Origin of the sequence: Vibrio parahaemolyticus, from assembly GCF_900460535.1 — a bacterium.
Classification (GTDB): domain Bacteria; phylum Pseudomonadota; class Gammaproteobacteria; order Enterobacterales; family Vibrionaceae; genus Vibrio; species Vibrio parahaemolyticus.
Map to the genome: position 1 here is coordinate 2,767,689 of NZ_UHIL01000001.1, position 115,343 is coordinate 2,883,031.

Below are 115,343 nucleotides of genomic sequence, written 5' to 3' on the forward strand. Positions count from 1 at the left end.
CTGGAGCACGAGGTACTGATTCAGCATTAGTATCGCGGTCAGATAGTACTGCTTCTTCCAGTTCGTTCTCTTTACGAAGAACAACTTTGTGACCCATTTCTTCAGCAACAAGCTGTGCTGTTTCTTGGTCGATCACTTGGTTGATAGTCGCCATAGCGCCCATCTTCATCATCACTTTGATAACTTCTGTCGCTTTAACCGACATCTTGTTAGCAAGTTCTGAAAGAACAATTGTTTCGCCAATCACAACATCTTGCTTAGCAACAGTTGCCGACTTATCAAAGCCGTGCTGCATTGATGTTGGTTTAGCTAGCTTACCTTTACGGCCGCCTTTACCGCCACGTTGGCTACGACCGCTATTGCGTGCCTGCTCGTCTTTAGTCGAAGGTTTTTTCTTCTTCTTATTACGACGACCGGCTTCTTCTTTGCGATCTGCTTCATCTTCGGCTTCACGTGCGTATTGTGAAGTCGTTACATGGTAATCTGTATCTTCCATATCACCCTTTTTCTCTTCTGCAGCAGACCAACGCTCTTTATTCTTTTCAGCCAATTCGCGAGCTTCCTCAAGCTTGCGCTGACTTTCCTCTTCAGCCTTACGCTTAGCTTCTTCTTCCTGACGACGTTTAAGCTCGTCGGCCTCTTTTCGCGCTGCTTCTTGCTTAATTTTCTCTTCAGCATCACGTTTTGCTTTTTCTTCAGCATTACGTTGTGCATTCGTATCTGCGTCGCGCTTCGCTTTTTCTTCAGCTTCGCGTTTCGCTTTTTCTTCCGCTTCACGTTTTACAGCATCTTCAGCTTCACGTTTTGCAGCTTCTTCAGCTTCACGCTTAGCAGTTTCCTCTGCTACGCGTTTTGCTTCTTCTGCTTCACGTTTTGCTACTTCTTCTGCTTCGCGCTTAGCTTCATCTTCAATTGTGCTACGCTTCACGTATGTACGTTTTTTGCGCACCTCAACCTGAACATTCTTACTCTTACCACCACCCGCATTCACACTAAGTGTACTACGAGTTTTACGCTGAAGCGTTAGGCGAGTCGGCTCTGCATCACCAGATTTATCACCGTGTTCTTTCTTTAGATGAGAGAGAAGCTTTTGCTTCTCTTCATCAGTTACATTGTCAGAGCTCGCCTTTTTCATGCCAGCGTCAGCAAGTTGTTCAATCAAGCGGTCGACTGGCGTACCAATCTCATCACTCAGTGCTTTAACTGTTAATTGTGTCATGCCGCTTTCCTCCTTGCCGAAATTATGCTTCTTCGCCGAACCAACAGATGTTACGTGCGGCCATAATTAGCTCGCCTGCACGTTCTTCGGTCAGGCCTTCGATACCTTCTAAATCGTCAATGCCTTGGTCAGCTAGATCTTCCAGTGTCGCTACACCTTTAGCTGCCAGTTTGAATGCCATTTCGCGCTCTAGACCTTCAAGACCTAGTAGATCGTCTGCAGGCTCTAGACCTTCAAAAGATTCTTCTTGTGCTAATGCAATTGTTGTTAGCGCGTCTTTCGCACGACCACGTAGCTCTTCTACAAGCTCTTCGTTTAGGCCGTCGATTTCTAGAAGCTCGTTAACTGGAACGTATGCGATTTCTTCTAGAGTAGAGAAGCCTTCTTCAACAAGCAGCTGAGCAAAGTCTTCTTCGATGTCTAGGTACTTCATGAAGTTTTCGATAGACGCTTGTGATTCTTCAGCGTGTTTCTTCTGAAGATCTGCAACTGTCATTACGTTCAGTTCCCAACCCGTTAGCTGAGATGCTAAACGTACGTTCTGACCGTTACGACCGATAGCCTGTGCTAGGTTGTCGGCTTCAACTGCGATGTCCATTGAGTGTGCATCTTCATCCACGATGATAGAAGCTACGTCTGCTGGAGCCATTGCGTTGATAACGAATTGCGCTGGGTTATCATCCCAAAGCACGATATCGATACGCTCACCACCAAGCTCACCAGAAACAGCTTGTACACGTGCGCCACGCATACCAACACACGCACCAACAGGGTCAATACGTTTGTCATTTGTTTTCACTGCGATCTTAGCGCGAGAACCAGGATCACGAGCAGCACCTTTCAGTTCGATGATTTCTTCAGCGATCTCAGGAACTTCTACACGGAATAGTTCTTCCAGCATTTCAGGCTTAGAACGAGTGATAAACAATTGGAAACCACGCGCTTCTGGAGCAACTTTGTACAGAAGACCACGTACACGGTCACCTGGACGGAAGTTTTCACGAGGAAGTTGGTCATCACGTAGGATTACCGCTTCTGCGTTGTTACCTAGATCAAGTACGATAGTGTCGCGGTTTACTTTCTTAACAACACCAGTGATTAGATCACCTTCGTTGTCGATAAACTGCTCAACGATTTGTGCACGTTCAGCTTCACGAACTTTTTGTACAATAACTTGCTTAGCCGTTTGAGTCGTAATACGGTCAAACGTTACTGATTCGATTTCATCTTCTACGTAATCGCCTAGCTCAACTGAATCATCTTCATATTGAGCAGCTTCTAGAGAGATCTCTTTCGTTGGGCTTTCTACTTGGTCAACAACCAACCAACGACGGTAAGTTACAAACTCACCAGTTTTACGGTCAATAGCAACACGAACGTCGATTTCGATTTCGTACTTTTTCTTTGTAGAAGTTGCTAGAGCAATCTCAAGAGCTTCAAAGATACGCTCACGAGGTACCGCTTTTTCGTTCGATACCGCTTCTGCTACCGCTAAAATTTCTTTACTCATTGTATTTAGCCTCTAAGCTTAAACTTTTTTAGGGACCTAAAATTTAGGGATCAGGTTAGCTTTTGAAATGTTACTTAAAGCAAACTCTTCTTGCTGACCTTCAACAGTAACTGTCACTGTTTCGCCATCCACGCCGTGGATAATGCCTTTCCACTTACGACGGTTTGCTACAGCCATTTTCAAAACGATGCTGACCTCGTGACCAATAAATTGCTCGTAATGTGCTGCTTTGAATAGTGGTCTTTCTAAACCTGGAGAAGACACTTCTAGGCTGTAAGCAACAGAAATTGGATCTTCAACGTCTAACACTGCACTTACTTGGTGGCTAACTTCTGCACAGTCGTCCACGTTAATACCATTTTCATGGTCGATGTAGATGCGTAACGTTGAGTGCGCGCCAGCACGAATGAATTCTAATCCAACTAACTCATAGCCTGATGCCTCTACTGGCGCTTCAAGCATTTCAGTAAGTTGTCTTTCTAAACCAGTCATTTAAACCACTCCAGAAACAAAAAAAGGGCTCAGAGCCCAATCAAAAAACCAAGCAGTGACCTGAGTCATTTAAAAAACTCAGATAACAAAAAACCCCGATAGTCGGGGTTTTATGCTGCTGGACCCTGATACGTTAAGAATAGTCAAAATTACTTTTCTTAACTCGTAGTGTGGTTAGCACTACGCAAACTTGCCAATCTGCCACTTCTTTATTGAAAGAAGGAGATTGGTTGCGGGGGCCGGATTTGAACCGACGACCTTCGGGTTATGAGCCCGACGAGCTACCAAGCTGCTCCACCCCGCGTCCGACTTGCTGAGCATTATACTCGCAAACAAGTGATTTACAAGTTTGTAAATACATGGTGCCGAGAGAGGGACTCGAACCCTCACACCTAAGGCACTAGCACCTCATGCTAGCGTGTCTACCAATTTCACCATCTCGGCACAAAACCTTACAGCTTATTGAGGAATTTCATCACCAGTAGGTGCTGGAACTTCACTCGCTGCGTCTTTAACTTGTTCAACTACTGGTTGACCTAATGTTGGGTCTACCCATTGAGACTCGGTCTTGTGTGTAGACATACGACCAAGTAGCAAGCTAACGACAAAAAATACGGTTGCTAAAATAGCAGTTGTTCGGGTTAAGAAATTACCTGAGCCACTAGCACCAAACACTGTGTTTGAAGCACCAGCACCGAACGAGGCTCCCATATCTGCGCCTTTACCTTGTTGAATCAACACAAGGCCAATCACACCAAGCGCTGCCAACAGGTAAATCACAAGTAGAACTGAAAACATTTTTTCCACCTATGTTCCAAATTGTTGAGCCAGCGCCGTTCAATATCGAAACATCGTTAATGAACAAGGCTAGCGACCTCCTAACGGGAGGCGGAGCAATACTAGCGAAAGCAAGTAACGCTGACAAGGGAAAATTAGTAAAAAATCAATGCTGGCGGGTTAAGCGCTCAAAAAAAGGGCAAAACTTGCCCTTTTCTTTCTTTAAATACGTTAAAGCAATGATTAACAACTTGCTTTTACTGCATCCGCAATCTTAAGCGCTGAGCTTTGAACAAGCTCGGCATCTTCACCCTCTACCATTACGCGAATCAAAGGCTCTGTACCTGATTTACGTAGTAAAACGCGACCTTTATCGCCTAGCTCAGCTTCAACTTCTTCTACAGCAGCCAATACTGCTTGCGCTTCTAGAGGGTTGTTTTCACCAGCGAAACGTACATTTTCTAAAACTTGTGGGTAAAGCGTCATGCCTTGCGACAAGTCGTGCAGAGACATATCACTACCAACAACAGAAGCAAGCACTTGTAGAGCTGCAACAATCGCGTCTCCCGTTGTTACTTTATCTAGCAAGATAACGTGACCAGAGTTTTCGGCACCGATCTTCCAGCCTTTAGCCAGCAATTGCTCCATTACATAGCGGTCACCGACAGCTGCACGAACAAATGGAATGCCTAATTGCTTCAGGCCATTTTCCATACCTAGGTTAGTCATCAACGTACCAACCACGCCACCTTTTAGTTCACCACGACGCAGAGCATCACGTGCGATGATGTAAGCAATTTGGTCACCATCGACTTTATTACCTAAATGGTCAACCATGATGATACGGTCGCCGTCACCATCGAATGCAAGACCAAGATGAGCTTGCTCTTCGACAACGCGTTTTTGTAGCGCGCGAACGTCTGTAGCACCGACTTCTTCATTGATGTTGATACCATTTGGCTCAACACCCATCGCGATTACATCTGCACCAAGTTCTTTGAAGACATTTGGAGCAATATGGTAGGTTGCACCATGAGCGCAATCAACGACGATCCTTAAGTTAGAGAGACTTAGTGTCGATGGGAATGTGCTTTTACAGAACTCGATGTAACGACCTGCAGCATCATTTAAACGAGTCGCTTTGCCCAATTCAGAAGACTCAACACATTCAATGTCTTTGTCCAATTCAGCTTCGATAGCAAGCTCGATATCATCAGGCAATTTTGTGCCCTCAGATGAGAAGAATTTAATACCGTTGTCGTAATATGGGTTATGCGATGCAGAAATCACAATGCCCGCTTCTGCGCGGAAAGTTTGCGTTAAGTAAGCGACAGCAGGTGTCGGCATTGGACCTGTGAAGGTTGCCTTCAGACCTGCGGCAGCAAGACCAGCTTCTAGTGCAGATTCAAGCATGTAACCAGAGATACGAGTATCTTTACCAATAATAACTTTCTTTGTGCCTTGTTTTGCTAGTACACGACCAGCAGCCCAGCCAAGCTTAAGTACGAAGTCTGGAGTGATTGGGTACTGTCCAACTTTACCGCGTACACCGTCCGTACCAAAGTAACGTCTTTTATTCGACATAAACTTACCTTTATTATTTTTAAATATTGTTTTGCGTCATTTCGACAATTTTCATTGCTTCAATAGTTTCTTCAAAATCATGAACACGAATGATCTGCGCGCCTTTCATGGCAGCAATCGTGGCACAAACCACACTGGCGTTAGTGCAATCTGCTGCGGGCTTATTAAGCAGCTTGAAAATCATTGATTTACGAGACATGCCCGCCAAGATAGGCAGACCGAACTCATGAAACTTCTCGAGATGAGCGAGCATATGATAATTGTGTTCAATGGTTTTGCCAAAGCCAAAACCAGGATCGAGGATAAGTTGAGACTTATTGATACCTACAGCTTCACAAGCAGATATGCGCTCTTCCAGAAACTGAGCAACGTCATCCATCAAGTTCTCGTACTGAGGGCTTTCCTGCATAGTTCTAGGTTGCCCCTTCATATGCATTAAGCAAACAGGTAGTTTTGATGCAGCCGCAACTTGAAGTGCACCAGGTTCTTGTAACGCACGGATATCGTTAATTAGATCCGCACCAACAGCGATAGCCTGACGCATTACTTCTGCTTTACTGGTATCGACAGAGATCCATACATCGTATTTTTCGCGGATGGCCTTTACAACAGGAACAACGCGTTGCAGCTCTTCTTCTAGAGAGACATCTGGCGCACCAGGACGTGTGGACTCACCACCGACATCAATGATGCTAACCCCTGCTGTAATCATTTTTTCGACCTGAGCAAGAGCAAGTTCGAGAGAATTGAATTTACCACCATCAGAAAATGAATCAGGGGTAACATTAAGAATCGCCATTACATGTGGACGAGAAAGGTCGAGAGATTTGTTATTTGCTGTAATAATCATAATAAATACAAAAACCCCGAGCTAACTCGGGGTTTATTATTATCAACACTCTTTATTCAGAGTCTTTCTTTTCTGGAACTTCACTTGAAGCAGAATCTTGAGAAGTAACTTGCTCTGCGGCATTCGCAGAATCCGTTGCTTTCTCTTCCTCTTTCACTTCAGGCGTTGCTTGAGACTTATCGTCATCCTTTGGCTTATTCATTGGGCTATCACCCCAGCCTGCTGGCTCACGAATTTCCGCTTTACGTTCCATGAGATCATCAATTTGGCGAGCATCAATGGTTTCATACTTCATTAGCGCATCTTTCATCGCATGCATGATGTCCATGTTGTCTTCCAAAATCTTTTTCGCACGGTCGTAGTTGCGGTCGATGATTTGACGAACCTCATCATCGATCAGCTTAGCGGTATCATCAGACATGTGTTTAGTCTGCGTTACGCTACGACCAAGGAATACTTCACCTTCATCTTCTGCATAAAGTAGAGGACCAAGTTTTTCAGAGAAGCCCCATTGTGTCACCATCTTACGAGCAATATCAGTCGCACGTTCAATGTCGTTGGAAGCACCTGTCGATACTTTTTCAGGACCGTAAATTAGCTCTTCAGCAAGACGACCGCCATACAGGCTTGAAATCATAGATTCTAAGTGCTGACGAGACATACTTACGCGGTCTTGTTCTGGCAAGTACATCGTTACACCAAGTGCACGACCACGTGGAATGATAGACACTTTGTACACAGGATCATGCTCAGGTACTAAACGGCCAACAATCGCGTGACCTGCTTCATGGTACGCTGTTGACTCTTTGGTCTCTTCTGACATCACCATAGAACGGCGCTCTGCACCCATCATGATTTTGTCTTTCGCTAGCTCAAACTCAACCATAGAGACATTGCGTTTGTTGCCACGTGCAGCAAATAGCGCAGCTTCGTTAACTAAGTTTGCTAGGTCAGCACCAGAGAAACCTGGCGTACCACGAGCGATTAGAGAAGGCTCTACGTCACCAGCTAATGGCACTTTGCGCATGTGTACTTTTAGAATCTGTTCACGACCGCGTACATCAGGAAGACCTACAACTACTTGACGGTCAAAACGACCCGGACGTAGCAATGCAGGGTCTAATACGTCTGGGCGGTTGGTCGCAGCAATAACGATAATACCTTCGTTGCCCTCAAAACCATCCATTTCTACTAGCATTTGGTTCAGTGTTTGCTCACGTTCATCGTGACCCCCACCTACACCAGCTCCACGCTGACGACCTACAGCATCGATTTCATCGATAAAGATAATACAAGGCGCGGCTTTCTTCGCTTGCTCGAACATGTCACGTACACGAGATGCACCAACACCAACGAACATTTCTACGAAATCGGAACCTGAAATAGTAAAGAACGGTACTTTTGCCTCACCTGCGATAGCTTTTGCAAGTAACGTTTTACCCGTACCTGGAGGACCAACCATTAAAACACCAGTTGGAATCTTACCACCCAGTTTTTGGAAACGGCTCGGATCACGTAGGTAATCAACAAGTTCTTTTACGTCTTCTTTTGCTTCGTCACAGCCTGCAACATCAGCGAAAGTGGTTTTGATTTGTTCTTCGCTCATCATACGAGCTTTACTCTTACCGAAAGACATAGCGCCTTTACCGCCGCCGCCTTGCATTTGACGCATGAAGAAAATCCACACACCAATCAGTAAGATCATTGGGAACCAAGAAATGAAAATTGTGCCAAGCAAGCTTTGCTCTTCAGGAGGCGTACCTTGCACTTTCACGTTTTGGTTAATTAGGTCATCTAGAAGCTTCTGATCATACACAGGCATGTAAGTGACCATTTTGGCACCGCCGCCACGACGAACAAAGCTAATTTCACCGTCTTTAAAAGTTGCTTCTTGAATCTGGCCTTGGCCAACTTCCTGTACAAACGTGGTGTAATCCACGGTTCTGCCATTGCTTTCTCCAGGGCCAAAGCTCTGGAATACCGACATCAATACGACAGCGATAACAAGCCACAGAATTAAATTTTTTGCCATGTCACTCAAGGTGTAAGCCTCTCGATAACTAATTGTAATTAAAGGTAGGGTACTACAGTTCACTCACTGTAGCTATAGTGTTAACACGCTCCCGAAAGAGCAAAATAGTTAACCTTTGTAACCAGTGGCTACAACAAAGACTTCTCGGGAGCGAGCTCGCGATGAGTCTGGTTTTCTGATTTTTACGACTTTAAACATGTCTCGGACTTCTTTCACGTATTGATCGAAGCCTTCACCCTGGAAAACCTTTACGACAAAGCTACCATTAGGCGCTAGAACTTGTCGACACATATCTAAAGCCAATTCAACTAAATACATTGCGCGTGGTTGATCGACAGAGTTGTTACCTGCAATGTTCGGCGCCATATCAGACATTACAACATCAACCATTGATGGTTGAATTCTATCAAGCAACGCCTCTAACACGGCATCGTCTCGGAAGTCACCTTGCAAGAAACTTACACCAGCTATTGGATCCATAGGAAGTAAATCACAAGCAATAATCTGACCACTATCTCCTACTATTTTAGCAGCATATTGAGACCATCCACCCGGAGCAGCACCTAAATCGACCACTGTCATGCCAGGTTTTAACAACTTATCTTTTGTTTGGATTTCATCAATCTTGAAGTACGCACGTGAACGATATCCTTTTTTACGGGCTTCATTCGCGTATTTATCATCAAAGTGTTCTTTCAACCAACGACCAGAACTAGCCGAATGTTTTTGTTTACTCATTTTAATCCCAACAAGGCGCAAATAGGAGCTATTGTTTTAATAGGCACAACCTATTACTCAATAAATTATAGTCTTCAGCAATAGATGGCGTTAAAATAGCTTTTTTCAACCCTTATTTTAAAGAAAATTGGCCGCGTAATGAACCTAAGCACCAAACAAAAGCAGCACCTAAAAGGCCTGGCTCACAGTTTAAAACCTGTTGTGCTAATGGGCGCAAATGGACTTACAGAAGCCGTGCTAGCAGAAATTGAAATCGCTCTAAACCATCACGAACTGATCAAAGTAAAAGTTGCTTCAGAAGATCGTGAAACAAAACAGCTAATCATTGACGCTATCGTACGTGAGACAGGCGCTGAAAAAGTTCAGACAATTGGTAAAGTGCTTGTGCTATACCGCCAGTCTGAAGAGCGTAAAATCGAAATTCCTCGTAAGTAATTCACTTACGTTGTTGAAGAAAAAGGTCGCCATTGGCGACCTTTTTTGCATTTAACAAATAGTGGGCATTCAAGATGCCACTTAGATGTATTCAACTCGGTCAATTTCGAAATCTTTCGCTCCACCTGGAGTCTGGATAGCAACCTCGTCGCCTTCCATCTTGCCGATCAAGCCACGAGCAATTGGAGAGCTCACTGAAATACGGCCAGCTTTAATATCAGCTTCATCGTCACCAACAATCTGATATGTCTTTTCTTCATCGGTATCGACATCAATCAAAGTCACCGTTGAACCAAAGATAACCTTGCCAGTGTTTTCCATTTTAGTTACATCAATTACTTGCGCAACAGATAGCTTATATTCAATGTCACGGATTTGCGCTTCACAAATACCCTGCTCTTCTCGAGCGGCATGATATTCAGCATTTTCCTTCAAATCACCTAGTTCTCGTGCTTCAGCAATCGCTTCTGAAATTTGAGGACGTAGCTTAAGTAGACGTTCTAGTTCTGTACGTAGCATTTGTTCGCCACGTAGTGTCATTGGAACTTTTTCCATTATGTAACCTCAAGCCCAAATGGGTCTTTGGACAATAAAAAGCCCACCCAGTCGTAGGACTAGGTAGTGCGGTTAAAGATGTATTTTCAACTAGTGTAAACAAACTCCTGAGCGAAATCATCTTAATTCGAAATTCAACATTGCTATGCCTTTGCAGCATAACGAACCGAATCAATTTTAGATCCAATCATTATCGCAATTTATTGAAAAACAACACTGTTCATTACACTAAAAACATCAAAAAACATAAAAACTAATCAATGCCAGGCCAATGCCATTGAAGAATTAGTTCATTAAAACCAATAACTTAACAAACATTTAGCCACAATCGAACAGTGTTCATCGGCAGGATTTATATCATTTTACTAACTCATCATGAAACTTTAGCAGTAAAACATGTCCAGCAAGTTGTTACATCAAAGGCTTACAGTTGCGGAAAACTCTCGCAGATGAAGCCAAATATAGACCAATAACTTGTGAGAGGTCATCTCTCCCCCATACAACAATGATTATGGACAGCTAACTAGGACAAATAAGATGAAAAAGACTCTAATTGCTCTTTCTGTATCTGCAGCAGCTATGGCAACTGGCGTTAACGCAGCTGAACTTTACAACCAAGACGGCACTTCTCTAGAAATGGGCGGCCGCGCTGAAGCACGTCTATCTATGAAAGATGGCGACGCTCAAGACAACTCTCGTATCCGTCTAAACTTCCTTGGTACTCAAGCAATCAACGACAATCTATACGGTGTTGGTTTCTGGGAAGGTGAGTTTACTACAGCTGAAAACGGCGGTGTGGATGGAAACAGCAACCTAGACACTCGTTACGCATACGCTGGTCTTGGCGGTGCATGGGGTGAGTTCACTTACGGTAAAAACGAAGGTGCACTAGGCGTTATCACTGATTTCACAGATATCATGGCTTACCACGGTAACTCAGCAGCTGACAAACTAGCAGTAGCTGACCGTTCAGACAACATGATGTCTTACAAAGGTCAATTCGAAAACCTAAACGTTAAAGCTAGCTACCGCTTTGCTGACCGTGAAGAAGTAAACGGTGAATACACAGACAACAAACAAGACGGCTACTCTCTATCTGCAATCTACGCAGTAGCAGACACAGGTCTTGAGCTAGGTGCTGGTTACGCAGACCAAGACGAAGCTAACGAATACATGCTAGCTGCATCTTACACTATGGGTGACCTATACTTCGCTGGTATCTTCACTGACGGTGAAAAAGCGAAAACTGAAGGTGACTACACTGGTTACGAACTAGCTGGTGCTTACACTCTAGGTCAAACAGTATTCACAACAACGTACAACAACGCAGAAACTAACAACGAAATTTCTGCTAACAACTTCGCTGTTGATGCATCTTACTACTTCAAGCCTAACTTCCGTGGTTACGTTTCATACAACTTCAACCTAATCGACTCTGGCGATAAACTAGGTAAAGCTGGTGGCAACACTACAGCATCTAAAGCTGATGCAGAAGACGAGCTAGCTCTAGGTCTACGTTACGACTTCTAATTCCAGTCTTTAGACTTGAATACTCAGTGCCCGCTTATCGCGGGCATTTTTTTATCTTTCATTTCTCATCTTAATAGCGCGTTCTTCTAACCACTTTGTCTCAATATTAACGATGAACCAAGCAATCTTGGATGCGCCTAGCATATTGAGTGGACTTGCGTATACTCAATCACATAACTAACCCTAGAAAATCACACTATGCGTTTACGTTGGCCTCTACTCATTTCTTCTCTTATTTTTCCGCTATTGTCTTATGCGTATCCTCATCAAGAGGTATTGCCAGAGGGCGCCCGTATCAGCTTAGTTGCAGAAAAACTAACCGAAAGTTCCACGCTCGATGGTATCCGTCCAACAGACCAACTATTTCCACCAGCGAGCACATTAAAAATTGTCACAGCCTTAGCTGCTAAATTAGAGTTAGGGGACAGCTTTGCATTTCGAACAAAGCTTGAAACCTCGAGCTCCGATGCCGTTATCTACTTTGTCGGAGATCCCACCCTACAAACACAAGATTTGAAATCGTTGCTGTCATTGGCGAAAAAAAATGGTTTAACGCGCATTAACGGTAACTTGTGGTTAGACAACAGTGCCTTTACAGGGTATGACCGAGCGGTGGGTTGGCCGTGGGACATTCTGGGGGTTTGCTACAGCGCTCCGGCTTCTAGCATTACACTCAACAACAACTGTGTCCAAGCTTCTATCTATACGCAAAAAGATGGCGGGACTCGAATCTATGTACCTGAGCATCAACCTATTCGTGTTAAAAGTTCGGTCGAGACCGTTTCTAAGACGATTCAAAAGAGCCGCCATTGCGATTTAGACCTGCTTGCTAACCCAGACAATCACTACGAATTAAAAGGATGCTTAGTTGAACGAGAAAAGCCGCTACCTCTCAAATTTGCGGTTCAAGATCCTGAACGTTATACCAGTCAAAATATCAGTACGTTACTCAAGCAATTAGGAATTGAGCTCAAAGGCAAAATTAAGATTGGTTCAGCGCCACAGAAACAACGTAAATTGATGGCATTACATCAGTCAAAGCCGCTACCCGATTTACTTGATGACATGCTCAAGCATTCTGACAATTTGATCGCAGACACATTAACGAAAACATTGGGTGCGAAGTTTTTTGTTCAACCCGGAAGTTTTACCAATGGTACAGAAGCGATCAAACAGATCATTTTCGCCAATACTGGCATCGATATCCGTAACGCACGCTTGGAAGATGGATCGGGCCTTTCAAGAAACAACCGCATTTCTGCGACCAAAATGGCTGAAATCCTACGTTATATTTGGAAAAACGAAAAAACACTGAAGCTGATTGCCATCATGCCTAAATCAGGCGAATCGGGTACGCTGCAATACCGCCAAAGCATGCGGAATGCCCCAATTAAAGGTCAACTGATTGCGAAGAGTGGTTCATTGTACGGAACCTACAACATGGCGGGTTATGGTTTAGATAAAAATGGCCAGCCGAATACTATTTTCGTCCAGTTTGTCTCAGACTACTTCCCAGAAAAAAGGGACGATAACAAACCTGTCATCACCCCTATTACGCATTTTGAGCAGTTATTTTACCGTGACATCGTGAATTTTAGTCAGGCAATACCTAAGAAGTAATTCACCACAGTAAAGTAAATCCACATACCTGATATATCAACGATTGATGCAAGCACAGGGCTCACCAATACGGCTGGGTCTAGCTTGCAAGCACGGGCAATTATTGGCAACAAACCGCCAAGCGTTGTGGAAATTGAGACTTGAATAAACAAAGCAACGGCGATTGCAAGTGCGATGTCTGTCAGTTCAAAGCCCCCCGTAGATTGGCCGGCACTAAAAAGCATAATGCGTCCAACCATAACTATTGCGATCGCTAGTGCAAGACACAGCGCTACGCGACTTTCTTTCCAAAGTACTGCTAACCACTGACGCTTTTTAAGCTCACCTGTGGCCAATGCACGAATGACCAATGTGGCCGCTTGAGTACCCGTATTACCACCAGCCGCCGCAATCACCGGCATGTACACTGCAAGTAAAACCAGTTGGCTCAATGTATCTTCATACTGAGCAATAATCAGCCCAGAAACGATCCCCAATAAAGCGAGAGCAATAATCCAGCCGATTCGCTGCTTTACATGCTCTAGTACGCCTGTTGATAAGTAACCGTCAGGAGTATCAACTTCCGACACATGCAAACCCAATTGGTGCGCATAGTGACGCGCACGCTTATCATGACCCGCATGCTCAAGTTGAGACATCAAACTGTTCACATACCCTACAGAACAGTGCTTCAAAATCCCCACCGCTTCATCTATTGGCATGATGGTGAGCAAATGAAGTTGCTGCTCTTGATCGTATTTCAAAAACGCATTGCGAGCTGCACCAATTTCTACTTCAGAAAAGTTTGGTGTTGTTTCAATAAAAGTGTTGTTCATTACCGTCATGGCGAATCTCCCGATTGGCATTGGTAACGACCATCGACAACACAAGCACAAGCTCATCACGCCTTTATGCCGATAGATGACACAAACACGCGAATTCACCAATGCAAAAGCACTGTCTATTCAGAATGTATGAAGGAAATAACGAGAAGAAAATTAGAAAAGATGCCTCACCACTCGGGTAAGACGGAGATCGCCAATACCGAAGCGGGTTATTTCGCTCCCTTAATCTTACTCACCCAACGACTGGGAGGATGGTCGGTATTGTTCATGTAAATCTCCGATATCGCTGCCCTGATTAGCAGCGCAAGTATAGTAGCAAAGTTAATCCATATTTACAGGTGGGCTTTGTTCTTTTTTTGCCAATTTTAGGAACAAAAAAAGCGCCCATTGGGCGCTTCCATACGTAAAAATTATGGATTACTTGATCGTAATACGTGCAAATTTACGTTTACCAACTTGGAATACGTAAGTACCAGCTTCTGGCGCAAACTTAGCGTCGGCAACTTTCTCGCCTTCAACCTTCGCTGCACCTTGTTTTACCATGCGCATCGCTTCAGACGTTGACGCACACAGACCAGCATCTTTTAGAAGATTCGCTACTGGAGTACCAGCCTCAAAGTCAAATTCTGGCATTTCGTCAGGGATTTGGTTCTTAGCGAAACGGTTCACAAACTCTTGCTCTGCCGCATCAGCATCGGCTTCACTGTGGAAACGCGCAATGATCTCTTTAGCAAGTAGCACTTTGATATCACGTGGGTTTTTGCCCGCTTGAACATCCGCTTTAAACTGTTCGATTTCCTCTAGAGGACGGAACGATAGCAGCTCGTAGTAGCTCCACATTAGGTCATCAGAGATCGACATAATCTTACCAAACATTTCGCTTGGCGCTTCGCTGATACCAATGTAGTTACCCGCAGACTTAGACATTTTCTTCTCGCCGTCTAGACCAACAAGAAGCGGCATCATAAGTACAACTTGAGGTTTTTGACCGTGAGATTTTTGCAGTTCACGCCCCATTAGAAGGTTGAACTTCTGGTCCGTACCGCCTAATTCAACGTCCGTTTCCATCGCAACTGAGTCCCAACCTTGCAGAAGTGGGTACATGAACTCATGGATAGCAATTGGTTGGCCGCCTGCGTAACGCTTTTTAAAGTCGTCACGCTCTAGCATACGAGCAACGGTTTGGTTTGCAGCAAGACGGATCATACCTTCTGCGCCCAGCTCAGACAGCCACTCAGAGTTAAACTGAATTTTAGTCTTCGCAGGATCTAGAATTTTGAACACTTGTTCTTTGTACGTTTCAGCGTTACGCAATACGTCTTCGCGGCTTAGCGGTGGACGAGTGGTGTTTTTACCTGTTGGGTCACCAACCATTGCAGTGAAGTCACCGATTAGGAACGTCACTTCATGACCTAGTTCTTGGAACAAGCGAAGCTTATTGAAAATAACCGTATGGCCTAGGTGAATGTCAGGTGCTGTTGGGTCGGCGCCCAATTTAATACGTAGAGGACGACCTTCTTTTAGTTTTGCGATTAGCTCTTCTTCTGGAATCAGCTCTTCAACACCGCGCTTAATCTCGGCTAGTGCAGCTTCAATGCTCGCCATTCTTGTTCACTCCCACAGATTTGGCAAAAATATAATAGCTGAACATATTACTTGAATAGCGATGCATTTTGAAACACGTTAGACTAGGTAGTTGTCACTTTTTCCGTTTAATTTAGCAATCAAGTACCTCATGCATTCGATTTTTGTCCGACTTCCACTCTTGCACAAAGTATTGATCGGTTTTTTTAGTGCTCTGATCATCATTGCACTGTTCTTTCTGCCCGATCCGCAAGACCTCAACCCGCAACAAAGCCGATTAAAAGTTGGTCAACACTATCCTGTGCCGATCTCACTTGAATTGACGACATTAAATGGATCTTCTCAGATGTCTTCGGTTTTGCGCTGGGAAACTTACAAAGTAAAAAATGGCGAGAGCGCCGCCATTCTATTTAATCGAGTGGGACTCTCTGCTCGTCTACTGCACGAGTTAGTGTCCTCCGATAAAGAAATTGAACAGCAGTTAACTCGTCTTCGTCCGGGCGATAAATTGCAATTTGGTTTTGATGAGAAAAACGACTTGGTTCAACTGCGCCGTACGCTAAGCGCATTCGAAACCTTTCGCATCAAACTGCAAGACGGCAAATACGTTTCTGAGGTCGATAAAAAAGAGGTCGATTACCAATTCAACTACGCCGAGGCAACCATCAAATCCAACTTCTGGAACGCAGGAATTTCGTCTGGCTTGAATGGCAACCAAATCATGGAGCTAGCAGGAATTTTTGGCTGGGATATCGACTTCGCACTCGATATTCGCAAAAACGACTCTTTCCGAGTGCTGTATCAAGAAGAAGTTGTAGAAGGTGAAGTCATTGGTCGCGGAAAAATCATCGCTGCGATATTCAAAAACCAGGGCGATACGTTTACGGCTATTTTAGATGAAAAAACGGGCAAATATTACGACGAAAATGGCCGAGCGATGAAAAAAGCCTTCTTGCGCGCTCCACTGGATTTCCGTCGCGTGACTTCAAACTTTAACCCACGTCGTCTTCACCCAGTGACGGGGCGAGTACGTCCTCACCGAGGCACTGACTACGCAGCACCTGTTGGTACGCCAATTTGGGCCGCTGGTGATGGTGTGGTGCAAAAATCGGCTTACAACAAGTTCAACGGGAACTACGTGTTCATCAAGCACAGCAATACTTACATTACCAAGTATCTGCACTTAACGAAGCGCACAGTCAAAACGGGTCAACGTGTTAAACAAGGTCAAACTATCGGTACGCTTGGTGGAACAGGTCGAGTGACAGGACCTCACTTACATTATGAGTTCCTAGTAAATGGCGTGCACAAAAACCCAAGAACAGTGAATTTGCCGCAATCCAAATCGTTAACAGGTAAAGCAAGACAAACCTTCATGGCGAATGCAAAAGTCAGTATGGACAAACTGGATCGTTACAGTAAGTTACTGGCAATGAGATAAACGGAAAAGTAAAAAGAGGCAGCATTACGCTGCCTCTTCGCTTTCACCAGGTTCGGGCTTAGCAAGATGATCTCTTCCCAACATAAGCAAACAAGGCGTAAGCACCAACGTCAACAACGTAGCGAATGCTAATCCCCCTGCTACTGCCGTCGCTAACTGAGACCACCATTGCGTACTCGGCGCACCAAATTCGACTTTTTGATTAACTAAATCGATGTTCATTTCTAGAACCATCGGTAACAACCCTAAAATGGTCGTAATTGTGGTTAATAGCACCGGTCTCAAACGTTGCACACCGGTCCGCAGGATAGCCTCTGCTTTGTCCAGTCCTCTTTTTCGCATTTGGTTATAAGTATCAATCAGTACAATGTTGTTATTAACTACGATACCAGCCAAGGCAATCACACCAATGCCAGACATGATGATGCCGAATGGTTTTTGGAAAATAAGCAACCCAGCAAAAACCCCGACCGTTGAAAACAGCACCGCACTCAAAATCAAAAATGCCTGATAAAAGCTGTTGAACTGCGTGATGAGAATGAGCGCCATGACGCCAAGAGCCACAACAAAAGCGTTTTGCAAAAATGCTGATGAGTTTTCCTGCTCCTCATTTTGACCCCGAATCTTATATTCAACGCCTTCCGGTAAACCGAGCTGTTCCATTTCAGCCGCAATTTTTGGTAACTCAAGCGCCAAATTGTAGCCTTCCACCATATCCGCTTTAATGTTGATAACTCGATGACCATCAACACGACGGATAGTATCTTGCTTGTGGTCTGGCTTAATTTGAGCAAAGTTGGTTATAGGCACTAAACCTGCAGCGGTTTTCACTCTTAGCTGATCGAATCGACCAATATCTCGCTTCTCTTGTGGGTAGCGCACCAAAATATCGACTTCTTCATCCGCATCGTCAGGTAAATAGTCCCCTATTTTCAGACCATTCGTGACAAATTGAACTGTATTTCCCACCAAAGTTGCATCGGCAGCAAAACGAGAAGCGTCGTCGCGTCGAATGTCAATTTGCCAGTCAATCCCCTCTTTATTGGTGGTATCACTCAAATTAGTCAGTGCTGGGTTGCTATCTGCCCAAAGCCTAACTAGCTTCGCGGCGTCATCTAGCTCGCCTATACTCATACTTCGAGAAGAAACTTCAATCACCAAATCATGTTCAACCGGAGGGCCGGCATCCGGGAATTTGTACTCTAACTCAACGCCATAAAATTGGTCGGTGGTAGCTTTTAGTTCTTCAATGATCGTTTTGACTTTACGACGATATTGCCAATCCACAGGAGTTATTTGAATCTGACCGATTTCGTCACCATTATCGCTCGATCCAGTGCGAGTGTAGACACTTTCAAACTCATCATGACCCAGCATGACCTTTTCAATTTCTCGCATTACGATATCTTTCTCATTAATGGAAAGATCCCCGTAAGAGCGTACTTTTACGGTGAAAAATGGCGGGTCGACTTCAGGGAAAAATTCAGCTCCTAACCCCGCTTTACTGTAAGTAAATCCAACACCACCCGCCAGCAATACCGCGCTCAGCAGCACTTTCCAAGGATGTTGAATCGCCACAAACAAGGTTTTGTAATAAAGCTTGGTAATTCCTGTCGCTTTCTCAAAGTTTCCGTTGTGTAGCTCCACCATTTCTTGTTGGGCTTTAGGATTGATAACCTGAGGTTTACCAATAATGCCGCCAATAACAGGCACAAATAGCAAAGCCATCACCAATGACGCCGCTAACGTCGCGATTAGCGTTAACGGTAAGTACTTCATAAACTCACCGGTAATATCCGGCCAAAAAAGAAGCGGAGCAAATGCCGCCAACGTAGTCGCGGTAGAGGCGGTGATCGGCCATGCCATGCGTTTGGCTGCGTCTCGGTATGCCTCTTTACGCGGCGTGCCTTCTTGCATTCTCCGATCGGCAAACTCAGTGACGACGATTGCACCATCCACCAGCATGCCGACCGCCATGATTAAGGCAAACAGCACCACGATGTTTACGGTAAGACCAAAAACCGAGAGGACTAACAACCCCGTTAAGAAAGAGCCTGGAATAGAGATCCCAACCAACAATGCCGTTCTTACCCCCAAGATCGCGATAATAACGATGACCACCAAAATGATTGCCGAGAGAATGTTGTTTTGCAGATCACTAAGCATCAGCTTGACATCATCCGACTGATCCCAAGTGTATTTAACCTGCAAATTACTTGGCCACTCTGCACGCAGTTGCCCTTGAGCAATCACCTCTTTAACTAACGCGACGGTTTCAATAATGTTCTCGCCAGCACGCTTTTTCACGTCAAGCACAATGGCAGGCTCACCATCCAAGCGGGCAAAGCTTTCCGGGTCACGAAACGCTCGGCGAACTGTGGCCACATCACCAAAGGTGATCACTTCTTTGCCATTCACTTTGATAGGCAATTCGAGAACATCTTTCAGAGAATCAAACACCGACGGAACTTTGACCGAAAAGCGCCCATATCCAGTATCGACAAAACCAGCCGCAACCACTCGGTTGTTTAGTGCGATCAAGTTATAGATATCGGCCTGATCCAATCCATAGCTTTCCATTAGAAGGGGATCAACCACGATCTCGACAATATCTTCACGATCACCAGCAATATCGACTTCCAAGATCTGACGGAAGCTTTCTAATCTGTCACGCAACGTTCGTGCGATTTGAACAATGGTTCTCTCTGGCACCGTGCCATAAAGCACAACGGTTAAAACTGGCTCCTCTGAAGCAAAAGTAACTTCATTGACCGTCGGTTCATCACTGTCTGCAGGTAACTTAGGTTTCGCCAGATCGACCGCGTCGCGAACATCCGCCATCGCTTTATCGAGATCCACGCCAACGCTAAACTCCAAAGTGACTGAGGCGTGGCCTTCGGAGGCAACCGATGTCATCTCTTTCACCCCTTCAATTGAGCGCAGTTCTTGTTCGATAGGACGAACCAGTAAACGCTCAGCATCAGTTGGAGAAATACCTTGATGCCCCACAGAGACGTAAATGATAGGAATAGTGATATCGGGACTAGATTCTTTTGGGATGGTGACGTAAGTAATGACCCCTGCGATGAGGATCATCACCAACAAGGTCAACATCGTTCTTGATCGGGATAACGCAGCGTCAATTATACTAAACATGCTGCCTCCCTATTTTTCGGCCGCATCGGTAGCGACATCACCGACTTTATTCGCAATCACGGTATCGCCATCACGAACAAACCCCTGTCCTAATACAATGATGTCCGCTTGCTCGCCAAGCCCTGATAACCAAACGCCATCTTCTTCTGCTTTGACTAACTGGATAGGAACAAACTTAACGTGTTCATCTTGCAGTGTTTTGACACCTAAATTCCCTTCTTCATCTAACGCCAACATTGCAGCGGTAATTTTAATCGCTAGCACTTCATTCAAAGGGAGCTGCACTTCCGCACTGATCCCCGCAGGGATGAGCGAATTACGATTATCTATTTCGATTTCAATCGGAAACGTATTGGTCGATACGGAGGAAACGCGACCAATATAACGTAAAGTCCCCAAGTGATGCTGACCATTGATCGTTCTGACATCCGCTTGAAGACCTTCTTTAAGATACTGGATATGGCGCTCGCTAACGTCGGCCTCAATGACCAGAGTCTCTAAATCAATCACTGTCGCTATTGGATCGCCCACACCGACAAAGTCACCCACTTCGACAAAATGATGATCAACAATGCCATCAAAGGGCGCTTTAACTTCGGTATTCTTGACAGCGGTTTGGACATTATTGAGGTTCGCTCTTGCATCGACTAACGCGGCTTCCGCAGTCGCAAAGGCCACCTCGCCTTGTAACCCCCTGCTTTTGAGCGATTTTGCGGCATTAAACTCCTTTTCTTTCACTCGCAGCATGGCCTGAGCGCGTTTGAGCTGACTGTCCAAATCCCGCTTATCAATGTTAGCAATCACTTGTCCTTGCTTAACAAGTTGCCCTTTATTGATGTTGAGACTGACAATTTTGCCGGCCACTTCTGCACCAAGACGAGCTTGGCGATTAGGTGCGGTTCGGCCATAAAGTTCTATCGTTTTACTGGTAGGTTTTGCGGTGAAAGTATCAAACATCACCTTAGCTAAGGGCGTGTTTTCAGATTGGAGAGATGGGGATGAGGTGTGGTCACCTTGTGCTTTGAGCTGCCCAGCAGCCAACCAAGCAACAAGTAGCAAAATAAGGATGAGAGATACTAGCCACGGACGTTCGACAAAACGTCGCCCAAACGAAGTTCCAGACATACAAAGTCCTTTTTATTATTCTCTCCTGCGGAGCGCTGAGAGCATGTTTACGTGACATCCTGCTACGTAAAACTCAGGCAGCCAATAGGCTGCCTGTCATCGCGTCAATTACACGCTAAATGATGCACCACAACCACATGTGGTTGTTGCATTCGGGTTGTTAACGAAGAAGCGAGCGCCTTCCAACCCTTCGGTGTAATCCACAATGCCGCCAATCAGGTATTGCAGGCTCATTGGGTCAACAACCAGTGTCACGCCACTGTTTTCGATGGTTGTATCGCCGTCATTTACGTTCTCATCGAAAGTAAAGCCGTATTGGAAGCCGCTACAACCGCCACCAGTAATGTATACGCGCAATTTCAATGCTGGGTTTTCTTCTTCTGCAATCAGTGCCTTAACGCGAGATGCTGCAGCATCAGAAAAAGATAATGGTACGTTTACTTCGCTCACGAAGACCTCTCTCACTCGTGTAATGCGTCAAGCCTGGAGCAAGACGTCAAATTTGTGCTAATTGAGGACGATTATCCAATACCTGACAAACTCGTTCAAGTATTCGCCGCCGATTCTTTAGATTGGTCGCTGATATGTAAGATTACACTGCGAAACAACACATAAATTAAGCAAAACGTTTCTAACTTGATTATAGCTAGGTACAATGCGCCCCACTTGGTCCGAGCAATCAAAAGAGGATAACCCCATGACCAAATCATCAGAGCTGTATCAAAAAGCTCAGCAAACCATTCCTGGCGGTGTAAATTCACCAGTTCGTGCATTCAACGGCGTTGGCGGTTCTCCGCTATTTATCGAACGAGCAGACGGTGCACTGATTTTTGATGCCGATGGTAGAGCGTACATTGATTACGTTGGCTCTTGGGGTCCAATGATTCTTGGCCACAACCACGCCGTTATCCGTGAAGCGGTCATCGACGCTGCACAACGTGGCCTTAGCTTTGGCGCACCAACAGAGATGGAAATCGCGATGGCAGAGCTAGTGTCTGAACTCGTACCATCAATGGAACAAATCCGCATGGTAAGTTCTGGTACAGAAGCAACCATGAGTGCGATTCGTCTCGCTCGTGGCTTTACTGGTCGTGACAAGATCATGAAGTTTGAAGGTTGTTACCACGGTCACGCAGACAGCTTACTAGTAAAAGCAGGCTCTGGTGCACTAACCCTTGGTCAACCAAGCTCTCCAGGTGTTCCTGCAGACTTTGCTAAGCACACGCTAACAGCAACATTTAACGATCTAGATTCTGTACGCGAACTGTTTGCAGCGAACAAAGGTGAAATCGCATGTATCATCGTTGAGCCAGTGGCGGGCAACATGAACTGTATCCCACCAGTAGAAGGCTTCCACGAAGGCCTGCGTGAAATCTGTGATCAAGAAGGCGCACTGCTGATTTTTGATGAAGTAATGACAGGCTTCCGTGTTGCACTTGGCGGCGCACAAGCACACTACAACATCAAACCAGATCTAACCACGCTAGGTAAAGTAATCGGCGGCGGTATGCCAGTGGGAGCTTTCGGTGGCCGTAAAGAAGTGATGCAATACGTTGCGCCTACAGGCCCTGTTTACCAAGCTGGTACGCTTTCTGGTAACCCAGTGGCAATGGCTGCAGGTTTTGCCTGTTTGAACCTTCTAAAAGAAGGCAATGAAAAACGCCTAGCTTCTAAAACTAAGCAACTGGCAGATGGCTTTAAGTCTCTAGCAGAAAAACACGGTATCCCACTAGTTGTTAACCAAGTGGGCGGCATGTTCGGCTTCTTCTTCACTGACCAAGAAACAGTAACTTGCTACGAAGACGTAACTAAGTGCGACATCGAACGATTCAAGCGTTTCTTCCACTTAATGCTAGATCACGGCGTATACCTCGCGCCATCAGCATTCGAAGCAAGCTTTACGTCTCTAGCGCACGGTTCAAAAGAGATCGACGCGACACTAGAAGCGGCGGATCGCTGTTTTGCAATCATTGCGGCAGAAGCAAAATAAGCGCTATACGCAAGTTATAAGAAAAGGACCGGAAGGTCCTTTTTTATTGCCAGTTCAAAATTACCAAGACAGCTAACACGCCTAGAACAATGCCAAACCACGGAATACGTTTGGTTTTCTTCTCAGATTTACATTTCTTATCGCCGTTACAACAACCCATTTTTCATCTCTTGATTGATAACCATCTGATTTGTGGTCATTATAACAAGGTCATTTACCCCTTCCCAATTCAGCTGTGTCATAAGGCTGAAAGGAAAGCCGGTGCAAAGTAATAAAGGTTTCGCGCTGATATCAACGCGAGCCATTGTAAACGTCATCCGTAAGTTGGATTTATCTCATGCCAAACAACGTAAAAATCACGTCGAGTCATCGTGTATTAATGATCGCTCTACTCGCCGCTGCTTTTGCTTGCTATTTATTGGTCGAGCCTTACATCAATTCGATCGTAATGGCTTTCATTATCTCACTGCTTATGTTTCCTGTGCATGAGTGGTTTGAGCGTAAAATGCCAAAACACAAAAATTCGGCATCGCTGCTCACGTGCGTAGTTTTGACCTTCATTATTGTCATTCCACTACTGTTTGTGTTTGCTGCAATTGTTCAACAAGGCTCCGTTTTTTCTCAGAACACGTACAAATGGGTCACCAATGGTGGCATTCAAGACATCTTCCAACATCCTTGGGTTATCAAAGGTCTATCCATTGTTAATGAGTACTTACCTTTCGATAAAATCGAGCCAAAAGCCATCGCCGAAAAAATCGGGCAATTTGCTACCACTTTTGGTTCAAACCTTGTCGCTATCAGTGCGAAAATTCTGGGTGATGCAACAAACTTCTTGATGGATTTTTTCCTGATGCTGTTTGTGCTTTTCTTCCTATTACGTGACCACGACAAAATCATTTCGGCAATTCGACATATTCTGCCACTCTCTCGTAGCCAAGAAGATAGAATCTTGACCGAGATAGAACAAGTTTCGAAGTCCGCAGTCATGGGCTCCTTTTTAACGGCTATCGCGCAAGGCTTAGCGGGCGGTATCGGTATGTGGCTAGCTGGCTTCCCTGGCCTATTCTGGGGCACCATGATGGGCTTTGCTTCCTTCATTCCAGTTGTCGGTACGGCGTTGATCTGGATACCAGCCGCCGCGTACTTGTTCCTCACCGGTGATATGACGTGGGCAATCTTCCTAACCGCATGGAGTGTAGTCATCGTCGGTTCGATTGATAACTTGCTGCGTCCATTGTTGATGCAAGGCAGCGCAGGCATGAATACCTTAATGATTTTCTTTTCATTATTAGGTGGTCTGCACTTATTTGGTTTGATTGGTTTGATTTATGGCCCACTGATTTTTGCGGTCACCATGGTGCTGTTTAATATCTATGAAGAGGAATTCAAAGACTTCCTCAACCAACAAGACAACAGCTAGCCGCCACTGAATAGTAAGCAACAGCTTCAAGCTTGGGCCAGATTGTGCGAAAATCTGGCCCTAATTATTTCTGATGAACCAAATTTATGTCTGCCTATATCGCTCCAAGCCAAATCGCTCAGCGTCAGCTAGAGTACTTCAACGGAAAACATGTTTTAGTTGCAGGTGAAGTCGAAGATATGTTCCCTCTGGAACTGACCGCACACTGTGAATCGGTCGAAGTCTTTACTTCAAACTACAGCTATTTCCGTCAAATCCGTCACTCAGATAAAATAAAAAGCCATTTTGGTTCTGAATTTGATGTGGATACTCAAGCCGACATGCTCCTGCTGTATTGGCCAAAAGCGAAAGCAGAAGCCGAATATTTGCTTGCCATGCTCATGGCTAAACTCGGCGTGAACACGGAGATTGTGGTTGTCGGTGAAAACCGTTCCGGCGTAAAGAGCATTGAAAAGATGTTCAAAGAATATGGCCCGGTGAACAAATACGACTCGGCTCGCCGCTGCTCTTTCTACTGGGGTAATTGCTTAAATGAGCCAAAACCATTCAATCAAGAAGAGTGGTTTAAGTCTTACACGGTAACCCTTGGTGAGCAGTCACTTACAGTAAAAAGTTTACCGGGCGTATTCAGTCATGGTGAGTTTGACTTAGGCAGCCGTCTACTACTGGAAACCTTACCTAACTTGTCAGGCAAAGTGCTCGATTTTGGTTGTGGGGCCGGTGTTTTAGGCGCGTTCATGGCGAAAGCAAACCCAGAAGTTGCGATTGAGATGTGTGACATCAACGCGTATGCCATCACCTCAAGCCAAGCAACGCTTGAAGCCAACGGTTTGTCTGGTCGCGTGTTTGCGTCTGACATTTACTCAGATACGGCCGAAGACTACCAATTTATCATCAGCAACCCACCATTCCACCGTGGTTTAGACACCAATTACAACGCGGCTGAAACTCTGTTAGGTCACGCGCCACAACATCTTTCAAACCATGGTGAGATGATCATTGTTGCGAACAGCTTCTTGAAATACCCACCAATTATTGAGAACGCATTCAATAATTGCGAGACGCTAAATAAGACCAATAAGTTCTCTATCTACTACGCGAAAAAATCGTAATTGTGAGCCGCGCAGGCAAGAACCTGCGCGCTTCTTACCTCAAATTGCCCCATTTGTAAGAAAAACTGCGTGACTCTGCACGCTTTGCAACTAACTTTCTTGTCAAAGAAAAAAAACTCGTTAATTTTGTTAATTCTATCGAATTTAACTTCTTATCCGTTTTTAACGAGAACCTAGGCGAGCACCTTCAACCCGTGCGAGCCCTTTACGAGTTGTAATCTTATCCATGTTTAAATTCTACAAAAAACAGAAATTTAAGCGCCTTCAGAGTACGCTGATGACTGCGTTTCTTGTCCTCAGCATTACGCCTCTTACCATCACTGCGATTTTTTTCCTGCAATCCCATAGTAAAGATCTGCAAGAACAGAGCACTTCACATCTGCTTTCTGTTCGTGATACCAAACAACAACAGATCCTCGACTACTTCGAAGCGCAAGAAACCGAAGTCATGGGATTTGTACGCTCTGAGCTCGCGTATGCCAGTGGTGGTCGTTTTTACGGCCTCGTCAATGCATTTAGCCGTTTAGGCAATGATATTGAAGAAGCACGTGAAAATGCTCAGCAACGTTATATCGAAGGCAGCGGTGACCAAATCAAAACATCGATTTTGCCGGAGTCCTCAAATTATGTCGGCAGTGAACGTTATCGCTTACTCCACAAACGTTATCACTGGGCGTATCTGGAGCTACTCAAACGCTCAGATTTTAATGATATTTTGCTGGTCGATATTAACGGCAACGTGACCTATTCCATCAACAAAGACGACAACTACGGTACTAACCTACTAACGGGGCGCTATAAAGACTCGGCATTAGGTAAAACCTTTAAACGTCTAGCTGATGACGTCAACGAACGCCGCAAAGTGAATGAAGATTATACGCCCGTCATTATTTCTGATTTTGAACTGGAACATGGTCGACAAGTCGCTTGGCTTGGTGCACCTATCGTTCAGCAAGGCTATTTGCACAGCTATGCTATGTTCCGTTTACCAAACAACGGCATTACCAAGCTTATCGCAGATAAAAACCGTGAATCGTCCATCAACACTCTACTGGTTGGCAGCGATCAACAACCGCGTACGATTAATACCAAGCAAGACAGTATTCAAAACAGTCTTGAAGTCATCGATAAGGCTTTAGCGGGACAAACCGACGTTGGCACCTACACCAATGGACTTGGCGAAGAAATTATCGCTGCATTTGCCCCAATTCAAACACGCGGCATTACATGGGCGCTCGTGGTTCAACTTCCAGAAAAAGAGGCGTTTTCACGCATTCATCAACTGGAAAAACTCTTCGTTATCGCCATGCTAATCGCGATCATTCTTGTGGTGATTGCATCGCATTATTTGTCCAACTTCATTACATCACCACTGCTGAAACTGACTTGGGCAGCGGAGAAAGTATCCGCTGGCGACCTCGACGAAACGACATTCAATACCGAACGTAAAGATGAAATCGGTCGCTTGGCTATCAGCTTCGAACGTATGCAGCGCTCGATTCGAGAAAAAATCCAAACCATCAAACAGCAAAACGAAGAACTTGAAAGCAACATCAAGCTGATTCAGAAGCAAAATGATGAGTTGCAACTGGCTGATAAACTGAAAGATGAGTTCCTCGCAACAACCTCGCACGAATTGCGTACACCGCTACATGGCATGGTTGGGATAGCAGAAACCCTTGTGTCAGGAGCAAATGGAGTCATTCCCGCCAGTCAAAAATACCAACTTGATATCATTATCAAAAGTGGTCAACGCTTAGCTAACCTCGTAGACGATTTATTGGATTACCACAAAATGCGCTATGGCAGCATGGATATCCAAAAATCGGCAGTAAGCTTAGCCAGTGCAACACGCTTGGTGCTTGAGCTTTCTAATCACCTGCTAGGCAATAAGACCATTCGCATCATCAACCAAGTACCAGCCGACCTGAAAGCCGTTTCGGCCGATCCTCAACGCCTCGAGCAAGTGCTGTATAACTTGATTGGCAATGCCATTAAATACACCTCAGAAGGTAAGATCGTCATTTCCGCTACCATTGTTGACGATCACGTCCGAGTGCAAGTGGTCGATACTGGTCAGGGGATTCCAGCAGAACATCTTGAGCATATTTTTGAGCCTTTAATTCAAGCTGGCCAAGATGCAAGTCGCTATCGTCAAGGTGCGGGACTGGGACTATCGATTAGCCGCCAACTGATTGAGTTGATGGGCGGTTCACTTTACGTGAGCAGCCAGCCGATGGTCGGCACCACGTTTAGTTTCACACTGCCATTGGCCAGCGAAGAGGAAATCCAAGCAACTCAAACCTTAGTGGCGCGCGGGCACTTTCAAATTCCTGAGATTAATTTGGAAAATGGCGACGACTTATCGCTACCAGAGAATCCTGATGGCCCACTGCTTTACGTCGCAGATGATGAACCCGTTAACTTGCGAGTACTGGAAAGCTTCTTGCGCCTAGAAGGATACCGCGTTCGTACCGTTTCAGATGGCCCAGAAACGCTGGCTCTGGTTGAACAAGAAAAGCCAGAACTGCTGTTACTCGACATTATGATGCCCGGCATGAGCGGCTACCAAGTATGTAGTGAACTACGTGAAACCTATGATCATGCTGAGCTACCGATCATTATGCTCACCGCTCTCAGCCAAACAGAAGACCGTGTGAGAGGCTTTGAAGCAGGCGCGAATGACTACTTATCGAAGCCATTCAACAAACAAGAGTTGGCGGCACGTATCCAAGCGCATTTAACAGCAAGTAAAGCGGAAATGCGCCATATGGAAAACAAAGTGCTGGAGTCAGAGCTTAGACAGCGAGCTGTCGTCGAAGCAAGCCTTCTTGAAACTCAAGGTCGTTTGTTGGAACAGCTAGAATCTGCACCGGAAGCTATTATTTGTCTGCGAGAAGATCAGCGTATTCGTTTTGCCAACGAAGCGGCTTGTAAGCTATTCAAACGCAGTTTAGAGCAACTTAAACGCTCATCAGCTGACGAACTGATCGCACCAAAATATTTGACGGTGAAGCAGCCTCATTATTGCGGCAAGATTGATATCTACATCGAGGATATTCGTCAAAACATTGAAGCCGACATTCTAAAACTGCCAGAAGGCTCTGGCTTAGATGTGATGTACATCTTTAATGTCGGTGGTGGAGCTAACGCCGCGCGTATTCATAACCTAGAAACTGCGGTAGAAGTACTCTCAAGTTATGCATTCGATGGTGATAGAGACCAGTTGCAGAAACTCAAAGAGCTTGGTGGCGAGTTTACTCGTTTGGCTGATAAGGCTTTGGGCAACAAAAAAGATAAGCAAGATTTGATGCGTGAAGTGTTGGTCGATGCCATGACGCATGCATTGGACTATTGGGAGTCTGTTACGGGTGAAAGTAAATTTGCGTTTGCCGAACAAAGTGGACTGTGGCGCGTCTACCTCGACCGAAGCACACTGCAAACCCGCACGCTCGATAAATACATGCGTATTGAAACTCTGCCTAAAACACCGCGCTGGAGAACGGTTCTGAGTTCGATTGAGTTTATTCTTGAACACTGTAAAGAACAGAGCCCTGAACGTGCTTACATCGAAGCGCAGCGCGATAAATTGCAAAGACTGCTCACTAGCTAAACCTCTCATAAAATACAAGCCTCGCTCAATGCGGGGCTTTTTATACCTATTATTTTCTGCCTATGGGTGGTACGCACTCTCACCTTTCAAAAAACAAAATGCATGACATGTAAACGGTGAATGTATGCTCCTATGCACTCAACGAACTAGTACGAGCTGACATTTTCACAAACACCATTAATCTTAGCGACGGCCTCAAGCACTCTTCTTAATTGAGCTAATTTCCTAGCAGCTTCGACGGAACTCTCCTCTTCTTTAAACGAAAAAACACCGTAGTTAAAAAGTGTTGTATTGCACTATTTATCAATCCGCCATTCTTCTTTGATAAATGGGAAATTAGACTTCATTTTTCTTGTAAAAAAAGCATAATCCCCCCCCCTTAATTTCGCTGGTAAAAAAGACGATTTTTCATATTCCAAACGGAAATTGACCAACAATTGACAGAGATTGCGAAGTCAATCACAACAGAACGGCAGATTAAATTTCACCTGATTAATTAACGCTTTCAGCGCATGTGAGCTAGATCTCCGAACCTTAGATAGACAGAAAGAACCCTTTAAACACTTACACCTAAACGTTAGCATCCACTAACACACAAACAAAACACGGATATAAACTGCGACACATATCAATGTTCACTTTTCAACCAAGAACGAGCTAAAAGCAAACAAAATGACGTTTATGACGTGGGCGGGTGTGTTTTTAACGTTTTTAACGGGAATCGAGTTTGATTATTTTATGGATAAGGTGTTTTCTTACTCCTGCCTAAGGCCTACAGGCCACTCTTAACGAGACTTAATGTGAAAAGCGTAAGTAACGAAAAACGAAGAGGTAGGTCTTGGAGAGTGTTTATCAATTGATGACATTCAATTCCATTTAGTGAAATGAAAGCAAATAGTAAGGAACAGCTATGCTTGCCAATATTAAAAAAACAGCACTAGCAACAGCAATTATTGCAACAGCTACTACAGGTTTTGCATCGGTAGCTACTGCGGCTGAACGCAGTGAACTGACTATCCACCCTAAAGAGTTTACAACTTTCGTTCGTAACTTTAACCCTTTCTTGGGTGCAACTAACTTGCACACAACAACCGACTTCATCTACGAGCCACTAGTTGTTTTCAACGAAATGCACGGTAACACTCCGGTATTCCGTCTAGCTGAAAACTTCAAAATGGCTGACGACCTAATGAGCGTAACTTTCGATATCCGTAAAGGCGTGAAATGGTCTGATGGTCAAGCATTCACTGCTGACGACGTTGTTTACTCTTTCAACCTAGTAAAAGAGAAACCTGAGCTAGACCAGTCAGGCATCAACTCTTGGGTTACTGGTGTTGAGAAAGTTAACGACTACCAAGTTAAATTCCGTCTAAGCGAAGCAAACTCTAACGTTCCTTACGAAATTGCTAAAGTACCAGTTGTACCTAAGCACGTATGGAGCAAAGTGAAAGATCCAGCAACGTTTACTAACGAAAATCCTGTAGGTTCAGGCCCATTCACAGTGATCGATACGTTCACTCCACAATTGTACATCCAATGTCAAAACCCGAACTACTGGGATGCTGACAACCTAGATGTTGACTGTCTACGTGTACCTCAAATCGCAAACAACGACCAATTCCTAGGTAAGATTGTTAACGGCGAGATGGACTGGACTTCTTCATTCGTTCCTGACATTGACCGTACTTACGCTGCAGCAAGCCCGAACCATCACTACTGGTACCCGCCAGCAGGTACTCAAGCGTTCGTAGTGAACTTCAAAAACCCAGACGCTGCTAAGAACGAAGCACTAACAAACGTTGACTTCCGTCGCGCGTTCTCTATGGCGCTTGACCGTCAAACTATCATCGACATCGCATTCTACGGTGGCGGTACAGTGAACGACTTCGCATCTGGCCTTGGCTACGCATTCGAAGCTTGGTCTGACGAAGCAACTCACAACAAGTACAAAGGCTACAACACGTACAACGTTGAAGGTGCTAAGAAACTTCTAGCGAAAGCTGGCTTCAAAGACGTGAACAAAGATGGCTTCGTAGACACACCATCAGGTAAGTCTTTTGAGCTTCTAATTCAATCGCCAAACGGTTGGACGGACTTCAACAACACCGTACAACTAGCGGTTGAGCAACTAGCTGAAGTTGGTATTAAAGCACGTGCTCGTACTCCAGACTTCTCTGTGTACAACCAAGCAATGCTAGAAGGTACTTACGACGTTGCTTACACCAACTACTTCCACGGTGCAGATCCACACTTGTACTGGGATAGCGGTTACAACTCGAAGCTACAATCTGGCGATGGTATGCCTCGTTTCGCGATGCACTTCTACAAGAATGACAAGCTAGACAGTCTACTTAACAGCTTCTACAAAACAGCTGATAAGCAAGAGCAGCTAGAAATCGCTCATGGTATCCAGCAAATCATCGCTCAGGATCAAGTTACTATCCCTGTGTTGTCTGGCGCTTACATGTACCAATACAACACAACTCGCTTCACTGGTTGGTGGAACGAAGAAAATCCTAAGGGCCGTCCAAACATTTGGGCTGGTATCCCAGAGCGTCTACTTCACGTACTGGACCTAAAACCAGTTAAATAAGTAGAAGTTCATTTCTCGCGGCACACATCCCGTGTGCCGCCTATAAAAATCCCCTAATAACGAAACCAATATGTGGCGCTCGTCGTCAGGGGATTTTTCGCTCTAAATTTCGCTAGGGGCGACCTGAAACCAGAAACAGGGAAAAAATCTGGGTGAGTAAGGTGTGAGTTATGGGTTATTTTTTAAGACGTTTGTCGTTCTATCTTGTCGCGCTCTTAGTTGCGGCGACGTTAAACTTTATTATTCCGCGAGCAATGCCTGGTGACCCAGTTACCATGATGTTTGCGAACGCTTCAGTACAGGTAACGCCAGAGCGAATCGCAGCAATGAAAGAATTGCTAGGTTTCGTTGATGGTCCTATTTACATCCAATACCTGTCCTACATTAAAAACATTCTAAGCTGGGAGCTAGGTACTTCAATTCAGTTCTATCCGCTTTCAGTAAACTCTCTACTTGGCAGTGCATTTGGCTGGTCTCTGTTCCTAGCTGGTACAGCGGTTGTACTTTCTTTCTCAATCGCATCAGTTCTTGGCATCTTCGCCGCTTGGAAACGTGGTAGTCGTTACGATGCCTTCGTAACACCAGGCACACTGATCATCCAAGCTATCCCACAAATGGTTATCGCAATGCTAGCGCTGTTTACCTTTTCAATTGGCTTGAAATGGTTCCCATCTGGCTACGCTTATACACCAGGCACCGTGCCAGATTGGTCAAGCTGGGCATTCATTAAAGACGTTGGTTACCACGCGGTACTGCCTCTATTTTGTGCAACGATTGTTCAAATCGGTGGCTTCCTAGTAAACATGCGTAACAACATGATCAACCTTCTAGCTGAAGACTACATCACTATGGCTAAAGGTAAGGGTCTAAGCGAAAACCGTGTGGTATTTAACTACGCCGCTCGTAACGCCTTACTTCCAAGTGTGACTGCACTTTCAATGTCTCTAGGTATGGCAATCGGTGGTCAGTTGATTATCGAAATGATCTTCAACTACCCAGGCCTAGGTACTGTTCTACTGAACGCTATCCACGCACGTGACTACCAAGTACTTCAAGGTCAGCTAATTATCATGACGATGTTCATGCTGTGCTTCAACTTAATGGCTGACATGCTGTACATGATTCTAGACCCTCGCCTACGCAAGGGAGGCAAATAATCATGAAAAACTTATTCAAACTGATTTTAGGCAACTCGTTCGCACGTATTGGTTTAGCCATTATCACGATCTTCATCTTCGTTGCAGTGGCAGCACCATTAATTACAAAACACGCACCAGACAAGCGTACTGGTAATCCTCATGAGTACCCAAGCTTTGTTGTGAAACAAGCGCAAAGTAGCCCTGATGGATGGGTGGCTAAGAACCTAGCAGACGATCGTCGCACGCTGATTATGTCTAAAAAAGCAGATCACGTGTTAGGTACTAGCCGTATGGGCCGCGACATCTGGTCACAAGTGGCTTACGGTGCTCGCGTATCACTAGGGGTAGGCTTTGGTGCTGGCATCATCGTGTGTTTCCTAGCTACGGTCATTGGTATCTCGGCAGGTTACTTCGGCGGTAAAGTGGATGACGTATTGAGTGCTGCAATGAACATCATGCTGGTAATTCCTCAATATCCATTGCTGTTTGTATTGGCGGCATTCATTGGCGAGGCAGGTCCTCTCACCATTGCCTTAATTATTGCAGGTACCTCTTGGGCTTGGGGCGCTCGTGTTGTTCGCTCGCAAACCATGGCACTGCGTGAGAAAGAGTTCGTTAAAGCAGCCGAAGTTTTGGGTGAATCTCCATTCCGCATCATCTTCGTTGAAATTCTGCCAAACCTAATTCCTATCGTAGGTGCAAGCTTCATCGGTTCAGTAATGCTGGCAATCAACACCGAAGCCGTTATCTCGTTCTTGGGTCTTGGCGACGCAAACACCATCAGCTGGGGCATCATGCTGTACAACGTACAAACATCTTCAGCAATGTTGATTGGCGCATGGTGGGAAGTACTCGCACCTTGTATTGCACTGACACTACTGGTTACTGGCCTTGCTCTGTTGAACTTTGCCGTTGACGAAATTGCGAACCCTCAGCTTCGTTCTCACAAAGGCATGAAACGCTGGAAAAAACTAGCAGCAAAAGACAAGAAAGAGCGTGAGCCTGAATTGGCACCGCAAAATGCACTATGGAGCGGAGATAAATAATCATGACTGCACCACTAATTTCTATCCGTAACCTATGCGTAGACTACATTACAGATGCGGGCGATGTCCGCGCCTGTAACAACGTAAGCTTTGATATTGCACCGGGCGAAGTCTTTGGTCTGGCTGGTGAATCAGGTTGTGGTAAATCAACCGTTGCTTTCTCGCTCATGCGCTTACATAAGCCGCCAGCGTTTATCACCGGAGGTGAAGTTATCTTCAATGGCGAAGACATCCTCCAATACAGTGATCAACGCATGCAATCATTCCGTTGGAGTGAAATGTCGATGGTATTCCAAAGTGCGATGAACGCGCTGAACCCAGTTCTCACTATGGAAGAACAGTTCTGTGACGTAATCATGCGCCACACAGGACTCACTCGAGCTCAAGCAAGAGTTCGCGCTGAAGGCCTATTGGAAATTGTTGATATTCACCCTAGCCGCTTGAGCGATTACCCTCACCAGTTCTCTGGTGGTATGCGTCAGCGTTTGGTTATCGCTATTGCTCTGGCTCTGAATCCGAAGATGATCATCATGGATGAACCAACTACGGCACTAGACGTGGTGGTCCAACGTGAAATTCTGCAAAAGATTTACGCGCTTAAAGAAGAGTTTGGCTTCTCAATTCTGTTCATTACTCATGACTTGTCGCTGATGGTCGAGTTTTCTGACCGTATAGGCATCATGTATTCTGGTGAATTGATTGAAGTCGCACCTTCGAAACAAATTCTGGAAAGTCCTTACCACCCTTACACCAAAGGTTTGGGTAGCTCTTTCCCTCCACTAACTGGTCCTAAGACCAAATTGACTGGTATTCCAGGCAACCCTTTGAACCTATTAGAGATTCCTCAAGGCTGCCGCTTCCAAGCTCGCTGTGACCGAGTCCACGAAGCTTGTACACGAGTACCGACTCAGCTGCGTCAAATTGAACCTGGTCGTTATTCAAACTGCCACTTGTACGGCGATACGATTGCTCAAGCCAAGGTTTAAAACCAGAAGTCACGCTAGCTAAGAACAAAATTACACTGGAGAGAATTATGAGCAAACAACTCGGCGAACTGCTGGTTGAGGGTAAAAACGTCGTTAAGGACTTCCCGTTAAACAGTAACTCAATCAAGCAGTCAAAGATGCGTGCTATCAACGACGTATCTTTCAAAATGTACAAAAGCCGCGGTTTGTCAGTAGTGGGCGAATCTGGTTCAGGTAAATCGACCACCGCTAAAATGATTGCAAAAATGTACGCACCTACTGACGGCATCATTGAGTACAAAGGACGTGATATTCAAGACATCACCTCAAGACAAGACTTGATGGCGTATCGTGAAGGCGTACAAATGGTGTGGCAAGACCCGTTTGGCTCGCTAAACCCAACGCACAATATCTTCCACCATATTGCGCGCCCGCTGCTGATTCATAAGAAAGTAGCACCGGGCAACAAGAAAGAACTGGAAGAGCGTGTGTACGACCTACTTGAACAAGTTGGTCTTATTCCACCAAAAGAAACGGCGCAAAAGTTCCCGCACCAGCTATCTGGCGGCCAGCGTCAACGTGTAAACCTAGCTCGTAACATCGCAGTAGGTGCAGAAGTGGTATTGGCGGATGAGCCAACATCGATGCTCGATGTATCAATCCGTGCCGGAGTTCTGAACTTGATGGAAGAGATGAAGTTCGAGAAACAAATGTCTCTGCTTTACATCACTCACGACATCGCAACAGCGCGTTACATTGCTGAAGATCTCGCGGTCATGTACGTAGGTCACATGGTTGAATGGGGCGATACTGAAGAAATCATTCACGATCCTCAACACCCATATACGCAACTGTTGGTGTCTGCGGTTCCAGATCCATCGAAGTCTATTCACGAGAAGCTGAAAGGCAACAAAGGGGAAATCCCACTTTGGACACCAGAATCTGTCGGCTGTCCATTTGCAGGACGTTGTGTACACGCTACCGACAAATGTCGCGAACGACTACCAGGCGTCACTCAACTGTCCGACAACCACTTTGTCCGCTGTTACTTATTTGAAGATTAATCATAACGAGGGTCAGGTTCAGCCTGGCCCATTCCTGTTTTTATCGTTTCCCGGAGACATTGAATGCTGCTACTGACTAACCACATTGGTTATGAACGTCTGGGCCCCAAAAAAGCCATTATCCAGACCGAACAACCACACTTGTCTTCTTACACTGCTCAATTGATTTGTGCCACTAGCGAGCAAACAGTGGCAACTTTTGCGGTTGAAGAACAAGGTAAAGTGGCGAACTGGCATCAGGGCTATTTCTACCTCATAGACTTTTCATCTTTCACAGATTCAGGCGACTATTTCCTGCAAGTGGAAGATTCGCGTTCTTCCTCTTTCACTGTTGGCGAACATATTCTGTTGGAGCAAACCCTGTCAGATGTGATCCACTACTTCAAATCACAACGTTGCGGTGGGGTTTTCGATCAACAAGATCGACAAGTGCCAGTGCTCAACGCCAACCAGACGGCTGATGTTCACGGTGGCTGGTACGACGCATCTGGAGACGTTAGTAAATATTTAAGTCATCTTTCATACGCTAATTATTTGAACCCTCAACAAACTCCAATGGTGGTTTGGAACATCCTAAAAGGGCTTTCATTGCTTGAAGGAAGCGAAGACATTGCAGCCTTCACACGTACACGTCTTATTGAAGAAGCCCTGTTCGGTGCAGACTTCCTTGTTCGTATGCAAAACGAAAAAGGCTTCTTCTACATGACGGTCTTTGATAAGTGGAGCAAAGATACTGCGCAACGAGAAATCTGTGCCTACGAAACGCAACTTGGTCACAAATTTGACGACTACCAAGCAGGCTTTCGACAAGGTGGCGGTGTCGCCATCGCAGCTCTGGCCGCGGCGTCGCGTTTAGGTGTTCACGGCGAATACGATCAACAGAAATACCGCAACGCTGCTGAAAATGGTTACTGGCACTTAAAAGAGCACAATACGCAGTACCTCAATGATGGTGAAGAAAACATTATCGACGAATACTGTGCGCTACTAGCTAGTGTAGAACTATTTAAAGCCACCAAAGAAACTCGCTACTTGGAAGAGAGCCGTTTGTGGGCACAACGCTTAGTTGCCCGCCAAATGAGCGACGAGCAGATTCAACACTTCTGGTCAGCAAACCAAGACGGCAGTCGTCCATACTTTCACGCTGCCGAAGCAGGTCTACCAGTTATTGCTCTATGCGAATACCTAGCAATTGAAGACGACTCCGTACAGACAGAATCGGTAAAACGCATCGTTAACCGAGCGTGTGAGTTTGAGATCAAAATATCGAATAAAGTGACCAACCCATTCGGTTACCCTCGCCAGTATGTTAAAGGCGTAAATGAGTCAAAACGCGATGCATTTTTTGTCGCACACAACAATGAATCCGGCTATTGGTGGCAAGGCGAGAATGCTCGATTGGGCTCACTCGCGACCATGGCGTATCTCGCTCAACCGCATATAGCGTCGCAAGAAATACAGCAACAACTTTCCGTGTTTGCTCAAGATGCATTGAACTGGATTGTAGGCTTAAACCCATACGACATGTGCATGCTTGATGGCCACGGTCGTAACAACCCTGATTACCTTCCTCAATATGGTTTCTTCAACGCTAAAGGCGGTGTGTGTAACGGAATCACTGGCGGCTTTGAAGACGAGGAAGACATCGCATTTAACCCACCAGCACAAAAAGACGACATGTTACAAAACTGGCGCTGGGGCGAACAATGGATCCCGCATGGCGCTTGGTACTTACTCGCGATAATGAGTCAAGCTCAGCATATTTCTCAGTTGGCAACCTCTAAAAATATTAAGGAACAATAATCATGGGGATGTATTTTGTCGGTATCGATGGTGGCGGCACGTCATGTCGAGCCAGGATCAAAGATTCACAAGGTAATTTTCTTGGCGAGGCCAAAAGCGGCAGCGCCAACATCATGCTAGGTACTGAAGTTGCAATGGCTTCGATTCTTGAATCCATCACTTCAGCTGCCGAGCAAGGTGGCCTGACACAACAAGATTTTACATCGATGCATGTCGGCTTAGCCCTTGCAGGTGCTGAGCACAAAGCATCTTGGCAAGCCTTTATGTCTCTTCCTCATCCGTTTGCCAGTATGACTCTTAATACTGATGCTTACGGCGCGTGCGTTGGTGCACACAATGGCGAAGATGGCGCAATCATGATCGCAGGAACGGGCTCTTGTGGCATCTACCTTAAAGGATTGGAGCAGCACGTTGTCGGTGGTCGTGAATTCCCGATTTCGGATCAAGGTGGCGGCGCAGTGATGGGGCTTCGCCTAGTTCAACAAGTTTTGTTAGCAGAAGATGGCATCAGAGAGAAAACGCCTCTAGCACAACACGTCATGGCGCATTTCGAAAATGACGTTGATAACGTGGTGGCTTGGTCTAAACAAGCGCTTCCTCGTGATTATGGCCAGTTTTCTCCTGCGATTTTCCAACATGCAGAACAAGGTGATGCACTAGCAATTGAGATGCTGAAGCAAACTGCAGCTGATATAGAAATGTTTCTCGTGGCATTAAACAAGCGCGGCGCAACGCGTATTTGTTTAATGGGCAGCATTGCTGAACGTATTTTACGTTGGCTTTCGCCACCAGTTCAGCAATGGGTTGTTGAGCCACAGTTTGACGCGATTGAAGGCGCAATTATGTTTGCAGGTAAACCTGAACATAACCTTTACTCGCTCAGTGCGGCGTAGGAGTAGATATGGAATATCGTGTTGATCTCGTCGTCCTATCAGAACAAAAGCAAAACTGCCGTTTCGGACTGACTTTCCATAATTTGAGCGATCAAGATCTCCACAATTGGAGCCTGATTTTTGCTTTTGATCGCTACATTCTGCCGGATAGTATTTCGAATGGTCAGCTCAAGCAAGTTGGCAGCTACTGCACCCTCAAACCAGAAGGGTTGGTGCTGGCAGCTAACCATCATTTTTACTGCGAGTTCAGTATTGGTTCGAATCCATTCCGTTACTATTCTGATGGATTCAATGAAGCCTTGGTCAACTTTGAAGTCAACGGCAACCTTCAGCGAGCTCAAGTCGATGTCACGCCGATCGTATTGGCTTCACCGTACCGTGAACGTAGTGAGATCCCTTCCAGCTTGACGCATGCGCAGCCTCTATTGCCAAAACCAAACCATATAGAAGTCAGCGATCACTGCTTTAGCTTTAATCATCACGCTGGCGTTGCGGTTTATTCAAACCTAGCCAATTCAGCTAAAGAGTGGTTACTTGAAGAGCTTAAGCGCATTCATCAATTTGAGTTCGCATCAGACAATGGCAGTCAGATCATCTTCAAAGGCAACCCAACCTTGGATGAAGGCGCTTACAAGCTGAAGGTAGCAGAAGAGTCGATCAAAATTGAAGCAGGCTCTTCGTCTGGTTTTACCCATGCTTGTGCAACGTTATTGCAACTGATCAAAGTTGGCGATCAACCAGCCTCAATGGAAGTGGTTTGCTGTTCAATCAAAGACCGACCACGTTTTCGTTACCGCGGTATGATGCTAGATTGTGCTCGCCATTTTCACTCCGTTGAGCAAGTCAAACGTTTGATCAACCAATTGGCTCACTACAAGTTCAATACATTCCATTGGCACCTTACCGATGATGAAGGTTGGCGAATTGAGATCAAATCATTGCCTCAACTAACCGATATTGGCGCATGGCGTGGGTTGGATGAAACCAATGAGCCACAGTACACGCACCTTGCTGAGCGTTACGGCGGTTTTTACACTCAAGAAGACATCAAAGACGTGGTTGCCTTTGCTTCAAAGCGAGGCATCACTGTTATCCCTGAAATCGATGTACCAGGCCACTGCCGAGCTGCCATCAAGTCGTTACCACACCTATTGGTAGAAACAGAAGATACCACTGAATACCGCAGCATTCAGCATTACAACGACAATGTCATTAACCCAGCTCTGCCGGGGAGCTATGAGTTTATCGACAAAGTGTTGGAGGAAGTCTCCGCGTTGTTCCCTGCCCCTTATGTTCATATCGGTGCGGATGAAGTACCTAACGGCGTATGGTCAAAAAGCCCAGCGTGCCAAGCACTAATGGAACAACTGGGTTACAGCGACTACAAAGAGTTACAAGGGCACTTCTTGCGTCATGCCGAAGACAAACTGCGCAAACTTGGCAAGCGCATGCTGGGTTGGGAAGAAGCACAGCATGGCGACAAAGTCAGCAAAGACACAGTGATCTATTCGTGGCTAAGCGAAGAAGCGGCGTTGAACTGCGCGCGCCAAGGTTTCGATGTGGTGCTACAACCAGCGCAAACCACCTACTTAGATATGACCCAAGATTACGCACCAGAAGAACCGGGCGTGGATTGGGCTAACCCGTTGCCGCTAGAAAAAGCTTACAACTATGAACCACTCGCTGAAGTGCCAGCCGACGATCCAATACGTAAACGCATTTGGGGCATTCAAACCGCATTGTGGTGTGAAATCATCAACAACCAGTCTCGCATGGACTACATGGTCTTCCCGCGCTTAACCGCAATGGCAGAAGCATGTTGGACAGACAAGCAACACCGAGACTGGACCGACTATTTATCACGTTTGAAAGGACACCTACCGCTGCTTGATTTGCAGGGAGTGAATTACCGTAAACCGTGGAAGTAATACAGAGCTGATGTAGAAGCATCACGCTTGAAGAGTTTTTAAATTTTGGCTGCAGACGCAGCTTTGTAAAAAGGAAATACACAAATGAAATACGGCTATTTCGATAACGAGAATCGTGAATACGTCATTACTCGCCCTGATGTACCTGCTCCTTGGACCAACTACCTAGGTACAGAAAAATTCTGTACCGTTATCTCGCATAACGCAGGTGGCTATTCGTTCTACAACTCTCCAGAATACAACCGTGTTACTAAGTTCCGTCCAAATGCGACATTCGATCGCCCAGGACACTACGTTTACCTACGTGATGATGAGACGGGAGATTACTGGTCAATCTCTTGGCAACCAGTTGCCAAAAGCCTAGACGAAGCGAACTACGAAGTTCGTCATGGTTTGTCGTACTCTAAATTCAAGTGTGAATACAGCGGCATTAGCGCAAACAAAACGCTCTTTGTACCAAAAGGCGAAGATGCAGAAATTTGGGATGTGGTCATCAAGAACACCTCTGACAAACCGCGTACGATCAGTGCATTCTCATTTGTTGAGTTCTCGTTCAGCCACATTCAATCAGATAACCAAAACCACCAGATGTCTCTCTACTCTGCTGGTACGTCATACAACGAAGGCGTGATTGAATACGACCTGTACTACAACACTAACGATTTCGAAGGCTTCTACTACCTAGCGTCAACGTTTGATCCAGATTCATACGACGGTCAACGTGATAGCTTCCTAGGTCTATACCGCGATGAAGCAAACCCACTAGCAGTAGAACAAGGTAAGTGTTTTAACACCGCACAAACGTGTTACAACCACTGTGGCTCTCTGCACAAGCAATTTACTATCCAACCAGGAGAAGAAGTTCGCTTTGCTTACATTCTAGGTATCGGTAAAGGCAACGGTGAGCGTCTACGTGCTAAGTACCAAGACCTTGCAGAAGTCGACAATGCATTTGCTGGCATCAAAGCACACTGGGATGAGCGTTGTGGCAAGTTCCAAGTGAAATCGCCAAACGAAGGCCTAGACACCATGATCAATGCTTGGACGCTATACCAAGCAGAAACATGTGTGGTTTGGTCTCGCTTTGCTTCGTTCATCGAAGTGGGTGGTCGTACTGGTCTTGGTTACCGCGATACGGCGCAAGACGCAATTTCCGTTCCTCACGCGAACCCGAAAATGACTCGTAAGCGCATCGTTGATCTACTGCGTGGTCAAGTAAAAGCGGGTTACGGCCTACACCTATTCGATCCTGATTGGTTCGATCCTGAAAAAGCAGATGTTAAACCATCTAAGTCTCCAACGGTTGTTCCTACTCCGTCCGATGAAGATAAGATCCACGGTATTGAAGACACTTGCTCTGATGATCACCTATGGCTAGTACCAACCATCTGTAAATACGTGATGGAAACCGGTGAGCACAGCTTCTTCGACGAAGTGATTCCTTACGCGGATGGCGGTGATGCAACCGTGTATGACCACATGAAAGCTGCGCTAGACTTCTCAGCTGAATACGTGGGTCAAACGGGCATCTGTAAAGGTCTACGTGCCGACTGGAACGACTGTCTAAACCTAGGTGGCGGCGAGTCTTCAATGGTGTCTTTCCTACACTTCTGGGCGCTACAAGAGTTCATCGACCTTGCAAAATACCTAGGCAAAGAAGCTGACGTTGAGAAATACACCGAGATGGCAGCAAACGTGCGTGAAGCGTGTGAAACACACCTTTGGGACGAAGAAGGCGGCTGGTATATCCGTGGTCTAACGAAAAACGGCGACAAGATTGGCACAGCGCAACAAAAAGAAGGTCGTGTGCACCTTGAGTCAAACACTCTTGCGGTGCTGTCTGGTGCGGTATCTCAAGAGCGCGGTGAAAAGGCAATGGACGCAGTCGACGAGAATCTATTCTCTGAATACGGCCTACATCTGAACTCACCATCATTCGCAACACCAAATGATGATATCGGCTTTGTAACGCGCGTTTACCAAGGCGTAAAAGAAAACGGTGCGATCTTCTCACATCCAAACCCATGGGCTTGGGTTGCTGAAGCAAAATTGGGGCGCGGTGACCGTGCGATGAAGTTCTACGATGCACTCAACCCATACAACCAAAACGACATCATCGAAAAACGTATCGCAGAACCGTACTCCTACGTGCAGTTCATTATGGGTCGAGACCACCAAGATCATGGCCGTGCTAACCACCCATGGTTAACTGGTACCTCTGGCTGGGCATACTTCGCTGTGACCAACTTCATCCTTGGTGTACGCACAGGTTTCGATGGTCTAACTATCGACCCATGTATCCCAACCAACTGGCCTGGTTTTGAAGTGACTCGTCAATGGCTTGGCGCGACATACAACATCAAAGTTGTTAACCCTGATTCAGTCAGCAAAGGCGTGAAATCTATCACTCTGAACGGCGAAGCTATCACTGGCGCATCAGTACCAGTTCAAGCGGAAGGCTCCGTGAACGAAGTGATCGTAACACTAGGTTAATCGCTTAAAAATGCCCCAATGCACTTTTGCTCTTTAGCTTGTGCATTGGGTTCGCTAGCAAAATTTTAAGGCGCGGTGTATTGCCGCCCTTATTGAGGTTCGAATCATGATCAAATTTGGTACAGGCGGTTGGCGCGCATTCATCGGTGAAGAATTCACTAAAGATAATGTTCGTTTGGTTGCTCAGGCAGTAGCAAACATCACTAACAGAGAATCAGTGGCAGATCGTGGCTTTATCATTGGCTATGACCGACGTTTTCTGTCTGATAAAGCGGGCCGTTGGTTTGCCGAAGTTTTAGCGGCAAATGGCATTGTAGTTAGCTTTATCGATAAGTTTGTTCCAACACCAATCGTGATGTTCAAAGCAAAAGAGATGGGCTGTGCTTACTCGGCGTGCATCACCGCATCGCATAACCCTGCAGATTACAATGGCATCAAAGTCTTCATTGAAGGTGGTCGTGATGCAGATGAAATCATTACCGAGAAAATTGAAACTCAAATTTCCACACTTACCGCACAAGATGTGAAAAGTGTCGATTTTGATCAAGCGGTTGAAGACAAGTTGATTGAAATCATCAACCCGATGAACGAGTTTGTTGATTCAATCATCGACTTTATCGACATTGAAGCAATCAAAAAAGCCAACCTTCGTGTGCTGATTGACCCGATGTTTGGTGTCGCGAAAAACGCACTACAAACCGTCCTAATCAACGGCCGCTGTGAAGTAGACGTGATCAACGACGGAAAAAACCCAGACTTCGGCGGTTTAATGCCTTCTCCAAGTGCTGCGACCCTGTACCGCTTGATGCACCTTGTCGAGCAAGAAGGCTACGACATCGGTATTGGGACTGACGGCGATGCAGACCGTCTTGGTATCATCGATGAGAAAGGCAACTTCATTCATCCAAATGAAGTGCTGATTCTTCTGTATTACTACCTATTGAAATACAAAGGTTGGAAAGGCTCAGTCGTACGTAACATCGCGACAACACACCTATTAGACAAAATCGCCGAAGATCACGGTGAGAAATGTTTTGAGGTTCCAGTGGGCTTCAAACACATCAGCTCGCAAATGGAAGCAGATGACTCACTGATTGGTGGAGAAAGCTCTGGTGGTTTAACTATTCGCGGTCATATCAAAGGTAAAGATGGTGTGTTCGCATCAAGCTTACTGGTTGAAATGATCTCGGTAACGGGCAAAAAGCTGTCTGAGCTACTGGATGAAATCTATGGCAAGTACGGCTACGCGTACATGGCAGAAGGTGATTGCAAATTCAAACCAGCGCAAAAAGAAGTCCTATTCAACAAGATATATGTTGAAAAACAACTGCCTGAGTTTGAGTTCGATATTGAAAAAGTCAGCTACGAAGATGGCGCGAAAGTCTACTTCAAGAACGGCGGTTGGATCATCGCGCGCTTCTCTGGTACTGAGCCATTACTACGTATTTTTGCAGAAATGCAAGATAAGGACACTGCGGAACGTGTTCTTCAACAGTTTAAAGACTTCTTGTCTCTATAACTGACCTTGTGCCCGCTTCGAGCACAATGATGAGAGCCGACGCTGTCTGGAAAAGGTGATCATCAACAGGAGAAGAGCACTTGCCCGGCATCACTGCTGGGCTTTTTTGTATCTATAAATAGAGAATGGATTCGCAATCCCGTATGCAGAGACATTAAGCGAACGCTAGCACGCCTTGAGTTTCGATCTTCACAGCAACACGCTCACCGATATGAAGCGGCTGTGATGCGATAGCCAGTAGACGATCACCATTAGCATCAATCACATAACGACAATGATCACCCATGAAGTGCTGCTCAAGCACAGTGACCGCACTGTCTTCATCCGACTGAATTTGGACATGTTGTGGTCGCAGTAGTAATGAACAAGCAGATTGCATTTGAATCTCTTGCTGTGCACTCGCCTCAACTACACCAATATGGGTTTCGTATTCCGTATCTGAAATGCGCGTTGCGGCTAGGTAGCTACCACCACCTAAGAAGTCTGCAACAAACTTGCTCGAAGGTTGGTAGTAGAGTTCTGAAGCCGTGCCGTATTGCTCAATAACACCGTGGTTCATCACCGCCATTTTGTCGGCAAACGCAAATGCTTCTTCACGACTGTGAGTCACGAAAATCGCTGTAACGCCTTGTGCCTTAAAAATCTTACGGATCTCGCTGATTAACTCGTGACGAACCTGAGTATCAATATTGGAAAACGGTTCATCCAAAAGCAGTAAATCAGGGCTGTAAGCCAGAGAACGGGCAATCGCAACGCGCTGTTGTTGTCCACCAGAAAGCTGATGTGGATAACGATCGGCGTAACCTTGAAGGTGCACGAGTTCTAGCATTTCATCAACTTTCGCGCGCTTTTCCTGTGCAGATTGATGCTTCAAGCCAAAGGCTATATTTTGCGCAACTGTCAGATGAGGAAATAGTGCATAATCTTGGAAGATCATTCCGATATTGCGCTCTTCTGGCGGCAACCAATTTTCACCATCATCAATCGTCTGACAATTTAAGCTCATTTGACCAGAAGTAAGAGGCAGCAAACCAGCAATCGCTTTCAACAATGTCGTTTTGCCACAACCACTCGCCCCTAAAAGACAAACGATTTGCCCCTGTTCCACTTCTAGCGACAAAGACTCTAAAACGGTTTGAGCATCGTATTGGCAAGTTAGGTTTTTAATTGATAGTGCGCAGCTCATCAGTGATTTTGCTCCAGTGAACGGTTAACAACAACAAGCGGGATCAACCCAACAAGAACCAACAATACAGCAGGCAGAGCTGCCAATTCTAAATGCTCATCCGAGGCAAAGTTATATACGTATGTTGCCAGTGTTTCAAAATTGAATGGACGCAGAAGCAGAGAGGCATTGAGCTCTTTCATCGACTCAATAAACACCAACAATGCCGCAATCAGAGCACCACGTTTTACCAGTGGAAAGTGCACTCGCCACAGCATCGTATTTGGCGTACATCCCATCGTGCGTGACGCCATATCTAACGATGGAGAAATTTTATTTAGATTACTTTCGATACTACCAATCGCAACAGCTGAGAAACGCACCACCATCGCAAAGATCAACGCAAACATTGAGCCTGAAAAAATCAGTCCCGGTCTACTCCATTCCATCGCCTTCGCAATATCGTTTACGCGATAGTCCATAAACAGCACGGCAACCATCACGCCGATTGCCAATACCGTTCCAGGTACTGCGTAGCCCATTGAGGAAAGACGCATAAAAGCAAGGCTTTCACGTTTGCCATTGACTCGGTGGGTAAAGTTAACAATAAGAGCAACAGCCACGCCGATGATCGCAGCAATGACAGACACAACAAGACTGTTCCACGCATACTCACGGAATTCTGGTGTCCAGCTTTGCTCAAAGTAAGTAATTGAGTAATCGATCAACTGAAGTAATGGCAAAATGAACGCCACAGCAACCAGTCCCCAACACCACACCAGTGCCGCCCATTTTTTCCAGCCGCTTAACTCGTAACGAAAATCTTCATGGCTGTTGAATTGGCTTTGGAATAATTTCTGCTTTCTGCGGCTATAGCGTTCTGTACTGAGTAACAGCACAACAATCAACAGCATAATTGCGGAAATTTTAGCGGCCGCGTTAAGGTTAGAATAACCAAGCCACGTATCGTAAACCGCTGTCGTTAATGTGTTAACGGCGAAATAGCTGACGGTGCCGAAGTCCCCAATGGTTTCCATCGCCACCAGCGACAAACCCACGGCAATAGAAGGTCGCACCAAAGGCATCGAAATACGCCAAAAGCTCTCCCAAGGTGAGCATTTCAGCAAGCGGGCACTTTGCAGCAGTGAAACATTTTGTTCCATAAACGCCGCGCGGCACAGTAGATACACGTAAGGGTATAACACCAGAGACAGGACAAAGGTCGCCCCCGGTAAGGTTCGAATATCAGGGAACCAATACTCGCCAGGTCCCCACCCGGTGACATCACGCAGGAATATTTGAATTGGGCCAGCAAAGTCGAACCAATCCGTAAATATGTAACCAATAATGTAACCCGGCATTGCCAATGGCAATACAAGCGCCCACTGTAACCACTTTTCCGTTGGCAACTTACACATTGCCATCAACCAAGCGCTTGGAATACCGAAAATAAGAGAGAGGCCCATAACCCCAATCGTTAAGACGACGGTGTTATAGATATAGGTTGGCATCACCGTCGACATCAAATGTGTAAACAGGTTATCCGTTTCACCAATTGCGGTGTAGAAGATCGCTAAGATCGGCAAAACCAGTAACAGAGTTATCGCTCCACTACTGGTTTTCCATAGAGAATGTCTATCTTTCATTGCCTAATTACTGCAAGGCTTTATGAAATACAAATGCTGGTGCAAATACATCTCATATCCTTTAATCAAATGGGGGTATAGTTATACCCCCACAAGGAATTAAAGGTCAAATTTCACTTCATCTAGTAGCTTAATCGCTGCTTCATGGTGAGAAGCGATATCATCTAGAGAAAGCGTGTCTGCTTTAAAGTCGCCCCAAGATTCCACAAGTTCAGAACGCTTAACGCCTTCTTTTACTGGGTACTCGTAGTTCACTTCTGCGTACATCTTCTGAGCGGTTTCGCCAGTCAAGAACTCCATTAGCTTAAGCGCGTTATCTCGGTTTGGAGCGTATTTCGCCATCGCCATACCAGAGATGTTCACGTGCGTGCCTGTTGTTTCTTGATTCGGGAAGTTGATGTAAACCGCATCAGCCCAAGCTTTTTGCTCTTTGTCGTTAACCATTTTGCCTAGGTAGTAGCTGTTACCCAAAGAAACATCACATAGACCTTCTTTGATCGCTTTTACTTGTGCACGGTCGTTACCTTGAGGTTTACGAGCAAGGTTCGCTTTTACGCCTTCCAACCATTCTTTCGTTTCTGCTTCGCCGTAGTGAGCGATCATCGAAGAAACAAGAGATACGTTGTATGGGTGCTTGCCGCTGCGAGTACAAATCTTACCTTTGTATTCTGGTTTGGCTAGATCAGCATAGTTAAAGTCCGCACCTAGTTTGCCAACACGGTCGCGAGAAGAGTAAACACTGCGAGTACGTAGCGTAAGTGCAAACCACTCATTCTCTTTGTCTTGGTACTGAGCTGGTACATTTTCTTCAATGATCTTGCTATCAACTTTCTGAACTAGACCTTTGTTTGTCAGTTCTGCTAGACGGCTGATATCAGTAGTCAGGACAACGTCCGCTGGGCTGTATTCGCCTTCCTGAGCTAGTTTCTCTGCTAGACCTTCCTTCGCAAATTTAACGTTTACTTTGATGCCAGTTTCTTTAGTGAACTCGTTGAACATTGGTTCAACTAGAAAAGGTTGACGGTAAGAGTAGACGTTCACTTCTTCAGCTGCCATTGCTGTTGGAGCTAGAGTTGCGCAAGTCAGTGCTGAAAGAGTTAGCAGTTTTTTCATTGTTTAATCCTTTACCATGCTAATGATAACGTTTATCAGTTGCGTTATTATATGTATGTTCAATAAGAAAACAACGACCAAAATAAAAAAACCTGCTCATCGGAGCAGGTTTTTACATACCGAGAATGTAACTATTTATTACAAGGCATATTTACTTCACAGTTACAAATTCAGGGTAAGCACCAACACCACAATCGTGCATGTCCATACCTTCCATTTCTTCCTCTTCCGTAACTCGAATACCAACCGTAGCTTTAAGAATCGCCCAAACCACTAGGCTTGCACCAAATACCCAAGCAAAGATCACTGCGGCACCAAGAAGCTGCGCACCAAACGTTGCTTCACCGTTGCTTAGAGGAACAACCATTAGACCGAAGAAACCACAAACACCATGAACTGAAATTGCACCTACAGGATCGTCAATCTTCAGTTTATCGAGGCCGATGATGCTAAATACCACTAGCGCACCCGATACCGCACCGATTGCTACAGCATACAAAGGTGATGGTGATAGTGGGTCTGCCGTGATAGCTACCAAACCAGCCAGCGCACCGTTAAGGATCATGGTTAAATCTGCTTTACCCCAAGTGGTTTTACACACAAACAATGCAGCAATCGATCCCGCAGCCGCAGCCGCGTTCGTGTTAAGGAAGATTTGACCAACCGCCGTTGCGTTTTCAAAGTCTGAAACCATCAATTGAGAACCGCCATTGAAGCCAAACCAGCCGAACCAAAGAATAAACGTACCCAGTGTTGCTAATGGCATGTTCGAGCCAGGAATTGGGTAGATTTCACCGTTTTTACCGTATTTACCTTTACGAGCACCAAGCAGTAACACACCAGCGAGCGCCGCAGATGCACCTGCCATATGAACAATACCTGAACCCGCGAAGTCGCTAAAGCCAGCTTCAGATAAGAAGCCACCGCCCCATGTCCAGTACCCTTCCATTGGGTAAATGAACGCGGTCAAAACAGCTGAGAACAGCAAGAATGACCAAAGCTTCATGCGCTCTGCAACGGCCCCCGAAACAACAGACATCGCTGTTGCAACAAATACCACTTGGAAGAAAAAGTCGGATTCAAGAGAATGGTCTGCGCCTTCACCCTGGGTACCAATCAACCCACCGAACGATGGTAACCAACCGCCTTCTCCGTTATCGACGTACATAATGTTGTAACCAATAACAAGGTAAGTGGTACACGCTATCGCGTACAAACAAAAGTTTTTGGTTAGAATCTCAGTTGTGTTCTTAGAACGCACTAGACCCGCTTCTAACATGGCAAAACCTGCTGCCATCCACATTACCAACGCACCGGAAATGAGGAAGAAAAAGGTGTCGAGTGCGTAACGTAACTCGGTTACTGTTGTTGCTAATTCCATAATAGTGTCTCCAATCCCTTGAATACTTAAAGTGCTTCTGCGTCCATTTCACCCGTACGGATGCGCACCGCTTGGTTCAGGTCGTACACAAAAATCTTACCGTCGCCAATTTTTCCGGTCTGCGCCGCTTTTGTGATCGCCTCTACGACGCGATCAACATTGTCTGCATGTGTCGCAATTTCTATTTTGACCTTCGGTAGAAAGTCCACTTGGTACTCCGCACCGCGGTACAACTCAGTGTGACCCTTCTGGCGACCAAAGCCTTTCACCTCTGATACTGTCATCCCTTCGATACCGACATCAGCCAATGCTTCGCGAACATCGTCTAACTTAAACGGCTTAATAATGGCGTTGATTATTTTCATGCAATTCTCTCCGAAGCTTTCATCCTGAAACACTTCTAATAATCCAATCTGCGTGCCAAGTTTTTAAGTTGTTGAATTAAATGTATTTATAGTAATTTACAGGTTTATAAACAAAAAAGGCGCACCGATATGGTGCGCCTTTTTCACAAATATAAAGCAATCCCGATGGGATTACCCAAAACTGTGCATTAAATGTTCAAAAAGTCTTTCCATTGCTCAATCAGTGCAACAAAGTCTTCAATGCCGCAGCTTGCTGTACTCTCTGCATCATAGAAATCGAACTCACTTTCCATCTCTACATCGTAATCGTGCGATAGGGCGTTCTCCTGCACCAGAACTTCATCCCCTTGAATCATCAAGCTGATCTCAGTGCCTGTTAAAGTATGCTCTTGAGAAGGAAGAGAAAACGCCTTATCAATTAAGGCTTCTACTTGAGCAATCTTCGCTGGATCTTTCCCGATTTCTTCTTGTAACCAGCGCCCTACGATCTCATGCCCCATGCTGCATTTTACGTAGTACTCGCCCATCAACGTATTACGGATGAATTCAAATTCCATCGAGGTTGCCTTTTCGTATCAATTTGGTGCGGAGTATAACGAATTACGTCCATAAAAAAAGCACCTCAAGTGAGGTGCTTTTCGTCGTTTAGCTTTGCTTATGCTGGCTCTTGGAAGATAACTTCATCAGCTTTCTTGGTGTACTGTTCCATTTTATGGAAGTTCAAGTAGCGGTAAGTATCTGTTGCCGTTGCGTCGATTTGCTTCGCGTATTCTAGGTATTCTTCTTTGGTTGGAATCTTACCTAGGATTGCACCTACTGCCGCTAACTCCGCAGAAGATAGGTAAACATTCGCGCCAGTACCTAGACGGTTCGGGAAGTTACGCGTAGACGTAGACATGACTGTCGATTTGTCAGCAACGCGAGCTTGGTTACCCATACATAGTGAACATCCTGGAGTTTCAATACGAACCCCTGCACGTCCGAAGATGCCGTAGTAGCCTTCTTCTGTCAGTTGGTCTTTATCCATCTTCGTTGGAGGCGCTACCCAAAGGCGCGTCGCTAACTGACCATTGAACTTATCAAGCAATTTACCTGCAGCACGGAAGTGACCAATGTTCGTCATACAAGAACCGATGAACACTTCATCAATCGCAGTGCCTTGTACTTCAGATAACAAACGAGCATCATCTGGATCGTTTGGTGCACACAGTACTGGCTCATGGATTTCGGCCATGTCGATTTCAATCACATGCGCGTATTCCGCATCTGAATCCGCTGACATCAATTCAGGTTTCGCCAACCACTCTTCCATCGCAGTGATACGGCGCTCGATTGTACGGCGGTCACCGTAGCCTTCCGAGATCATCCACTTAAGCATCACGATGTTCGAGTTTAGGTACTCTTCGATTGATTCTTGAGATAACTTAACGGTACAACCCGCAGCAGAACGCTCAGCTGACGCATCAGACAGTTCGAATGCTTGCTCAACCGTTAGTGTTTCTAGACCTTCAATCTCAAGGATACGGCCAGAGAATTCATTCACTTTACCGGCTTTTTCAACAGTCAATAGACCTTGTTGAATCGCGTAGTAAGGGATGGCATGAACTAGGTCACGAAGTGTGATACCCGGTTGCATCTTGCCTTTAAAGCGAACCAAAATTGATTCAGGCATATCCAATGGCATAACGCCTGTTGCCGCTGCGAATGCAACCAGACCAGAACCAGCTGGGAATGAAATACCTAGCGGGAAACGAGTATGCGAGTCACCACCAGTACCGACAGTATCTGGCAGTAGCATACGGTTTAGCCACGAGTGGATAATACCATCGCCTGGACGTAGAGAAACACCGCCACGGTTCATGATGAAATCAGGAAGTGTATGGTGAGTATTCACGTCAACTGGTTTAGGGTACGCAGATGTGTGACAGAACGACTGCATAACTAGGTCTGCTGAGAAGCCAAGGCACGCAAGGTCTTTAAGCTCATCACGTGTCATAGGACCCGTTGTATCTTGAGAACCTACGGTTGTCATCTTAGGCTCACAGTAAGTGCCCGGACGAACACCTGCTACACCACATGCTTTACCAACCATTTTCTGTGCAAGCGTGTAACCCTTGCCAGAATCAGCGACTTCACCAGGTTTACGGAATACATCAGAAGACTCAAGACCTAGAGCTTGGCGCGCTTTATCTGTTAAACCACGACCGATGATCAATGGGATACGACCGCCAGCACGCACTTCATCAATCAGCACGTCTGTTTTTAGAGAAAACTCAGCAAGTACTTCACCTGTTTCGTGGTTACATACTTTGCCTTCGTATGGGTAAACGTCGATAACGTCACCCATATTCAACTTTGTTACATCAACTTCGATAGGCAGCGCGCCCGCATCTTCCATTGTGTTGAAGAAGATAGGTGCAATTTTACCGCCAAGCACGTAACCACCAGCGCGTTTGTTAGGTACGTAAGGGATATCATCGCCCATGAACCATAGCACTGAGTTAGTTGCAGATTTACGAGAAGAACCAGTACCAACAACATCACCAACATACACTAGCTGGTGACCTTTTGATTTTAGCTCTTCGATTTGTTTGATTGGACCGATGGTGCCTGGCTGGTCAGGGTTAATACCCTCACGTTCGTTTTTCAGCATCGCAAGCGCGTGTACTGGAATATCAGGGCGAGACCATGCATCAGGAGCTGGAGAAAGATCATCCGTGTTCGTTTCACCTGTCACTTTAAAGACAGTCAGCGTGATTTTTTCTTCAAGCTTAGGCTTAGATAGGAACCATTCAGCATCCGCCCAAGATTGAAGCACTTTTTGTGCATGAGCATTGCCTGCTTTCGCTTTCTCTTCTACATCATAGAAAGCATCAAACATCAGTAGCGTATGAGACAGAGCTTTCACAGCGATTTCAGCCAAGGCTTCATCGTCTAGTAGCTCAACTAACGGTGCGATGTTGTAACCGCCTTGCATTGTACCCAGTAGCTCAGCCGCTTTTTCTCGGCTTACAAGCGGTGAAGACACTTCACCTTTTGCTACTGCAGTCAGGAAACCAGCTTTAACATAAGCAGCTTCATCTACACCTGGTGGAATACGGTTTTCTAGTAGGTCAAGAATGAACTCTTCTTCACCTTGCGGGGGATTTTTCAGAAGTTCTACAAGTCCAGCAACTTGCTCTGCGTCTAGCGGTTTAGGAACAACTCCTTCGGCAGCACGCTCTTCGACGTGTTTACGGTAGGCTTCAAGCACGACTTTTTCCTCTCATTGCGGTTCCTCCTCTATTATTACTATTGTTAAAGTAAAGGAGTGAACATCCTTGGAAACTTGGCTCTCCATTGCCCTTGTTTTCATTCAATTCTGATTGAGAAACAGCGCCGTAGAGGCCAAACTGTGGGCAAAAGAATAGCAAATTTAACCTTAAATTAAAATCTTATCATTTTGACCAACATAGCAACTTACGACTAAAGTCCTGCTAATTTTGACCAAATATGCCAAGGTTTTGCTTTCTACAACCCGATTATTTAAACGACGTTCCTACGATCAAATACACAGCTTCCATATCCTGCTCCGTACGACCGTATGCCAACATAATAGGTCCAATTGGCGAGTCCACACCAAAGAAAATTGATGCGGCGTTATACAATGGTGCTTCATTCAATTTCAGATCGTTGTCTGACCATGTACCGCCATGTTCTAGCGACGCGCCTACATAAACTGGCGCTTCAAACAATCCAAAATCATTGTCGAACCATTTGTAGCGATATACCAAACTGCTGAAGAATAAGTTTTGCCCAATCAAGCTGTTTCTCGGTATGCCTGACAAATGCAAAAAGCCCCCTAACTCACGAGGGTCCAGCGTTATCGACGAGTTTTTACTTTGCACAAAGCTGTATTCTGCTTGTCCGACTAAAGTATGACGCTGATAGCTCATTGCCCCCTTAAATCGAGCGTCAATTTCATACACTGTATCTTCCACAATATCTTTAGGCTTGGACTGACCTATCTCTTCAGGGCTGGTATCGTGAGAAACCAAATATTCTAGGTCGACCAACAAACCTCGCGTAGGAAAAGCAAAATCATCGAGGGTGTCTAAGCGGTAATTGGCAAACAAGCCTCTTCGCTCAAAATCTAGATTACCTACAGACGCCAATGTCGATAACTCAATGCTACCCGAAGAGTACCGACCGCCCAATCTCAACTCTTGCCACAACGTAGGCTGAATGCCAATCGCTATCTCGGAAACAAACTCGGTATAAGACACTGGCAAAAAATCGTTCACCGAACTTAAACTCGAGTCATCATCACTGACCGGCAAGTTTCGCCCTTCACTGCTGTACGCCACCTTACCAGCAACAAAAAACTCTTGGCTCGACAGGACCGGAGAATACAGCTCCGCCTCAATAAGCTTATCTGTGCCCATCTCAACGTTGAGTGCCATTTCAGCACCGTGAGAGTTTAAGTTGGTAAAGTTAGTCGACATCCCTATGCCGTATTGGCTGTCGGTATCAAAGTCATCTTCGAGGAAGAAACGGAAGTTAAGGTAGTTTGGCCCCCAAGATTTTTCGTTAACGTCAAACACCAATAAATTCGAACCATCGACTTCTTCAAAGTGATAAGTAATTAACTCAAATCGGTCCAATGCATAGAGGTTTTCTACCGCTTTTTCGATTTCAGCCGTTTCGATTTTACGGCCAGTTTCCAGTTCCAAACGGTTGGTCAACAAAACATCGCTATAGTGGGTATTGTTTACGATCACAATCTCATCCACTACGCGATCGTCACCATAAACGAGCTTTTTGCGAACTTCCTGCTTATGGTCGATGTACTTTTGATACTCCGCGTTTGATAAACGCAGTCCCGCTAGCTTCGACTCCATTTCTTTGGTGATGTCATAACCAGATTGAAAAGCCCAAGGCATTTTGTCGAACTCAACGGTTTCCATTTGGCCGACATTGGGACGAATGTAAACATCGTGTTCTTGCAGGGTTTCGACTTGCTGCTGGGTACTGCGACGCACCAGATAGTTGGAGAGTTGGTCTGCAACGGTAAACAGCCCAGTAAAATCATCTTCGGTTTTGTAATCGGTACTGATGTCTACCGCGATAACCACATCCGCACCCATCGCACGCGCAACATCCACTGGCATGTTGTTGACCACGCCACCGTCAACAAGCATGTGGCCATTTAACTTATACGGAGGGAGTGCGCCGGGTACAGACATACTGGCCATCATGGCATCAACCAAATAACCGTTGCCGATCACCACTTCGTCCAGTTCTAAAATATCTGTCGCAACGGAACGGTAAGGAATGGCAAGCTCATCAAAGGAGTCAAAACGTCCGAGGTTGCCTGTGGTCTCGCGCAACACACGCAACATGTTTTGCCCTTGAACCACACCAGTTGGAGCACGAACCTCGCCGAACCGCAAACCAAGGTCGGTCGTGATTTGATAGCGGTCTTCATATTCTTTGTCACGAACGCGACGCTGACTGCGATCGACGCGATCACGATAACCACTGTTCCAATCAACAGAATAGATAAAACTTTCGATTTCATCGGCACTCATGCCTGTCGCGTACAAGCCGCCAACATAAGCTCCCATGCTTGTCCCTGTGATGATATCGACAGGAATGTGCATTTCTTCTAGCGCCTTGAGTACACCAATGTGGGCAGCGCCTTTTGCGCCGCCACCAGCGAGAACAACCGCGACTTTAGGACGAATCGGAGTATCCTCATTTTTGACTTGAGCAACAGAAGGAGTGGCTATCAAAAACAAACTTACCCACAACGCGAAATAGCGCGACATCGGGCTTGATGACAGCGTTTTGAACATCCACTTCTTCCTTTACTGAATACTTGATCACTAATATGTACTAAGAATTGACCAGTGAAACAAGTCCATGTTGTTGATTTGGAGATCCTACCAATCAAACAAACTATTCAACCAGTTAGATTTTTTCTCACACTGTTGTTTGATTTGACCCGTTTTATCCCATACTGGAAGTTTGTAATCGCTGCGGCAATTCATCTCTAAACCACCGTTGGAGGTCGGTTTAAAGCCAAGCGTCGTCACTTCTTTAGGCCAAGGCAACTCCAAACGCTCAGGAATTCGCTGCGCCAAGTATTCCGCGTAAACACGCAATGCACCGCTTGAGCCCGTAAGGTTGATTGGCTTGTTATCATCACGGCCTAGCCAAATGGTCGTCACTTCACGGCCATCAATCCCGACAAACCAGCTATCACGAGTATCGTTACTGGTGCCCGTTTTGCCCGCCAATGCAGCCCAAGCGAATTGGCTTTGAAGATAGCGACCTGTACCTTGTGCAACACCTTGTTTCATCGCGTATGTCGTTAGCCAAGCCGCTTGTTCGTCAACCGCGCGAGAGGAGCGAGGCAACGATTGATAAAGCACGTTACCGTCCATATCGATGACGGAACGAAGCGCGGTCAACTTAGCGCGTTTACCCGAGTTAGTCAGTGTTTGGTACATTTGCGCCACTTCAAATGGCGTCAATGAAAACGAGCCCAAGAACATAGAAGGCACAGGACGAATCTCATCTTTGTTGACGCCTAAGCGTTCAAGTGTGCCAGATACTTCAGGAATACCAAGCTCCATCCCCAATCTTACCGTTGGTACGTTCAATGACTTCGCAAGCGCAAGGTAAAGTGGCACATCACCACGATATTTACGGTCGTAGTTACGCGGAGTCCATACCGAGCCTTTGCTACCTTTCAAACTTAGAGGCGTGTCGTGCAGCGTCGTCCCCAAATTGTATTTGTCTGGCTGTTCAAGCGCGGTCAGGTAAATCGCTGGCTTGACCAACGAACCAATTGGACGACTAGCATTAAGCGCACGGTTAAAGCCTTCATAACCCACGCGTTTACCACCAACCATGGCACGAATTTCACCACTGTGGCGATCAACAGCCACGGCAGCAGCTTCGAGTTCTTTGCCGCCTCGCTTCGCTAAATCCGGTATTTTCTTCGCGATAGCCTGCTCCATTTTACTTTGGGAGACAGGATCGAGAGACGTAAACACGCGCAGACCAGTTTCAGCCTTGAAGCGATCACCGACCTTCTCTTTCAGCTCGATATTCAATTGCTGGAAGTATGCAGGCTGACGGCTCGCAATACGTGGTTTGCTTTGTGTATCAAGAGGTCGACTCACAGCTTGTTCATATTGCTGCGATGTGAGCATGTTTTGTTGCATCAGCAATCGAAGCACCAAGTCTCGACGCTCTTTAGTGCGCTCAGGATAGCGAACAGGATTGTAGTACGACGGTCCTTTCACCATGCCCACCAGCATCGCAAGTTGATCAATTCGCAACTCTTGGATTGGCTGCCCAAAGTAGTAGCGTGATGCTAAGCCAAAACCGTGGATCGCTTCGCCGCCGCTTTGGCCCAAATACACTTCATTCAGGTAGGCTTCTAAAATGCGGTCTTTGCTGTAACGGTAATCAAGAATAAGCGCAATATAAGCTTCGCGGACCTTACGCCACAGCGTTTTATCACGGGTTAGAAATAAGTTTTTCGCTAGCTGCTGCGTTAAGGTACTGCCACCTTGAACGGTGCGACCCGCTTTGATGTTCGCCACTAAAGCACGGGCAATAGCCAATGGTGAAACACCATCATGCTGATAGAAGTCTCGGTCTTCTGTCGCCAACAAGGCATCAACTAAAATTTCAGGGAATTGGTCACGACGTAAGAACAGACGTTGCTCATCACGATCTTTTTCAAGCATCCCAAGCATCTTTGGCTCAAGGCGCAAGTAGCCCAGATCGCCTTTTGATTCTAAAGATTGAATACGCTGCAAACCGCTGTCTGAGAAATGCAGCATGACGTGGCGATCCGGTTCTGGGCCATCAGCAAATTCAAAAGGACGGCGGATCAGTTCAACACGAGTCGAAGAAGAAGAATACTCACCAGGGTAACGAGGCTGGCTTACCTTGCGGTAGTTCAGTACATCTAATTCGTTGCGAAGCTCTTGAATGGTAATATTTTCACCTGGATTGAGGTTCAAAATGCGCGCGTACACAACGGTAGGCAATTCGAATAGCTGCCCATCAAAGCGTTCTTTAACCACACTATCTAGGTAAATACCAACAAACAGCAACACCGCGGCAAGAGCAACGCCGGCCTTCCAGCTGAAAGACCACAACACTTTGAGCCAAGAACGTTTCTCGTTGGTTGGCTTTTTACTCGGCGTACGACGAGGGCGTTTTGTGGTGCCTTTGCTGGCTGTACTTTTCTTCGCAGGCGCTTTCTTAGCGCTTGGCTTCTTACTGTCAGTCATTATTCAATTGTCTTTTCGTTTTCGTTGTCGCTACGTGGTTTGCCGGGTCATCTGGCCAAACGTGTTTTGGGTAGCGCCCTTTCATCTCTTTTTGAACGTCTTTGTAGCTTCCATTCCAGAAAGCCGCCAAGTCTGACGTCACTTGCAGTGGACGTTGTGCGGGAGAAAGTAGTTCAAGCACCAAACGCTTGCGGCCAAGGGCCACCGTTGGCGACGTACTTTCCCCAAACACTTCTTGCATTCGCACTGACAATACGGGCTCATGCCCATGTTGATAGCGAATGCGCTTTTTAGTCCCAGTCGGTAACTGATAATGTTCTGGCAACCATTCATCCAAGTGTTGATTGAGTGGCCAGCCTAATCGAGCATTAAGCGCTTCGACCAAGTTTATCTTGCTCAGATCTTTCACCGAAGCGACCGACGTCATGTACGGTTCTAACCATTCTTCTAATGAATCCAACAAACTGGCTTCATCAAACATTGGCCATGCTTGCTCAGGTAACCAATCCACCGCACAGCGAATACGTTCAAGCAGGCTTTCCGCTGCCGGCGTCCAGTTTAGACTGCTTAAGCCCTGACGGCGGACATAAGTGAGTAAAGCTTGTGTCATTTTTTCTTTACCCGGATTCGGTAATGACACCCTTTCAATCACCAATTGACCGAGTTTTCGTTGTTTCTCGGCCACTAAACGCCCTTTCTTTTCATCCCAATCCACTACTTCTTCAGTAGAAAATAGCGAATCAAAAGTCGTTTGCAATATATTGACGTCCAATTCACACGCTAAATGTATTTGGCTCGAATTGGAATGAGACCGCATCAGATCAATCGCGACCAAGTACTCACAGCCGCCTAACATATCGTCAGGACGACATTCTGCACCATGACCATTCGCTAGTGCAAAGCGACCAAATTGATTGGCGCGTTGCTGAGCGATCCTGTCGGGAAACGCGAAGCTCAACACCAACGGCAATACATCTTCATCCACTTCTCGAAGGCTAAACGTGGTATCGAGTTTATGCGCAAGAGATTGTGCGCGCTTCAATAACAACGATTTTTTCGGATGAGAACCGGACAACCAACGATGCAAGCTATGTGCGATATTCGTTACATTACGCTCTGGCTCTTCAATTAGGGCGACCGCCGCCAAAGCGACATTTACCATCTTATCGCTGTGGGATTGCGATTTAATTAACATCGCTGCCGCGCGAGGTTCTACGCCCAAGTCATGAGCCTGCTTTCCTTCCGCAGTCAGTTGTCCTTGCTCAGTAATAAGCCCTAATGAAAATAACAACTGCTTAGCTTGTCGCAGCGCAGCAGCAGAAGGAATATCGAGCCATTTTAGCTCATGAATATCGGTCGTCCCCCAAAACGCCAGCTCCATTACCAAGCTCGCAAGATCGGAATGCAAAATCTCAGGTTGTGGCACTTGTGGCTGTTGCTTGAGTTGGCTTTCTGAATAGAGGCGAACGCAAATCCCCTCTTCAATCCGCCCAGCTCGACCAGCTCGCTGGATGGCTGACGATTGAGCAATACGCGTTTGTTCCAATCGTGTAAGGCCATTTTTCAAGTCAAAACGCGCAACACGCTCCAAACCAGAATCCACCACAAGGCGAATACCTTCAATTGTCAGAGAGGTTTCCGCAATGTTGGTTGCCAATACGACTTTGCGCTTACCTTTTTCTGCAGGAGAGATGGCTTTCTGTTGCTCAGTAAAGCTCAACTGACCATACAACGGGCATACTTCAACATCGTCCGGTAAGTGCGATAACCGCTCTTGCACTTGCTTAATGGCCGCCACACCGGGAAGAAACGCAAGCAGAGAGCCTGACTCTTTATTCATCAAACTCTCTATATTTTTTGCCATTACCGTTGGAAGATGATCGTTGGCAGTCAGCGGAGCATAGCGAGTTTCCACGGCAAAGCTGCGCCCTTCAGATTCAATATAACAAGCTTCCGGCAGTAAGGATTGCAACGCTTCTTGATCCAACGTTGCCGACATCACCACCAGCTTAAGATCGTCTCGCAATGCTTCTTGAACTTCCAAGCTAAGCGCCAAAGCCGTATCGGCATGAATACTGCGCTCATGGAACTCATCAAAAATCAGCAAATCGACGCCATCTAGCTCAGGGTCATTTTGGATCATGCGAGTCATGACCCCTTCAGTCACAATTTCTAACTGAGTAAAAGCACTTACCTTTGTCTCGCCACGAACGCGATACCCCACTCGCTGGCCAACTTGCTCGCCAAGTTGCTCGGCCAAATATCTCGCGATATTGCGCGCGGCTAATCGTCTTGGTTCAAGCATGATGACTTTCCCAGTCACCACTTGGTTCTGGATAAGTTGTAAAGGGAAGTACGTCGATTTACCCGCACCAGGCGCGGCTTTTAAAATAACCTGATGTTGATGTTTGACCGCCGTAAGTAGCTGGGGCATCACGGCTTCAATCGGCAATTGTGACAAAGGAAATACCTTGTGGTGTAATGGTGGCAACATTGTACATAAAAACATTCCCGTCTAAATAAGCAAATGCAATTCAAACCCGCTTTAGAGTCAGCCACTCTACTTAAACGCTACAAACGCTTCCTTGCTGATATCGAATTTGATAATGGTGAGCTGCGCACCATCCACTGTGCGAACACCGGTGCGATGACAGGTTGCGCGACACCCGGTGATAAAGTTTGGTTTTCAACGTCCGACAACCCAAAACGCAAATACCCCAACAGCTGGGAGCTAAGTGAAACCGCGCAAGGGCATCGTATTTGTATCAATACTGCCCGCGCCAACCAATTAGCCGTTGAGGCTATTGAAAATAATGTCATTTCAGAGCTTTGCGGATATGACACACTTCAAACTGAAGTGAAATATGGCAATGAAAATAGTCGAATTGATATCTTGCTCAGCGCAAGCGACAAGCCAAAGTGCTATATAGAAGTGAAAAGCGTCACTCTTCTTGATGAGACAGGCTCAGCTGGACAAGGATACTTCCCAGATGCCCTCACGACTCGTGGTCAAAAGCACCTGAGAGAGCTCACAGAAATGGCACAAAATGGAAGTAGAGCCATACTTTTATTCACTGTTTTACATTCAGGTATTGAAAAAGTATCCGCGGCACACCATATAGACGCGAAATATTCACTATTACTCAAACAAGCACAAGACGCCGGAGTAGAAGTTCTCTGCTATAAAGCCGAACTGAGCAATACTGAAATGAAGCTAATTTCCGCTATTGATTTTATCAATTAAGAGAAAAAATGATGTCGTCTTCACATTGACGACAACTTTGCGATTCAGTGTTTGCTTGCACCGCCTCTTTTTGCTATAGATACCCGCCTTAAATTGACTGCGTAGCAGTTGACTAGGTGTAAGTAGGAGATGCTGTATGCCAGAAGCAAAGAAGAAAACGATCGGCATCCTAGCCATTGCCGGCGTGGAGCCATATCAGGAGAAGCCTGGTGAAGAATACATGTCACCAGCGCAGGTTGAACACTTTACGAAAATCTTAACAGCTTGGCGTGACCAACTACGAGCTGAAGTAGATCGTACCGTTCACCACATGCAGGACGAAGCAGCAAACTTCCCAGATCCAGTTGACCGCGCCTCTCAAGAGGAAGAGTTCAGCCTAGAACTGCGTAATCGTGACCGTGAGCGCCGTTTGATCAAGAAGATTGAAAAAACATTAGACAAAATCAAAGAAGATGATTTTGGTTTCTGTGAGTCTTGTGGCGTTGAGATTGGCGTTCGTCGCCTTGAAGCACGTCCAACTGCAGACCTTTGTATTGACTGTAAAACACTTGCAGAAATCAAAGAGAAGCAGATGCAAGGTTAATCACCACGCATTTGATTACTGAAGGGAGCTAAGGCTCCCTTTTTGTTTTGGCTAATATCAGTCCCGTAAGCGCTCAGAACCACAAACACTCACCGCAGGCAAAACGTTATTGCCACTTCGTGTTTACAAAACCTAGCTGAAGCGTTACTTACGATGACTAAACTGTACATCTAATAAATTCGAGATACACCCATGGCACGCTACGTAGGTCGATTTGCCCCATCCCCTTCTGGCCCATTACACTTTGGCTCATTGATTGCTGCGCTTGGCAGTTATTTTCAAGCCAAAGCAAACAACGGAATTTGGTTAGTACGCATTGAAGATCTTGATCCACCAAGAGAAATGCCCGGCGCTTCGCAACTGATTCTAGAAGCGCTTAAAGCTTACCAGTTGCATTGGGATGGAGAAGTGGTGTATCAAAGCGAGCGTCATGACCTTTACCAAGCACAGATCGATGCTTGGCTCGACAACGGTGACGCCTATTATTGCCAATGCACTCGCAAGCAAATTAAAGAGCACGGTGGCTTTTATCCGGGAACTTGCCGAGATAAAAACTTGAAAGAAGGCGCGATTCGCCTAAAAATGACCAAACCCGTCGCCCGCTTCCTCGATCAGAAACATGGAATGATTGAGATTCCAGAGCAATTGGTTAATGAAGATTTCATTATTAAACGTCGAGATGGATTATTTGCTTACAATCTTGCGGTAGTATTGGACGACATCGACCAAGGGGTTACTGAAGTGGTTCGAGGTGCAGACCTGATTGAACCAACAGGACGCCAAATCAGTTTGTACCAAATCCTTGGACAACCTGAAGTTAGCTACTTGCATTTACCATTGGCGATGGATGACAACGGCAACAAATTGTCGAAACAAAATCACGCGACAGCTATTGATATCGAAAACCCTAAGCCAGCTTTATTGCATGCCATGACGTTTTTAGGCTTTGATGTGCCTGAAGAAATAAAAGCCGCCAGCATGAACGAAATGCTTCGTTGGGGCTGCGAAAATTGGCGCTTAGAACAACTGCCATCAGAGATCGAGATCACACCGCGATTCTCAAATGGCACTGTGTAGGCTATCATTAGCCGCAAAATCAGCCCTAGAGGCGCAGATAACTAACCAAAGCAAGATTGGATTAAACCCAGTTATTGCCAGATGCACATGAATACAAACGACTATACACCAAGCGAACCTGCCACAGTTCCAGAGCTCGCTCTCAATGTAATAACTCGTGAAGAGCACAACATTTCGCGTAAGCAGATCAGTGACAACGCACTGAAAGTGCTGTACCGACTAAACGGTGCTGGTTTCGATGCTTTTCTTGTGGGTGGCGGGGTTCGAGACTTACTGCTTGGACAAAAACCGAAAGACTTTGATATTGCGACCAACGCAACGCCAGAACAGATCAAGCAGCTATTTAGAAACTGCCGCTTGATTGGCCGACGCTTCCGTCTGGCACACATTATGTTTGGCCGAGACATCATCGAAGTGGCGACATTCCGCGGTCACCATCAAGAGCAAAAGAACAAAAACATCTCTCAGCAATCTAAAGAAGGTATGCTGCTACGCGATAACGTGTACGGCACCATTGATGAAGACGCTGAGCGCCGTGACTTTACGATCAACTCGATGTACTACAACATCGCTGATTACTCGATCCACGACTACGCGCGCGGTATCGAAGATTTAGAAGATCGTCTGATTCGTCTGATTGGCGATCCAGAAACACGCTACCGTGAAGACCCAGTGCGCATGCTGCGTGCGGTTCGCTTTGCCGTGAAACTGGACTTTGATATTGAAGAAGACACCGCAGCACCAATCGAAGAGATGGCGCCGCTACTGCGTGAAATTCCTTCCGCTCGTCTTTTCGAAGAGTCACTCAAACTCTTGCAGTCAGGCCATGGTCTAGAGACATACCACCTGCTACGTGAATACAACTTATTCCAACAGCTGTTCCCAGCCATTTCGGAGCACTTCACAGAAGACTACTCGTCGCATACTGAACAAATGCTCGATCTTGTGTTGGATTCCACAGACATGCGTATTGAAGATGGCAAGCGCATTAACCCAGCATTTATGTTTGCTGCGATGCTGTGGTACCCGCTGTGTGCACTAGCAGACAAACTCATGGATCAGCATAACTTGTGTCATTACGACGCGATCATGGAAGCGAGCAACATCATTCTTGATGATCAAGTTCGCACCATCGCAATTCCACGTCGCCATACTGCGACCATCCGTGAGATTTGGCAGCTGCAATTGCGCCTTCCACGACGCAATGGCAAACGTGCGTTCCGCCTAATGGAACTCAACAAATTTAGAGCTGGCTTTGATTTTCTTGAAATGCGCGGTGAAATTGAGGGTGGCGACACTCTGAAGCTTGCTAAGTGGTGGGAAACTTTCCAAAATGCAGGCCGAGAAATGCGCCAAGCGATGGCCGCAGACCTAGATGGTCAAGCACCAAAATCGGGCCAACGTCGCCGCAAAACCTTTCGCAAGAAAAAGAGTAAGCCGAAATCATGATCACAGCGTACATTGCGGTAGGCAGTAACTTGGCTGATCCTGTCAGCCAAGCTCAGCAAGCGATTGAGGCTCTAAAAACGTTACCAAACTCTGAGTTTGTACAAGCGTCTTCGCTATACAGCAGCACGCCTATGGGGCCACAAAATCAGCCGGATTACATCAATGCGGTTGTGGCGATCAAAACAAATTTGACGCCTCTTGAGCTACTTGATTGCACTCAAGCAATTGAGCAAGAGCAAGGGCGTGTCCGAAAAGACGAACGTTGGGGACCAAGAACCTTGGATCTTGATATCGTTCTTTACGGCAATGAGGTGATTAATTCCGAAAGACTTATTGTTCCTCATTACGGAATGCGAGAGCGCGAATTCGTACTCTACCCTCTTGCGGAAATTGCACCAAGTTTACAACTCCCTGATGGGACCGAGGTCTCTGAACTACTGGAACAAGTAGATAGAAACGGCCTCAGAATTTGGCAGTCATAGCCAGCTCCTAGTAAGGATAAAACAATGAAAAAGATGACCATCAACGACCTTATCAAGTGGAAGCAAGAAGGTCGTAAATTTGCTACTTCAACCGCTTACGATGCGAGCTTTGCACAACTTTTTGAAAGCCAAGAAATGCCCGTTCTTTTAGTTGGTGATTCACTTGGTATGGTATTGCAAGGTGAAAACGATACGCTACCAGTAACGGTAGACGACATCGTGTACCACACTCGCTGTGTGCGTGCTGGCAGCCCGAATTGCTTGCTAATGGCCGATATGCCATTCATGAGCTACGCAACACCAGAGCAAGCGTGTGAGAACGCGGCAAAATTGATGCGCGCAGGCGCAAACATGGTAAAAATCGAAGGCGGCGACTGGCTAGTTGATACCGTTAAGATGCTTACTGAACGAGCAGTGCCAGTCTGTGCTCACCTTGGTTTAACCCCTCAGTCTGTTAACATTTTTGGTGGTTACAAAATCCAAGGTCGCGATCAAGAAAAAGCGGATCGCATGGTAAAAGATGCGTTAGCGCTACAAGAAGCAGGCGCTCAAATCGTCCTACTAGAATGTGTGCCTGCTGAACTGGCAGAGCGCATTACTAAAGTACTCGACGTGCCAGTCATCGGTATCGGTGCGGGCAACGTAACGGATGGTCAGATTCTTGTAATGCATGATATGTTCGGCATCTCTGCCAACTACATGCCTAAATTCTCCAAAAACTTCCTTGCTGAAACAGGTGATATGCGCAAAGCCGTTGCAAAATACATTGAAGATGTAGCAAACGGTGTATTCCCAGACGACGCTCATACCATTGCCTAGAGGATAAAAGCATGCAAACTTTTGCGGAAATCTCAGCAGTTCGTGAACACCTTAAAACCTTTAAACGTGAAGGTCGTAAAATTGCCTTCGTCCCTACAATGGGCAACCTTCACGAAGGTCACTTAACTTTAGTGCGTAAAGCACGCGAATACGCTGATATCGTTGTCGTAAGCATCTTTGTAAACCCGATGCAATTTGATCGTGCAGACGATTTAAATAACTACCCACGTACGCTTGAAGAAGACTTAAGCAAGTTGACGGCAGAAGGCGTCGATGTGGTATTCACGCCAACTCCAGAAATCATCTACCCAGAAGGTCTGGATAAGCAAACCTTCGTCGATGTTCCTGGCCTCTCAACTATTCTAGAAGGCGCGTCTCGCCCAGGTCACTTCCGTGGCGTGACGACCATTGTGAATAAGCTATTTAACATCGTACAACCGGATGTAGCATGCTTCGGCGAGAAGGACTTCCAACAACTTGCTGTTATCCGCAAGATGGTTGATGACCTAGCAATGGATATTGAAATCATTGGTGTACCAACCGTACGAGAGATGGACGGTTTAGCAATGAGTTCACGTAATGGCCTGCTGACATTGGATGAACGTCAACGTGCGCCAGTGCTTGCTCGTACAATGCGTTGGATCAGCAGTGCCATTCGTGGTGGCCGCGATGATTACGCATCCATCATTGAAGATGCAAATGATCAGCTACGCGCTGCCGGTCTTCATCCTGATGAGATCTTCATTCGTGATGCTCGTACTCTGCAAGTGATCACACCAGAAACGACACAAGCTGTCATTCTGATGTCGGCATTCTTAGGTCAAGCTCGTCTTATCGACAACCAAACCGTTGATATGGTTGTGGAATCGAAAGATGAAACAGAATCTAATGATGGCACCACAGCAAACGCTGAATAAGCCAAACGCTCAAAAGAAAAAGGTCGACCTTTTGTCGACCTTTTTTATGTTCTACGTATAGACGCAATCAAATCCTTCAGGACGTGTTTTAAACCGTTTGTGCAACCACATCCACGCAGGAATATCGCGTCTTATCATTTTTTCGAGTTCTTGGTTCAAGATACTTGCCGCTTTCATCGCATTACGCTTTTCAAAATACTTACTGAGATCCTTCCCAATATACAACGTGTAGTGATGATTCCTGCTCACTGTGACACCTGATATGACCGCGCACTTTGTTGCGTCAATAAGCACACTAGACCCCACTGTGCTCGCAGCTTGTTCAACGGCAAAAAACGGTGCAAAAACAGAATGGCTGGCACCATAATCATGATCAGGTAAATACCAAAGTCGATGGCCATTTTTCAAAACTTTGAGCATTGATTTCACGTCTTTTCGATCGATCATTTGATGCCCAAAACGAGTTCGGCCTCGATGTTGAATAAATTCATAAGCAGGGTTTGAGTTTGGACGGTAAACACCATAGCCTTTGGCAAATTGGCTGAAGATACGAGCGGTTATTTCCAAGTTCAAATGGTGACTACACACCACTAATACTCCGCGACCGTTCTTTTCCTCTGTGAGCAGACGATCTTTGCCAACAATAGAAGTTATGCGATTAATTCGCCAGTCTGGCCAAAACCAAGCGATACCAGTTTCGATGAGCGCCATTCCCGTGTATTGAAAGTTTTTTCGTACCACATCCTTGCATTGCCAATCTGTGTAATCAGGAAAACATAGCTGAAGATTACGCAAAGCGATCTTGTATCGGCGCTTCATTAAATGCATCGCAACGCAACCGATGCTTCTACCTAAGATTCGTAAAACCACATACGGCAGTACATTAACAATGATTGCTAGAGATCCAAATGCCAGCCAAACAGACCAATATTTGGGCTTGAGTAACTGATAGGAAAAAAGCGGCGGCGGGACAATATTCATAGGATCACTCATTTATTACAAATGATTGAAACCTATCATGATAAAAACCGGAAGATTGTATGGGTATGTATTGTTGTGCATGCAAAAGAGCAGCGTAAATCGCTGCTCTTTTCTTTATGAGCATGGCTTAGCTTCGTAGCCCAATCCCTTTTGTTACCAAGTAGTGGGCAATGGCGTACAGCACCACAACAAACACACCCAGTACACTAAATGAAGTCACGATACCGACATCCGATACGCCTAAAAATCCGTAACGGAATGCATTCACCATGTAAACAATTGGGTTGATTTTCGATACACCTTGCCAAAACTCAGGCAACAGGCTAATCGAATAAAACACACCGCCAAGATAGGTAAGCGGCGTTAAGACAAACGTAGGAATGATTGAGATGTCATCAAACGTCTTTGCGTAAACCGCATTGATCAATCCACCAAGAGCAAACACCACCGACGTCATAAATACCGTCGCCACAATAATGCCCCAGTGCTCAACCTGTAGATCTACAAACAGCAGCGACACGCACGTCACAATAGCACCAACCAGCAAGCCACGGGTTACACCACCCATGACATAACCTGCGATGATGACGTAGTTTGGCACAGGTGCAACCAACAACTCTTCAATGTTCTTTTGCAGTTTTGCACTAAAGAATGAAGACGCGACATTTGAATATGAGTTGGTGATCACCGACATCATGATCAAACCCGGCACGATGTATTCCATATAGCTAAATCCGCTCATTTCACCAATTCGAGAACCGATCAGATTACCAAAGATGATGAAATACAGCGTCATTGTAATCGCTGGTGGTACCAAGGTTTGCACCCAAATACGCGAGAAGCGCGTCACCTCTTTACCCAGCAAACTACGAAATGCTGTCCAATACAGTTGGTACATTTACTTGCTCCCCTCTCTGACAATGCTGACAAACAGTTCTTCTAATCGGTTGGCTTTATTGCGCATCGACAGCACTTTCACGCCATGTTCCGTTAATTGAGCAAACACCGCATTGAGACCTTGGCTTTTATCTAACTCAATTTCTAATGAGCCATCGATTAAGCTTTGACGATTGACACCATTCAACTCAGGCACTTCGCCGTCAGTCTCGATATCTAGAATAAAGGTTTCTACGCTGAGCTTGCTGAGCAACGCTTTCATGGTTGTGTTTTCAATCAACTCGCCGCGATTGATAATGCCTATGTTGCGGCACAGCATTTCCGCTTCTTCTAAATAGTGCGTAGTAAGAATGATAGTGATCCCTTGCTGCTGATTGATTTCTTTGAGGAAATCCCACATTGAACGACGCAGCTCAATGTCCACCCCAGCCGTCGGCTCATCCAAAATCAGCAGTTTTGGCTCGTGCATGAGCGCGCGAGCAATCATCAAGCGACGCTTCATACCACCCGATAAGTTACGAGCACGCTCTTTGCGCTTCTCCCATAAATCGAGCTTCTTCAGGTATTTTTCTGCTCGCTCTTTTGCCAGAATTTTAGAAACACCATAGTAACCCGCTTGTTGAATGACGATCTGCTCAACCGTTTCAAATTGGTTGAAGTTGAATTCTTGAGGCACTAAACCAAGATTTTGCTTGGCAAGTTCTAAGTCAGTATCAATGTCATAACCAAAAACTTTTGCCACTCCAGAGGTCTTATTAACCAAAGAAGAGATGATGCCGATCGTGGTTGATTTTCCTGCACCGTTAGGTCCAAGAAGCGCGTAAAAGTCACCTTTTTTAACTTGTAGACTGATGCCTTTTAACGCTTCAAAGCCGCCCGCATACGTTTTACGTAATTGTTCAATTTCTAATGCGTACATAGCGTAATGATTGCCATCTGTTAGTGAATGGGGATGACCAGTTCCAAGATAAGCATCACCTGAAGCTTAGTAGGAAGCTGGAGAAAGTTTCATTAGTTTATCGTCGAATAACGATGATTACAATTAAACCTTTCGACAATATTGGAAATATCAACCTTGTAATCTTCAAGGTTTTCTATTGAGGGGGTTAAGGGGAAACAAAAAAAGCGCCGCTAAACAGACTGAGCAGCGCTTTCATACAGAACGTGAAAATTAAGCTGTCATTCGCTGGTAGTGATCCGATTCAACATGCGCGACAGCCGCATTCAAAGCTTCGTAGCGGAACTGATACATATTGTTATCCGGCACTAGGTCGATGACATGAAACTTCTCTAGTTGCTCACGAGTACGCTGATTCGGACACAACAAGTACACTTCACAGCGAGCATCTAACGCGTCTTTAATGGCGTTTTCGAGTGCTAGGCCCACCGTAACATCCAGCATAGGAACATCGGTCAAATCCAAGATCATCACGTCGTAATCAGAAATACTGGTGTGTTGACGAGAAATGGCCTTAGACACACTGAAAATCATTGGGCCAGAGAGATAGAAGAACAACACTCGCCCATTGGCGCGATCTAACAATCCTCGTTCACTGTCCGTAAGTGGCACATCGTCTTCGTCGGCATCACTGATGGCTTTTACCTGACGAGCTTGTTCGCGACTCAAGCGCTCAATAATCATGATGTTTGAAACAAACACCCCCAAACCAACGGCCACAATGAGATCAACAAACACCGTCAGTAGCATCACGCCATACATGATCGCCATGCCAGAAAAACTGACCTTATGCGCGCGCTGAATAAAGCTCCAGTCTAAGATGTTAAAGCCAACGTACACCGCGATGCCTGCTAGCACAGCCATTGGGATAGGTTCGGTTAATCCACCAGCCACCAAAACAACCAGAGCCAGTACTAAGGCTCGTACCACACCAGATAATGGAGAACGAGCGCCAACTTGGATGTTTGTCACCGTGCCCATCGTCGCACCCGCTCCTGGAAGTGCGCCGAATAAACCTGAAATCATGTTCGCTAAGCCCTGACCACGAAGCTCTTTGTCGGAATCGTGCTCTTTACGGGTAAGTGAGTCACCGATAACCGCCGTTAACAAGGTATCAATACAACCGAGCGTACCTAACACCAATGCATCGATGACCATTTCAACGAACATATCGGGGTCGATATGTGGCGCGACCAAAGATGGCAGGCCAGCCGGAATTTCCCCGATACGGCGGATATCTTCCGTATCAAACAACATCACCGACAATAAGGTCACTGCGACCAGTGCCACCAATTGGGCGGGTACATATTTGCGATACTTCTTTGGGAAAAAGAACAGAATGCCTAATGTCAGCAAGCCAAGGAAAAGCTCGTTAAATTTTAGATTAGAAATGGTTTCAGGCAGCGCGGACAATGTCCCTAGCACTCCTCCCGTAGGCGCAGCGTGCCCCAGGAGTGGCGACAATTGAAGAATGATGAGTATGACACCAATACCTGACATAAAGCCGGAGATCACGCTGTAAGGCATTAAGGTGACGTATTTACCCATCTTCAGCGTTCCAAGCAAGATCTGAAATGCACCCGCCATCATGACAACAGTAAACGTCATCGCCATACCTGTTTCAGGGTACTTCGCCATCATACTGGTCAATACGGCTGTCATGATCACCGTCATCGGCCCCGTGGGTTCTGAGATAAGTGTATTTGAGCCACCAAATAAGGAGGCAAACAAGCCCACCATTATGGCGCCCCAAAGGCCAGCTTCTGCACCCGCCCCCGAAGCAACCCCGAACGCCAACGCCAAAGGGAGAGAAATAATGGCCGTGGTCACCCCGCCAAATATATCCCCTTTGAAATTGATATCTTTAAAACGACTACCGAACACCGTTTAGCTCCCTGCATTAACTTCAAAATTAAATAAGTAAAATGTCATTACTTTAACGAGGAATGTGAAAAATTAAACCATAAATAAATTATGGCTTAATTCGTTATCTAATAAGCGGTCTGAATTGTACGAATTTATTTCCAAGAACACGTCAGATGAGTCCTGTCTGACGCATATTTAACGGGATCGAAATTGTAACATTGTGTATAGTTACAACATTGATCGCTTGATATGTTTCAATTGCGATGAGTGCTTTTGTCATTTAAGGGAAGTAGTTTGCAAGATGCCGGAAATTAAACAGTTATTTGAGAATAATTCAAAATGGTCGGAAGAAATCAAATCTGACCGTCCTGAATATTTCGCTAAGCTCGCCGAAGGCCAAAAGCCTGATTTTCTTTGGATTGGCTGCTCCGATAGTCGAGTACCCGCAGAACGATTAACCGGCCTTTACTCCGGTGAATTATTTGTTCACCGCAATGTTGCAAACCAAGTCATTCACACAGATCTCAATTGCCTTTCCGTTGTTCAATACGCCGTTGATGTACTCAAGGTGAAGCACATTATTGTGTGTGGACACTACGGTTGCGGCGGTGTTAACGCAGCGATAGATAACCCTCAACTCGGGCTTATCAATAACTGGCTACTGCACATCAGAGATCTTTACTTCAAGCATCGTTCTTACTTAGATCAAATGCCTGTTGAAGATCGTGCCGATAAGCTTGGTGAAATTAACGTTGCAGAACAAGTTTATAACCTAGGCAATTCAACCATCATGCAAAACGCGTGGGAGCGCGGGCAAGATGTCGAAATTCACGGTGTCGTATACGGAATTGAAGATGGTCGCCTTGAATATTTAGGTATTCGCTCTAATTCTAAAGAGACCGTTGAAGCATCGTACCAGAAAGCACTGTCGACGATTTTAAACCCTGACAATAAGCTTCTGTGTCGCTAAGCCACAAAATCTGAATAAATAAAAAACGCCCATTTATATGGGCGTTTTTTTTGTATTTCGAATAGTGAACTCAATTATTCTTGAGGAACCACTTTACCGATGAATGGTAGGTGACGGTATTTTTGAGCGTAATCGATACCAACACCAACAACGAACTCGTCAGGGATCTCGAAACCAATCCAATCAACTGGCACATTTACTTCACGGCGAGATGGCTTGTCTAGTAGCGTACAAATCGCGATAGATTTAGGTTCACGTAGCGATAGGATTTCGCGAATTTTATTTAGCGTGTTACCTGTATCGATGATGTCTTCAACAAGCAAAACGTCTTTGCCTTTAATGTCATCATCCAAATCTTTCAAGATGCGTACATCGCGTGAGCTTTCCATCGTGTTGCCGTAGCTTGATGCCGTCATAAAATCAACTTGATGAGTCAGTTCAATAGCACGCGCTAGGTCGGCCATAAATACAAAAGAACCACGCAACAAGCCAACCAAAACTAGGTCTTCACTGCCTTGGTAACGCTCTGTAATTTGTTTGCCTAATTCACGAATTCGTTCCTGAACTTCTTGCTCAGAAATCATGACTTCTATTGTATGTTTCATACTGTGCTCAATTTAGTTTGTGGGTTGAGGTAGGTCGCACGCAAACGATCACCTAATCTTACGGCGTGTAGTGTATCACCACGAAGAGTGGGTTGAAAGTCACATCCTTTTGCGGAAAATTCTTGGGAGCGCTGCCAAATTTTCGAAAGTTTACAGCAAAACTTATCAATAATAATGACATTACTGTCTATAAATTAGACATCAGATGTTGACCTTGTGCATATGCACCATTACACTCATCACTGCTTAAAGCAATTATTAAAATAATCAATTAGGGGGTTACCCCCAACAACAACTCAAATGGCAAGGAAAATGGATATGGACTCAATTGCAAAGAGACCTAGAACTAGGCTTTCTCCTCTTAAACGTAAGCAACAACTCATGGAAATCGCGTTAGAAGTATTTGCACGCCGTGGTATTGGCCGTGGAGGTCACGCAGATATTGCTGAAATTGCGCAAGTGTCTGTTGCAACCGTTTTTAACTACTTCCCAACTCGCGAAGATTTGGTTGATGAAGTTCTCAATCATGTTGTACGTCAGTTCTCGAATTTCCTTTCGGATAACATCGACCTAGACATACACGCTCGTGAAAACATCGCAAACATCACCAATGCGATGATCGAGCTCGTAAGCCAAGATTGTCACTGGCTGAAAGTTTGGTTCGAGTGGAGCGCATCAACTCGTGATGAAGTTTGGCCTCTATTTGTGTCTACCAACCGCACTAACCAATTATTGGTTCAAAACATGTTCATTAAAGCGATTGAACGCGGTGAAGTGTGTGATCAACACGATTCAGAACACTTGGCAAATCTATTCCACGGTATTTGTTACTCGCTGTTCGTACAAGCAAACCGCTTCAAAGGTGAAGCTGAGTTGAAAGAACTCGTGAGCGCTTACCTAGATATGCTTTGCATCTACAATCGCGAACACTAAAGCTCCGATTTGAATACGAACAAGCCCACCACATGGTGGGCTTTTCTATGTTTGTCCGCTTCGAACATTCAAATACAAAAAAACCGCTGAAGTTCAGCGGTTTTTATTATTCTTTCAGTAAGAGAGCTTACTTCTTCTTAACTGCTTTTTTATTTGGAAGGTCAGTGATTGAACCTTCAAATACTTCAGCAGCTAGACCCACAGACTCGTGTAGAGTTGGGTGAGCGTGGATAGTCAGAGCAATATCTTCGGCATCACAGCCCATCTCGATCGCCAGACCGATTTCGCCTAGTAGTTCACCACCGTTAGTACCAACGATAGCACCACCAATTACGCGATGAGTTTCTTTGTCGAAGATTAGCTTAGTCATACCATCTGAACAGTCAGATGCGATTGCACGACCTGATGCAGCCCATGGGAATGTCGCCACTTCGTACTTGATGCCTTCAGCTTTCGCTTCTTTCTCTGTCTTACCAACCCAAGCCACTTCTGGCTCAGTGTACGCGATTGAAGGGATAACTTTAGGATCAAAGTAGTGCTTCTTACCAGAGATAACTTCAGCCGCTACGTGGCCTTCATGCACACCTTTGTGAGCAAGCATTGGCTGACCAACGATATCACCGATCGCGAAGATGTGAGGAACGTTAGTACGCATTTGCTTATCAACGTTGATGAAGCCGCGCTCGTCGATTTCTAGACCCGCTTTTTCACCGTCGATAAGTTTGCCGTTTGGTACACGACCGATAGCAACTAGAACCGCATCGTAGCGCTCTGCTTCAGCAGGTGCTTTTTTGCCTTCCATTGAAACGTAGATACCGTCTTCTTTCGCTTCAACTGCTGTTACTTTCGTTTCTAGCATCAGCTTGAACTTGTCTTTGATACGCTTGGTGTAAACCTTAACGATATCTTTGTCTGCAGCAGGAATTACCTGGTCAAACATCTCAACAACTTCAACTTTAGAACCTAGAGAGTGGTAAACCGTACCCATTTCTAGACCGATGATACCACCGCCCATGATAAGCAGTTTTTCTGGCACTTCTTTCAGTTCAAGAGCGTCAGTAGAGTCCCAAATACGTGGGTCTTCATGCGGGATAAATGGCAGTTTGATTGGACGAGAACCAGCCGCAACGATTGCGTTGTCAAAGTTAACCACTGTTGGCTCGCCTTCACCTTCTACAAGGATAGAGTTAGGGCCAGTGAACTTACCGTAACCGTTTACCACTGTTACGTTACGCATCTTAGCCATGCCGCTTAGGCCGCCAGTTAGTTGGTTAACAACTTTTTCTTTCCAGATACGGATCTTGTTGATGTCTGTTTGCGGTTCGCCGAACACAACGCCGTGATCAGCCATCGCTTTCGCTTCTTCAATTACTTTAGAAACGTGTAGAAGTGCTTTAGATGGGATACAACCCACGTTCAGACACACACCACCTAGAGTGCTGTAACGTTCAACAAGTACAGTTTCAAGACCTAAGTCTGCACAACGGAAGGCAGCGGAGTAACCAGCAGGACCAGAACCAAGTACAACAACTTGGGCTTTAATTTCTTTGCTCATTTTGACCTCTTGTAGTCATTATCCCTAACAGGCTGAGTGGGTATCGATTTTTTCTGTTTAAGAGTTATTCGTTTTAAACAATTATTTTCAGACCGCCAACAGTTTACAGAGATGTTAATGGTGTGAAAAGTAAATCAATTTAGCCTGTGAGCTAGACAACAATTCGATTGTGAAAACCCTGTAGAGAATAAGGGAGATAACCAAATTGTCCGGTAATTATTATTAGCAGAGGCGGCTAAATTGCCGCCTCTCATTCATCTAACTTCTATTAAAGAACTAGACGACGAATGTCAGATAGACATGCGTTTAGGTAAGTGATGAAGCGCGCACCCTCAGCACCATCGATCACACGGTGGTCGTATGATAGAGACAGTGGAAGTTGTAGACGCGGTTCGAACTCTTTACCGTTCCATACAGGTTTCATTTCTGACTTAGACACACCTAGAATACCAACTTCTGGCGCGTTTACGATTGGAGTAAACGCCGTACCGCCGATACCGCCTAGGCTAGAGATAGTGAAACAGCCACCTTGCATGTCAGCAGCAGTTAGCTTGCCTGAACGTGCTTTCTTAGAAACAGCCATTAGCTCTTCAGATAGCTCGTAGATGCCTTTCTTGTTCACGTCTTTAAATACAGGAACAACTAGACCGTTTGGCGTATCTACTGCGATACCGATGTTCACGTATTTCTTCAGAATTAGGCTCTCACCGTCTTCTGATAGAGAAGAGTTGAACGCTGGGAACGCTTCAAGTGCTTTAGCCGCCGCTTTCATGATGAACACAAGTGGAGTGATCTTCATGCCAGTGTCTTTCTTCGCTTCAATCGCGTTTTGCTCTTTACGGAATGCTTCAAGAGCCGTGATGTCTGCGTTATCCCACTGTGTAACGTGCGGGATCATTACCCAGTTACGGTGTAGGTTAGCACCAGAGATCTTCTTAATGCGAGATAGCGGTTGTACTTCTGTCTCACCGAACTTGCTGAAGTCCACTTTTGGCCATGGTAGTAGACCAAGAGCAGCACCGTCGCCTTTGCCAGATGCTGCTGCACCAGACTCAAGACGCTTAAGCGCTTCTTTCACGTAGTTCTGAACGTCTTCTTTCAGGATACGGCTCTTACGACCAGAACCTTTAACCTTAGAAAGGTTTACGCCGAACTCACGAGCTAGACGACGAACAACTGGAGACGCGTGAGCGTACTCATCGTTCTCTTTGAAATCGCCAGTCGCTGCTGGAGCTGCTGCCGCTGGAGCTTCTGCTTTAGGAGTTGCCGCTGCAGGTGCTGCTGCTTGAGCTGGAGCCGCTACCGGAGCAGGTGCTGCGCCCGCTACTTCGAATACCATGATTAGTGAGCCAGTAGACACTTTGTCGCCAGCTGCAATCTTGATTTCTTTAACTGTACCAGCGAATGGTGCAGGAACTTCCATAGAAGCTTTGTCGCCTTCAACAGTGATCAGAGATTGCTCTTCTTCCACTGTGTCGCCAACAGCAACCATGATTTCAGTTACTTCTACTTCATCGCCGCCGATATCTGGAACGTTAACTTCTTTCGCCGCAGACGCTGCTGGAGCTGCCGCCGCTGGAGCTTCAACTGCCGCAGGAGCTGCTGCTGGAGCGCCTGAACCTGCTACTTCGAATACCATGATTAAAGAGCCAGTCGATACTTTATCGCCTGCTGCTACTTTGATCTCTTTAAGCGTACCTGCGAATGGTGCAGGAACTTCCATAGAAGCTTTGTCGCCTTCTACAGTGATCAGAGATTGCTCTTCTTCGATGCTGTCGCCGATTGCTACCATGATTTCAGTAACTTCAACTTCATCACCACCGATGTCTGGTACGTGAACTTCTTTCAGTTCTGCCGCTGCTGCTGGAGCTGGAGCCGCTGCTGGAGCCGCTTCTGCCGCAGGAGCAGGTGCAGCGTCAGCTGCACCCTCGGCTTCGAAAATCATGATTAGAGAACCAGTAGAAACCTTGTCGCCTTCTGCAACTTTGATTTCTTTAACGATACCCGCTTGAGAAGCCGGAACTTCCATAGAAGCTTTATCGCCTTCAACAGTGATCAGAGACTGTTCTTCTTCAACCTTGTCGCCAACGCTTACAAGAATTTCAGTAACTTCAACCTCATCCGCACCGATGTCTGGTACATTAATTTCGATTGCCATTTCTTATCTACCTTCTTAATTAAGCGTATAGCGGGTTAGTTTTCTCAGTGTCGATGTCGAACTTCTTGATTGCTTCAGCAATTACAGATTTCTCAACTTCGCCACGTTTCGCTAGTTCAGTTAGTGCTGCTACTACTACGTAACCTGCGTTCACTTCGAAGTGACGACGTAGGTTTTCACGGCTGTCTGAGCGACCGAAGCCGTCAGTACCAAGAACTTTGAAAGACTCAGCAGGAATGAATGCACGAACCTGCTCTGCGTAGTTCTTCATGTAGTCAGTTGCTGCGATAGCTGGCTCAGTACCCATTACTGTTTGGATGTAAGGTACTTTCGCTTCCGCTTCTGGGTGAAGCATGTTGAAACGCTCTGCATCTTGACCGTCGCGAGTTAGTTCGTTGAATGACGTTACAGAGTAAACATCAGAAGCAACACCGTACTCTTCGCTTAGGATTTGAGCTGCTTTACGTACTTCATTCATGATAGTACCTGAGCTCATTAGCTGAACTTTCGCTTTATCGCCCGTGTAAGTTTCTAGCTTGTAGATACCTTTACGGATGCCTTCTTCAGCGCCTTCTGGCATTGCTGGCATTGCGTAGTTTTCGTTCATTAGCGTTAGGTAGTAGAACACGTTCTCTTGATCAGGACCGTACATGCGACGGATACCGTCTTGCATGATTACTGCTACTTCGTACGCGAATGTTGGGTCGTAAGAGATACAGTTAGGAACCGTACCCGCCATGATGTGCGAGTGACCGTCTTCGTGCTGTAGACCTTCACCGTTCAGCGTTGTACGACCAGCAGTTGCGCCTAGTAGGAAACCACGTGCTTGTTGGTCGCCCGCCATCCACGCCATGTCGCCAACACGTTGGAAGCCGAACATTGAGTAGTAGATGTAGAACGGGATCATTGGTAGGTCGTTTGTCGAGTATGAAGTCGCAGCAGCAACCCATGAAGACATAGCACCTAGCTCGTTGATACCTTCTTGTAGAACCTGACCTGACGTTGCTTCTTTGTAGTAAGAAACGATGTCGCGGTCTTGTGGTGTGTAGTTCTGGCCGTGCGGGTTGTAAATACCGATTTGACGGAACAGACCTTCCATACCGAATGTACGCGCTTCGTCAGCAATGATAGGAACGATGTTCTTACCAATGTTCTTGTTCTTAAGTAGAACGTTAAGTGCACGTACGAATGCCATAGTAGAAGAGATATCACGCTTCTGTTCTTCTAGTAGTGGCTTGAATTCTTCTAGCTCAGGAACGATTAGTTCTTGAGTGAAGTTTGGTAGACGCTGTGGCGTGTAGCCGTGTAGCGCTTTACGACGAGCGTGTAGGTATTCGTACTCTTTTGAACCTTCTTCAAGTTTCAGGTACGGAAGTTCTTTAACCGCTTCGTCAGTTAGGATGTCTTGTAGACCTAGACGATCACGTAGGTGTAGTACGTGAGTCATATCCATCTTCTTAACTTGGTGCGCGATGTTCTTACCTTCAGCCGCTTCACCCATGCCGTAACCTTTAACAGTCTTAGCTAGGATAACCGTTGGACGGCCTTTAGTTTCTGCCGCGTTTTTGTAAGCAGCGTAAAGCTTAGAAGACTCGTGACCACCACGCTTAAGTGCGAAGATTTCGTCGTCAGTCATGTCAGCAACTAGTGCAGCAGTTTCTGGGTACTTACCGAAGAAGTGCTCACGCACGTATGCGCCATCTTTCGCTTTGAACGTTTGGTAATCGCCATCGATTGTTTCGTTCATAAGCTGTAGAAGCTTACCAGTTGTGTCTTTAGCTAGTAGAGAATCCCAGTTGTTACCCCAGATTACTTTCACTACGTTCCAGCCAGCGCCTTTGAACAGACCTTCAAGTTCTTGAATGATCTTACCGTTACCCATTACAGGGCCGTCTAGACGCTGTAGGTTACAGTTGATTAGGAAACATAGGTTGTCTAGCTTCTCACGCGCAGCGAAAGAGATAGCACCACGTGATTCTGGCTCATCCATCTCACCGTCACCTAGGAACGCGTAAACGCGCTGCTCAGAAGTATCTTTCATGCCGCGGCCTTCAAGGTACTTAAGGAAACGAGCTTGGTAGATCGCAGAGATCGGACCTAGACCCATAGATACGGTTGGGAACTGCCAGAATTCAGGCATTAGTTTAGGGTGCGGGTATGATGGGATACCTTTACCATCCACTTCTTGACGGAAGTTGTCTAGCTGCTCTTCAGTTAGACGACCTTCAACGAACGCACGAGCGTAGATACCCGGTGAGATGTGACCTTGGTAGTAAACTAGGTCACCACCGTCCTTCTCGTTTGGCGCACGGAAGAAGTGGTTGAAACATGTTTCGTAGAATGCAGCAGAAGACTGAAAAGACGCCATGTGGCCGCCTAGTTCTAGGTCTTTCTTAGATGCGCGAAGAACGATCATGATTGCGTTCCAGCGAATGATGGAACGAATACGGCGCTCAAGCGTTGTGTCACCAGGGTAAGCTGGCTCTTGGTCTGCAGGAATCGTGTTGATGTAGTTAGTTGTGATACCTGTTGGCATATCAACACCGTCTAGACGTGCTTTGTCTAGAACCTGCTCTAGTAGGTACTGAGCGCGTTCTACACCTTCTTCACGTACAACTGACTCAAGTGCTTGTAGCCATTCTTGAGTTTCCAGTGCATCTACGTCATGCTTCATATCAGACATGGCGATCTATCCTTCTGTTGGTTGGATCTACTTATTTAAGTAACACTCTTACGAGTTGTTACCCTGCTGAATTCGACGCAGAGAACGCTCTCGTCGAGACTCTTCTCGAGTCAAATCCAACAATGTTTCTTCGATGTAAGCCAAGTGCGAATGAGACATCTCACGAGCCTTTTCAGGCTGACCAGAAACAATCGCATCCACAATGTTAGCTCGGTGTTTACTCACTTTCTCGACCGCCTCTGGGCGGCGACGTAGTAATTTAAAATTCTGTAGAATGTTTTGCTCAATCTGTAGAATGTTTTGCTCAAGTAGAGGAGCTAAGCTACGCACAATGTGCAGTAACACGACATTATGAGCCGCTTCTGTTATGGCAATTAAAAACTGCATAACTTCCGCTGATTCCGCTTCGATATCGTTGTTTGCTTGCTCTTTACTAATGCGCTCAAGGCAGCCTTGAATGCGTGCAAAATCTTCTTCGGTACCACGCAAAGCTGCAAAATACGCCGAAATCCCTTCCATTGCATGACGTGACTCAAGCAAATCAAGTTGGGTTTCAGAGTGGCTAGACAACAAATTCAGCAAAGGATCGGAAAAGCTTTTCCAGATGTTTTCGCTAACGAAAGTACCGCCACCTTGGCGACGAGTTAACAAACGTTTCGCTTCTAAGCGTTGGATGGCTTCACGGACTGAAGGACGAGACACATCGAACTGTTTCGCCAGTTCGCGCTCAGGTGGCAATTGTTGCCCCGGAGACAATGTTCCTTCCACAATCAACCTTTCTAACTCTTGTTCAATAACATCAGAGAGCTTTGGCTGACGAATCCTTTGATAAGCCATAATTTATTGTTCTTCTACTCTTGCAGGTAATTGGTAATACCAATTTTAAGTTGGTGCAGAAATTAACATAATTAAAACGCAACTGTCCAGCCAAAAATTGACCTAAATCATAGAACGGACTTGCAACCAACAGTCTGATAACAATTGACTATTAAAACGGCAAAAAAATTGGTCTGACCAATTACATTAACAAAACAAATGGGAATTCGACGTGCTAGCGGTTTTGGAAAAGAAATACAAAAAATGACAAAATGATCAGTCTATTTATTCACCAAAACGAACTCATTAGTCGTAAAAATGTAGTTAATTTTTAACAACCATTAATATTTCTCGTATCAAAAAAAGGCATACCTGATCGTATGCCTTATTTATTTCCGTTTTTTGAATTTACAGTTTTGCTACAAATCAACGTTGAACCAGCTGCCTATATTTAACCCAATCAAAGCTTAGACCAGGATCGCTTTTTCTCAAGGGAGCAATGTATTGATGGCCGGTAATTCGTGGCAAGGTAATTTGAGGATATTGATGCATGATGGCTTGAGTTAATCGAGCAAGTGATTGATATTGCTCTTCTGTATACGCCACAAATTCTGTTCCCTCTAGCTCAATGCCAATAGAGTAATCATTGCAACGGTCTCTCCCGGCAAAGCTTGATTGCCCCGCATGCCATGCTCTATCAAGAAATGAAACGAACTGAACAATCTCACCGTCACGCTTTATTAAACAATGCGCTGAAACGCCCATTTTGTGAATTACCTCAAAAAACGGGTGCGCGTTAGGATCAAGATTGCCGCTGAAAAAGTCTTCAATATACGACCCACCAAACTGGCCAGGTGGCAAACTGATGTTATGAACAACTAATAGAGAGATATCGTGTTCGCTGTTACGTGCATCAAAAAATGGTGATGGAACATGCTTTGCGTGAGTCAACCATCCATTATCGATAATTGGGGGCATATCAACCTCTATAGTTTGCAAATTAACTGCTGAAATTATTGACACCGGAGAGTATCATTCGATGCCATCTCCCTTTCAAGACTAGATTTGCGATGAAGAACACACACAACAGCCAAGAACGCCTAGAATACCTCAAGCAACAGCTTCCTTTAGAAATCACCCGCTCTGTCGCCGATACCTTAAAAGAAGATCTAGGTGGCACGTTGGATGCGTCACAAGATATCACTGCATCTCTTATTCCTGCTGATGCAATGAATACCGCAACCATCATCACTCGTGAACACGGCGTGTTTTGTGGTCAAGCTTGGGCAGATGAAGTATTTAAACAGCTTGGCGGCAAAGTCACTATCGAATGGCATGTAAAAGATGGCGATAAAGTCGAGCCAAACCAAACACTTTGTACGCTGACTGGCCCAGCTCGTGACCTGTTAACGGGTGAGCGCAACGCAATGAACTTTATTCAAACCCTTTCTGGCTGTGCAACAACAACCGCTGAGTATGCAGCAAAAATCGCGCATACCGATTGTCGTTTGTTAGACACACGCAAAACCATTCCGGGTCTTCGAAGTGCTCTGAAGTACGCCGTTGCTTGCGGTGGCGGTTTTAACCATCGTATCGGTGTGTTCGACGCTTACCTCATCAAAGAAAACCACATCATCGCTTGTGGCGGAATTACTCAAGCAATCACCACAGCAAAAGAACTTAATCCTGGCAAACCAGTAGAAGTAGAAACAGAAAGCTTGGCTGAGCTACAAGAAGCGATCGAAGCAGGTGCCGACATCATAATGCTAGATAACTTCACCAAAGAAATGATGCGTGAAGCCGTAGAGATTAACGCAGGCCGTGCCGCTTTAGAAAACTCAGGCAACATCACTCTAGATACTATCGCTGAATACGCAGAAACCGGAGTCGATTACATTTCGGTAGGCGCACTAACTAAGCATCTAAAAGCGATGGATCTTTCGATGCGCTTCAAATAACACAAGCAACAAAATTCAAATTACTTCAACTAACTCAGTAAGTTGTGAGTAATTCATCATTAAAAAGGGCTACTAGGCCCTTTCTTTTTATCCACTAAAAAAATAGCACTACTCGCAAAACTCTGCATACGATATGCAACTTTCTACCAAAGAGTTTTACCTCACTCGAGGCCCCATCTCTTCCCCATTTTCAACCTTTATGAAGTCTCCATAATCCTTCGCTAATGCAAGGGCATTATTTATTTCATTAAGAAGGAAAGAAAATGAAACACAGTAAACAGAAAAAACAGCAAGGTTTTACCTTGATTGAATTGATGATTGTGGTTGGGATTATTGGGATTATAAGTGCATTAGCTGTACCAGCTTATAAAAGCTATGTACTAAAAACCGAAGCTAATACTGCTGTGGGCGTGCCAAGAGCCTTGTTAGCAAACGTAGACCTCTTCGTCCAAGAAAAAGGTAAATACCCTAATTCTACTCAAACTGCCGATCTTGCAGCTATCGGAGCTGCTATAGATATGAGTGCGATGGGAACTCTTGCTATCACTCCTGACGCAGACGGTTCTGAGTACGGGGACATTGAGTTTACCATTGGCTCTAATGCTTCATTGAGTGGCAAAAAGGTTACGTTTGCTCGCTCAACTAACGGTTGGAAGTGTACGCATGATACAGGTCAAGACCTTAAAGGCTGTGCTACCACTCCAGCAACTCCTTAACATGCTAACCAACCTCTCGACAATTCTTCGCCAAAACGGGTTACTGACTTTTCCCCAAGAAGAATCGTTATTTGAGCAAATCAAAGCTTCTGGCATCTCGATGCCGGAGGCTTTACTTAGTTCTGGATTCTTCACGTCAAGCGAACTGGCCGAGCACTTAAGTTCTATTTTTGGCTTAAGTCAGCCCGAGTTATCTCAATATGAATATGCTTCGCTTTGCCAACAACTCGGCCTGCGTGAACTAATCACACGACATAATGCACTCCCACTCCACCGTACTCCTTCAACTTTATTATTAGCGGTTGCCGACCCCACGAATCAACAAGCTGAAGATGATTTCCGCTTTGCCACTGGTTTACAGGTTGAATTGGTGTTGGCGGATTTTCGCGAACTCAGTGCAGCAATACGCCGTCTTTATGGTCGCGCGCTTGGTCAAGCACGATCCCAGATCAAAGAGATCAACCAAGAAGAACTAGCGAATCTGGTTGATGTGGGCGCAGATGAAATCGACAACATCGAAGACTTGAGCCAAGACGAGTCGCCCGTTAGCCGTTACATCAACCAAATTCTGTTGGATGCTGTGCGTAAAGGCGCATCCGATATCCACTTTGAGCCTTATGAAAAGATGTACCGAGTTCGTCTACGTTGCGATGGCATTTTGATCGAAACTCAGCAACCGCCAAATCACTTGAGTCGTCGCTTATCAGCTCGTATCAAAATTCTCTCTAAACTTGATATTGCAGAGCGACGTTTACCACAAGATGGGCGAATTAAACTCAAACTGAATCAAGACACTGCGATTGATATGCGGGTATCTACGCTACCAACCTTGTTTGGAGAGAAAATCGTACTCCGACTGCTCGATAGCAGCTCTGCATCACTAGATATCGACAAGCTTGGTTATAGTGAGCAACAAAAACAACTGTATTTAGAGGCTCTGCGTCGTCCACAAGGTATGATTCTGATGACAGGCCCAACAGGAAGCGGCAAAACCGTTTCGTTGTACACTGGATTAAATATTCTCAATAAACCAGAGATCAATATATCCACAGCAGAGGATCCTGTGGAAATTAACTTATCGGGCATTAACCAAGTTCAAGTCCAACCTAAGATTGGTTTTGGCTTTGCAGAAGCTCTACGTTCTTTTCTGCGTCAAGATCCCGATGTGGTCATGGTGGGGGAGATTCGAGACCTAGATACTGCGGAAATCGCGATTAAGGCGTCCCAAACCGGTCACTTAGTGCTCTCTACTTTGCATACCAACTCTGCGGCTGAAACCATCATTCGTTTATCAAACATGGGCGTAGAAAGTTTTAACCTCGCCTCTTCTCTTAGCTTGATTATTGCCCAACGCCTAGCTCGCAAACTTTGTCCATATTGTAAACAACCGCAAGAGCATACCGTTCAACTTCAGCACCTCGGCATCCAAACAACTGACAACATCTTTAAAGCCAATCCAGATGGTTGCAACGAATGTACCCATGGTTATTCTGGCCGAACGGGTATCTATGAAGTCATGCGCTTTGATGAATCTCTATCCGAAGCTCTTATTAAAGGAGCCTCAGTACATGAACTGGAAAAGCTTGCCATTGCGAACGGCATGAGCACCTTGCAAATGTCCGGAATAGAAAAACTCAAACAAGGCATCACAAGCTTTAGTGAGTTACAACGCGTGCTCTATTTCTAATCCTTTAATCAGCAGTTACCCCTATGAAAACTACGACACCACAATTAAAGAACTTCCGTTGGAAAGGCGTCAACAGCTCAGGGAAAAAGACCTCTGGTCAAACTCTGGCAATGAGCGAAATCGAAGTACGAGAGCGCTTAGATGCCCAGCACATCAAAATCAAAAAGCTAAAGAAAAGCAGCATCTCTTTTTTGACCAAACTTAGCCATCGCGTAAAAGGAAAGGACATCACGGTTTTCACTCGTCAAATCTCAACGATGCTAGTAACCGGTGTGCCGCTAGTACAAGCATTAAAATTGGTCTCTGATAACCACAAAAAAGCGGAAATGAAATCCATTTTGATGAGTGTAACTCGGGCTGTTGAAGCGGGTACGCCGATGTCCAAAGCGATGCGTACCGCCAGCAACCATTTTGACCCGCTATATACCGACCTGATTGCGACAGGAGAACAATCGGGCAACTTAGCCGAAGTGTTCGAACGCTTAGCTACCTACAGGGAAAAAAATGAGCAGCTTAGAGCCAAAGTGATCAAGGCTCTAATATATCCAGCCATGGTTATTCTAGTTGCACTGGGAGTATCGTTTATCATGCTAACCAAGGTCATTCCCGAGTTTGAAAAAATGTTTGTTGGCTTTGGCGCTGAATTGCCATGGTTTACAAGGCAAGTCTTAGATCTTTCCGCTTGGACACAAAACTGGAGCCCATTTATCGCACTTGGCTCCATCTGTGTATTTATCTCCGCGAGAGTACTCTCTAAGCGTTCAGATTCTTTTCGCTTAATGCTCAACCGCTCTGTGCTTAAGTTTCCAGTCCTTGGGGCAGTTTTATCGAAAGCCGCTATCGCAAAATTTAGTCGAACCCTCGCTACAAGCTTTACGGCGGGCATTCCGATTTTAACCAGTTTAAAAACCACCTCGAAAACGTCCGGAAATATGCATTATCAATTGGCTATCGAAGAGGTTTATCGCGATACCGCAGCAGGAATGCCGATGTATGTTGCAATGCGCAATTGCAACGTGTTCCCCGAGTTGGTGCTGCAAATGGTTATGATCGGCGAAGAATCCGGCCGACTTGACGATATGCTCAATAAAGTCGCCACAATTTACGAGTTTGAAGTGGACAACACCGTCGATAACCTCAGTAAAATCTTAGAACCATTAATTATCGTTTTTTTAGGTATCGTTGTCGGTGGCTTGGTCACAGCAATGTACTTGCCAATCTTTAACTTAATGAGTGTATTGGGCTAGAATGAGCCGTTAATCCCTTCAAAACAGCATGTTGCTGATTTGACTTATCGCTCAAGAGACAAATATGGAAGTGTTCCAGTACTACCCTTGGCTATTCGTGGTGTTTGCCAGTATCTTCGGTTTAATTGTGGGTAGTTTTCTTAATGTAGTCATTTATCGGCTACCTAAAATTATGGAATTAGAATGGCGCCGTGAATGCGCCGAATCATTCCCTGAATATAAGATTAAGCCACCTCAAGAAGTTTTGACATTAAGCGTGCCTCGCTCTTCGTGCCAAAACTGCGCGACGCCAATTCGTATTCGAGACAATATTCCTGTAATCAGCTGGCTACTGTTAAAAGGAAAATGCCATCATTGTCATACCGCAATTAGTCCTCGATATCCGCTGATAGAATTACTCACTGCTGCGTGCGCTGGTTTTGTGGCTTATCATTTCGGCTTTAGCTACTTTACGGTTGCGTTAATCTTTTTCACATTTGTCTTAATAGCCGCGACTTTTATCGATCTCGATACTATGCTGCTACCGGACCAATTAACATTACCATTAACTTGGGCTGGCATTGCGTTAGCATTAACAGAAATAAGCCCTGTTAGTCTACAAGACGCCGTAATTGGTGCGATTGCCGGTTATTTGTGTCTTTGGTCAGTATATTGGGGGTTCAAACTGCTTACTGGTAAAGAAGGCATGGGTTACGGTGATTTTAAATTGCTGGCTGCCCTTGGCGCTTGGCTAGGATGGCAATCATTACCAATGATCATCCTACTTTCTTCCGTCGTCGGTGTGATATTCGGGCTAGTCCAGTTACGACTACAAAAACAAGGTATAGAGAAAGCTTTCCCTTTCGGCCCATATTTAGCGATTGCAGGATGGGTAAGCTTAATCTGGGGCGATCAAATTCTAAGTTGGTACTTCACGTCAATTTTAGGGGTGTAAATGGCTTTGGTAATAGGCTTAACGGGTGGTATCGCCAGCGGTAAAACTACCGTAGCGAATCTGTTCAAGCAGCAGTTTAAAATTGATATTGTCGATGCAGATATTGTCGCACGAGAAGTCGTCGAACCTGGAACTCCCGGGTTAAATGCAATCATTCAACATTTTGGTCAAGACATTACGCATGACGACAACACCTTAGATCGTGCCAAGTTACGCGAAAAAATCTTTTCTAATCCAGAAGAAAAAGCTTGGCTCAATGCATTGTTACATCCGATCATTCGAGAAAAAATGATAGAAGACCTTCAACAGGTCACGTCGGATTATGCATTATTGGTCGTGCCATTGCTCGTTGAAAACAACCTCGATAGTTTGTGCGATCGTGTCCTCGTTGTAGATGTAGAACCTGAAACTCAAATTTCTCGCACCGTTAAACGCGACAACGTAAGCGAAGAGCAAGCACATGCGATTCTCGCCTCTCAAGCTTCAAGACAGCAGAGACTCGATATCGCTGACGATGTGGTTAAAAACAATCCAAATGACCCAGATCTTTTGCTTCAAATCACAGATTTGCACGAAAAGTACCTAGCCATGTGTAAGAAAAATCTGCGAAAATAGGAATGAAACTCACCAAGGCTTATGTCGATGACCACGCACAAATTTGAACATCCGTTAAATGAGAAAACTCGTATTTATCTAAGAGTAGAGTCTCTGCTGCGTCAGGCTCACTTGGCCTCTGGTTTTGCCGATAATCACCAGTATCAACTTTTTTTCCGTGCTCTTTTTGACATGGTAGAGATCTTCGAGCAGATCCAACTAAAAAGTGAATTGGCTAAAGATCTTGAGAAACAGCGCCTCTCCTATCGCCATTGGCTAAATGTAGAAGGTGTTGATCAAGAAGCCCTCAATTCGTTACTCAATGAAATTGATGTGGTTCATAGTCAATTAATGGGTGCAGAGCGTTTTGGTCAAGCGTTAAAAGAAGATCGCTTCCTTAGCTCTATTCGCCAACGTTTCAATCTGCCAGGTGGCTCGTGCTGCTTTGATTTACCAGCATTACATTACTGGCTTCATCTGCCTATTGAACGTAAAAAGCATGATGCCAACCAATGGCAAAAGAGTTTGAAACCGCTTTCCGATGCGCTCACCTTGTGGCTAAAGCTTGCTCGTGAAACCGGTCATTTTAAAGCCCAAATCGCGCGCGCAGGATTCTTCCAAAGTGACGCAGATGAAGCAAATATCCTCCGACTTCATATTCCTATGAAGTATGGCGTCTACCCTATGATTTCAGGTCATAAAAATCGTTTTGCGATTAAATTTATGGCTTTTGAAAATGGTCAGGCATGCACACAAGATGTCGAGTTTGAATTAGCCGTTTGTAGCTAATCAAAACATCAGGCTATTATTCTAAATACTTCGCTTTAATACCAAGATTACAATGGGACGATTCAACCATGTCTAAAATTACTATCGTTCAATGCCCTCAATGTGGTACCGACGTTGAATGGGGAGAACAAAGTCCTCATCGCCCTTTCTGTAGTAAAAAATGCCAAATGATCGATTTTGGTGAATGGGCAGATGAAGAAAATGCCATTGCTGGCGCCCCAGATATGTCAGACAGTGACGGCTGGTCAGAAGATCAATACTAGAGGTTCTAGGTTCTAGGTTCTAGGTTCTAGGTTCTAGGTTCTAGGTTCTAGGTTCTAGGTTCTAGGTTCTAGGTTCTAGGTTCTAAAAGTTGAGGAAGTTGGCGTGAAAGCGTCAACTTTTTTATTGCCTGTCGGAAAACTTTCCCTGAAGGCTTCTCCACTACTATCGGGGTTGTAACCTTTCAAGTTACAGTTCCACTCTATATCAGCGGGTTAAGTGAGTTATTTAAACACAAGCAATTTGTTTAGCGCAGAACGCAGATATTTTTCTTGCTACCTAGGAAGAGGCGCGGAGTGTACGCCAGTACATGAGCACCGATGACAACGGTAGAAAGAGAAATAGCCAGTTATGAGGCAAACATAAAAAAACGGAGCCAAAAAGGGCTCCGTTTAATGAGAACGCTAGTTATAGCATTACTTCTTAGCAAGTTTCTCTTTGATACGAGCTGACTTACCAGAACGCTCGCGTAGGTAGTACAACTTGGCACGACGTACTGCACCACGGCGTTTAACTTCGATGCTATCAACGATTGGAGAGTGTGTTTGGAACGTACGCTCAACACCTTCACCGTTAGAGATCTTACGTACAGTGAAAGCAGAGTGCAGGCCACGGTTACGGATTGCGATTACAACGCCTTCGAAAGCCTGTAGACGCTCACGGTCACCTTCTTTAACTTTAACCTGAACTACAACAGTGTCACCTGGTGCAAATTTAGGTAGGCCTGATTTCATTTGCTCTTCTTCAAGAGCCTTGATGATGTTACTCATTTTTAAAATTCCTAGAATAAACTGATACTAAATAAATTAGGTTACTTTGCATTATGCTCACTAATGAACTCTGCAAGTAATTGTTCCTGTTCGTCAGTCAGAGCTAGGTTTTCCAGGAGCTCTGGTCTTCTAAGCCAAGTTCGGCCCAGCGACTGCTTTAGTCGCCATTGACGAATGTCCTTGTGATTGCCTGACATCAGTACCGATGGCACCTCTTTGTCATCCAATACTTCTGGACGCGTATAGTGAGGGCAATCTAGCAAGCCATTAGCAAAAGAATCTTCTTCTGCTGACGCAAAATCTCCTAATACGCCCGGAATAAACCGAGATACAGAATCAATTAACGTCATGGCTGGTATCTCACCACCCGTCATCACAAAATCCCCAATCGACCATTCTTCGTCGACTTCAGATTGAATGATGCGCTCATCTACCCCTTCATAACGACCACAAATCAGAAGCAAATTCTCATTTGTTGCCAGTTCTTCGACTCCTTTTTGGTCGAGCTTACGACCTTGAGGAGATAGGTAAATGACTTTCGTCTTACCCGGTGAGGCTTTCTTAGCGGTATGAATGGCATCGCGTAAAGGCTGAACCATCATTAACATACCAGGGCCACCACCGTAAGGTCGGTCATCGACAGTGCGATGTTTGTCGTGAGTGAAATCGCGAGGATTCCATGTCTCAATCGACAAAAGACCTTTTTTAACCGCTTGACCTGTTACTCCAAAATCAGTAACAGAACGGAACATTTCAGGAAAAAGGCTAATAACGCCAACCCACATGTTTATCTCGCTCTGTAATTTTGGAGATTAGAATCCAGGATCCCAGTCAACTTCGATCCGTTGAGCTTCGCGATCAACTTTGATGATCACTTGCTCTTCAAGGAACGGAATTAGTCGTTCCTTTTGCCCGAAAGCATCTTTAAGATTTGCTTTAACAACCAGAACATCGTTTGAGCCAGTTTCTAGCATGTCAGTAACGACACCTAGATCGTAACCTTTAGTGGTTACTACGTGCATTCCAAACAATTCACGCCAGTAGAATTCATCTTCTGACAATTCAGGAAGTACTGCAGGGTCAATAGCAATTTCAAAGTTAGTCATTAAATGCGCGTCTTCACGAACATCCATGCCTTCCAGCTTAGCCACCATACCTTTGTTATGGCGCTTCCAGCTTTCTACTTTGTACTCAACCCACTTGCCCTTTTGGTTAATATACCAAGGGCTGTAATCGAAAATGCTTTCAGCATTGTCTGTGTAGGAAAAAACCTTAAGCCAACCTCGAATGCCGTAAGTAGCACCAAACTTGCCTACAACAATCTTTTCGTTGCTCATTGTTTCTTTACCTTTCATCGACATAAACTAGTTTCTACTTCTGAAGTAAAAATTAAGCCGCTTTTTGAGCGTCTTTAACTAGCTTAGCAACGCGGTCAGATACAGACGCGCCTTGACCAACCCAGTGGTTAACGCGGTCTAGGTCTAGACGTAGACCTTCTTCTTGACCTTTAGCAGTTGGGTTGAAGAAACCAACTTTCTCGATGAAACGGCCAGTTGCAGCGTTGCGGCTGTCCGCTACTACGATTTGATAAAATGGACGCTTCTTAGCGCCGTGACGTGCCAAACGAATGGTTACCATGTCGTCCTCTTTGCTTTCTCAAAAATAAAATTAACCCCAAAAACCGTTCAATAACCTGAACAATCTGGGGTCTCGTGCCAAAATAAAGCTCCGGAATTTTACTCTTATCCCGGAGCAATGCAAGGGTTTAGTTACTTTTTCACCAACATAAATCGAAATTCAAGTTTGTGACGCAGCTAACACCCTGAAACTATAGTCACATCGATGAATTATCGACCAAATGGATTGAAGCCGCCGCCTCCACCCATACCGCCCATCATGCCTTGCATGTTACGCATCATGCCTTTCATGCCGCCCTTCTGCATTTTCTTCATCATCTTCTGCATTTGGGTGAACTGCTTCAGTAGACGGTTAACATCTTGAACCTGTACACCTGAACCTGCAGCGATACGCTTTTTACGCGAGCCTTTAATGATTTCAGGACGTTGACGCTCTTTCATCGTCATTGAGCTGATGATCGCTTCCATTTGCTTGAACATCTTGTCATCGACTTTGTCTTTCACGTCAGATGGTAGCTGAGACATACCTGGTAGCTTGTCTAGCATGCCCATCATGCCACCCATGTTTTGCATTTGACCTAGCTGTTCACGGAAGTCTTCAAGGTCGAAACCTTTCTTCTCTTTGAACTTCTTCGCTAGCTTCTCTGCTTTTTCTTGGTCAACATTGCGTTGTAGGTCTTCAATCAAAGACAGAACGTCGCCCATGCCAAGAATACGTGATGCTACTCGGTCTGGGTGGAATGGTTCTAGTGCGTCAGTTTTCTCACCGACACCTAAGAACTTAATTGGCTTGCCCGTGATATGACGAACTGACAGCGCAGCACCACCACGCGCATCACCATCAACCTTAGTAAGAATCACACCAGTAAGTGGTAGTGCATCACCAAAGGCTTTTGCTGTATTCGCCGCATCTTGACCTGTCATTGCATCAACAACGAACAGCGTCTCAACAGGATTGATAGCTGAGTGAAGATCTTTGATCTCCCCCATCATTTCTTCATCGATAGCCAAACGACCCGCGGTATCGACAATTAATACGTCGTAGAATTTCTTCTTCGCGTGGTCGATTGCTGCGTTAGCAATATCAAGTGGCTTTTGATCTGGTGAAGATGGGAAGAAGTCGACACCGATGTCTGATGCTAGTGTTTCTAACTGTTTGATCGCCGCAGGACGGTAAACGTCGGCAGACACCACAAGCACTTTCTTCTTATCGCGCTCTTTTAGAAGCTTAGATAGCTTACCTACCGATGTGGTTTTACCCGCACCTTGTAGACCTGCCATCAAAAGTACTGCTGGCGGCTGTGCTGCTAGGTTAAGCGCTTCGTTAGACTCACCCATTACCGCTTCAAGCTCTGCTTGAACGATCTTGATGAATTCTTGGCCCGGAGTTAAGGATTTAGAAACTTCTACGCCAACCGCTTTTTCTTTAACGCGGTTTACGAATTCGCGAACAACAGGAAGTGCAACGTCAGCCTCTAAAAGGGCCATACGAACTTCACGTAGGGTTTCTTTAATGTTGTCTTCGGTCAGACGACCTTTGCCACTGATATTTTTCAGCGTTTTGGATAATCGATCCGTTAAATTCTCAAACATCTTTGTCTCTTCGCTAAAATGGCGATTAATTAGGGTGAGTATACCTTAGCCAACGTCACAGTCATACCCGAACACTACTCTTATAACTAAGTTGAGGGCTAACTTGTTAATTTCAATATCTCATCTCTCATGATTGATGACGCATATAACGTAGCCCCAAAGAGTAATGCAAGGTATAATTTCGTCACCGTGCACAACAACATTTAGGATTCATGGATAGCTTAATTGCCATCGCGGCCGCCATGCTCTACGTTTTGGCGATTGCGACCATCATACCTGGACTCTCTCAACAGTCAGGAATCAAAGCAAAAACAGTGTTTGCCAGTGCTGCCTGTGCGCTTGTTTTTCATGCGTGGATTTTGAGTGACCTGATATTTGATGGTTCTGGTCAAAACCTGAGTATTCTTAACGTCGCGTCTTTGATCAGTTTTATTATTTCGCTGGTCATGAGCATTGCAATGTTGAAAAACCGACTGTGGTTTTTATTGCCTGTCGTTTATAGCTTTGCTGCCATCAACTTAACTGCTGCCACATTTTTACCAAGCACGTTTGTCAAGCACTTAGAAAATGACCCGAAGCTGCTCATTCATATCTCTTTTGCACTATTTTCCTATGCAACGCTCACCATCGGCGCTTTGTACGCGCTGCAATTGGCTTGGCTCGATCACAAATTAAAAGCGAAGAAGTCGCTGGCTATTAACCCTAATTTACCACCGCTTTTAATGGTTGAACGTCAGCTATTTAAAATCATTCTGATTGGTAACTTACTGCTGACAGGCACACTCATCACTGGTTTTGTGTTTGTACAAGACATGTTTGCGCAAGGCAAAGCGCATAAAGGTATTCTTTCCTTCATTGCGTGGATCGTTTATTCCATCTTACTTTGGGGCCACTACCATAAAGGTTGGCGCGGTCGAAAAGTAACGTGGTTTGCGGTTGCTGGTGCGACGTTATTAACGTTGGCCTATTTTGGCAGTCGTTTTGTAAAAGAAATCATCTTGAATTAAGGAGCTCTCGGGCTCCTTAATCCTTTATATTCGCGGACAGATAAAATACAGTACGCATTAATTCATTGAATTCGCAGCTCACTTTGCTGTTGAATTGCCAAAAACATACAAGGAACAGCTACGTTTTGGACGACATATCTACGGGTATCTTATTTGCGCTACTCGCGTGTCTTATCGTCATATCAGGTTATTTTTCTGGTTCAGAAACAGGGATGATGTCTTTGAACCGTTACCGCTTGAAGCACTTAGCGAAAAGTGGGCATAAGGGCGCCAAACGTGTCGAAAAGTTATTAGACCGACCAGATCGCTTGATTGGTCTTATTCTTATCGGCAACAACCTCGTGAACATTCTTGCTTCAGCAATTGCGACCATCATCGGCATGCGCCTATACGGCGATTTAGGTGTCGCGATCGCAACGGGTGCGCTAACTATGGTTGTCTTGGTGTTTGCCGAAGTCACACCAAAAACCGTTGCAGCGCTGTATCCAGAGCGTGTTTCCTACGCGAGCAGCATCTTGCTCACTATCCTAATGAAAGTGCTATCACCGCTCGTAATGCTGGTGAACTTTATTACTAATGGTTTCATTCGTTTGCTTGGCGTGAAAGCTGATCACACGGTAGAGGATCATCTGAGTTCGGAAGAGTTACGCACGGTCGTAAATGAAGCTGGCGGACTTATCCCTCGTCGACACCAAGACATGTTGGTGTCTATTCTCGATCTCGAACACGTTACTGTAAATGACATTATGGTGCCACGTAATGAGATTACGGGTATCGATATTAACGATGACTGGAAATCCATTGTTCGTCAGTTAACACACTCGCCACACGGTCGAATCGTTTTTTATCGCGACCAAATCGATGAAGTGGTTGGTATGCTGCGTTTACGTGAAGCGTACCGTTTGATGCTAGAAAAGAACGAGTTCAACAAAGAGACGTTACTACGCGCGGCAGATGAAGTGTATTACATTCCTGAAGGCACGCCGCTGAACGTACAAATGTTGAAGTTCCAACGCAACAAGCAGCGCATCGGTCTGATCGTAGACGAGTACGGTGATATCATCGGTCTAATCACTCTTGAAGACATCCTAGAAGAGATCATTGGTGAGTTCACGACGTCTATTTCTCCTAGTTTGTCTGATGAAATCAGCCCACAAGGCGATGGTAGTTTCTTAATTGAAGGCAGCACCAATATCCGCGATATCAACAAAGGTTTGAAATGGGATTTACCTACCGATGGCCCTAGAACCTTGAATGGTCTGATTTTGGAACACCTAGAAGATATTCCAGAGAGTCATTTAAGTGTCCGTGTCGCGGGCCACCCAATGGAAATTGTTGAAATCGAAGAAAACCGAATCAAGCTAGTTCGAGTCTATCCGAAGAAGAAAAAATCAACGTCCAAATAACCAAAAGAAAAGCCTGACTCATGTCAGGCTTTTTGTTTTGTGTTGCCGTTCCAAAAGAACTTAGTCTACGCGCAGCTCTTTTAGCATTGATTCTGGCAAAGCCAACTCGTCGTTTTTATTAACAGACACACCTGCGGCTAGAATGTTCTTGGCAATTTGCTGTGCTTCTTCTAAAGAATGCATCGCTGCAGTACCACACTGGTACTCATTTAGCTCAGGGATTTTGTTCTGGCTTTCCACTTTTAGCACATCTTCCATAGAAGCAAGCCATGCGTCTGCGACTTGCTGTTCAGAAGGCGTACCAATGAGACTCATGTAAAAACCAGTGCGACATCCCATCGGTGAGATATCAATGATTTCCACACTGTCACCATTTAGGTGATTGCGCATGAAACCTGCGTACAAGTGCTCTAGTGTATGAATGCCTTTCTCTGAAAGAATGTCTTTGTTAGGCGCAGTGAAGCGTAAGTCGAAAACCGTAATGGTATCTCCTTTTGGAGTTTGCATGGTTTTCGCGACACGCACTGCTGGTGCATTCATGCGAGTGTGGTCTACGGTGAAGCTATCGAGTAAAGGCATTACATCTCTCCTGATCGTAATTCCAACACCTTGAGGTATTGGTTTGGTTTTTATACCCAAATGGGGTTAAAAGAACCAGCTGCTGTTGTCTTCCAATTCCTGACGACATTGTTTCAGCTGCCAGCCATAAGTCTTTGCGGTTTGCTCAACTCGCCGAGCCACTTTCATCAAACTAGGCTTTCTTTTGTAAGTTCCACGTTTATAACCGCCTCGCCCTTCATGATAGGCCAGATACTGGTTATAAGGGTCCCACAATGAAATGCCTAACTGGCGACGAGTCTCGTGGGTATACCACCCAACAAACATTATCGAATCATCAAAATTGGTGCGCGAACCACCTTGCCCGGTGGAATCTTGGAAGTCATCCCAAGCTGGATCTTGAGCCTGTGCATAGCCATACGCACTGCTTACGCGTCCCCAAGGAATGAAACCCAATACGTAATCTTTGGGTGGTTTGGCATCATGGCGGAAACTGCTTTCCTGCTTGATGATGGCCATGGCAACATGAATGGGCGTTCCCCACTCTTTTTCCATATCTTTCGCATCATCATACCAACCAGATTTTTCTCGGAATATCTCACATAGGTTATCTTGCTGTTTTGGTGGCGCTGTCGCACATCCCGCAAGCAACACACTTCCTAGCACCGATACAACCAACGGCTTAATGTTCAATCCCACCCAATCCTTACTTATTGATTATTGTTTTAGATAAGCGAAGTAATTTTCCAGAAACTCGTCAAAAGATAACGTATCGCTTTCTTCCGCTTGTCGCTGTGTCTCAACTGAAGAAGCCACTTCCGTTTCCATTATATCTTGCGAGTAATGTTGGTAACCGTGAGCCAGATTTTCTTCACGGAACTTCATGCCAAGAGCACAACCTACTTTGCCAAGTCCACCAAGTTCTTTGGTTAGCTCAAGCAATTGGCCAGAAATCGTCAGTTCAGGGTTATCAATCCATGCTTCTAGCTTGTCACATACAGCTTGGTAAGCATCGCCACCAGCCGCAGAATCCATCTCTACTGCAATTTGGCGCAACTCAACGAATACTCGTTTCGCCCAATCTTGCAAAGATAAGCGTTCACCTTGGCAACCGATCTGCAGCATCAAACCTTTTTCACGACCAGAGATGATCACTTTGTTCCAGTTGTCACGCCAGCATTCTAGTTCGCAGTTATCCATTGGGTCAGAATCTGACAACGCCGCCCACGTTAGGAAAAGATCTAAGAAACGAACTTGCTCTTCGCTAACACCAACGGCACTGAATGGGTTCACATCTAATGAGCGCACTTCAATGTATTCCACGCCCGCGCGATTCAATGCATCTGATGGCTTCTCACCACTTTTCGCTACGCGTTTCGGACGAATTGGGGCGTACAATTCATTTTCAATCTGGAGAATGTTGGTATTGAGCTGACGGTACTCACCATCCACTTTTACTCCAATTTTTGCGAATTCTTCAGATGGTCGACGAATCGCATCACCTAAACCTTCAAGATATTGGTCAATACTGTTGAAACCAATTTTCAATACGCTTTGAGCACTGTTGGTATAACCAAGATCACTCAAGCGAAGAGACGTCGCTTTAGGGAGATACAGTGTCCCACCGATGCTTTCAAACGGAAGTTTAGTCTCACGGCCTTGAATGAACGAACCACATAACGCTGGCGATGCACCAAAGAAGTAAGGGATCATCCAACCAAAACGGTAATAGTTACGAATCAAAGCAAAGTAAGCAGCTGATTTGGTGTCTTGGCGAGCTTGCTCATCCTGCTCACCATAAAGCGCATCCCAAAATGACTCAGGGAATGAAAAGTTGAAGTGAACACCAGAAATAATCTGCATCAAGCTACCGTAACGGCGTTTTAGCCCCTCACGGTACAATGTTTTCATTTTCGCCGAGTTCGATGAACCGTACTGAGCAAGCTGAATATCATCTTCACTGCCGACATAACATGGCATAGAAAGTGGCCACATCTTTTCTTCGCCCATTTTGGTTTGAGTGAAATGGTGAATGTCTTTCAGTTGCGCCATCAATTCTGGAATGTCATGAGAAACCGGAGTGATGAACTCCAGCAACGATTCAGAAAAGTCGGTGGTGATCCATTTGTTTGTGAACGCTGAGCCCAAACCCTCTGGATGAGGTGTTGTTGCTAGGTGTCCATCCTGACGATAGCGCAAAGTTTCTCGCTCAACACCGCGTCCAAACTGCTTAAATACTTCGGGGTTTGATGCAACTTTTTTTAGTCGCGCAGCAAAATCAGTCAAAATGAGGTTCGCTTATATTAGGAGCAGGACACTTGTCGCTCGGGACAAGTGAAAGCTAAGTTATTGATAGTTCATGCATCTAGATAAACAACCCATTAAAAGTCGCTTATCTAGATGAATAGCGGAGAGATCACTCTCCGCTATTAAATGTGTACTCTATCGAATGATTTCAAGCTCTTCTACGTCTTTCCCCAACTTTTCTAGTTGAGGACGAAGTGATTTAGCATCACCAACGACAATGATTTGATAGTCATTCGGATCAAACCATTTTTGAGCTAATGCATTCAAAGTTTGCTTATCCACTTTCTCAACGATAGCGTTTCTTTGCTGCAAGTAATCTTGATCGAGGTTGTACTTGAGAATATCACTAATGAGTTCCGCTTTTTGTGTCGGCGTTTCATACTTCAGTGCATCTTTTTGACCGACCGCTTGGCGCATAAATTTCATTTCTTCATCAGTCATTCCAGATTGAGCGTATTCATTCAGCTCATTTTCCATCTCGATAATCGATGCGACCGTCGAATCGGCACGAACTTGCGCGGTAAACACAACCGAACCGGTTTCAGGATTCCCCGAGAAGTAACCGTAAGCACCGTAGGTGTAGCCTTTGTCTTCACGCAGGTTTTGGTTGATGCGACTGTTAAAGTTACCCGCTAGGTTAAAGTTCGCGAGCTGGCTTAGATAAAAGTCACCCGTGGCATCATAAGGCATGCCTTGACGAACCATCATAACCACACTTTGCGGTGCCCCTGGTTTGTCGACAAGATGAATTTTCTGCTCACCTAATGCTGGTATTGTTTGAGGAGCATAAAGTGGTGCCGCTTCATCTTTCCATTCAGCCCAAAACGCAAGCTTCTGCTCAATGTCTTGTTTAGCAATGTCACCCACCACCACGACTTGTGCACTCTGCGGTGTGTAGTGCTTAGCGTAGAACTCACGTACATCATCAAGCGTTAGCGCACTGACCCCGGCTTGCGTGCCGTCTTTCGGACGAGCGAAAACAGAATCGCCATACAGCACTTGTCGACTTGCTTGAGATGCCATCCAACTTGGATTTTGATGTTCGTACACAAGCCCTTCGAGTGCCTGCATTTTCACACGATCAAAATCTTCTTGTTTGAACGCTGGCGATAGCAGCATCTCTTCAACGATTTTCAGTGTTGGCTCTAAATTCTTTTCTAAAGAAGAAACGCTGATGTTCGTCGTGTAGCCTGTTGCATCGACAGAGATCATGCTGCCGAGTTTATCGAGCTCAGCTTGAATTTGTTCCACGCTACGTTTGGTCGTTCCTTCTTGCAACATAGCAGCCGTCAGTTGCGCTAAGCCTTCTTTGCCTTTTTCCACAAAACGCGTGCCCGCTGGTAAGCTGAACTGCATCATGACTGTCGGAGTTTCGTTGCTCACGGTACCGAGTAGTTCAGAGCCGTTGTCAAAATGCACGTTGTACAGTTCTGGCATTGTTGCTTTCACTGGCTCACCTACCGGTGGCTGTACTGAACGATCAAAATTGTCCGTTGCGCGGCGATAGGCTAACTGATCATCGGTAATTTTTTTGTACTCTGGCAAGGTACGCTCTGGCGTTGTAAATGTCGCAGACTTAACAGCAAGATCCGTTTTGCCTTTTGGTACCACGCTCAAGGTGACTTTTGACTTAACTTGAATAAAGTTTTGGTACACCTTCTCAACAGATTGAGGAGTCACGGCACGAATCTGTTCCAATTGTTTTTCAATCAAATCAGGTTGGCCAAAGAAAGTTTCATTCGACGCTAGCTGTGTGACTTTACCTTTCACGCTTTCAAGCGCAAAAATCGCATCCGCTTCAGCTTTACCTTTCAACTGCTCCAGACGATCGTCAGTGACGCCTTTCTCTGCAAACTTGCTCATCGACTTCATAAGCTCATCATACAAGGTCGAAAGATCGCCTTTGTCTCCAGAATCTCCCATCGCGTAGACATAGAAATTACACGCAAGCTCTGCACAGTCATGGAAGGAACCCGCATCAACCGCTTTTTGCGTCTTCACTAAATCTTGGTACAGCACGCTGTTGGTACCACCACCTAATACTTCCGATAGCGTATCCAGAGATGCTTGGCTCTCTTCGCCGCTGTATGTGGTTGGCCACGCAATCATTACCATCGGTTGTTGGATACGATCTTCCAACGTAATGTATTTGTCTTCTTGCAACTTAGCTGGTTGTTTCGGTGCGTTTTCAACCTCTGGACCGCGAGGAATGGAACCGAAGTATTTGTTTACCCACGCCAGTGTTTGCTCGACATCTAAGTCACCACCGATCGTGATCGTCGCGTTGTTTGGACCGTACCAACGCAGAAAAAACGCTTTAAGATCATTCACGTCAACACGGTCAAGATCTTCAACGTAACCGATGGTTTGCCATGAGTAAGGATGACCTTCTGGGTATAACGCTTCAGACATACGTTCCCAAATCAAACCGTATGGACGGTTGTCATAACGTTGCGCACGCTCATTTTTCACCGTAGATCGTTGAATTTCAAATTTGCGCTGTGAAACCGCATCAAGCAAAAAACCCATGCGATCCGATTCAAGCCACAGCATTTTTTCCAGCTGATTCGCTGGAACGGTTTCAAAGTAATTGGTGCGATCGCGATTGGTCGTACCGTTTAACGTACCACCCGCCTCTGTGATGATTTTGAAGTGCTCTTGATCGCCAACGTTCTCTGAACCTTGGAACATCATATGTTCAAAGAAGTGCGCAAAGCCCGACTTACCGATTTCTTCACGAGCTGAGCCGACGTGATACGTGACATCAACGTGTACCAATGGATCAGAACCCTCTGGCGCTAGAATTACGGTCAAGCCGTTATCGAGTTTGTATTTTTGATATGGGATCTTAACTTTGCCGTCTTCTGCTTTCGATGATTCGACGAAAGTCACCCCTTTTGGCAACGATGAAACAGGGGAATTTGATGCACAGCCCGTGATCACTAACAGTGAGCACGCGCCAACCCAAAACATTCTCATGTACTTTCCTTAAAATAATCCGAGATAAATGGCCGCCAACAAGCTGTACCGAGCGGCTTTTCCTAAAAATATTAAAATCACACACGGCAGAAATTTCATCCTTAACCATCCAGCCGCGAGACACAACGGATCACCAATAATTGGTAACCAACTGAAAAACAATCCCCAGTAGCCATATTTTGCTAGCCACTTTAAAGCGGTATGACCATGTTTTTCTTCTTGGGTTTTATTGGGGATCCATAACCCAAGCCAGTAATTGGTTAAGCCACCAAGCGTATTACCTATTGTGGCAACCAATAGAATAGAAGAAACCGCATATTGATTGAGTGAGAGAGTTGCTATCAGCCCAGCTTCAGAGCCACCAGGCAGTAAGGTGGCGCTCAGAAAGCCCGTTAAAAAAAGCACCCACAATGCTGAATCAGAAAACCAAAGGGCTAAATGTTCAAAAGCTGAATTGAATGCGTCTAGCATGTCATATCAAGTAATACCTTGCCTCTCGTTCGCCCCGATTCCACTTGTTGGTGTGCGGCGATAACTTCAGTCATTGGGTAAATGTGTTGCACTTCTGTTTTAAGTAATCCCACACCTACCATGTACAACAACGTGTCTAACTGTGAAGGTTCTGGCTCAACCAACATACCGCTTGCCTCGAAGCCTAACAGCTTGGCCTTGTCACAAATTAATTCAGCGCTAATCGTTGGTACCGTGATCACGCGGGCATTGTCTTTTAGGCACTTGAGAGCATCTAGAGCCGCATCACCACCAACCAAATCAATTAAAACATCAACGCCTTCAACACGTTCTGACACTGGTGCAAATTGATAGTTCACTGCATGAGCGCCAAGTGTGGCGAGGTAGTCTAAATTTCGTTCACTGCAGGTGGTAAACACTTCGGCTTTTGTCGCCACGGCAATCTGCACCGCTAAGTGCCCGACGCCACCCGCTCCTGCGAGAATTAATACTCTATCGCATTCGCTGACATTCGCTTTGCTTAATGCTTGGGCAGCGGTTTGCCCTGCCAATGGTAAAACCGCCGCCGCTTCTAGCGTGACCGAACTTGGCACGTGACTTAGCTCCGACTCCGGAACACAAACATATTGGCTGTAGCCTCCACCTTGGAGAGGAAAGCCAATAAAACCGGCCACTTCATCTCCCACAGCAAAGCGAGAAGTCTTAGTACCACAAGAGGCGACTTTCCCAGAAATATCGTAACCTGGCACCCAAGGCAGTTTGTCTTTATTCTGGGAAGCAGCCCAGCCAAGTCCCGCTCGTGTTTTGACATCGATAGGATTAACGCCAGCATAATGCACCTTGACCAACACTTCGCCAGACTTAGGGATCGGAGTTTCAGCGCTTTGAATCGCCAGAACATTGGCGTCGCCAAACTCAGTGATAACAATCTGTTTATGTTCCATAACTCACTCCCTGAGGGACAAATAAAAAAGGGATGCCGGAGCATCCCTTTGACTATAAACCATTTTGTTTAACCAAGTTAATGGCAAGCATGTAAATTGGTTGATAATTTTATCTTCAACACGATAACTGTATTTACGTGTTACAAGAGTCTTTATCCAACCAAGGCCAACAGAATACCTGCCGCTACCGCGGAGCCAAGTACGCCAGCTACGTTTGGTCCCATCGCATGCATCAACAAGAAGTTTTGAGGGTTTGCATCAAGCCCGACTTTGTTCACCACACGCGCTGCCATAGGTACAGCAGACACCCCTGCCGCACCAATGAGTGGGTTGATGTCCTCTTCTGAGAACTTATTGAGAAGCTTAGCCATGAGCACACCTGCGCCTGTACCGATACTGAACGCCACAGCGCCTAGACCAAGAATGCCTAATGTTTCCAAATTTAAGAACTGGTCAGCTTGCAGTTTCGAGCCAACCCCTAAACCCAAGAAGATAGTCACAATATTGATCAGTTCATTTTGTGCAGTTTTCGATAAACGATCCACCACACCCGCTTCACGCATCAGGTTACCGAGACAGAACATACCAACCAATGGCGTCGCAGAAGGTAGGAACAGAATTGTCATCAACAGCACGGCCATCGGGAAGAACACTTTTTCCCACTTACCAACATGACGAAGCTGTGCCATTTTGATTTCACGCTCTTCTTTGGTAGTCAGTGCTTTCATAATTGGCGGTTGAATGATCGGAACTAATGCCATGTAGCTGTATGCCGCTACCGCAATCGCCCCCAATAAGTCTGGCGACAACTTGCTGGCCAAGAAGATCGCCGTCGGACCATCAGCACCACCGATGATGGCGATCGATGATGCATCTGCCATCGAGAATTCCATCCCCGGCACAAAGTTAAGCAAAATAGCCCCAAACAAGGTCGCAAAAATACCAAACTGTGCTGCCGCCCCTAACCAAAGTGTTTTCGGGTTCGCGATCAATGCGCCAAAGTCCGTCATCGCACCAACGCCCATAAAGATCAACAATGGGAAAACTCCCGATTCGATCCCGATATAGTAGACGTAGTACAACAAACCGCCTGGCTCAGTGAAGCCCGCATTAGGAATGTTAGCTAAGATAGCACCAAAGCCAATTGGCAATAAAAGTAATGGTTCAAAGCCTTTGCGAATCGCTAAAAACAACAGCGTACAGCCAACCAGCATCATGCAGATTTGGCCAAACTCAAAGTTAGCGATCCCTGTTTCTGACCATAAGGTCATCAATCCGTCCATGATACTCCCTTACGCCAAACTGAGAAGAGGTGCACCAACGGTAACGGCATCACCCTCTTTTACGTTCAGTTCTTGAACGATACCACCGCGAGCTGCACGAACTTCCGTTTCCATCTTCATTGCTTCAAGGATCAGTAGGACATCACCTTCCGCGACTTCAGCACCCGGCTGAACGTTCACTTTAAAGATGTTTCCTGCAAGCGGTGCAGGAACCGATTCCGCATTTGCCGTCACAGGAGCAACGGGAGCGGCCACTGGTGCAGAAGCTGAACTTGGCGTCACAGAAGTCAATTGCCCTTTTGGCCCCACTTCAACTTCGTAGACTTGTCCATCAACGCGAACACTGTAAGTTTCTACGCTACCAGACGCGACTGGAGCCGCAGGCGCTGCAACTGGTTTTGCACTTTCCAATGTAGGTGCTGGTTCAAAAGCGTCAGGGTTACCACGGTTTTTAAGGAACTTCAGACCAACTTGAGGGAACAACGCATAAGTAAGTACGTCATCAACGCGTTCACTCGCAAGCTTAATGCCTTCAGACTGAGCCTTATCCATTAAATCCACCGTAAGAGCTTCCATTTCTGACTCTAACAAATCAGCAGGACGACACGTAATTGGCTCTTTACCTTCAAGGACTTTTGCTTGTAGTTCGGCATTCACTGCCGCAGGAGCGGCACCGTACTCACCTTTGAGAACACCAGCGGTTTCTTTAGTGATACTCTTGTAGCGCTCGCCGGTCAGTACGTTGATGACGGCTTGAGTACCAACGATCTGAGACGTCGGTGTTACGAGAGGAATAAAGCCAAGATCTTCACGTACACGTGGGATTTCTTCTAACACCTCGTCGATACGATCCGCTGCACCTTGCTCTTTTAGCTGACCTTCCATATTCGTCAACATACCACCTGGCACTTGAGCAATAAGGATACGGGAATCCACGCCTTTTAGTTGCCCTTCCCACTTCGCGTATTTCTTACGTACTTCACGGAAGTAAGCTGCAATAGGTTCTAGTTGATCAAGTTTCAGATTGGTGTCGCGCTCAGTACCTTGCAGCATTGCTACAACCGTTTCTGTCGGAGTATGCCCGTAAGTACAGCTCATAGAAGAAATAGCCGTATCGAGGATGTCGATACCAGCCTCTACCGCTTTGATTGCCGTAGCGGTAGAAAGACCAGTGGTAGCATGGCAGTGAAGTGCCAGTGGTACATCACAAGAGGCTTTGATGCGTGTGATTAGCTCTTGCGCTTCGTAAGGCTTTAGCAAGCCAGACATGTCTTTGATACATAGAGAATGACAACCGAGATCTTCCAAACGCTTTGCTAAATCAACCCAAGTATCCGTATTGTGAACAGGGCTTGTTGTGTATGACAGGGTGCCTTGCGCATGAGCGCCAACATCTACCGCCGATTTCACCGCTTTTTGGAAATTGCGAACATCGTTCATCGCATCAAAGATACGGAATACATCCATACCGTTGGCATGAGCACGCTCAACGAACTTCTCTACTACGTCATCAGCATAATGGCGATATCCTAAAAGGTTTTGACCACGAAGTAGCATTTGCATTGGTGTATTTGGCATCGCCTTTTTCAACTCACGTAGACGCTCCCAAGGGTCTTCCCCAAGGAATCGAATACACGAATCAAACGTTGCACCACCCCAGGTTTCTAGGGACCAGTATCCAATCTTATCCAACTCAGCTGCGATAGGCAGCATATCTTCGATACGCATACGCGTAGCAAACAGTGATTGATGGGCGTCTCGAAGGACCACATCGGTAATAGCTAGTGGTTTAGACATGCTCTTAAACTCCTTTTTAATCCTATATTCGGCTACTTCGCGATTGAAGCGCGATGTTGATGAATCGCCGCTGAAATCGCTGCCACTACTTGTGGACTAACAGCTGAAGAGGTTGATTGAACTTTGGTATTTGTTTTTGGTGCTGCGATCGGCTCTGGTACTTCTTCTGGCACCAGTTTCGACAATAGCCGAACGAGATAAACAAGAATGGTGAGGAAAATAAATACGACCGCCATCCCCGTAACCATAAGGGTGGCCGCATCTACTAGCAGGCTTCCTATATTCGTCATGTTGCTTCCTTTCTTTGTCATCCTGACAACGTGCAGGACTTTATTAGCGTCAAATCCCGACCAATGGATTATCTCGATTGGTTAAATTTTGTCAATTTTGTTTAAGGAAGGATTTAAATAATCTCCATAATTGATTATTTATTCACTACCCAGATCACAATTCAAACTTAAACCATCGAGTTAGAACGAATGCTCAATATATAAACAGGTTAATTCAAAGAGCACGAGAAAACTGCGATTAAGATTTCAAAACAAAACAAGTGAGATTAAAAGAAAGAACTATTAAAACAAAAAGATAGGAGTAAAGATCAAAACAAAAACACCATTACAACATGTAATTAACATATTTTATTTAAATCACGCTAGTCATCATTTTGCTGGAAACGAAGAAAGCATGGAGCACCGATGATGAATTATTAGAGATGATTGACTAGATACGCAAAGTGACATTGCAGTTCAATCAGATAAGAAAAGAAACCTACTTTGACAGCGCAGACTAGAGAATAAGTAGTGAGTGTTTGTTTTTCAGATACAAAAAAAGCCTCGCATAAGCGAGGCTTTTTGATAAGTGGCGCGTCCTGGAGGATTCGAACCTCCGACCGCCTGGTTCGTAGCCAGGTACTCTATCCAGCTGAGCTAAGGACGCGCAGTTTTCGATATCAGTATTATCAATATCAGGAGTTCACAAGGAAACCCTAAAAAGTGGCGCGTCCTGGAGGATTCGAACCTCCGACCGCCTGGTTCGTAGCCAGGTACTCTATCCAGCTGAGCTAAGGACGCGCAGTTTTCGATATCAGTGTTACCAATATCAGGAGTTCACAAGGAAACCCTAAAGAGTGGCGCGTCCTGGAGGATTCGAACCTCCGACCGCCTGGTTCGTAGCCAGGTACTCTATCCAGCTGAGCTAAGGACGCGCAGTTTTCGATATCAGTATTACTAATATCAGGAGTTCACAAGGAAACCCTAAAGAGTGGCGCGTCCTGGAGGATTCGAACCTCCGACCGCCTGGTTCGTAGCCAGGTACTCTATCCAGCTGAGCTAAGGACGCGCAGTTTTCGATATCGGTATTACCAATATCAGGAGTTCACAAGGAAACCCTAAAGAGTGGCGCGTCCTGGAGGATTCGAACCTCCGACCGCCTGGTTCGTAGCCAGGTACTCTATCCAGCTGAGCTAAGGACGCGCAGTTTTCGATATCAGTATTACTAATATCAGGAGTTCACAAGGAAACCCTAAAGAGTGGCGCGTCCTGGAGGATTCGAACCTCCGACCGCCTGGTTCGTAGCCAGGTACTCTATCCAGCTGAGCTAAGGACGCGCAATAATCTTTATTTTACTTTGTATAACCCGTTTATCAAACGAATTATTAAATAGTGGCGCGTCCTGGAGGATTCGAACCTCCGACCGCCTGGTTCGTAGCCAGGTACTCTATCCAGCTGAGCTAAGGACGCACTTTTTGTTGATAAATCAACGTTGCAAGAATGGCGGTGAAGGAGGGATTCGAACCCTCGATACGGGATAAACCGTATACTCCCTTAGCAGGGGAGCGCCTTCAGCCTCTCGGCCACCTCACCGTCTTGCGGAGGCACATATTACGTTTTACCGAAAATATGTCAAACACTTTCTTTGAAAAAAAACGCAAAAAACGCTTAACCGATGCGGATTTAATCAAAGTGACTATAAAACAAACCTTATCACTCTATTATGATGAAAAAAAGAGAATCTTCTCTTAAAAAATGACATTTATCAGAAACTAAAAAGGCTAGCCGATCGGCTAGCCTTTTTCATTCAAACTAAGCTCTGTAAACAGGAGCGACTTAGTAGTTACCTGAAGCAACGTTGCCATTGCCTTTTTCAGCCTGAATGCGCATGTAGATTTCTTCACGGTGAACTGAAACCTCTTTCGGAGCGTTAACACCGATACGTACTTGGTTACCTTTAACACCTAGTACAGTTACAGTCACTTCATCACCAATCATAAGTGTTTCGCCTACGCGGCGAGTCAAAATTAGCATTCTTTGCTCCTTGAGTAATCTCTAAATTTTCTTGCTACAAAGCTATTATCCAACAAAAGTTATATTTTCGTAAACTACCTTGTCACGGAAAATCAGCCTAAAAAGGCATGTTTTTGCTGAATGTTCAATGCTTCACTAGACGTAATGTAAGCATCATGAAGAATGTTTGCTGCTGTATCCACACTCTCAGGTGGCAATACCAGCATCATAGTGAGCGCATTCGTTGCGCAGAAATTGATCGCAATATCTTGCTGAGCCAACAAACCGCATGCATGTTCCACCATTCCATTGGCTTCAAGCCCTACAGCGGTTAACAGGCTTACTGCTTCACTATTACGGATTTTATCGCTGAACACCAGATCGAACTTGGCACATGCTTCTTGTTTTATCATGATACCTGTTCGTTCTGTTTCCTCGATCACATTCCAAATGTCTATGCCTAACATCTGACATTGTTTTGTAGCACTAGATAAATGTTCTTTATCGACTTCAATAATGGCAAGGTCACGTTGAATGGCTATACCAGAGACGGCTTGATGGCCTGATTCCCCCTTAACCAAACTGCCTTCATTAACTTCAAAGGTCGAAAGCACGCGCAGCGGTACATTATTCTTCCATGCGAACTGCACAGAAGGTAAATGTAGAACTTTTGCTCCTCGACTTGCCATTGCTTCCATTGAAGGAAAGTCAATGACCGCCATTTTCTGAGCATTTTTCACTACACGTGGGTCACAAGTATAAATACCATCAACGTCGGTAAAGATTTGACACTCGTCAGCGCGCAATGCGCCTGCAAGCGTCACGGCGCTCGTATCAGAGCCGCCTCGACCTAATGTGGTGATATCCCCATTTTCATTCACACCTTGAAAACCTGCGACAATGACGATTTGATCTTGTTCAAGTAAATCCGTAATCGTTGAGGTATCAATATGTTTAATCGTCGCGTCATTGTGTTGATTATCCGTCACAATGTTCGCTTGTGCTCCGGTAAGTGAGCGAGCTACATAGCCCAGTTTATTGAGTGTCATCGCCAATAACGCCATTGACACTTGCTCACCAGCAGAGAGCAAAACATCAAGTTCTCGAGCCGTAGGAACACTATCTACTTGTTTCGCTAGGTCCATTAGTCGGTTTGTTTCGCCTGACATTGCAGACACAACTACGACAACTTGATTACCATCATTTTTCGCCTTAATGATGTGTTCAGCGACCTGGTGGATTCTTTCAATTGAACCCACGGAGGTTCCACCAAACTTTTGCACGATAAGGGGCTTTTTCACCAGTCTTCACCTTCCCAAGACCAAAGTCTCATTCGGACCACTTATATTCCACTAGTTGAAATTATATAAGCGGTAGTTACAACAAAAACCAAGCAGCTTAAATGACCTGGTTATTTTTCGGTCAATTAAACCACTTGGTTACCGTAAAAAAATTACGCCCAATCAAAGAAACTTGATTGAGCGTAAATTCGTTATGTAATGCTTATAAGCGCTCTTCTAGCCAAGGCTGAACAGTTTTGATCGCTTCTGGTAATGCTGACACATCAGTACCACCAGCTTGCGCCATGTCAGGGCGACCACCGCCCTTACCACCAACCTGCTCTGCAACCATTTTAACAAGGTCGCCCGCCTTAACTTTGCCTACCAGATCTTTCGTCACACCAGCAATCAAGCCAACTTTGTCATCAGTTACGTTTGCTAGAAGCACAACACCTGAGCCCATTTGGTTCTTGATGTCGTCAACCATTGTACGTAGGTTTTTGCTATCTGCGCCTTCTAGTGCAGCAACCAGCACTTTCGTGCCGTTTACTTCCACTGCTTTACCCATGATGTTTGCGCTTTCAGCAGCAGCCATCTTGTCTTTAAGCTTCTGAAGTTCTTTTTCTAGCGTTTTCGCTTTTTGTGCAGATTCTGCTAGTTTCTCTTCGTATTTTGCTGCTTGAGCTTCGATCGCATCTAGAGCTGCTTCACCTGTTACTGCTTCAATACGACGGATGCCCGCCGCGATGCCGCTCTCAGAGGTGATCTTGAATAAGCCGATATCGCCAGTGTTAGAAGCGTGGATACCACCACAAAGCTCTGTAGAGAAATCGCCCATAGACAGTACGCGTACTTCATCATCGTACTTCTCGCCAAATAGTGCCATTGCGCCTTTCTTCTTCGCAGACTCAATGTCCATCACGTTGGTTTCAATAACGTGGTTGCGACGAATTTGCGCGTTCACTAGACGTTCAACTTCTTTTAGCTCTGCCGCCGTTACCGCTTCTAGATGAGAGAAGTCAAAACGTAGGTTTTCTGCTTTAACCAAAGAGCCTTTTTGCGTCACGTGCTCACCAAGGACTTGACGAAGTGCGGCGTGTAGCAAGTGCGTTGCAGAGTGGTTTAGAGAGATAGCTGCACGACGTTCTGCGTCAACGATAGTAGCGACTTCATCGCCTTTCGCTAGAACACCTTCCGCCATAACACCGTGGTGTGCGATTGCGTTGCCTAACTTTTGAGTATCTTCTACTCGGAATACACCAGCTTCAGTGCGGATTTCACCCGCATCACCACATTGACCGCCTGACTCAGCGTAGAATGGGGTTTCACCAAGCACAATGATCGCTTTGTCGCCAGCAGATAGAGAATCCACTTCGTTGCCTTCAACGAACATTGCCGCCACTGAGCTAGAGCCTTTTGTTCCAACGTAGCCACAGAATTCAGTTTGTGTGTCAACTTTAATTGCTGCGTTGTAGTCTGTACCGAACTGACCCGCTTCACGTGCACGCTGACGCTGCTCTTCCATTGCTTTCTCGAAACCTTCTTCGTCAATCGCGAACTCACGTTCACGCGCAACGTCGTTAGTCAAGTCAGCTGGGAAGCCGTAAGTATCGTAAAGTTTGAATACGGTTTCACCGTCAAGCACTTTACCATCTAAGTTATCTAGCGCTTCGTTTAGAATCGCCATACCGCGTTCAAGTGTACGACCGAAGTTTTCTTCTTCGATACGCAGTACTTTTTCTACGACAGCTTGCTGACGTTTCAGTTCTTCACCTGCAGTGCCCATGATGTCAGCTAGTACACCAACCAATTTGTGGAAGAATGCACCTTGCGCACCTAGCTTGTTACCGTGACGAACAGCACGACGAATGATACGACGTAGAACATAGCCACGACCTTCGTTTGAAGGCATAACACCATCAACAATCAGGAATGAACATGAACGGATGTGGTCAGCGATAACGCGTAGCGATTGGTTTGATAGGTCTTCGTAACCGATCACTTCTGCGGCTGCTTTGATAAGAGCTTGGAATACGTCGATTTCGTAGTTTGAGTGAACGCCTTGCATGATTGCAGAGATACGCTCGATACCCATACCTGTATCTACCGACGGTTTTGGTAGCGGTTCCATCGTGCCATCAGCATGACGGTTGAACTGCATAAATACGTTGTTCCAGATCTCGATGAAACGGTCACCATCTTCTTCAGGTGTGCCAGGACGGCCACCCCAGATGTGCTCACCGTGATCGTAGAAGATTTCAGTACATGGACCACAAGGACCAGTATCACCCATTTGCCAGAAGTTGTCTGACTCGTATGGTTTGCCACCTTTCTTGTCGCCAATGCGGATGATGCGATCTGCAGGAACACCTACTTTCTTGTTCCAGATATCGAATGCTTCGTCATCAGTTTCGTAAACGGTCACCAATAGACGGTCTGCAGGCAGCTTAAGAACGTCTGTTAGAAATTCCCAAGCGAATGAAATCGCGTCTTCTTTGAAGTAATCGCCAAAGCTGAAGTTGCCTAGCATTTCAAAGAAAGTATGGTGACGAGCTGTAAAGCCCACGTTTTCCAGGTCGTTGTGTTTACCGCCAGCACGTACACAACGTTGAGCCGTAGTCGCTCGAGTATAGGCTCGTTTTTCCAAGCCTAAGAAACAATCCTTAAATTGGTTCATACCTGCGTTTGTGAACAGCAGGGTTGGGTCGTTATGTGGAACTAACGATGAACTTTCTACGATTTGGTGTCCTTTGCTTTCAAAGAACTTGAGGAACGCGTTACGAACCTCGTCAGTGCTCATGTACATGCAGCTCTTCCTGAAAATAGTCGAGTTAGAATTTTGCCGTATTGTAGATCATGCAATCAGCTGAGACTAGTTTTCTTGCGGAAAAGAGGGGGTAGAAGAAAAAATTTGAAGCAAAACAAAAATCAGCGTGAATAATTCACGCCTAATCTTCGTCTTCAAAGCTTAACGCATAGCTAATTTGGTCAAAACTGTAGCCGCGATATTGTAAGAAACGAACCTGTTTAGCGTACTCTTTCTGGTCTTTGGCCTTTATTCCTTTAAATTTCTTCTCTGCTGCCAACTTTGCCAATTCAAACCAATCTTGGGGCTCTTCTGCCATTGCTTGTTCAATGACAGATTCTGCAACTCGCTTCTGGTTAAGCTCTTGGCGAATACGACGCTCACCATGACCTTTGTAAACGTGTTGACGCACTTGGCTTTTGGCGTAACGCAAGTCATCCAAATAATTGTGTTCTAAACAAAAGTTAATCGCAGCTTCAATATCAGCCTCTTCATAGCCTTTCATCGCAAGCTTTTGATGGAGCTCATATAAGCCATGATCTCGACGACTAAGTAACTGAATCGCGGCTTCTTTGCTAGATAGCGTCGGTGCTTGTCGCTTTTGGTACATAGTGATCCTAAAGGTAATTTGGCTGTACAGGCTTTTCGTTTGCCTTAAATTTCTTCGATTTTGATTTCGACAAATACAACAAAGCCCTGCAACGCAGGGCTTTATTTTTAGTCTATCAGAAGATTAAAACTCTTCTTCTTGCTCAGGCTTCTCACCGGCAGCAGGTGCTTCTGGTTGAGCTGGAGAAAGTAGCATTTCACGCAGTTTGGTATCGATTGTTTTCGCGATTTCTGGATGCTCACGCAGGTAGTTACAAGCGTTTGCTTTACCTTGACCAATCTTATCGCCATTGTAGCTGTACCAAGCACCCGCTTTTTCTACTAGCTTGTGCTTCACGCCTAAGTCAATCAACTCACCTTCACGGTTAAAGCCTTGGCCATACATGATTTGCGTGTTTGCTTCTTTAAATGGTGCTGCAATCTTGTTCTTAACCACTTTGATACGCGTTTCGTTACCTACAACTTCATCGCCTTCTTTGATTGCGCCAGTACGACGGATATCTAAACGAACAGAAGCGTAAAACTTAAGCGCGTTACCGCCAGTAGTCGTTTCAGGGTTACCGAACATCACACCAATCTTCATACGGATTTGGTTGATGAAGATACACATACAGTTAGACTGTTTCAGGTTACCTGTAAGCTTACGCATTGCTTGAGAAAGCATACGAGCTTGGAGACCCATGTGGCTGTCGCCCATTTCACCTTCGATCTCAGCTTTAGGTGTTAGAGCAGCAACAGAGTCAACAACCATTACGTCGATTGCGCCAGAGCGAGCTAATGCATCACAAATCTCTAGAGCTTGCTCACCAGTGTCTGGTTGAGAAACCAATAGTGCATCGATATCAACACCAAGCTTTTTAGCGTACACAGGATCCAACGCGTGCTCAGCATCGATAAACGCACAAGTTTTACCTTCACGTTGTGCAGCAGCGATAAGCTCAAGAGTTAGCGTTGTTTTACCTGAAGATTCTGGACCGTAGATTTCTACGATACGACCCATTGGTAGACCACCAGCACCCAAAGCGATATCAAGAGAAAGCGAACCCGTTGAAATGGTTTCTACATCCATTGCGCGGTTATCACCAAGGCGCATGATAGAGCCTTTACCGAATTGCTTTTCAATTTGACCTAGCGCAGCGGCGAGCGCTTTCTGTTTGTTCTCGTCCATTACTTTCTCCGATTTATTCATCTTCTTTGGGCGACGAATAGTAATTCATTTTTCTTAAGCAGAAGTTCTGCTCAGCAATGAAAGTCATTATACTGTTGATTCATACAGTGTCTATACCTGTATGAAAAAAATTTGGCTCACAATATCGTGCAGTTTTCTCTAGCCCTTGTTTTCTCTGGGCTTACGCAGATCCAAAAAATCTAGATTAAGTGTTGGTGCAATTGACTCAATGCATGAATCACCGCTT

The 115,343-nt window shown here is 45.6% G+C and carries 91 protein-coding genes and 10 tRNA genes (2 of these 101 cut by a window edge); 37 read left to right on the forward strand and 64 right to left on the reverse strand.

The window, feature by feature from the left end; all coding sequences use genetic code 11:
- The 10 genes from infB to rlmE form a co-directional block, all read right to left on the reverse strand.
- A protein-coding gene (gene infB, locus DYB02_RS14155; protein WP_025537470.1) for a translation initiation factor IF-2 crosses the window boundary here: on the reverse strand, positions 1 to 1,219 show its 5' portion. Its footprint begins 1,496 nt before the window's first position; the window shows 1,219 of its 2,715 coding nt (coding positions 1–1,219); the start codon lies at positions 1,217 to 1,219; the stop codon falls past the left edge of the window.
- A 22-nt stretch (positions 1,220 to 1,241) separates the two neighbouring features.
- A complete protein-coding gene (nusA, locus tag DYB02_RS14160) occupies positions 1,242 to 2,729 on the reverse strand; it encodes a transcription termination factor NusA (RefSeq protein WP_005456069.1) in 1,488 nt (495 codons plus the stop codon).
- A 36-nt stretch (positions 2,730 to 2,765) separates the two neighbouring features.
- Positions 2,766 to 3,221, reverse strand: a complete 456-nt coding sequence (gene rimP, locus DYB02_RS14165) for a ribosome maturation factor RimP (RefSeq protein ID WP_005456065.1) — start codon at positions 3,219 to 3,221, stop codon at positions 2,766 to 2,768.
- A gap of 227 nt (positions 3,222 to 3,448) precedes the next feature.
- Positions 3,449 to 3,525, reverse strand: a tRNA-Met gene (locus DYB02_RS14170).
- A gap of 56 nt (positions 3,526 to 3,581) precedes the next feature.
- Positions 3,582 to 3,665, reverse strand: a tRNA-Leu gene (locus DYB02_RS14175).
- A gap of 15 nt (positions 3,666 to 3,680) precedes the next feature.
- On the reverse strand, positions 3,681 to 4,019 hold the full coding sequence (secG, locus tag DYB02_RS14180; RefSeq protein ID WP_005481580.1) for a preprotein translocase subunit SecG: 339 nt from the start codon (positions 4,017 to 4,019) through the stop codon (positions 3,681 to 3,683).
- Positions 4,020 to 4,241: 222 nt separating this feature from the next.
- On the reverse strand, positions 4,242 to 5,582 hold the full coding sequence (gene glmM / locus DYB02_RS14190; RefSeq protein WP_025510685.1) for a phosphoglucosamine mutase: 1,341 nt from the start codon (positions 5,580 to 5,582) through the stop codon (positions 4,242 to 4,244).
- 19 nt (positions 5,583 to 5,601) lie between these two features.
- Positions 5,602 to 6,432, reverse strand: a complete 831-nt coding sequence (folP, locus tag DYB02_RS14195) for a dihydropteroate synthase (protein ID WP_029806805.1) — start codon at positions 6,430 to 6,432, stop codon at positions 5,602 to 5,604.
- A gap of 52 nt (positions 6,433 to 6,484) precedes the next feature.
- Complete coding sequence (ftsH, locus tag DYB02_RS14200; protein WP_029806727.1) at positions 6,485 to 8,464, reverse strand: ATP-dependent zinc metalloprotease FtsH; 1,980 nt, start codon at positions 8,462 to 8,464, stop codon at positions 6,485 to 6,487.
- Positions 8,465 to 8,572: 108 nt separating this feature from the next.
- Complete coding sequence (gene rlmE / locus DYB02_RS14205; protein ID WP_005494062.1) at positions 8,573 to 9,202, reverse strand: 23S rRNA (uridine(2552)-2'-O)-methyltransferase RlmE; 630 nt, start codon at positions 9,200 to 9,202, stop codon at positions 8,573 to 8,575.
- Between the two features lie 138 nt (positions 9,203 to 9,340).
- Between rlmE and yhbY the strand changes: the two genes are divergently transcribed.
- Positions 9,341 to 9,637, forward strand: coding sequence for a ribosome assembly RNA-binding protein YhbY (gene yhbY, locus DYB02_RS14210; protein ID WP_005380066.1), 297 nt, complete (start codon positions 9,341 to 9,343; stop codon positions 9,635 to 9,637).
- An 81-nt stretch (positions 9,638 to 9,718) separates the two neighbouring features.
- On the opposite strand, the gene greA is transcribed toward yhbY, so the two are convergent.
- Positions 9,719 to 10,192, reverse strand: a complete 474-nt coding sequence (gene greA, locus DYB02_RS14215) for a transcription elongation factor GreA (protein ID WP_005485311.1) — start codon at positions 10,190 to 10,192, stop codon at positions 9,719 to 9,721.
- Positions 10,193 to 10,729: 537 nt separating this feature from the next.
- Here greA and DYB02_RS14220 point away from each other — a divergent pair.
- Positions 10,730 to 11,722: a porin gene (locus tag DYB02_RS14220; protein ID WP_029806955.1), complete on the forward strand. Its 993-nt coding sequence runs from the start codon at positions 10,730 to 10,732 to the stop codon at positions 11,720 to 11,722.
- Between the two features lie 198 nt (positions 11,723 to 11,920).
- The gene (gene dacB / locus DYB02_RS14225) at positions 11,921 to 13,342 is read left to right on the forward strand and encodes a serine-type D-Ala-D-Ala carboxypeptidase (protein ID WP_029806363.1); all 1,422 of its coding nucleotides are present in this window, start codon (positions 11,921 to 11,923) and stop codon (positions 13,340 to 13,342) included.
- On the opposite strand, the gene DYB02_RS14230 is transcribed toward dacB, so the two are convergent.
- On the reverse strand, positions 13,321 to 14,166 hold the full coding sequence (locus tag DYB02_RS14230) for a magnesium transporter (RefSeq protein ID WP_005494055.1): 846 nt from the start codon (positions 14,164 to 14,166) through the stop codon (positions 13,321 to 13,323). The genes dacB and DYB02_RS14230 overlap by 22 nt on opposite strands.
- Positions 14,167 to 14,583: 417 nt before the next feature.
- Positions 14,584 to 15,771: a tyrosine--tRNA ligase gene (tyrS, locus tag DYB02_RS14235; protein WP_015297229.1), complete on the reverse strand. Its 1,188-nt coding sequence runs from the start codon at positions 15,769 to 15,771 to the stop codon at positions 14,584 to 14,586.
- 130 nt (positions 15,772 to 15,901) lie between these two features.
- On the opposite strand from tyrS, the gene shyC reads away from it, so the two are divergent.
- Complete coding sequence (gene shyC, locus DYB02_RS14240) at positions 15,902 to 17,191, forward strand: peptidoglycan DD-endopeptidase ShyC (RefSeq protein ID WP_005490383.1); 1,290 nt, start codon at positions 15,902 to 15,904, stop codon at positions 17,189 to 17,191.
- Positions 17,192 to 17,215: 24 nt separating this feature from the next.
- Here shyC and vmeK read toward each other — a convergent pair whose 3' ends face one another.
- From vmeK to erpA, 3 genes are all read right to left on the reverse strand, one after another.
- Positions 17,216 to 20,347 carry a multidrug efflux RND transporter permease subunit VmeK gene (gene vmeK / locus DYB02_RS14245; protein ID WP_029862340.1) on the reverse strand — a complete coding sequence of 1,044 codons (3,132 nt, stop codon included), beginning with the start codon at positions 20,345 to 20,347 and terminating at the stop codon, positions 17,216 to 17,218.
- Between the two features lie 9 nt (positions 20,348 to 20,356).
- A complete protein-coding gene (vmeJ, locus tag DYB02_RS14250; protein ID WP_029805005.1) occupies positions 20,357 to 21,472 on the reverse strand; it encodes a multidrug efflux RND transporter periplasmic adaptor subunit VmeJ in 1,116 nt (371 codons plus the stop codon).
- A 108-nt stretch (positions 21,473 to 21,580) separates the two neighbouring features.
- The gene (erpA, locus tag DYB02_RS14255; RefSeq protein WP_005461279.1) at positions 21,581 to 21,922 is read right to left on the reverse strand and encodes an iron-sulfur cluster insertion protein ErpA; all 342 of its coding nucleotides are present in this window, start codon (positions 21,920 to 21,922) and stop codon (positions 21,581 to 21,583) included.
- A 247-nt stretch (positions 21,923 to 22,169) separates the two neighbouring features.
- On the opposite strand from erpA, the gene hemL reads away from it, so the two are divergent.
- The 14 genes from hemL to DYB02_RS14330 all read left to right on the forward strand — a co-directional run bounded on the left by hemL (position 22,170) and on the right by DYB02_RS14330 (position 45,053).
- A complete protein-coding gene (gene hemL / locus DYB02_RS14260) occupies positions 22,170 to 23,462 on the forward strand; it encodes a glutamate-1-semialdehyde 2,1-aminomutase (protein WP_029805009.1) in 1,293 nt (430 codons plus the stop codon).
- Between the two features lie 337 nt (positions 23,463 to 23,799).
- On the forward strand, positions 23,800 to 24,885 hold the full coding sequence (locus tag DYB02_RS14265) for an AI-2E family transporter (protein WP_005461253.1): 1,086 nt from the start codon (positions 23,800 to 23,802) through the stop codon (positions 24,883 to 24,885).
- Positions 24,886 to 24,971: 86 nt separating this feature from the next.
- Entirely contained in the window at positions 24,972 to 25,997 is a 1,026-nt protein-coding gene (rsmC, locus tag DYB02_RS14270; RefSeq protein WP_029805011.1) for a 16S rRNA (guanine(1207)-N(2))-methyltransferase RsmC, read from the forward strand.
- Between the two features lie 226 nt (positions 25,998 to 26,223).
- Positions 26,224 to 29,610 (forward strand): hybrid sensor histidine kinase/response regulator, encoded by a 3,387-nt coding sequence (locus tag DYB02_RS14280; protein ID WP_005461251.1) that lies wholly within the window; start codon positions 26,224 to 26,226, stop codon positions 29,608 to 29,610.
- Between the two features lie 910 nt (positions 29,611 to 30,520).
- Positions 30,521 to 32,203: an ABC transporter substrate-binding protein gene (locus tag DYB02_RS14285; RefSeq protein WP_005461274.1), complete on the forward strand. Its 1,683-nt coding sequence runs from the start codon at positions 30,521 to 30,523 to the stop codon at positions 32,201 to 32,203.
- Positions 32,204 to 32,373: 170 nt separating this feature from the next.
- A complete protein-coding gene (locus DYB02_RS14290) occupies positions 32,374 to 33,360 on the forward strand; it encodes an ABC transporter permease (RefSeq protein WP_005461259.1) in 987 nt (328 codons plus the stop codon).
- Between the two features lie 2 nt (positions 33,361 to 33,362).
- A complete protein-coding gene (locus DYB02_RS14295; protein ID WP_029804690.1) occupies positions 33,363 to 34,388 on the forward strand; it encodes an ABC transporter permease in 1,026 nt (341 codons plus the stop codon).
- A 2-nt stretch (positions 34,389 to 34,390) separates the two neighbouring features.
- Complete coding sequence (locus tag DYB02_RS14300; RefSeq protein WP_005461267.1) at positions 34,391 to 35,374, forward strand: ABC transporter ATP-binding protein; 984 nt, start codon at positions 34,391 to 34,393, stop codon at positions 35,372 to 35,374.
- A gap of 47 nt (positions 35,375 to 35,421) precedes the next feature.
- Positions 35,422 to 36,417, forward strand: coding sequence for an ABC transporter ATP-binding protein (locus DYB02_RS14305; RefSeq protein ID WP_005461254.1), 996 nt, complete (start codon positions 35,422 to 35,424; stop codon positions 36,415 to 36,417).
- 63 nt (positions 36,418 to 36,480) lie between these two features.
- Positions 36,481 to 38,220, forward strand: coding sequence for a glycoside hydrolase family 9 protein (locus DYB02_RS14310; RefSeq protein WP_029804689.1), 1,740 nt, complete (start codon positions 36,481 to 36,483; stop codon positions 38,218 to 38,220).
- A gap of 2 nt (positions 38,221 to 38,222) precedes the next feature.
- Positions 38,223 to 39,113: a glucosamine kinase nucleotide-binding domain-containing protein gene (locus DYB02_RS14315; protein ID WP_005461250.1), complete on the forward strand. Its 891-nt coding sequence runs from the start codon at positions 38,223 to 38,225 to the stop codon at positions 39,111 to 39,113.
- A gap of 8 nt (positions 39,114 to 39,121) precedes the next feature.
- A complete protein-coding gene (locus DYB02_RS14320; protein ID WP_029804687.1) occupies positions 39,122 to 41,041 on the forward strand; it encodes a beta-N-acetylhexosaminidase in 1,920 nt (639 codons plus the stop codon).
- Between the two features lie 84 nt (positions 41,042 to 41,125).
- Positions 41,126 to 43,534 (forward strand): glycoside hydrolase family 94 protein, encoded by a 2,409-nt coding sequence (locus DYB02_RS14325; RefSeq protein ID WP_029804686.1) that lies wholly within the window; start codon positions 41,126 to 41,128, stop codon positions 43,532 to 43,534.
- Positions 43,535 to 43,640: 106 nt separating this feature from the next.
- Positions 43,641 to 45,053 carry a phosphoglucomutase/phosphomannomutase family protein gene (locus tag DYB02_RS14330; protein ID WP_005494030.1) on the forward strand — a complete coding sequence of 471 codons (1,413 nt, stop codon included), beginning with the start codon at positions 43,641 to 43,643 and terminating at the stop codon, positions 45,051 to 45,053.
- Between the two features lie 154 nt (positions 45,054 to 45,207).
- Here the strand turns inward: DYB02_RS14330 and DYB02_RS14335 are convergent, their stop codons facing one another.
- From DYB02_RS14335 to hrpB, 10 genes are all read right to left on the reverse strand, one after another.
- The gene (locus DYB02_RS14335) at positions 45,208 to 46,239 is read right to left on the reverse strand and encodes an ABC transporter ATP-binding protein (RefSeq protein ID WP_005461276.1); all 1,032 of its coding nucleotides are present in this window, start codon (positions 46,237 to 46,239) and stop codon (positions 45,208 to 45,210) included.
- Positions 46,239 to 47,864 carry an ABC transporter permease gene (locus tag DYB02_RS14340; RefSeq protein WP_029804685.1) on the reverse strand — a complete coding sequence of 542 codons (1,626 nt, stop codon included), beginning with the start codon at positions 47,862 to 47,864 and terminating at the stop codon, positions 46,239 to 46,241. Before DYB02_RS14340 ends, DYB02_RS14335 begins: the two co-directional genes overlap by 1 nt.
- A gap of 99 nt (positions 47,865 to 47,963) precedes the next feature.
- Complete coding sequence (locus DYB02_RS14345; RefSeq protein ID WP_005479089.1) at positions 47,964 to 48,977, reverse strand: Fe(3+) ABC transporter substrate-binding protein; 1,014 nt, start codon at positions 48,975 to 48,977, stop codon at positions 47,964 to 47,966.
- 151 nt (positions 48,978 to 49,128) lie between these two features.
- Positions 49,129 to 50,358, reverse strand: coding sequence for an ammonium transporter (locus DYB02_RS14350; RefSeq protein ID WP_005490371.1), 1,230 nt, complete (start codon positions 50,356 to 50,358; stop codon positions 49,129 to 49,131).
- A 26-nt stretch (positions 50,359 to 50,384) separates the two neighbouring features.
- Complete coding sequence (locus DYB02_RS14355; protein WP_005386570.1) at positions 50,385 to 50,723, reverse strand: P-II family nitrogen regulator; 339 nt, start codon at positions 50,721 to 50,723, stop codon at positions 50,385 to 50,387.
- 188 nt (positions 50,724 to 50,911) lie between these two features.
- A complete protein-coding gene (locus DYB02_RS14360; RefSeq protein ID WP_005494019.1) occupies positions 50,912 to 51,280 on the reverse strand; it encodes a YacL family protein in 369 nt (122 codons plus the stop codon).
- A gap of 98 nt (positions 51,281 to 51,378) precedes the next feature.
- On the reverse strand, positions 51,379 to 53,976 hold the full coding sequence (gene acnB / locus DYB02_RS14365; protein WP_005480203.1) for a bifunctional aconitate hydratase 2/2-methylisocitrate dehydratase: 2,598 nt from the start codon (positions 53,974 to 53,976) through the stop codon (positions 51,379 to 51,381).
- 268 nt (positions 53,977 to 54,244) lie between these two features.
- Positions 54,245 to 56,560 (reverse strand): patatin-like phospholipase family protein, encoded by a 2,316-nt coding sequence (locus DYB02_RS14370; RefSeq protein ID WP_029804782.1) that lies wholly within the window; start codon positions 56,558 to 56,560, stop codon positions 54,245 to 54,247.
- Positions 56,561 to 56,647: 87 nt separating this feature from the next.
- Positions 56,648 to 59,020, reverse strand: a complete 2,373-nt coding sequence (gene mrcB, locus DYB02_RS14375; RefSeq protein WP_005494015.1) for a penicillin-binding protein 1B — start codon at positions 59,018 to 59,020, stop codon at positions 56,648 to 56,650.
- Positions 59,013 to 61,481 (reverse strand): ATP-dependent helicase HrpB, encoded by a 2,469-nt coding sequence (hrpB, locus tag DYB02_RS14380; protein WP_029804783.1) that lies wholly within the window; start codon positions 61,479 to 61,481, stop codon positions 59,013 to 59,015. The genes mrcB and hrpB overlap by 8 nt, the downstream gene beginning before the upstream one ends.
- A 66-nt stretch (positions 61,482 to 61,547) precedes the next feature.
- On the opposite strand from hrpB, the gene sfsA reads away from it, so the two are divergent.
- The 7 genes from sfsA (at position 61,548) to panC (ending at position 67,591) form a co-directional block, all read left to right on the forward strand.
- On the forward strand, positions 61,548 to 62,264 hold the full coding sequence (gene sfsA, locus DYB02_RS14385; RefSeq protein WP_029804784.1) for a DNA/RNA nuclease SfsA: 717 nt from the start codon (positions 61,548 to 61,550) through the stop codon (positions 62,262 to 62,264).
- 136 nt (positions 62,265 to 62,400) lie between these two features.
- On the forward strand, positions 62,401 to 62,847 hold the full coding sequence (gene dksA, locus DYB02_RS14390; RefSeq protein ID WP_005490361.1) for an RNA polymerase-binding protein DksA: 447 nt from the start codon (positions 62,401 to 62,403) through the stop codon (positions 62,845 to 62,847).
- Positions 62,848 to 63,039: 192 nt separating this feature from the next.
- Positions 63,040 to 63,924 (forward strand): tRNA glutamyl-Q(34) synthetase GluQRS, encoded by an 885-nt coding sequence (gene gluQRS / locus DYB02_RS14400; RefSeq protein ID WP_029804785.1) that lies wholly within the window; start codon positions 63,040 to 63,042, stop codon positions 63,922 to 63,924.
- Between the two features lie 81 nt (positions 63,925 to 64,005).
- On the forward strand, positions 64,006 to 65,373 hold the full coding sequence (gene pcnB, locus DYB02_RS14410) for a polynucleotide adenylyltransferase PcnB (protein WP_015297242.1): 1,368 nt from the start codon (positions 64,006 to 64,008) through the stop codon (positions 65,371 to 65,373).
- The gene (gene folK / locus DYB02_RS14415) at positions 65,370 to 65,855 is read left to right on the forward strand and encodes a 2-amino-4-hydroxy-6-hydroxymethyldihydropteridine diphosphokinase (protein WP_005494002.1); all 486 of its coding nucleotides are present in this window, start codon (positions 65,370 to 65,372) and stop codon (positions 65,853 to 65,855) included. Before pcnB ends, folK begins: the two co-directional genes overlap by 4 nt.
- 24 nt (positions 65,856 to 65,879) lie before the next feature.
- Positions 65,880 to 66,674, forward strand: a complete 795-nt coding sequence (gene panB / locus DYB02_RS14420; RefSeq protein ID WP_005454450.1) for a 3-methyl-2-oxobutanoate hydroxymethyltransferase — start codon at positions 65,880 to 65,882, stop codon at positions 66,672 to 66,674.
- An 11-nt stretch (positions 66,675 to 66,685) separates the two neighbouring features.
- Positions 66,686 to 67,591, forward strand: coding sequence for a pantoate--beta-alanine ligase (gene panC, locus DYB02_RS14425; protein ID WP_015297244.1), 906 nt, complete (start codon positions 66,686 to 66,688; stop codon positions 67,589 to 67,591).
- 51 nt (positions 67,592 to 67,642) lie between these two features.
- On the opposite strand, the gene DYB02_RS14435 is transcribed toward panC, so the two are convergent.
- The 4 genes from DYB02_RS14435 to DYB02_RS14460 form a co-directional block, all read right to left on the reverse strand.
- On the reverse strand, positions 67,643 to 68,572 hold the full coding sequence (locus DYB02_RS14435) for a Kdo(2)-lipid IV(A) acyltransferase (RefSeq protein ID WP_029846176.1): 930 nt from the start codon (positions 68,570 to 68,572) through the stop codon (positions 67,643 to 67,645).
- 127 nt (positions 68,573 to 68,699) lie between these two features.
- Positions 68,700 to 69,470, reverse strand: coding sequence for an ABC transporter permease (locus tag DYB02_RS14445; RefSeq protein WP_005479696.1), 771 nt, complete (start codon positions 69,468 to 69,470; stop codon positions 68,700 to 68,702).
- Positions 69,471 to 70,388 (reverse strand): ABC transporter ATP-binding protein, encoded by a 918-nt coding sequence (locus DYB02_RS14450; RefSeq protein ID WP_005462584.1) that lies wholly within the window; start codon positions 70,386 to 70,388, stop codon positions 69,471 to 69,473.
- A 252-nt stretch (positions 70,389 to 70,640) separates the two neighbouring features.
- Positions 70,641 to 72,311: a SulP family inorganic anion transporter gene (locus tag DYB02_RS14460; protein WP_005493993.1), complete on the reverse strand. Its 1,671-nt coding sequence runs from the start codon at positions 72,309 to 72,311 to the stop codon at positions 70,641 to 70,643.
- Between the two features lie 283 nt (positions 72,312 to 72,594).
- Here DYB02_RS14460 and can point away from each other — a divergent pair, with 283 nt between their 5' ends.
- The gene (gene can / locus DYB02_RS14465) at positions 72,595 to 73,263 is read left to right on the forward strand and encodes a carbonate dehydratase (protein ID WP_005462578.1); all 669 of its coding nucleotides are present in this window, start codon (positions 72,595 to 72,597) and stop codon (positions 73,261 to 73,263) included.
- Positions 73,264 to 73,337: 74 nt separating this feature from the next.
- Here the strand turns inward: can and hpt are convergent, their stop codons facing one another.
- Positions 73,338 to 73,868, reverse strand: a complete 531-nt coding sequence (hpt, locus tag DYB02_RS14470) for a hypoxanthine phosphoribosyltransferase (protein WP_005479701.1) — start codon at positions 73,866 to 73,868, stop codon at positions 73,338 to 73,340.
- A 318-nt stretch (positions 73,869 to 74,186) separates the two neighbouring features.
- On the opposite strand from hpt, the gene opaR reads away from it, so the two are divergent.
- Complete coding sequence (gene opaR, locus DYB02_RS14475) at positions 74,187 to 74,801, forward strand: transcriptional regulator OpaR (RefSeq protein ID WP_005479697.1); 615 nt, start codon at positions 74,187 to 74,189, stop codon at positions 74,799 to 74,801.
- Positions 74,802 to 74,928: 127 nt separating this feature from the next.
- On the opposite strand, the gene lpdA is transcribed toward opaR, so the two are convergent.
- The 5 genes from lpdA to ampD form a co-directional block, all read right to left on the reverse strand.
- Positions 74,929 to 76,356, reverse strand: a complete 1,428-nt coding sequence (gene lpdA / locus DYB02_RS14480) for a dihydrolipoyl dehydrogenase (RefSeq protein ID WP_021823119.1) — start codon at positions 76,354 to 76,356, stop codon at positions 74,929 to 74,931.
- A gap of 268 nt (positions 76,357 to 76,624) precedes the next feature.
- On the reverse strand, positions 76,625 to 78,514 hold the full coding sequence (gene aceF, locus DYB02_RS14485; RefSeq protein WP_041955272.1) for a pyruvate dehydrogenase complex dihydrolipoyllysine-residue acetyltransferase: 1,890 nt from the start codon (positions 78,512 to 78,514) through the stop codon (positions 76,625 to 76,627).
- Between the two features lie 19 nt (positions 78,515 to 78,533).
- A complete protein-coding gene (aceE, locus tag DYB02_RS14490) occupies positions 78,534 to 81,197 on the reverse strand; it encodes a pyruvate dehydrogenase (acetyl-transferring), homodimeric type (protein ID WP_005462566.1) in 2,664 nt (887 codons plus the stop codon).
- 48 nt (positions 81,198 to 81,245) lie between these two features.
- Positions 81,246 to 82,034, reverse strand: coding sequence for a pyruvate dehydrogenase complex transcriptional repressor PdhR (pdhR, locus tag DYB02_RS14495; RefSeq protein ID WP_041955269.1), 789 nt, complete (start codon positions 82,032 to 82,034; stop codon positions 81,246 to 81,248).
- A 405-nt stretch (positions 82,035 to 82,439) separates the two neighbouring features.
- Positions 82,440 to 82,991, reverse strand: a complete 552-nt coding sequence (ampD, locus tag DYB02_RS14500) for a 1,6-anhydro-N-acetylmuramyl-L-alanine amidase AmpD (protein WP_005479703.1) — start codon at positions 82,989 to 82,991, stop codon at positions 82,440 to 82,442.
- A gap of 92 nt (positions 82,992 to 83,083) precedes the next feature.
- On the opposite strand from ampD, the gene nadC reads away from it, so the two are divergent.
- The 8 genes from nadC to yacG all read left to right on the forward strand — a co-directional run bounded on the left by nadC (position 83,084) and on the right by yacG (position 90,201).
- Complete coding sequence (gene nadC, locus DYB02_RS14505) at positions 83,084 to 83,971, forward strand: carboxylating nicotinate-nucleotide diphosphorylase (RefSeq protein ID WP_025523107.1); 888 nt, start codon at positions 83,084 to 83,086, stop codon at positions 83,969 to 83,971.
- Positions 83,972 to 84,234: 263 nt separating this feature from the next.
- On the forward strand, positions 84,235 to 84,687 hold the full coding sequence (locus DYB02_RS14510; protein WP_029846089.1) for a pilin: 453 nt from the start codon (positions 84,235 to 84,237) through the stop codon (positions 84,685 to 84,687).
- A 1-nt stretch (position 84,688) separates the two neighbouring features.
- Positions 84,689 to 86,374, forward strand: coding sequence for a type IV-A pilus assembly ATPase PilB (gene pilB / locus DYB02_RS14515; protein ID WP_029804705.1), 1,686 nt, complete (start codon positions 84,689 to 84,691; stop codon positions 86,372 to 86,374).
- Between the two features lie 23 nt (positions 86,375 to 86,397).
- A complete protein-coding gene (locus tag DYB02_RS14520; RefSeq protein ID WP_029804706.1) occupies positions 86,398 to 87,621 on the forward strand; it encodes a type II secretion system F family protein in 1,224 nt (407 codons plus the stop codon).
- A gap of 64 nt (positions 87,622 to 87,685) precedes the next feature.
- Positions 87,686 to 88,555: a prepilin peptidase gene (locus DYB02_RS14525; RefSeq protein WP_025501249.1), complete on the forward strand. Its 870-nt coding sequence runs from the start codon at positions 87,686 to 87,688 to the stop codon at positions 88,553 to 88,555.
- On the forward strand, positions 88,556 to 89,170 hold the full coding sequence (gene coaE / locus DYB02_RS14530) for a dephospho-CoA kinase (protein ID WP_005480887.1): 615 nt from the start codon (positions 88,556 to 88,558) through the stop codon (positions 89,168 to 89,170). It abuts the gene before it with no gap.
- 27 nt (positions 89,171 to 89,197) lie between these two features.
- Positions 89,198 to 89,938 (forward strand): cell division protein ZapD, encoded by a 741-nt coding sequence (zapD, locus tag DYB02_RS14535; protein WP_023624252.1) that lies wholly within the window; start codon positions 89,198 to 89,200, stop codon positions 89,936 to 89,938.
- Positions 89,939 to 90,006: 68 nt separating this feature from the next.
- Positions 90,007 to 90,201, forward strand: coding sequence for a DNA gyrase inhibitor YacG (gene yacG, locus DYB02_RS14540; RefSeq protein WP_005462546.1), 195 nt, complete (start codon positions 90,007 to 90,009; stop codon positions 90,199 to 90,201).
- Positions 90,202 to 90,615: 414 nt separating this feature from the next.
- On the opposite strand, the gene rplS is transcribed toward yacG, so the two are convergent.
- From rplS to ffh, 5 genes are all read right to left on the reverse strand, one after another.
- Positions 90,616 to 90,969, reverse strand: a complete 354-nt coding sequence (rplS, locus tag DYB02_RS14545) for a 50S ribosomal protein L19 (RefSeq protein WP_005462554.1) — start codon at positions 90,967 to 90,969, stop codon at positions 90,616 to 90,618.
- A gap of 41 nt (positions 90,970 to 91,010) precedes the next feature.
- A complete protein-coding gene (trmD, locus tag DYB02_RS14550; RefSeq protein WP_005462562.1) occupies positions 91,011 to 91,754 on the reverse strand; it encodes a tRNA (guanosine(37)-N1)-methyltransferase TrmD in 744 nt (247 codons plus the stop codon).
- A 27-nt stretch (positions 91,755 to 91,781) separates the two neighbouring features.
- Positions 91,782 to 92,330: a ribosome maturation factor RimM gene (gene rimM, locus DYB02_RS14555; protein WP_005462552.1), complete on the reverse strand. Its 549-nt coding sequence runs from the start codon at positions 92,328 to 92,330 to the stop codon at positions 91,782 to 91,784.
- Positions 92,331 to 92,358: 28 nt separating this feature from the next.
- Positions 92,359 to 92,607 (reverse strand): 30S ribosomal protein S16, encoded by a 249-nt coding sequence (gene rpsP, locus DYB02_RS14560; RefSeq protein WP_005379962.1) that lies wholly within the window; start codon positions 92,605 to 92,607, stop codon positions 92,359 to 92,361.
- 209 nt (positions 92,608 to 92,816) lie between these two features.
- Positions 92,817 to 94,199 (reverse strand): signal recognition particle protein, encoded by a 1,383-nt coding sequence (ffh, locus tag DYB02_RS14565; RefSeq protein WP_005462555.1) that lies wholly within the window; start codon positions 94,197 to 94,199, stop codon positions 92,817 to 92,819.
- A gap of 212 nt (positions 94,200 to 94,411) precedes the next feature.
- On the opposite strand from ffh, the gene DYB02_RS14570 reads away from it, so the two are divergent.
- Positions 94,412 to 95,206 (forward strand): cytochrome C assembly family protein, encoded by a 795-nt coding sequence (locus DYB02_RS14570; RefSeq protein WP_005462565.1) that lies wholly within the window; start codon positions 94,412 to 94,414, stop codon positions 95,204 to 95,206.
- 125 nt (positions 95,207 to 95,331) lie between these two features.
- Positions 95,332 to 96,612, forward strand: a complete 1,281-nt coding sequence (locus DYB02_RS14575; RefSeq protein WP_005462557.1) for an HlyC/CorC family transporter — start codon at positions 95,332 to 95,334, stop codon at positions 96,610 to 96,612.
- A gap of 60 nt (positions 96,613 to 96,672) precedes the next feature.
- Here DYB02_RS14575 and luxS read toward each other — a convergent pair whose 3' ends face one another.
- The 23 genes from luxS to pncC form a co-directional block, all read right to left on the reverse strand.
- Entirely contained in the window at positions 96,673 to 97,191 is a 519-nt protein-coding gene (gene luxS, locus DYB02_RS14580) for an S-ribosylhomocysteine lyase (protein WP_005462534.1), read from the reverse strand.
- Positions 97,192 to 97,257: 66 nt separating this feature from the next.
- On the reverse strand, positions 97,258 to 97,863 hold the full coding sequence (locus DYB02_RS14585; protein ID WP_015297256.1) for a transglycosylase SLT domain-containing protein: 606 nt from the start codon (positions 97,861 to 97,863) through the stop codon (positions 97,258 to 97,260).
- Positions 97,864 to 97,887: 24 nt separating this feature from the next.
- On the reverse strand, positions 97,888 to 99,456 hold the full coding sequence (gshA, locus tag DYB02_RS14590) for a glutamate--cysteine ligase (RefSeq protein WP_029806072.1): 1,569 nt from the start codon (positions 99,454 to 99,456) through the stop codon (positions 97,888 to 97,890).
- A 156-nt stretch (positions 99,457 to 99,612) separates the two neighbouring features.
- Positions 99,613 to 102,456: a M16 family metallopeptidase gene (locus DYB02_RS14595; protein ID WP_029806070.1), complete on the reverse strand. Its 2,844-nt coding sequence runs from the start codon at positions 102,454 to 102,456 to the stop codon at positions 99,613 to 99,615.
- Between the two features lie 9 nt (positions 102,457 to 102,465).
- Positions 102,466 to 102,927: a YqaA family protein gene (locus DYB02_RS14600; protein ID WP_005462564.1), complete on the reverse strand. Its 462-nt coding sequence runs from the start codon at positions 102,925 to 102,927 to the stop codon at positions 102,466 to 102,468.
- The gene (locus DYB02_RS14605; RefSeq protein ID WP_024703540.1) at positions 102,921 to 103,871 is read right to left on the reverse strand and encodes an NADP-dependent oxidoreductase; all 951 of its coding nucleotides are present in this window, start codon (positions 103,869 to 103,871) and stop codon (positions 102,921 to 102,923) included. Before DYB02_RS14605 ends, DYB02_RS14600 begins: the two co-directional genes overlap by 7 nt.
- Positions 103,872 to 104,023: 152 nt before the next feature.
- Positions 104,024 to 105,154 (reverse strand): sodium ion-translocating decarboxylase subunit beta, encoded by a 1,131-nt coding sequence (locus tag DYB02_RS14610; protein ID WP_005462536.1) that lies wholly within the window; start codon positions 105,152 to 105,154, stop codon positions 104,024 to 104,026.
- 9 nt (positions 105,155 to 105,163) lie between these two features.
- Positions 105,164 to 106,951: a sodium-extruding oxaloacetate decarboxylase subunit alpha gene (gene oadA / locus DYB02_RS14615; protein ID WP_005462548.1), complete on the reverse strand. Its 1,788-nt coding sequence runs from the start codon at positions 106,949 to 106,951 to the stop codon at positions 105,164 to 105,166.
- Between the two features lie 32 nt (positions 106,952 to 106,983).
- Complete coding sequence (locus DYB02_RS14620) at positions 106,984 to 107,241, reverse strand: oxaloacetate decarboxylase subunit gamma (protein ID WP_005493951.1); 258 nt, start codon at positions 107,239 to 107,241, stop codon at positions 106,984 to 106,986.
- A 569-nt stretch (positions 107,242 to 107,810) separates the two neighbouring features.
- Positions 107,811 to 107,887, reverse strand: a tRNA-Arg gene (locus DYB02_RS14625).
- Positions 107,888 to 107,944: 57 nt separating this feature from the next.
- A tRNA-Arg gene (locus DYB02_RS14630) sits at positions 107,945 to 108,021 on the reverse strand.
- A 57-nt stretch (positions 108,022 to 108,078) separates the two neighbouring features.
- Positions 108,079 to 108,155: transfer RNA gene (locus tag DYB02_RS14635), tRNA-Arg, on the reverse strand.
- Positions 108,156 to 108,212: 57 nt separating this feature from the next.
- A tRNA-Arg gene (locus DYB02_RS14640) sits at positions 108,213 to 108,289 on the reverse strand.
- 57 nt (positions 108,290 to 108,346) lie between these two features.
- A tRNA-Arg gene (locus DYB02_RS14645) sits at positions 108,347 to 108,423 on the reverse strand.
- Between the two features lie 57 nt (positions 108,424 to 108,480).
- Positions 108,481 to 108,557 (reverse strand) — tRNA-Arg (locus tag DYB02_RS14650).
- Between the two features lie 56 nt (positions 108,558 to 108,613).
- A tRNA-Arg gene (locus DYB02_RS14655) sits at positions 108,614 to 108,690 on the reverse strand.
- Between the two features lie 31 nt (positions 108,691 to 108,721).
- Positions 108,722 to 108,813 (reverse strand) — tRNA-Ser (locus DYB02_RS14660).
- Positions 108,814 to 109,056: 243 nt separating this feature from the next.
- On the reverse strand, positions 109,057 to 109,254 hold the full coding sequence (gene csrA / locus DYB02_RS14665) for a carbon storage regulator CsrA (protein WP_004415691.1): 198 nt from the start codon (positions 109,252 to 109,254) through the stop codon (positions 109,057 to 109,059).
- Positions 109,255 to 109,346: 92 nt separating this feature from the next.
- Entirely contained in the window at positions 109,347 to 110,534 is a 1,188-nt protein-coding gene (locus DYB02_RS14670; protein ID WP_005478552.1) for an aspartate kinase, read from the reverse strand.
- A 202-nt stretch (positions 110,535 to 110,736) separates the two neighbouring features.
- Positions 110,737 to 113,319, reverse strand: coding sequence for an alanine--tRNA ligase (gene alaS, locus DYB02_RS14675; RefSeq protein ID WP_005455546.1), 2,583 nt, complete (start codon positions 113,317 to 113,319; stop codon positions 110,737 to 110,739).
- 142 nt (positions 113,320 to 113,461) lie between these two features.
- A complete protein-coding gene (gene recX / locus DYB02_RS14680; RefSeq protein ID WP_005455548.1) occupies positions 113,462 to 113,929 on the reverse strand; it encodes a recombination regulator RecX in 468 nt (155 codons plus the stop codon).
- A gap of 123 nt (positions 113,930 to 114,052) precedes the next feature.
- Complete coding sequence (gene recA, locus DYB02_RS14685) at positions 114,053 to 115,096, reverse strand: recombinase RecA (protein ID WP_005478550.1); 1,044 nt, start codon at positions 115,094 to 115,096, stop codon at positions 114,053 to 114,055.
- Between the two features lie 200 nt (positions 115,097 to 115,296).
- A protein-coding gene (pncC, locus tag DYB02_RS14690; protein WP_025795578.1) for a nicotinamide-nucleotide amidase crosses the window boundary here: on the reverse strand, positions 115,297 to 115,343 show its 3' end. 436 nt of this gene lie beyond the right edge of the window; 47 of the gene's 483 nt are visible here — the last part of the coding sequence; the start codon falls outside the window, past its right edge; it ends in the stop codon at positions 115,297 to 115,299.

Bases quoted from the DNA above. Each gene is read 5' to 3' on its own strand.
- recA (WP_005478550.1), bottom strand. From the start codon at position 115,096: ATGGACGAGAACAAACAGAAAGCGCTCGCCGCTGCGCTAGGTCAAATT.
- yhbY (WP_005380066.1), top strand. From the start codon at position 9,341: ATGAACCTAAGCACCAAACAAAAGCAGCACCTAAAAGGCCTGGCTCAC.
- yacG (WP_005462546.1), top strand. From the start codon at position 90,007: ATGTCTAAAATTACTATCGTTCAATGCCCTCAATGTGGTACCGACGTT.
- DYB02_RS14220 (WP_029806955.1), top strand. From the start codon at position 10,730: ATGAAAAAGACTCTAATTGCTCTTTCTGTATCTGCAGCAGCTATGGCA.
- aceF (WP_041955272.1), bottom strand. From the start codon at position 78,514: ATGGCAATCGAAATTAATGTACCAGACATCGGTGCGGATGAGGTTGAA.
- rpsP (WP_005379962.1), bottom strand. From the start codon at position 92,607: ATGGTAACCATTCGTTTGGCACGTCACGGCGCTAAGAAGCGTCCATTT.
- DYB02_RS14355 (WP_005386570.1), bottom strand. From the start codon at position 50,723: ATGAAAATAATCAACGCCATTATTAAGCCGTTTAAGTTAGACGATGTT.
- glmM (WP_025510685.1), bottom strand. From the start codon at position 5,582: ATGTCGAATAAAAGACGTTACTTTGGTACGGACGGTGTACGCGGTAAA.
- DYB02_RS14280 (WP_005461251.1), top strand. From the start codon at position 26,224: ATGTTTAAATTCTACAAAAAACAGAAATTTAAGCGCCTTCAGAGTACG.
- DYB02_RS14325 (WP_029804686.1), top strand. From the start codon at position 41,126: ATGAAATACGGCTATTTCGATAACGAGAATCGTGAATACGTCATTACT.
- DYB02_RS14350 (WP_005490371.1), bottom strand. From the start codon at position 50,358: ATGGAATTAGCAACAACAGTAACCGAGTTACGTTACGCACTCGACACC.
- rimM (WP_005462552.1), bottom strand. From the start codon at position 92,330: ATGTCGATGAAAGGTAAAGAAACAATGAGCAACGAAAAGATTGTTGTA.
- tyrS (WP_015297229.1), bottom strand. From the start codon at position 15,771: ATGGCGAGCATTGAAGCTGCACTAGCCGAGATTAAGCGCGGTGTTGAA.
- alaS (WP_005455546.1), bottom strand. From the start codon at position 113,319: ATGTACATGAGCACTGACGAGGTTCGTAACGCGTTCCTCAAGTTCTTT.
- DYB02_RS14265 (WP_005461253.1), top strand. From the start codon at position 23,800: ATGCCAAACAACGTAAAAATCACGTCGAGTCATCGTGTATTAATGATC.
- can (WP_005462578.1), top strand. From the start codon at position 72,595: ATGCCGGAAATTAAACAGTTATTTGAGAATAATTCAAAATGGTCGGAA.
- vmeK (WP_029862340.1), bottom strand. From the start codon at position 20,347: ATGTTTAGTATAATTGACGCTGCGTTATCCCGATCAAGAACGATGTTG.
- DYB02_RS14525 (WP_025501249.1), top strand. From the start codon at position 87,686: ATGGAAGTGTTCCAGTACTACCCTTGGCTATTCGTGGTGTTTGCCAGT.
- rlmE (WP_005494062.1), bottom strand. From the start codon at position 9,202: ATGAGTAAACAAAAACATTCGGCTAGTTCTGGTCGTTGGTTGAAAGAA.
- DYB02_RS14445 (WP_005479696.1), bottom strand. From the start codon at position 69,470: ATGTACCAACTGTATTGGACAGCATTTCGTAGTTTGCTGGGTAAAGAG.
- sfsA (WP_029804784.1), top strand. From the start codon at position 61,548: ATGCAATTCAAACCCGCTTTAGAGTCAGCCACTCTACTTAAACGCTAC.
- DYB02_RS14340 (WP_029804685.1), bottom strand. From the start codon at position 47,864: ATGAAAGATAGACATTCTCTATGGAAAACCAGTAGTGGAGCGATAACT.
- panB (WP_005454450.1), top strand. From the start codon at position 65,880: ATGAAAAAGATGACCATCAACGACCTTATCAAGTGGAAGCAAGAAGGT.
- pcnB (WP_015297242.1), top strand. From the start codon at position 64,006: ATGCACATGAATACAAACGACTATACACCAAGCGAACCTGCCACAGTT.
- DYB02_RS14450 (WP_005462584.1), bottom strand. From the start codon at position 70,388: ATGTACGCATTAGAAATTGAACAATTACGTAAAACGTATGCGGGCGGC.
- coaE (WP_005480887.1), top strand. From the start codon at position 88,556: ATGGCTTTGGTAATAGGCTTAACGGGTGGTATCGCCAGCGGTAAAACT.
- nusA (WP_005456069.1), bottom strand. From the start codon at position 2,729: ATGAGTAAAGAAATTTTAGCGGTAGCAGAAGCGGTATCGAACGAAAAA.
- luxS (WP_005462534.1), bottom strand. From the start codon at position 97,191: ATGCCTTTACTCGATAGCTTCACCGTAGACCACACTCGCATGAATGCA.
- DYB02_RS14230 (WP_005494055.1), bottom strand. From the start codon at position 14,166: ATGACGGTAATGAACAACACTTTTATTGAAACAACACCAAACTTTTCT.
- trmD (WP_005462562.1), bottom strand. From the start codon at position 91,754: ATGTGGGTTGGCGTTATTAGCCTTTTTCCTGAAATGTTCCGTTCTGTT.
- DYB02_RS14600 (WP_005462564.1), bottom strand. From the start codon at position 102,927: ATGCTAGACGCATTCAATTCAGCTTTTGAACATTTAGCCCTTTGGTTT.
- pilB (WP_029804705.1), top strand. From the start codon at position 84,689: ATGCTAACCAACCTCTCGACAATTCTTCGCCAAAACGGGTTACTGACT.
- dksA (WP_005490361.1), top strand. From the start codon at position 62,401: ATGCCAGAAGCAAAGAAGAAAACGATCGGCATCCTAGCCATTGCCGGC.
- aceE (WP_005462566.1), bottom strand. From the start codon at position 81,197: ATGTCTGATATGAAGCATGACGTAGATGCACTGGAAACTCAAGAATGG.
- opaR (WP_005479697.1), top strand. From the start codon at position 74,187: ATGGACTCAATTGCAAAGAGACCTAGAACTAGGCTTTCTCCTCTTAAA.
- DYB02_RS14605 (WP_024703540.1), bottom strand. From the start codon at position 103,871: ATGGAACATAAACAGATTGTTATCACTGAGTTTGGCGACGCCAATGTT.
- ffh (WP_005462555.1), bottom strand. From the start codon at position 94,199: ATGTTTGAGAATTTAACGGATCGATTATCCAAAACGCTGAAAAATATC.
- mrcB (WP_005494015.1), bottom strand. From the start codon at position 59,020: ATGACTGACAGTAAGAAGCCAAGCGCTAAGAAAGCGCCTGCGAAGAAA.
- DYB02_RS14435 (WP_029846176.1), bottom strand. From the start codon at position 68,572: ATGAATATTGTCCCGCCGCCGCTTTTTTCCTATCAGTTACTCAAGCCC.
- DYB02_RS14330 (WP_005494030.1), top strand. From the start codon at position 43,641: ATGATCAAATTTGGTACAGGCGGTTGGCGCGCATTCATCGGTGAAGAA.
- gluQRS (WP_029804785.1), top strand. From the start codon at position 63,040: ATGGCACGCTACGTAGGTCGATTTGCCCCATCCCCTTCTGGCCCATTA.
- DYB02_RS14300 (WP_005461267.1), top strand. From the start codon at position 34,391: ATGACTGCACCACTAATTTCTATCCGTAACCTATGCGTAGACTACATT.
- secG (WP_005481580.1), bottom strand. From the start codon at position 4,019: ATGTTTTCAGTTCTACTTGTGATTTACCTGTTGGCAGCGCTTGGTGTG.
- ftsH (WP_029806727.1), bottom strand. From the start codon at position 8,464: ATGGCAAAAAATTTAATTCTGTGGCTTGTTATCGCTGTCGTATTGATG.
- ampD (WP_005479703.1), bottom strand. From the start codon at position 82,991: ATGCCCCCAATTATCGATAATGGATGGTTGACTCACGCAAAGCATGTT.
- DYB02_RS14610 (WP_005462536.1), bottom strand. From the start codon at position 105,154: ATGGACGGATTGATGACCTTATGGTCAGAAACAGGGATCGCTAACTTT.
- lpdA (WP_021823119.1), bottom strand. From the start codon at position 76,356: ATGAGCAAAGAAATTAAAGCCCAAGTTGTTGTACTTGGTTCTGGTCCT.
- zapD (WP_023624252.1), top strand. From the start codon at position 89,198: ATGACCACGCACAAATTTGAACATCCGTTAAATGAGAAAACTCGTATT.
- vmeJ (WP_029805005.1), bottom strand. From the start codon at position 21,472: ATGTCTGGAACTTCGTTTGGGCGACGTTTTGTCGAACGTCCGTGGCTA.
- hemL (WP_029805009.1), top strand. From the start codon at position 22,170: ATGACCAAATCATCAGAGCTGTATCAAAAAGCTCAGCAAACCATTCCT.
- hpt (WP_005479701.1), bottom strand. From the start codon at position 73,868: ATGAAACATACAATAGAAGTCATGATTTCTGAGCAAGAAGTTCAGGAA.
- DYB02_RS14520 (WP_029804706.1), top strand. From the start codon at position 86,398: ATGAAAACTACGACACCACAATTAAAGAACTTCCGTTGGAAAGGCGTC.
- dacB (WP_029806363.1), top strand. From the start codon at position 11,921: ATGCGTTTACGTTGGCCTCTACTCATTTCTTCTCTTATTTTTCCGCTA.
- DYB02_RS14595 (WP_029806070.1), bottom strand. From the start codon at position 102,456: ATGAGAATGTTTTGGGTTGGCGCGTGCTCACTGTTAGTGATCACGGGC.
- pdhR (WP_041955269.1), bottom strand. From the start codon at position 82,034: ATGGCTTATCAAAGGATTCGTCAGCCAAAGCTCTCTGATGTTATTGAA.
- DYB02_RS14570 (WP_005462565.1), top strand. From the start codon at position 94,412: ATGGATAGCTTAATTGCCATCGCGGCCGCCATGCTCTACGTTTTGGCG.
- csrA (WP_004415691.1), bottom strand. From the start codon at position 109,254: ATGCTAATTTTGACTCGCCGCGTAGGCGAAACACTTATGATTGGTGAT.
- panC (WP_015297244.1), top strand. From the start codon at position 66,686: ATGCAAACTTTTGCGGAAATCTCAGCAGTTCGTGAACACCTTAAAACC.
- oadA (WP_005462548.1), bottom strand. From the start codon at position 106,951: ATGTCTAAACCACTAGCTATTACCGATGTGGTCCTTCGAGACGCCCAT.
- DYB02_RS14360 (WP_005494019.1), bottom strand. From the start codon at position 51,280: ATGGAATTTGAATTCATCCGTAATACGTTGATGGGCGAGTACTACGTA.
- DYB02_RS14620 (WP_005493951.1), bottom strand. From the start codon at position 107,241: ATGACGAATATAGGAAGCCTGCTAGTAGATGCGGCCACCCTTATGGTT.
- DYB02_RS14315 (WP_005461250.1), top strand. From the start codon at position 38,223: ATGGGGATGTATTTTGTCGGTATCGATGGTGGCGGCACGTCATGTCGA.
- DYB02_RS14285 (WP_005461274.1), top strand. From the start codon at position 30,521: ATGCTTGCCAATATTAAAAAAACAGCACTAGCAACAGCAATTATTGCA.
- DYB02_RS14510 (WP_029846089.1), top strand. From the start codon at position 84,235: ATGAAACACAGTAAACAGAAAAAACAGCAAGGTTTTACCTTGATTGAA.
- nadC (WP_025523107.1), top strand. From the start codon at position 83,084: ATGAAGAACACACACAACAGCCAAGAACGCCTAGAATACCTCAAGCAA.
- recX (WP_005455548.1), bottom strand. From the start codon at position 113,929: ATGTACCAAAAGCGACAAGCACCGACGCTATCTAGCAAAGAAGCCGCG.
- DYB02_RS14295 (WP_029804690.1), top strand. From the start codon at position 33,363: ATGAAAAACTTATTCAAACTGATTTTAGGCAACTCGTTCGCACGTATT.
- folP (WP_029806805.1), bottom strand. From the start codon at position 6,432: ATGATTATTACAGCAAATAACAAATCTCTCGACCTTTCTCGTCCACAT.
- rplS (WP_005462554.1), bottom strand. From the start codon at position 90,969: ATGAGTAACATCATCAAGGCTCTTGAAGAAGAGCAAATGAAATCAGGC.
- DYB02_RS14320 (WP_029804687.1), top strand. From the start codon at position 39,122: ATGGAATATCGTGTTGATCTCGTCGTCCTATCAGAACAAAAGCAAAAC.
- DYB02_RS14290 (WP_005461259.1), top strand. From the start codon at position 32,374: ATGGGTTATTTTTTAAGACGTTTGTCGTTCTATCTTGTCGCGCTCTTA.
- DYB02_RS14335 (WP_005461276.1), bottom strand. From the start codon at position 46,239: ATGAGCTGCGCACTATCAATTAAAAACCTAACTTGCCAATACGATGCT.
- shyC (WP_005490383.1), top strand. From the start codon at position 15,902: ATGCATTCGATTTTTGTCCGACTTCCACTCTTGCACAAAGTATTGATC.
- rimP (WP_005456065.1), bottom strand. From the start codon at position 3,221: ATGACTGGTTTAGAAAGACAACTTACTGAAATGCTTGAAGCGCCAGTA.
- DYB02_RS14370 (WP_029804782.1), bottom strand. From the start codon at position 56,560: ATGTTCAAAACGCTGTCATCAAGCCCGATGTCGCGCTATTTCGCGTTG.
- folK (WP_005494002.1), top strand. From the start codon at position 65,370: ATGATCACAGCGTACATTGCGGTAGGCAGTAACTTGGCTGATCCTGTC.
- DYB02_RS14310 (WP_029804689.1), top strand. From the start codon at position 36,481: ATGCTGCTACTGACTAACCACATTGGTTATGAACGTCTGGGCCCCAAA.
- DYB02_RS14305 (WP_005461254.1), top strand. From the start codon at position 35,422: ATGAGCAAACAACTCGGCGAACTGCTGGTTGAGGGTAAAAACGTCGTT.
- rsmC (WP_029805011.1), top strand. From the start codon at position 24,972: ATGTCTGCCTATATCGCTCCAAGCCAAATCGCTCAGCGTCAGCTAGAG.
- DYB02_RS14345 (WP_005479089.1), bottom strand. From the start codon at position 48,977: ATGAAAAAACTGCTAACTCTTTCAGCACTGACTTGCGCAACTCTAGCT.
- greA (WP_005485311.1), bottom strand. From the start codon at position 10,192: ATGGAAAAAGTTCCAATGACACTACGTGGCGAACAAATGCTACGTACA.